Source organism: Gordonia sp. PDNC005 (assembly GCF_016919385.1).
GTDB lineage: Bacteria > Actinomycetota > Actinomycetes > Mycobacteriales > Mycobacteriaceae > Gordonia.
In genome coordinates, this window is sequence record NZ_CP070351.1 from 1 (window position 1) to 109,302 (window position 109,302).

Below are 109,302 nucleotides of genomic sequence, written 5' to 3' on the forward strand. Positions count from 1 at the left end.
GACCTAGTCTTACCGTCCGAGGGATTCTCGCCGAAACTCAGCGAAGCTGCGCGAAGTCATAATGTCCGGTCGACCTGCAGGTTCGCTATTCGCTCGCGCTCGCATGGCTCTATCTCTCTTCGCTCAAATTCCTGGGATAATCCTGGGATCAGTTGCTATCGGTTGGGGCGAGCTTGTCGAGCGTCGACCGAAGGTCCGGAGCGACCGTCTCCCGCTGCACGTAGTGCTTCGCCGCGACCGCAGGAGTGTTGCCCAACTGCGCGGCAGCCTCGTCGATCCCCAACTCTCGAGCGACCACAGTCGCCACCGTTTTGCGGAACGTATGCGGCTGCACCCAACCCCAGTCCTTGCCATGCGCCGACCGCAACTGCGTCCGCAAATTCGCCGCAGACTTCCACGTCCCACGCGCTGACGGGAAGATCGCGTCATGCGGATTCGGTTCGGCGTTCACCTTCATCCGCAGCAGCGTGTCCACCGCGAACTTCGGCAGGATCACCGTGAACCGATCCTTTGCCTTCCGATGCTCCTGCCTCACGATCGACGGCCCATCCTTCGGGCCCGGCACCAACGTCGCGCCGATGAACGCTGTCGGCTGCTCGGCCTCCAAGTCGACGTCCTGCCACCGCAACGCCAGCACCTCATTGATACGGGCACCAGTCGCGACCTGAACGTTGACGTAGTCGAGTAGCCCTTGTGCGCGAGGCCGGCCACCACGCTTGCCGTCGGGGCGCGCTGGCGCCGCCTGCCATGCCCGGATGTGTTCGCGGTATGCGGTCAGCTCGTCGACGGTGAGCGCTCGGATATCCTTCTTCTCCGCCTTCACGATGGTCACTTCGCGGACCGGGTTCGCGCCGGGGTAGGCGTCGTGCCGGATCGCGATCGCGAACATCTCTGTCAGCTGGCGGCGGAGGTTCGCAGCCTTGGACGGCTTGTCGGCGGCTTCGGCATCGAGGAACCACTCAACAGTCGCGGTCGTGACGTCGCGGATCCGCAACTCGCCGAGACCCTTCTTGATCAGCAGGTGATACGGCTCGTAGTGGGTGATCGTCTGGTCGGAGATCCCGGACTGCTGTTTCTGCTCCCACCATTTGTCGGCGAGGACGGCAACAGTAGTGACCGGAGTGAGGGCGGCGACGCCGCCGCCGGGCATAGGGCGCCCGCAGTTCTCGGCCCGTTCTGTTGCCCGTAGTTTCACTGCGTCTGTCGCGGCCAACTTGGATGGGCCGTCAGCCTGAACGGAGCGGACCTTGCCGTCGCGGCAGCGGACCTCGCAACGGGCGCGGTACCGACGTCCACCGAGGGCGGTGACTTTGATCTGCCCGTGTTCGCCGACCTCGAGTCTGCGGCGCCCCATCAGGGCACCCACTCGATGCCGTCGAGCTCGTAGTCGATGCGGGCGCGTTCGGCTGGGGTGAGTGATGCAATGAACGCTTTGAGCATCGGGACGTCAACCCACAGTTCGTGGGCGATCTCTGGGGCGTGGCGGGACCAGCGCAGGGCGTCGACCAGCGCGTCGACGTTGACGAGCCGTCGGGCGGCGATGCGCTCGACTGTCGCCTCTTCGCGCGCATGGAGGACGGGGTCGATCGGGACGAGACAATCGCGTTCGACGTGGCCGATCTCGTGCGACAGGGTCGACCGTCGCTCGTCGCTGATCGAGAGTGCGCTGATCTCGATCCGGTTGCCGCACGCGTGTCCGCGGGTGCCGCGCGGGAGGTGGTTGACGAGCGCGATCTCGACGTGGGGGAGTCGGTCGCGGGCATCGCGCCACGGGTGGTAGGACATTGGCTTCTCCTTCGGGCGGCGGCGGGTGGTGAATCCGCCGTCTGTAGATCGGGTGACGGGTACAGCACAGGCCCCGAAATGTGGTGCTGTTCGGGGCCTGTGCAGGTAAGGCTCGAGTCCGTCGGTTAGAACAACTTGCCGTTGCAGGACACGACGGCGTAGCTCCCGGACGAGGTGTTCTCGACCTCGACCTTGCCGTCGACGATGATCTTGCAGCTGATGTCACCACTTCCCGCGTTCTGTGCGGTGACGCCCTTGATGGTCGTCTTGTCCTTGTCGAGGGCCTTCGACTTCCATGGGAGGCTTTCCCCGTTTGCCTGCGACTGATTACCGCCCTCGGTGAAGTACGTGATCGTCCCGGCCGAGCCCGAGTCGCCCGTGACTTCATAGACGACCGTGCCGTCCTCGTCAGGTGTCACGCCCCCCTGAGTTGCTTGCGTGCTCGGCGGGTTGTTGATGCCGGGCTGCTGTGCGGGCTGGCTGGTCGAGTTGCTGGCGGCCTCGGTCTTGTCGTCGTCCTTCTTGTCGCCTCCGCCACTGACTGCGGCGATGATGACGATGACGGCGACGATCCCGCCGATGATCCACCAGAGCTTCTTGCGGCTCTTCTTCGGCGGTTCCGGCTGCGGCTGGTATGGGGGCGGTGTGGGCGCGGTCATGAGGTCCTCCTACGTGTGGTGGTCGTTACTGCCGCTGACAGTAGCGGTTGGGTCTGATAATCCTGCCTACACAGAGTTCGCGTAGGCCATTTGGACGACAGACTTCTCAGTCTTCGCCAGGCGGAATCTGCGACTCTTCCCCCAGACCGTCGAGGTGGTCGTACAACGCTTCGCCCGGTGATGGGGCGTCAAGGCGACGAGCTGCCATCGGAAGAGGCTGGTCGTCGTCCTCATCTTTGGCACCGAAGCGCGGCGTGATGACGTCAGCGTCCGCCGGCCCGTCGAAGATTCGCACGGCATCAGGATCAGTACGCCGCATGATCTCTTCTAGCAACTGATGGTTGGTCGCGCGGCCGAGCGCCTGTTGAACGCCCACACCTCGCAGGTCGGCTGGCTCGAGATATCCGGTGTCAATGAGGGCCTGGCCAGCCGGTACCCCGTATGCGCGTGCTAGCGAGACCACAAGTTCGGCGTCGAGCTTTCTGCGCGCGAGCTGCCGACTGATCGTCGATTGCGGAACGCCGACCTTGATTGCTGCGGCCCGCTGACTGTCGACGCCGATGGTGGCGGCGAGCCATTCCTCGTGTGTCATGTGATGCACATTAGCATCACTACGTTGGTGGTGTCTACCTGGGAAAATCGGGCGCTGTCGACACGCTTGTAATTCCAGCCTTGCGAATCCGGATCACATGATGCAAGATGTGATCACACCAACCGGAAACGGATCACCAAGGGAGTCCCCACGATGCAAAATCTCCGCCTCCGGCCTGGCGTCATCGACGCAATGAAGGCCGACCGAAACTTCGACAGCGACGCACAAGCCGCCGCCGCCCTCGGTGTCACCGTCGTTGAACTCGAGCGACTCCGCCACGGCGCGATCATCAGCCCACACATGGCACTGCAGGTCGCTGCCGTTCAGGGCACAGGGTTCGATCTCTCCCGCTGGGTTGAGCAGGTGCCGGCATGACTGCTCGCCTGCAGGCGGTGCCCGATACGGAAGACGTCGAAGAGACCACGAGCGAACTGGTGCTCCTCGCAGCGCCAGCCTTGGCGGACCTCCTCGGCATCTCAACAGGCCGGATCTACCAGATGCGTCACGACGGACTCCTACCCCCGGTCATCAAGATCGGGACTCTCATCCGCTGGGACCGCGCCGACATCTACGCGTGGCTCGACTCGATGAAGGAGTCGTGATGCGCAGCCTCGACGAGTACGGCGCCGACGGTGAGGTCCTCGACTACGACCTCGGGGAGCGGGTCGCCGCACGTCGCGCCCAGATGGACGTGCCGCCGCCAACGCCGGAGCAGGTCGAAGAGTTGGTCGCGCTACTGCGCGGCAAAAGGTGAAGCCGGGCAGCTGATTGGCCGGGCACCACCCCGGCCGCTACCCGGCCTCCAAAGGTCCGAAGGAAATCGAAACCCTGCGGTGACTATACCGCCGGGCCCCCACTTCATCTGTGAAGGAACCCACACCATGCACGACATCATCAACCAGCTCGCCCTCGTCGAGGAAATTGGCGGCAAAGGGGCGATCGCGCAGATCCGCGTCTACCGGGACATGAAGAACGTCGATCACCCGCAGGTGGCCGTCTCGTTTCTCGACCCGGCCGTGTACGTGGACCAGGGCGAGGTCACTGATCGCGTCCACCTGGACCGGCCCGTCGGCACGTACGCCCGACTCTGCATCACCGGTGACCCGGACGACGATCCGCTCGACCTGCTCGCCGAGGCGGTCGACATTCTGCAGGACGCGACGGTCGCGCCGTGATCGCGGCGCTGCTCGAGTTGTCGCCGCTCACGCGCGCTGTGCTCACCACGATGGTCGCCGGGTCGATCGTCGCTGCACTCTCTCCGGACGTACCGCCGGTCTTGACCCTCGAACCCGATGCCATGCCGGTCGGGCCGGTCGTCGAGGCAGGTGCGCTCCGATGATCAGCCTCGACCACTCCCGGATCACGACAGTCGTCGACGTCGCGCCCGCGGACGAACTGTCTCCGTTGTGGGAGATCGCCGCCACGGACTACACCGGCACGACGACGCACTACGACGGCGAGACCGGCACGACCCTGGCGGAGACGATCGACGACCTTCTCGCCGACGACATCGACCACATCGACCTCACCTTGTGGATGCCGAAGTGAAGCACCTCCCGTGGATGGACCCAGCGACAGGGGAGTGGGACGACCCGCACGCCTGCCCCGGCTGCGAGCTCGTCCCCACCCGGAACGGGCAGGAGTGCGACGACTGCGCCACCGCGACCTACCTCGACATCTTCAACACCACCCCCGAAGGAACATCATCATGACCACGACGACGAGCTTCAAACCGTCGACAGACTGGAATCCCTACCAGTTGCACGCACGACTCCTGCCGACGCCGGCCGACGAGATCGCCTGGTTGCGGCAGCGCCGCGAAGGCATCGGCGCCAGCGAGACCGCGGCGCTCCTCGGCATGGGCCGCTGGACCGGACAGACCCAGTACGGCGTGTGGCTGGACAAAACCGCCCAGGTTCCGCTCTCGACGGCCAAGACCGAAGCGATGGAACTCGGCCACATTCTCGAACCCGTCATCCGTGACACCGCCGCATCGCGCCTCGGGTACGAGGTCCGCACCATCGGCGGCCTCGCCTCCCGCGCACGGCCGTGGCAGCGCGCCAGCCTCGACGCAGTCCTCATCGTCCCCGACGACGGGCCGATCCCACTGGAAGTGAAGAACACGTCGCAGTACCTCGCCGAGCAGTGGTCCGACGACCAGGTCCCCGACGCCGCCGAACTGCAACTGCAGCACCAGCTCGCCGTGACTGGCGCACCGTACGGGTACGTCGCCGGCATGATCGGCGGATCCCGCATCGTCACCCGCCGAGTCGACCGCGACCAGGAACTGATCGACATGATCATCGCCGAAGAGGAAGCGTTCTGGCAGCACGTGCTCAACGAGACGACACCGCCGATCACGTCGCGTGAATCGGTCGCCGACATCGTCGCAGCCGCAGGGGACCCGGACGTCGAGACACTCGTCGCCGGGCCGGAGGTCGCGCACGAGGCTCGCCGCTGGGCCGACGCGTACCGGCAGGCGACCGCCGACGAGAAGGCCGCGAAGGCGAAGAAGGCCGAGGCCCGCAACAACCTGTTGTTCCTCGCCGACGGGCACAGCGAGATCGCCGAACAGTCGGGCGACGTCATCCACACCGTCGTGAAGATCGTCCGCGGCGTGTTCGCCGCCAAGCGGTGGCGCGACGACAACCCTGATCTCGCTCCGCAGTTCGAGAAGAAGGTGCTGGTCACTGACACCGCAGCGTTGAGAGCAGAACTGCCGGACATGTACCGCGCGTACCAGTCGGTGTCCGTCCGGTTCCCGAAGTCCTGATGATCTACCGCTGCCCCGTGTGCGGGGCCATCACATACGACCGCGACAGCGCGGCGATCCACCGATGCACGTACGAAACCCCAACCCGAGAGGAATCTCAAATGGCAACAATCACCGACCTCAACAGCGCGCAGCGCGCTCTGCGAGAAGCGGAGCTTCTTGAAGTGCTCGACGAGCTGAGTACCGGAAGGATCGAACCGGACGACCCGCGGCTCGACCAGACGTACTCGGTCGACGGAACGATCGAGAAGGCTCTCCGGAACTGGACGTACGACGACATCGCGAGCGCATACGACCGGCTCAACAGTGACCACGATCCGGAAGATGGCGATCTCATCTTCTACGCCGAGCCGACCACGATCGGACGGTTCACCATCGGAATGGGCGAAGTCTACGGAGGCGACGGCTCGGCACGCATCGGTATCTGCGGACCGGTCGGCGACGGAGGCGAGGACGCAGACAAGCGTGCAGCGCTCTACCTGACCGGCGAGGAAGCTCACGAAATCGGCGGCCTCCTGCGCGGCATGATCATCGACACTCGCGGAGGCGTCGAAGCATGAGCGACACCTACCCGCCGACCCCCACGGGACTGACCTACCCGTCGCGGGCTGAGGACGTCGCCCGCGGTGTCCGCCTCGAATGCCTGCGCCTCGCAGCGGAGACCGGCATGAAGGCCGACGCCATCCAGCCGACCGCCGAACAGTGGACGGACTTCGTCCTTGGCACCAACAAGAAGGAGAACTAGATCATGGGAAACGACCTGCGCCAGCGCGTCCAGAACCAGCCCGCCCAGCAGCAGGGGGAGCCGACGCTCGCCCAGCTGATCGAGCGGATGAAGCCCGAGATCGGGCGTGCGCTCCCGAAGCACATGAACCCCGACCGCATGGCCCGGATCGCCACGACCGTCCTGCGGCAGACGCCGGCACTCGCGCGCTGCACACCCGAGTCGTTCCTCGGCGCACTGCTCACCGCGTCGCAGCTCGGCCTCGAGCCCGGACCGCTCGGCGAGGCGTACCTCGTCCCGTACGGCACCACCGTCACGTTCATCCCCGGCTACCGCGGCCTCGTGAAACTCGCGTGGCAGTCCGGGAAGCTGCAGTCGTTCAACGCGCACATCGTGTACGAGAACGACGACTTCGACTACTCGTACGGCCTCGCGCCGACCCTCACGCACAAGCCCGCCATGACCAACCGCGGCCCGGCGATCGCCGCGTACGCCGCAGCAGTGTTCAAGGACGGCGGCTCGGTGTTCGAGGTCATGTCCGTCGAGGACATCGAAGCGATCCGTAAGCGGTCGAAGTCCGGGAACAACGGGCCGTGGAAGACCGACTGGGCGGCGATGGCCCGCAAGACCGTCACCAAGCAGCTCGCGAAGTGGATGCCCCTGTCGTCCGAGTTCGCCGAAGCCGTGGTCCGCGACGGCACCGCCCGCACCGACACCGGGCAGCTCGTCGACGTCACACCCTCGTACGTTGACGGCGACGTCGACCAACCGCAGATCGCCGGCACGGATGACGCGGCACCGGTTGACCGTCAGTCACTTGAGGCCGCAGTCCTTGCTGCGATCGACCAGGCCGGACACACCGACATCGCCGCGTTCCTGTCGAACCAATACGGCGACCAGATCGACAGCGTCTCAGAGCTGTCTGACGAAGAACTCACCACGACCCTCAACGCCCTCGCGGCACAGCAGAAAGAGAAGTAACCCATGTCCACCACCACCGTCCTGCCCAAGCTCATCGGCCAGTGGTCAGCCTGCAAGGGCGACAAGCCGCACTCGCCGCGCTGCAAACGCTGCCGCCGCGGACAGGCGACCGGAACCGTCCGGCCCGCCACCACCCAGAAGAAGGAGAAGTAGATCATGAGCAAGGTCGAGCACCAGAACGGCGACAGCCCCAAGACGTCGACGTCCGGCATGTTCTTCCACGGGTACAGCGGCCGGCCCGTCGATCAGTACGAGTCGCCGTTCGGCGACGACGACCCGCGCCAGCACATCGGCGACACGGTTGTCATGACGACCCGCGCCGAACTCGCCGCGGTCGTCACCGACCACATCGCCGACGGCACCCGCCAGACGTTGAAGTGGAAGGTCATCGACTCCCAGGTCGGGAAGGTCGTCGCACGCAGTGACGGCCGCGACCCGAACCAGACGTCTATCGACGACATCGGCGACAGCGACTCGGGGGAGTACGGCGACTACACACCGCCGCAGTACGACCCGGACGCCCACGACGGCTACCCGCCCGAGGCCGACGAGGAAGAGGGCACCGAGTTCGACGACCCCGAAGCCGACGACGACAGTGCCCGCAACAACCCGTTCAAGGTCGTCTAACCGATGCGCACCGCATACGACCCGTTCATCGTCGAGTCCGTCATGCACGGTTTCCCGCCGCCGCCAGACATGTCTGTCGCCGAACGCCGCGAGATCGTGCACCGCCTCCGCCAGTCCGGCCTGACGAACAAAGCAGTCGCTGACAGGCTGGGTGTCACACGGCAGTCCGTCGAGCAGGACGTCGCACGGTGGAGACCGCAGCGCGCAGACATCGCACTCGCAGTCGCCGGCCAGGTGTACCCCGCCGAGCGGTTCGACGGGGAGAGCATCGCCCATGCGGCGGGACGCATCATCGCACGCGTCCACGACGAATGCGCCGACAGTGTGTGGACCGAACTCACCACCATGCCCGACATGGACGTCCGCGCTCTATGTGTGACGCTCGCCGCGTGCTGCGACCCGAACAAGAGCATCCGCGAGATGCTTGCCTGGACGGACGAGCTCGCCCCAACCGGATAGTTCGCATGCGCCGCAACAAACGGCAATAGTGTGACTATCACCCGCGTGACGTGGTGGGCCCGCACAACCCTACGGGCCCACCACACCACACCCCCACGAACACGAGAGAAGGACACATGGCCAAGGACAACAGGCCGTGGATCAAGGTCACCGTCGACATGTGGCGGCACCCGAAGATCACGGCGCTCTCAATGCCGCAGCGTTGGGCGCTGATCGGACTGTGGTCCTTGTCGATGGAGTACCGCACAGACGGTGTCGTAGACGCGTCGTTCGCGCGTCGGCAAGGCATCACCGCGCGCGTCTGCAACGCCCTTGCCGACGCCGAACTTTTGTCGTTCGAAGACGGCGGGCAAACGATGATTCTTCACGACTACCTAGACCATCAGATGAGTGCCGCAGAACTCGACAAGCGGACCGATCAGCGCAGGTCAGCAGGTAAGAAGGGCGGACAGGCGAAGGCTCGGAACCGTAGCGGCCCGCTAGGCGCAAAGGGTAGCGGCCCGCTAGACGCAGAACGTAGCGGCCCGCCTAGCGATACGCGCGGACACGCGCGCGCGTCAGAGGAAGAGAAAGAGGGAGAGGGCAACACCAGTAGCGCTGCTGCTGACACTTACGTACCGCGCGAGCGCGGCGAGCAGCCGCAGCCATTCAGCGACGGATGGATCCCACCCGAACCACCAGCCGACGACCCGCCACCAACCCGCGGATCCCTCGCCCTCGTCCACGACGCCGACGCCATCCCCACCGAGATCAGTGCACACACGCACCGCGCCCCCGCCGCAATCTCCGACAGCGCACGCACACTCGTCCGACTCCACGCACCCCCAGGCATCCCACGCAAAGTCCGAGCCGACCTCGCCGAACAAGTCCAGAAACTCGCCAACGACCCCCACGTCAACCGCGCCGACATCGAAACCGGACTCACCGAATGGGCACGCCGCCCCGGCGCCGGACCCCGCCTCCTCCCCAACCTCGTCGCCGACGCCGCCCGCCAACGCACCACAGCCGCGTCCAAACCAGTCGGAATCGGCAAACCCACCGAGAAAGCCGCCAGCATCCACGCCGCAGGACAAGCACTCATCAACGAACTCAGGAAAAACCAATGACCAGCATCAACGCCAGCGAACACAGCATCACCGCCGCCACCGCAGCACTCGGCCGAGCAGCACTCTTCGACGACCGAATCACCGCAGGCGACACCGCCCGCATCGCCGCATGGGCCGAAGCCATCGAACCGTTCGGCATCGAAACACCCGACGCCCTCGCAGCAGTCACCACCCACTACCAAGCCACCAACGCCGACACCATCCGCGTCGGCAACCTCATCGCCGCCGCACGAAAGATCCGCGGCGAACGAGCCGAACGCGAAAAAGGCACGCAGATCGCCGCCCAACTCCCACCACCAGACCCGCAACTCGCAGGGCTCCCCATCGCAGGAGCCGACGGAAACCCCATCTGGCCCGCATACGAGCACTACAACGCAATCGAAATCCCCTGCACCACCTGCGGCGCCCAACCCGAAGAAGCCTGCACCAACCCCATCACCCAAACCGCACGCAAAATCCCCTGCGTCACCCGCGTCTCCACCGCCCGAAAAGCACAGGACCAGCCATGACCGCACTCACCGTGACCGGACTCGACCTCTCCCTGACCGGCACAGGCATCGCCCACATCCGCATCGACCGACCACCCACCGTCGACCCGCAGACGACCGTCGAAACCCTCACGATCACCTCGACCGGCCGCCGCGCCGACACCCTCCCGCAGCGCGTCGCCCGCATCCGGAAGCTCCGCAACGCCATCGTCGACCAGGCCCGCACAGCCGACCTCGTCGTCCTCGAAGCACCGGCATTCGCCGCCAACGTCGGCAGCGTGTGGGACCGCGCCGGACTGTGGCACCACGTCGTCGCCGCCCTCGACCACCTCGGTGTCCCGTACATCGACGTCGCACCGACCAGGGTCAAGAAGTTCGCCGCCGACAAGGGCAACGCCGACAAGGCCGCGGTCGCCGCTGGGATGGCTCGCCTGTGGGGCGAGCGTGCTGCGCCGGCCGACAACAATCAGTTCGATGCCCTCGCGTTGGCGTCGCTCGGTGCGATCCGTGTTGCTGGCCGTCAGTTGCCAATCCGGGTCCTTGAGCGGCACCGCGAAGTCGTGGCGGCGATTGACTGGCCGACAGTCCCCGTGACGCGGCGATCCTGACCGCCCAACGTCCACGGAGACGAACGAAACCCCGCGCCCCGACTATCGACACCTGACACGCCTCTCCCGACCGTCAGGGAAAGAACACACGAATCCCTCTAAACAAGGGGGAAACAGTGTTACTGTTACCGTCACACCACCACGAAGGAAACCCGCATGAACCCCACCCTCAGCACGATCCTGATCTTCACGATCAGCGCCGTCATCGCAGTCGCCGGCCTCAACTGGCTCGCCAACCGCCACGACACCGCACTCACCGCCACAGACGGTGCCCCCTGTGCGAACTGCGGCGGCGACCACAGCGACACGACACGCGACCCCGCCACACAAGCGACCGCCGAACTCCTCACCCAGCTCGTACAGTCCGCGATCCTCGACGTCGCCAACCTCACCACCACCGGCGGACGACCCGCCGCAGCCGTCATCGCAGTACCCGGCCCAGGCGACACCAGCGAAGTCCGCGTCGTGGTCCACCCCGACGCCTACACCGACATCACCGAACTGACATCGGCCCTGGCGACCATCGCTCGAGTACTCAACGCCGGACACGGACAAGTCAACGAAGACCTCCACTACCTGCGCATCGGCAAGGCAGACCAGTGACCGCCTGGCAGCAACTCCGCACCAACCTCCTCGCCGACGCCGACCCCGTCATGGTCGAAGCCCACATCGCGTGCCTCGACCGTCAGCCCGGCGCACACCGCCCCGAAACGCTCCGCGCGTTCGCGGTCGAATGGCCGACCCGACTCACCGCAGGAACCGCACGATGACCCTCACCGACATGCCCCTCGCAGCATTCGACCTCGAAACCACAGGCGTCAACGTCCTCCACGACCGCATCGTCACCGCGAGCATCGTCACCATCGACGGCGCGAAAGTGAACACCGACGAATGGCTCCTCGACCCCGGCATCGATATCCCCGAGGGTGCCGCCAAGATTCACGGCGTCACCACCGCCCGAGCACGCCTCGAAGGCAGCGACTACGACGACGGCTACTGCGCGATCTCCGATCGCCTGCAGACCGTCTGGGCTCAAGGGCACCTCGTCGCGATCATGAACGCCGCGTTCGACCTGTCCCTCATGCACTGGGAAGGCAAACGCCTCGGCGAACCAGAACTCGTCGTCGGCCCCGTCCTCGACCCGCTCGTCATCGACAAGCACCTCGACCCGTACCGGCGAGGCCGGCGCACCCTGACCGCGCTGTGCGAGTACTACGGCGTCCGTCAGACCGACGCCCACCAGTCGACCGGCGACAGCCTCGCCGCAGCGCGCCTCGCGTACCGGATGGTGCGTCTCCCGGACCTCGCCGACTACACCGTCGACACCCTCATGGCCGCACAAGCTCAATGGCGCGCCGAGCAGCAGGAGTCGCTGCACACGTACTTCCTCCGCCAGGGCAACCACGAAGCCGCCGCCACCGTGTCCGGCGAGTGGCCCGTCAGGCGGACCGCATGAGCGAATCGTTCCTGTGGGACGGCGACCAGCTGACCGTCCACGCCGACGCGAGAGTCCCGTACCGGGTGTGCGGAACCGAGATCACGTTCTGGCCGGACAAGATGACCGACGAACACGGCCACGCGATCGGCTACGTCCACCTCACCCAGCACGTCGCAGTGTGGGCCGCGATCAACGTCATCCACGACCTGCACCAGCCGAACCCCGAAGGCATCGTCCCCTGGTGTCCGACATGCAAAGTCCAGGCACCGTGCGAGACGCGGCGCGCCACCACGGCAGCGATGGAGATCAGGCCATGACCCCCATCGAGTTGCACGACCGCCACGACTGGCGGAAGTACGCGACCGTCGAACTTCCCGGATCGATCGCCGTGTACCACCGCACTCTCACGCTCATCGTCCCGCGCTGGAACCCCGCGTACGACCTGATCCTCGACAAGCGCCTCGACACCGTCATCCGCTACGGCGGCCACATCTGGGACGTCGAGACCGTCACCAACACCGCCGACCAGATAACGCTCATCGCCTGCCGATACGCCTTCGACCAGCTCACCGAACCGTGGACGTTCGACAGCTACCTCGCCGCCCACGCCACCAAGGAGAACCCCATGCCCGACACCATCGAACCCACCGAGGCCAAGGCCGTCGATGACCTGTACGAGCAGGCGATCAACACGTACCGAGTCGAGTACGGCGAGACGATGGCGATCTCACACAACGAGCGCGCCGTCCGCGCAGTCGTCGACTACGTCCTCGCCGCACAGCCCGAGCAGATCGACCGGAAGCCTTACATCCTCCGCGCAGCGGTAGCGATCGTCCTACGGGAAACCGGCCACAACCTGTACGCCGTGGCCGAGCTCGCCAACCGTCTCGAAGCTGAACGCAAGGCCGCGCAGGAACGGGCCGAGCAGGACCGCCAGATCGAGGTTCTCGCCGAGAACACGTTCGAGCACATCACCGACACCGGCTTCGGGACGCTGTCCGACAGTCAGCAGGAGAAGTGGCGCGAAGCGATGCGCCGCGCCCGCACGCACATCCTCGCCGAGGCGGTGACCGAATGACCATCGATCCCACCACCTGCAAGCCCGGCGACGCGTACCGCGTCCGCACCGGTAGCGGCGACGAGTACGTCGGTGAACGCGTCGATCCCGAGGACTACCTGCAATGGCGCCTGAATCGACCCGCCTCCGTCTGGGTCCGCGACGTCGACGTCACCGTCCTGCACCGCCTCGTCCCCGCGCCGGAGGAGGAGACCCTCGACGTGCCGATGCAGCCGTGGGAACTGGTGCGCGCGGCACGGCAGGTTCTCATCGATCACGACCGCTACACCGACGGCGACTGGATGACCGAACGCCTCGAAGCCGAGGCGGCGCACCTCGAACGCGAGCACCGCGCCGCGCAGGAGAAGGCCGAGCAGGACGCCGACAAGCGAACCATCGGGCTGACCGGCAAGTACCGAGTGGAGCGGATCGACGGCAAGCCCGTCGACTGGGCGTTCGTCCTTCAAGACACCGACCCATTCACGCCTGTTGCTCTGCTGGCCTACGCAGGTGCATGTGAAGGCTCGTATCCAGCGCTGGCGCGGGACCTGCGGCAGAAGGCTGCGGATCTGCAGAATGCCGCCGAGCAGGACGCCGCGCGGGAAGCGCTGATCGATAAGGCGGCGCGCGTCATGCACGCGAATGCCGACTTGGTACACGACGATTGGGACACGCTGTCGGCGTCCGCGAGGCAGACCTGGCGGAACGCCGCCCGCCGCCTCGCCGACGCAGGCTACCTCGCCGAGGCGGGTGAGGGCCGTGGCTGACCTCCTCGCCGCGCTGCGCGACTCACTGCGCACGTGCGACTGCTGCGGACGCCCCCGCCCCGACAGTCGTGTCGACGGTGGCGCGATGCACTTCCGCTGCTGGGACGAGCACCACAGTGACCCGACCGGGCCTTGGCCGCCCGATCATTCATGCGCCCGAGACGAGGCGGGTGAGCGCGATGAGTGACTGGCCGACATCGCTGACGCTGCGCCCGATCCAGGCGTGGCCCGGCACCCTCACCGCAGAGCGGAAACGCTCGACGTTCTCCGCGCCGTGGCGGTTGACGCTCAACCTCATCGACCGCGAACTGCGGCACCTCGGTGTCGATGGCGCTGCGCCTGCGGTGTTGCAGATCGCGCTCCGCGAGAGCGACTTCCGGCTCGACGGGATGCCACGCGCCCGCGCCGTCGCCGATCACCCCGGCGTCATCCTGTCCATCGAGTCGAAGCACGGCCCGCTGTCGTACCCGTGCGACACGTTCACGACGTGGCAGGAGAACCTCCGCGCCATCGGCCTCGCACTGGAGAGCCTGCGTCGCCTCGACCGATACGGCATCACACCAGGCGGCGAGCAGTACACGGGCTGGAAGCAACTGCCGACCGGGCCGAACCGGGATGTCGAGACGCGTGCCGCTGAACTGCTTGCCGGTCTCGCCGACATGTCGGCGGCAGACATCGTGAGTGATCCCGAGGCGGCGCGGCTCGCACACAGGAAGGCACGCGCAGCCTCCCACCCCGACCGCTTCGGGGGCCGTCGCGCCTCCTGGGACCAGGTCGAGCGTGCCGCGGAGGTCCTCGGGATCGGCGGTGCGCGATGAGTGAGCCCTACTACCAAGACGATCTCGTCGCCCTGCACCACGGCGACTGCCTCGACGTCCTCCGCACACTCCCGGACAACAGTGTCGACGCGGTCGTGACCGATCCGCCGTACGGGCTGGAGTTCATGGGCAAGGACTGGGACGCGCCGTGGAAGAAGCCGGGCGCAGATGTCGGTCGCGGCGTGAAAGTGGCTGAGCAGCGCGCCGGCGAGATGACAGAGGCGGGCCGCGGCCACACGACGAGCGCTGGCCCGTACCTCGCCGCTCGCGTTGATTCGATCCGCGCAGCGGGTGCACCGTTCCAGGAGTGGTGCACCGAGTGGGCGACCGAGTGCCTGCGGGTGTTGAAGCCGGGTGGGCACATGCTCGCGTTCGGCGGCTCCCGCACCTGGCACCGCCTCGCCGCCGCCGTCGAGGACGCTGGGTTCGAGATCCGCGACAGCATCGCGTGGCTGTACGGGTCAGGGTTCCCGAAGTCGATGGACGTCTCCAAGGCCATCGACAAGGGAGAGGGGATCTGGCGGGGTCGTGCCGGTGCCGTGTCGAGCGACAACGGCAGCATGTCGGGCGGGAACTACGAACGGACTCCGAAAGGGGAACCGGCCACCGAGGGCGCAGCGGCCTGGGATGGGTGGGGCACTGCGCTCAAGCCCGCGTTCGAGCCGATTGTCGTCGGTCGTAAGCCTCTGGCGGGCACGGTCGCCGCGACGGTCCTCGAGTACGGCACCGGTGCCCTGAACATCGACGGCTGCCGAACTGAAACCTACAGCGGCGGGCCGGGCTCGACGCCGGAAGCGGTCGACGGCGGACGGCGCACCGCGATGGCTGGAGACATGGACCGTGTCGCATACGACGGAAGTAGGGGCCGTTGGCCGACGAACGTGATCCTCGACGATCACCAGGCCGTCGAGCTCGACCAGCAGAGCGGCACCCTCACGTCGGGCACCATGCGCGCGGGGACCGAGCGGCAGCCTCGAACCGGCGGAACGATCTATGGGGCTGATGCTCGTTCGTTCACGCCGGCGGACACGTACGGCGACTCGGGTGGTGTGTCGCGGTTCTTCCCCGTCTTCCGCTACCAGGCCAAGGCCGCCACCAGTGAACGGCCGAACGTCGACGGTGTGCAGCACCCGACCGTCAAGCCGATCGACCTCATGCGGTGGCTCGTACGACTCGTCACCCCGCCCGGCGCGACCGTCCTCGAACCGTTCGCAGGCAGCGGCACCACCGCCGAGGCGTGCGTGCTCGAGAACCGTCGGTGCATCGCGATCGAGCGCGAGGCCGACTACCTCCCGCTGATCGTGTCCAGGTTGAAGAAGCCGACGCAGGGCGGACTATTCGACATGGCAGGCGGTGCGCGATGACCGGCACTGATCCCGCAGCGGTTGGCGACGTCCTCGACATGGGCGCACCCGAGCCGCCGAACATCACGGGCGTCGAGTCGATGGCGTGGGTCAACTACGGCGATGGCTATGGCCCGACTCTCGCTGGCGAGGCCGACGCAGACGACATCGAGGCGTACTTTCTTCTGTTCGGCAAGTCGAGCAACGGCGACTGGAAGTTCTACCTCGGCGGCAAGACCTACATCGACTGGGCGGAAGTACTCCGACGCTTCGGCCCCGTACGAGTCACCCACATCGAAACCAGCGAGGAGCTGACCAATGACTGACGAGACTCCCGACGTCGTGTCCCGTGCCCGCGCCGCCCTCGACGGCATCACACCCGGACCGTGGGAGGTGATCGGGGGAGGCGAGTACGTCAGCGGCCCCGGAATCTGCGTCGCGCCGGATGACGGCGGCGTGAGTGACGGCGACGGAGCCTTCATCGCTGCCGCGCCTGACCTCGTCCGCGACCTGGTCGCCAAGGTGGAGCGGCTGACAAAGCATTGCGACGACTTCTGCGACGCGATCGAGGAGAACGGTAAGGGCTGGGATGAATCGCAGGCGTGGGCGGCATGGTTCGCCGCCGAGCGTGACTTCTACCTGCGGGACTACGACGAGAACGCGAAGTGGCACCACCGCCGGCATCGCCGTCTGCGCGCCCAGATCCAAAGTGCACTCGATACGGAGGCGTGATGCTGACCGCTGAGCTCAAGCTGAACGGCAAGGTGATCGGGGCGATCGAGATCCGCCGCACCTACATCACCGGAGCGAACGGGCTGCCGGGGTACAACGCGCACACTCGGGTCGACAACCCACGCGGCGCAGGCATTCTGCTGCACGACCACCTGGTCGAGGACCACGATCCCGACCGCGACGACGCCTGGGAGCTAGTGCGCAAGGCCCTGTCGTGGAAGGCCGACGCCGAGCGCGCCGACTTGGAGCATCAGCGTGATGAGCTGCGTGCCGAGGTAGCACGGCTGCAGCGCGAGGTCAGCGAGGTCCGATATGACCTCGGCGACGCCATCACCCAGGGCGACCAGATGCGCGCCGCCGTCGACCGGGTGCGGGAGCTGACTGCCGACGACCACCTCGTGGCTGAAGACGACGCGGGTGCATTGTGGGTCCGCCGCCGTGACGTCCGCTGCGCAATCGATGGGGAGGCCGACCGTGGCTGACTGCCCGTTCTGTGCGTACGCCGAGCATTGGGTGAACCCCGGCACCGAATACAACGTCGACGTCGATGTAGACGGCCGCACCGTCACGTTCGACCGCGCCCGCCCCGTCATGTGGTTCGAGCCGCTGAACCCGGTCACGCCGGGCCACATGCTGTTCGTGCCGACCTACCACGCCGAGTCCCGCGCCGCCGTCGCTGCCGCTGCGGCCTGGCGCTGCGCCTACGACTACGCGACAACAGGCGACCGATCCGGCGTCGACTTCAACATCATCGTCAACGCGGGCGAGGCCGCCACGCAGACGATCGATCACCTGCACGTGCACTACGTCCCACGACGTCGCGGCGACGGTCTCACGCTGCCGTGGACAGGGCAGGCGACGTCATGAGCGCCGAACTGATGCGAGACCGGTGTGCATTCACCTCGCGGGACATGGCCGAGCACTGGGGCGACGCGTTCACCTACGCGATCGTGTTCGGCTGGGGCGACGGCGAAGGCGACGAGGATGACGCGTGGAACGAGGTCGCGAACCAGCAGGAATGGGACCAGCCCCTCGTCGAGTTCCTACGCGACGCCCACCGCAGGTTCGCCGCGCTCGGCAAGGCGACGTCATGAGTGCCGGCCACATTGACCAGTGCCGATCGTGCCGGGCGTCGATCTACTGGTGCGTCACCGACCGCGACAAGCCGATGCCCGTCGACGCGTTCCCCGACAAGACCCGCGGCAACGTCTCCATCTACCCCGAGAAAGGGCAGATGCGCGCCGTTGTCGTCCCCCGATCACAGGCCGAAGCCATGAGGGCACGCGGCCTACAACTCCACGTCGCCCACTTCACGACGTGTCCGAACGCCAAGCAATGGAGGAAGAAACGATGACCGACACCACCACGACGACCCTGACCGTCGAGCAGCAGCAGCGCGCCGAAGCGCTCGACCGAGCACGGGAATCCACTAAACAGAACGCTCCATTCGGGTCGGCGGCCGCCGACCCTGTCCACCTCATCGACGTCGCGAACTGGATCCTCAACGGCCGCGACCCCCTCTCCGGCTACCGAGAACCAGACGCGCCTCTGCCAGCCGCTACCAAATACGCGGAGCCCCGCGAGCCGGGGGTAGGTGACCAGGTTCGAGGCATGCACCCGGCGGTGTTCCGGTCCGGCGAGTGGGCAACGATCACCGGAGTCGGGCGAGGCTCGTGGCGCGTCCAGTTCCCTGACGGCCGTACGGACGAGTGGGCGATCGACGACCCTGCCGCCGAGTACCAGTTCCGCCTCCTGCCCAACGACAGCGGGAAGGCCGACAGCGACACCGACGTCTGCCTCTGCTCGACGTGCGTGCACCGACGCGAGAGTGACGCCCGGTGACCGCGCCCGCGAAATACCGCAAGAAGCCCGTCGTCATCGAGGCGATCCAGTTCCTCGGCTGGCGGAACGCATGGGAGGTGCATTGCTTCGCTGACGGTACGACGTTCTTCGTGCCGCAGGAGTACGAGCACCACATGCGAACCGAACGCGAGAAGGAGGTTGGTCGCAGTGGGTACGACGTGCCACCGTTCCTCGTCGTCGGGACGCTCGAAGGGCCGATGCGCGCCGACGTTCGGGACTGGATCGTCAAGGGAGTCCAGGGCGAGGTGTACGCCGTGAAGCCCGACATCTTCGCCGAGACGTACGAGGCGGTCGACCAGTGACCAGCACGCACCAGCTGCGCCGCGCGCGGCAGGCTCAACGCCAACTCGACTACACCCGAGCCGACCGGCGCATCGCCGCGTGGTGCAGCGTCGCGTGCATGGGCCTCATCGCCGCCGTCGTCGCAGGGTGGTGGGGCCTGGTGAAGTTCGGCGCCGACGGATACGACCAGCACATCAACAGGTCGGGAATCATCACCGGCTGCGTCTTCGGACTCGTCATCGCCTCGATCAGCGTCATCGTCCTGACGGGATTCGTCCTCGCGACACTCGCCGACCAGAACGAGCACGTCCGCAACGCCGACGACGCATACCAGGACGTCCTCGACGAGATCGGACACGAGCAGTGAACGACATCATCGGCGAAGTCACCGGTCTGTACTGGGCGGATGACAACATCACCGTGAAGATTCGCCTGAACCGGCCACGGCAGGCACCACGCACCCGCCAGTACTTCCCGCAGATGAAGCAGCGCGGCGGCAGACGGCGCGCACGGCAACGCGAACGACGCATCCACGAGATCGTAGTCATCCTGCTCAGGCGTGGCACGCCACCGCTGGACGCGATCCTGCAGGCACGTCTCGCAGTCGACGCCTGGGACTTCTGGCGGATACCCGACGACCCGTTCGACCCGAAGACGTGGGAGATCACCACAGGAGAAACCCGATGACCGAGTTCGACAACACGCTCCGCACCACGCCCATGCCCCGCCCCGTGCTGTACGGGTCCGACTTGAAACCGATCGGCATCCTCAACGAGCAGGTGAAGTTCACGCCGGAGTACGACGACCCCGACTGGCTCGGCACCGATCCCGACTACCCGTGGATTCTGCCGTCGTCCGACCGTTCGTTCTCTGCAGAGTTCACGCTCACCGACGTCAACGTCGACTTCGCCGCGATGCTGTTCGGCGTACCGGCTATCTGGTTCCGGCGCCCACGGATGAAGCGCCGCGCCGCACGCCGAGTCGCCGGATACACCCGCACTGGGCGGCGACGATGACCGACAAGCACGTGTGGCGAGTCACCGGCGGACCTGTCGGGTTCACCTCACCCACCCAGCCCCGACGCTGGCAGATCACGCGAGTCGACTCTCAGATCGGGCCCGCAGGCGGCCGCACCTTCACCACCTACGACCAAGCACGCCGCCACGTCGCCGACCGCGTCAGGAAAGCCAACTGATGTTCACACTCCACGACCTCAACCAATGCCTCGACCCGGAGACGTTCCGGACCATCGAGCAAGCCACCATCCGCACCGGACACCAACTCTGGCGCGGCCGCCCGTGGGTGATCTACGGGCCCGACGGACATCCTGCACGGAGGTCACGGACACGATGATCAGAAACCTGTTGGACCGCCTTCTTGACGCGTTCTGGCTCCGCGTCGACCTCGCCCTCTACCGGGCACACAAACGACGCTGCGCCGACTGTCGCACTGGCTACGTCCGTGACCAACTCGCCGACGATATCGGAGAGCAATGACCTACCGTAAGAACTGCCACCACGGCTTCTCGGTTGGTTTAATCGCAACGGGTAGATCAGTTAGTGCGGCAGCTTCAACGGCTTGAACTGCGAGCTCGATGACGCGCGTCAGCTCTAGTTGCTTCGCGCCAGCATTGAGACGCGCAGCAAGAACCATTCTGACATCAGCCGAAGTCTCAGCGGAATCGTCGTTGACCTTTGCCTCAATTGCGGTGTTGACCGCTTCGATAGCTGTTCGAAGTGATGGATGGAGCACCTCATAGCGCGCCCGAATCAACACATCAGTGCGTTCCGATTTGAGTCGGCCAAGCGCCTTGCCGGTATCCGTGTTAACGAACTCGGCCATATCTGACGAGGTCATCTGGGACGTCGCCACGTCTGTTAGGTACCACAGTGAAATCTCGTGAGAAAGTATGCCGACCAGCCGCGCTATGAGGTCCCTCTGTCGGTCTCGGCGCTTTTCAGATTGCTCGTCTGTGAATGTTCGCCGTGCGACGGAAACAGTTATCGCGACTCCGAGAAGCGCCGCCAATGCGGCGATGCTCGCGACGAGGAGCGGACCCCACGTCGTGATCCACGGTGGAGACTCGGGCGCAGGTACCTGAACGATCGTCGTCACTGGCGAACCATAGACGACGCCTCGGCGCGACGTGAACGAATCCGCTGTAGGTCGGCTCACCAGCGGACACGCCCGTCCCGCCTACGATCGAACACATGGGTGACGCCAATACGAGCGCCCGGGTACAGATCCCGCGCGCGGAGCAGCAAGCCGAATGGCTCGACGACTACATCGCCGGGCTATCCGAACGTGCCGTCGCCGCCAAGCACGGTGTGTCCAAGACCGCTGTCCACAACGCTATCCACAACCAACTCGCCGCAGCCCGCGAACGCCGAGCCGAACTCGCCGACCACCTCTACGAGATCCAAGCCCGCCGCTACGAACACCTCTGGACAGAAACAGCGCGCGCCCTCGCCGACGCCAAATCCAACCGCGAAGTCGGCGTCGCGCAGTTGATCACCGCCGGCCGCGGTGTCCTCGACTCACTCACCCGCCTCCACGGCCTCGACCAGCCAACCCGCGTCGACGTCACCGTCACCGAAATCAGCGACGTCGACCGCGAACTCGCCGACCTCGCCGACATGGTCAAGAAAAAGGCGATCGCCGACGCCACAGCCGCGGGCATCGACGCACCCGACCTGCCCGTCCTCGACGCCATCATCGAATCCGTCACCGAGGAGTAAACCGATGTCGGTCCTCGCCAACATGTCGCACGAGCAGAAGCTCGCACTTAAACGCGACCTCGCCGAACGCGTCGTCAAAGCCGGACTCGCCCTGCCGTCCGCATCGTCACCGGGTGCCCTCGCGGCGCGCTGCGACATGGGCCTGACCGTCGAACGACCACACACCCGCCTTATCGACGACGCACTCACCGGGCTCCTGTCCCGCCCCAACGGCAAAGTCATGATCTTCACGCCACCCCAGATCGGCAAGTCGAGCCGCAGCTCGCGGTGGTTCCCGTTCTGGTGGCTCACCATGCGCCCCGCAGACCGCATCCAACTCGCCTCCTACGCCGCCAGCCTCGCCCAAACCCACGGCTCCGCAGTCCGCGAATACGTCCGCATGTACGGCGCCGACTACGGCCTCCGACTCTCGCCGACCATGGCGACCAAGGCCGCGTGGGAACTCACAGCAGGCGGTGGACTCCGCTCCGCTGGTGTCGGCACCGGCCTATCCGGGCACCCAGCAGACCTGCAGATCATCGACGACCCTTTCGCCGGCCGCGCCGAAGCCGAGTCCCGCACGATGCGCGACAAGGTGTGGCACTGGTACTCGTCGGTGTGGTCCGCGCGCCGTAGCCCCGGTGCTCGTGAAGCGATCATCATGACGCGCTGGCACCTCGACGACCTCGCCGGGCGTCTCCTCGACCGCGACGGCCGTGTCGAAGAAGGCGGCGAGTGGCACGTCGTCCATCTGCCCGCCCTCGCGCTGCCGCCCGACGCCGAACGAGGCGTCTACGAAGACCCCCTCGGCCGTGAACCGGGGGAGCCGCTGTCGCACCCGAAGATCGACGACGGCGACACCGCCGCGCTGATGGCGCACTGGACCCGCCAGCGGGCGACATCGACCGAACGAGACTGGAATGCGTTGTACCAAGGCACCCCGTACTCGGCGGCCGGAGCACTCCTCACCGACGACGACGTCCGCGACGCCACCGCAGAACGCCCAGACGTGTTCAAGCGGATCGTCGTCGGCGTCGACCCCGCTGGCGGCGGCCGCGACACCGTAGGCGTCGTCACCGTCGGCCTCGACCCGGCACGCCGCGCATGGTTCCTCAACGACCAGACAGCGAAGATGTCAGCCGCAGACTGGCCGCGCGTCGTGTGCCAAGTCGCGCACGACGCCGGAGCGGACCGGATCGTCGTGGAGAAGAACTTCGGCGGCGACATGGGAAAGCAGCTCGTCGCGCAGGCGTGGGAACTGCTCGCCGAGCGAGGCGAGGTGACAGGACTGTGTCCGCTCGTCGCCGAGGTGACTGCCAGGCGCGCGAAGGTACTTCGGGCGGAGCCGATCGCGCAGGCGGTGAAGACTGGCCGCGTGATGTTCGCTCGAGGAGCGAAGCTCCGCCAGTTGGGGACGGAGTTCACGATGTGGGAGCCCGGGTCGACGTGGTCGCCCGGTGCCCTCGATGCCGGTGTCCACGCGGTGACTGAGGTGCTGCCCGCATCGCCGCGAGGGTCTGAAATCTCGAACCCTGCACGCACGTCACGATCGCAGACAGGGGCGGGCCGTGGCATCGCAGCGAGGCGCCGTTCTGCCTAACTTCGAGGGGGATACAGTGATACGGTAACCGTCTGGACTCACCACCCAGAACCGTATCGAAGGAGACCCCAAATTGACTGACACGATGACCGCGCTGGGGACATGCCCCGCCTGCGGCTCGACGACCATCGGCAGCGACGCCGTCATCACGGGCATCTGCCTGTGGAACCAGCCGCTCCGCGACTGCACCGAATGCCGCGCCTGCGGCGCCTGCGCATGCGTGCCCGGAACAAAGGCTGCCGTATGACGCTCACTCTCGCCGACTTTTTCTGCGGTGCAGGCGGCTCCTCGACGGGAGCGCTCATGGTCCCGGGCGTGACTCTGCGCGCCGCGGCGAACCACTGGGACCGGGCGATCGAGACGCACGCCGCGAACCATCCTGACGCTGATCACATTCACGCCGACATCTCGCAGTACGAGCCGTCGCTATTCCCTCGCACGAATCTCGGCTGGTTCTCTCCGTCGTGCACGAAGCACTCGGTCGCCCAGGGCAAGCGCCTCCACGACGCGCAACCCGACCTGTTCGGCGAGGTCCTCCCAGACGCTGCGGCCGAGCGGTCGCGGGCGACGATGTGGGATGTCGTGCGGTTCACCGAGTACCACGCGTACGAGGCGGTGATCGTCGAGAACGTGGTCGAGGTGACGAAGTGGCCGCCGTACGGTGCGTGGCTCGCGGCGATGGACAGTCTCGGCTATGACCACCAGCTGGTGATGCTCAACTCGATGCATGCCCAACTGATGGGCGATGGGGCGCCGCAGTCGCGTGACCGGTTCTACTGCGTGTTCTGGCGCAAGGGGAACCGCCGCCCGGACCTGCACCGGCTGACTCGGCCGCGAGCAGTCTGCCCGACGTGCGGCCCGGTGAGGGCGATGCAGTCGTGGAAGAAGCCCGGTAACACGATCGGGAAGTATCGGTCGCAGTACGTGTACCGCTGCCCGAACGTCGCGTGCCGGAACGCGATCGTCGAGCCGATCGTGCGTCCGGCCGCCGACATCATCGACTGGTCACTTGAAGGTCAGCGGATCGGCGATCGTGCCCGCCCGCTCGCGGACAAGACGATGGCCCGCATTCAGGCGGGGATCGACCGCTACTGGGCACCGCTGATCATCGAGGCGAGCGGCAACACGTACGACGCCGCCGACCCGAAGCATCCCGCGCACGGCCGCACTGACGGGTACATGCGGGCGTGGCCGACCAACGACCCGCTCCGCACCGTCCACACCACGGGAGGCAAGGCCCTCGTGGTCCCGGTCGAGGGGCGTGAGGGGAAGGTCGCCCGGTCGGCCGCCGATCCGCTGCGCACAGCGACGGCCCGCAACGAGACGGGACTGGCGTTCCTCGCACAGTTCCGGGAACGGAACCGCCTGCTCGACCCGCACAGCGAGCCGCTGACGACGGTCGTTGCCGACGGTGCCGGGCAGATGCTTGTCCAGCCGTCGGACGCGTTCATCGCCGAGCTTCGCGGCGGTGGGTCCACGGTCCGACCGGTGGCCGACCCACTCGCCACTGTCACCGCATCAGGCAATCATCACGGTCTAGTCACGCCGTACTACGGCGCTTCGAAGTCCGCGCAGACCTCGGATGCTCCCATGCCGACGGTCACGACTGTCGAACGTGCGGGGCTCGCGACTGGCGCCACCATCGACATCGACGATGTGCGGTTTCGGATGCTCGAACCCCGCGAGTACAGCCGGGCGATGGACTTCCCAGCCGACTACCAAATGCTGGGCACCCGTCGCGAGCAAGTCAGGTTGGCGGGTAACGCGGTTACCCCGCCGGCGGCTCGCGACCTGATCTCGGTAGTCGCGGAGTCCCTGGGCGTGGCGTCATGACGAGCAGAAGTGCCGGTGCTTGCACCGCAGGCACTCGTAGAACACGCGGGCTGTCTCGCCCTGCGACGGTGCCGCCCACCCCTGAAGAACGTTCCCCCGTATCCCGATCAGGCCGACGTCCGACAGGCGTAGCCCGCACTCCCAACACGACAACGGGACCGTCGACACGTACGCGCCCGGCCTCAACTGCACACCGCCCGGCGAGAACCACGACCAACTCATGCCGAGAACGTAGCGGCACCCACCGACAGGAACACTCCGCGTGCTCGACGACGAACCGCCCCTCATCACAACCGCAGCATGGACCGCAGTCGTGATCGTCATCCTGTTGCTCCTGGCGTTCGCATGACCACCAGCCGGCCGCGGTGGCCGCGGTGCGCCGTATGCCGATCCCGACTGAACGTGTGGACCGTCGACGTCTGCCTACGCTGCTCCCTCCAGCAGGACGGTTACAGTAAAACTGCAACCCCCTTGAATGAAGGAGCGAAGTGTCCACGCTCGCCGTCATCCTCACCATCGGCCTCATCGCCAGACTGACTCGCCTCGTCACCGTCGACCAGATCACCCACTGGGCCCGCCAACGGATCGTCGTCCGCTTCGGGTTCGGGAACCTCGCCTACCTCGTCACCTGCCCGTGGTGCATGTCTGTGTGGCTCGGGTCGGGTGTCGCGGTCGCCGCCTACTGGTGGGGCGACACTCGCTGGTGGCTCATGGTCGCCTTGGCCGGCACCGCATCACTCGTCACCGGGTGGGCAGCGAACTGGCTCGACCCCGCGCCCGCCTCCACCGACGAGGACGGTAAGTGATGGGACGCGCACCTGACTCCAACCTCGCCGCCTACGCGCCGAAGCGGGCTCCGCTCGGGAAGCGGCTCCGCGTCCCCGCGGGAGCACAGATCGTGCAGTTCCCTGTCGAGTCCGGCGGCACCCGCCCGGCTATCGTCGCGGCCGCACAGGTCCTCTCCCGCCGCAAACTCGACCGCACCGTCAAACGCGCACCCGCCGAGGCATGGCAGTCCGAAGTGTGGGCACTCCGCGACGAGACCGGTGAACTCCGGTTCATCGGCGACCGGCAAGCACGGGCGTGCGCGCAGGCCCGCGTGTTCGTCGGGAAGAAGCCCGACCCCAGCGGGGAACCCGAACCCGTCACCGACGGCATCGGCGCCCAACTCGCCCAAGCCCTGTTCGCCGCGACGGGCATGATCGAGCAGACGATCCGCCGCGCCGCGCAGCACCTCATCTACAACGGAGAGACCCTGCTGGTGGTCCGCGAGGACGACGACGGCCAACTCGAACTGTCGGCGCACTCGGTGTCGGAACTGACCGGTAGCCCCGGCCGGTGGAAGCTCTCGAACGGTATCGACAAGCCCCGCGACGTCGGCGACGACGAGATCGTCATCCGCTGCTGGACTCCGCACCCCGAATGGTCCGCCCGTGCCGACGCGCCCGTCCGCGCGGTCCTGCCGATCGCCCGCGAGCTCCGCGGCCTGTCGCAGTACGTGTCGGCGCAGGTCGACTCACGCCTTGCTGGTGCCGGGATACTCCTGGTGCCGCAGGAGATCGAGTCGATGCAGTCCCAAGCAGACGACGACGGCGAAGACCCGTTGCCGTTCGCCGATGAGCTCACCGAGTATCTGATGACTCCGGTCGCGGATCGTGACAGCGCCGCTGCGATCGTCCCGTTCATGGCGACTGTCCCCGCCGAACTCCTCGACAAGATCAAGCACATCAGCTTCGCGACACCCCTCGACGAGCATGCCCCGGCGCTGCGCGAGGAGTGCATCCGCCGCATCGGGCTAGGCATGGACTCAGACCCGTCAGTCCTCCTCGGGCAGGCATCGTCGAACCACTGGTCGGCGTGGGCCGTCGACGAGAACGAGATCAAGTTCGGTGTGCAGCCGATCGTCGCGACGATCTGTCACGCCCTCACCGTCGGGCTGCTCCGCCCATTGCTCGTTGAGCAGAGCATCCCGGATCCCGACCTGTACTCGGTGTGGTTCGACACGACGCCGCTGCTGGTGCGTCCTGACCGGTCGAAGGACGCGCAAGCACTATTCGACAAGGGCGTCATCAGCGCGGCGATCCTGCGTCGCGAGAACGGTTTCGACGACAGCGACGCCCCCGACGCCGAGGAGATCAAGGACAAGGTCGTCCGCGACCTCATCGGCACCCGCTCCGACCTCATCGACAAACTGCTGCCGCAGCTGGGGATCATCATCCCCGGCATCACCGACAACGCCGAACGCGTCGACGACACCCTCGCCGAAGAGGACGCGACAGTCGCCACCGACACTGCGCCAGCAGGCGAGAGCACGCCGGCAGTCGCGCCGGAGCCGCCGAACGCTCCGCCGGTCATGGGCGAGACGGAGGCCACCCAGTGACCACCACAGAGCAGGTGACCGCCCGCGACGTGCTCCTCGCCTGCGACATCGCAGTCCGCCTCACCCTCGAAGCCGCAGCGAAGATGGTCCGCAACCACCGCGGCCGCGGTGAACGCGGCCGGTACGTCGGCATCGACGACGCCGACCTGTACCTCGTCCTCGACCCGCCAGCGACCGCCGCCGAGATGGACCGGTTCGTCGCGAAGTTCACCGACTGGTGGCACCTGCCGTCCGTACTCGACGACTCAGCGGTCCCGAACATGCGCCTGTACATGGGTGCCTGCCAGGAGTACGTGCGCGCGCTGATGCTGTCGCAGACACGGCACGACCCGACGGTGCTGCACACCTACCTCGCTCAGGCTGATGCTGTCGCCGCTTCCCGCTGACGCCCGCGCCGCAGCAGAGGAACGCCTCGCGCGAGCGGACGAGGCGATCGAGACAGCTGTCCTGTCGGCGATGTCCGCGTGGCTCGACGCGTGCCGAGTCCTGATCATCGCCGAAGCCGCCGACCAACTCGGCCTCATCGCGGCCGGGTTCGACCAGGCCAACAGTGCCGTCGATGCTGCTGTCGGCGCGTGGAATGACTGGCGGCGGGGTGTCGACAACGAAGTCCTACCTGCCGTCGCGATCGCGTTTGGTGAAGCGTTCCAGGCTGAGCGGCTCGCCGACCGGTCACAAGGGTCGTTCACCCCGCAGATGGAGTACATGGAGACCGTCCGCGACCGGCTCAAGATCTGGCCCGACGGCGCGTTCGAGGAACTCCGCCCAGAGCTCGTCGAAGCCCTCGCAGGAGCGGAGACGATCGAGCAGATCACCGACCGCGTCGGCATGGTGTTGGGCATCGACAAGGACCAGCGGGCGATCAAGGCCGCGATCAACGACATCGAGAAAGCACTCGACGATCCTCAAGGCTATGGACTTGATTCGGACGAGATCAAGGCACTGCGCGCCGACCGCCGCGCACTGTGGGAGCAGCACGACGCCGAGGAGACGAAGTGGCGGTGGCTCGCTCGTCGCATCGCCCGCACCGAGGCACACGGCGCGGTGAACTACGGGCAGCTCGCCGCGGCCCGGCAGAACGAAGCCGATACCGGCGACCCGTACTGGAAGCGGTGGCTCGCAACAGAGGACACTCGCACGCGTGCGTCGCACCGTGTCGCCGACGGACAGTCGGTGCGGCTCGCCGAGAAGTTCCGCGTCGGCACCGCGCTCCTCGACTTCCCCGGCGACCCGAGCATGGATGCGCCGCACGAGACGATCAACTGCCGCTGCTCGATGATGTTCTACGTCGGCGACGCCATGACCGAAGCACTCGACGGGCAGCCCGAGGTCCGGCAGGGGACCGACGAACCGGAGACGATCGCACAGATCCTCGAGAACCTTGCACCGGACGAGGACACGACCGATGCCGAGACTGAGGTCGCTGAACCCACAGCAGACGAGCTCATCGAGGACGACGACGTCGATGATGTTCCGGCACCGCCAGCCGAGGACCTGTCAGCGGTCGACATAGACCAGTTGCTCGCGTTGATGCTTGAGCGGATCCGCGCAGACGACGGATCGTATGAAGCCGTACGAGACGAGTACGAGCGGCGCGAGCACAGACCAGTGGACCTGACGTCTGTCCCTGATGACGGTGTCCTCGAACTCGCGAAGAAGGAACGAGACGCCGAGGACCCCGCCCTGTTCTACACCGCACTCGATGAGCTGGACGGGCGCCCAGTATTCGAGACCGTCACCCCGGCACTTGACCTGCCCGACAAGCCCGGCGGCAGCCCACGGCCGCCGCACCGCACCGCGGCCGACTACTACCGGGAAGGCAAGGTCGCACCGGTCGATGACCCCGACATGCACTTCGAGCACGCCCACGAGAAGGCGACCGCGGCACGGCTCCGCGAGATGGGACTGGAAGTGCTATCGGTGTACGACCAGGGCCCGGACCCTGATGCCGATGCGCTGATCAATCTCCGAGCGTCGGAGATCAAACTGGCCGTGGGGACTCCCAACTCGATTCACAAGCAGGGGCAACGCGCGGCGAAGAAGGGGCAGAACACGGTCGTCGTGTTCGACGCCGTGGACGCCGGCAGCAAGGCTAGCCCCGACAACCTACTCGCGGGTGTCCGGAACGTGATTCGTTCATTCGGAGCAGTCGTTCAGGAACTGCTGGTCATCTCCGTTGGCCGGCCGATACGATGGAGACGCGATGAGCAGCATGAATGAGACCAGTGTCTACGTGGACACGGACCCGACGATCACCGAAGACGACGTCCGGTCCGCGGCTGCTGCTGTGCTCAACTCGTCGGACCTCCTGGGGAACGGTTCGTGGGAAGTAGTCGCCGATACGTACTCGGCGCCAGGGTCTACCTACGCAGTCGACATCGACGATGTTCGTAACCCCGCGCTGACCGAACTTGCACACGCTGTCCGCGACGCGGTGGCCGCCGCTCTCGGCGTGCGGGTCCGAATGGAGTACGAAGTCCCCGAGCTCGCAGCAGGATCTGCAGTCCAGCCGCTCTCCCAGTCGGTGTAGGTTCACGCAGCCACGCCCGTCGGTGGTGAATACTGGCAGGTGAGTTTCGTGCTGCTGGCGGTTGGGCCGGGCACCCATCTGCTGGGAGCCTGCCGTGACCTCCATCTTCTCCGCGATCACCGCCGCCGGTGTCGTCTACGACCGAAGCGATTTCGCCGACCCGAAGCTGTCAGGACCGACCGCGCTTACCGTCACCGCAGACGGCCGCGTCTACGGTCACCTCGCCGCATGGGGAACACCGCACATCGGAATGGGCGGCCGAGTCACCCCACCCAAGAGCCCCTCCGGGTACAAGTACTTCCACCAGGGTGTCGTCAACACACGCGACGGTGACCTCCCCGTCGGAAAGCTGACCCTCGGCACCGGCCACGCCCCTGTCGACGGACGCACTGACGCCGTCGCAGCCGCAGCCCACTACGACAACACCGGCACCGTCGCAGCCGCCGTCCGCGCAGGCGAAGACGAACACGGCATCTGGCTCGCCGGCCGCATCGTCCCCGGAACCGCCCCCGAACGGATCGACGAACTCCGCATGTCCGGAGTCTCCGGAGACTGGCGAGGCGTCAACGGGCAGATGGAACTCGTCGCGGCGCTCGCGGTCAACGTCCCCGGATTCCCACTCCCGCGCACCGAGCAACTCGTCGCAGGAGGACAGCCGACTGCCCTCGTCGCAGCGGGCGTTGTCGCGCCATCCGCGCCTCCGACTGCCGACGAACTCACTGCGATGGTGTCATCGGCGGCGGAGAAGATCGTCGACGAACGCCTCGCGGCGCATCGGCGACGCGACGCGGTCACTGGTCGGATGACGGCTCTCGTGGCGTCGGCGAACGCGGACCGTCGACAGCGGGCTGTGGACCGGATGACACGTGCCCTCACAGCCGCTGGCGGTCGTCGTGTCCGCTCGATGGAAGGTGCGCAGCGGTTCGGCGTGTCGATCGGTGACCTGATCCCCGAGGCGATGCTGCAGGCGCAGAAGACGGCCGGCGACTTCGCAGAGGCCGCGGGCAACGACGTCGCGAAGTTCCTCGACCCGTCCCGCGGGAAGGAACACAAGAAGCCTGATCCGTCGGGCGGAGAGCGCGCGAAGGCGCACACCGAGGACAAGGCGTCGATGTCGAAGGACCCCGACAAGGGCCCGGCGAAGATCGTGAACAAGGCCGAACCGGTCAGCGACGAGCCGAAACAGGACGGCGCGCCGAAGAGCGACGACAAGGCAAAGAAGCCCGAGTCGAAGCCTGCGGAGAAGGCCGCCGAGAAGCCGAAGGCCAAGTCCGCGCCCAACGACAGCGCCAAGGCCGACATCGCACCCGCCTCAAATGTGGACGCAAAACCAGACAACACGCAGGCCAAGGGCAACATTCCGGAAAAGCCGGAGAGTTCGCCAGCAGCCGAGAAAGAGCGGTCGGAGAAGAAAGCAGAGGCGGTCACGCCGCAGACAGTCGCGCCTGCTCCCGACAGCGCCGGCGCCGGTACCGCCCCCGACGCCGGTGCTGCCGCGTCGTACTTCCCGGCGGACTACCCGCCCGCCGAGTCGAGCTACGCCGACCAAGAGGTCGGGTCGCCGATCGACACCACTGCGCCCGCACGACTGGCCGACAACGGCGAGAAGGGCGGGCCGATGGAGGAGGACGAACTACCCGCAGTCGGTGCCAACGGCGGCGCGCTCGTCGACTATGCCGACGGCATGGCGATCTACACCGACGGCTCGGTGACCGACGGCACCGAGTGGAGCGCCGCTGACTCGTCGATGATCGAGAACGCTGCCGCTGCCCGAGCGATGGACATGCAGGCACGCGCAGCAGAAGATCCGACAACGATCCAGACCGACGTGCCTCCCCGCACCTCGGGGTACGGCGTGTACATGGAGGAAGACCAGTCTTCGCTGACGGGCGCGAATGGTGGTGCTCTCACCGAGTACAACGACGGTGTCGCGTCGTACGACGACGGGACGTCGACGAACGGTGTTGTGTGGTCGCAGACCGCGGCACCCGAGGCGGACCCGATCCTCGCGCCACCGCCCACCGCTGATCAGACGCTGACGGCGTCGGCGTACCGCCGGGCGATGCGCCGGATCGGGTTGGCGGCGACGCCGACGTCGTGGAGGGCGGCCCCAAAAGCGTGACCCCGCGCCTCGCCGTCACGGCGGCAGGCGGATCGGGGGAACACAGTGACGACGGAATGGTCGCGCTAGTCCCGACCAGGGATGATGCGATGCGCCTGTCTGTTCCGGGCGGGGAGCCAGTGGAGGAACTGCACCTGACTGTGGCGTACTTCGCCGACGCCGAGCAGATGCCACCTGCCGAGGTAGTCTTCGAGCAGTTCCGGTCTGCCGGCGTGTCTCCGACTGCGGAAGTTTCGGGGCATGCAGTGTTCCGTGGCGGCGACTCCCCATGTGCGGTGTACCTCGTGCAGGGGGACGGGCTGACAGCGTTTCACGAGGCCACCGCCCCCGCCGATGGGGATTACGACGCGTACATTCCGCACATCACTGCCGCGTACTCCGAGCAGCCGCTCACGGAGATTGGGCCGACCACGTTCGACCGACTTCGGATCGCGGTCCGAGGCGAGCACACTGACTACCCGATCGCGGAGGTGATGGGCCGTGGGATGTAACTGCGGAGGTGGCCGCGCGGTCACCGTGTACCAGGTGCGTCGGCCTGACGGGACCGTGAAGCGGTACCTCACTCAAGTCGAGGCAGAGCGCGATACTGCGGCGCACGGCGGCACCTGGGAACAGATCACGCAGAACACGCGGTGAACACGCTAGGCTGAATCTCGAATAGCCGCTGGCGGTTGGGCCGGGCACGTGCAGGAATGCACTTCCCGGACCAAGGAGTCACCTCATGGCTACTCTCGATCTGCAGGCCATCCTCGACAGCGCGCAGGGCAACGGCGACACCACCGCCGACGAACGCGCCGCAGCGATCAAGGCGGCACTTACCGCCGAAGGCGTCACCCGTACCGACATCGAAGGTGTCCTCAACGAGGCCGTCGAGAAGTTCGGCGCCCTCAATGAGTCGGACCCGACCGACGCCGAGGCTCTGACTGGCCTTGAACTGCTCGCCGACGTCGCGACCGTTGCACGCCAGGTGCAGACTGACATGGACACGGCCGAGGCCGAGATCCGTGGGCAGCGCGACACCCTCGCAGCGAAAGTCCTCGGCGAACCCGGCGACGATGCTGGTGCGGAGGCGGAGGCCACCGACGAGACCACCGAACAGGTGGCCGACGCCGAGGCCGCACCCGAGCCCGTGACTGCGGCGGCCGCGCCGCGTCCCCGGTTCAACCTGTCCTCGATCAAGGACAAGGCCCCAGCACCTGTCGAGACCAAGCCGTCAGGTCTGGCGATCACCGCAGCTGCCGGTGTTCGTGGCGTCGAGAACGGTGCCAACCTCGACATGGACGGGCTTGTCGCCGCGGCGATGGCCCGCATCGAAGGGATGCCGCGCGGCGGTGGTGGCGGTATCGTCCGCGACGGTATCGCCCAGATCAAGATCGAGTTCCCCGACGACCTCGTTGCGTCGGGTAACAACGACACCGAGGTCATCGAGCACGCTGGTGACCAGTCCCGCATCGAAGGTGGTCTCGTCGCATCCGGTGGTTGGTGCGCGCCGTCTGAGCGACTGTACGACCTCGGCGACAACCTGGCTGACGCCAACGAGGGTCTGGTCGACGTCCCCGAGATCCAGGTGAAGCGAGGCGGTATCGAGTGGACGCGCGGCGCAGCATATGACGCCGTGTGGGCTGGCGACGTCGGTCTGGTCCAGACTGAGACGCAGGCGATCGCGAACACGATCAAGTCGCTGTACCGGCCGACGTGCCCGACGTTCGAGGAGAAGCGTCTCGACGTCATCTACTCGGGCATGATCGTCGGTTTCTTGCAGAACGACGCCTACCCCGAGGTCACCAAGGACGCGCTTACGAACGTCAACGCTGTGCACTCGCACCGCGTGAACGCCGAAACGCTGAAGCGTATGGACACCGCGTCGACTGTGGTGGACCTGTCGACGAAGCTGGGACCGTCGGCGACCGGGTCGATCCTCAACGGTCTCGGCCTGACGATCATGGACTCTCGCTACCGGCTGCGCGCCGCGCAGTCCCTCGTCCTCGACGTCGTCCTCCCAATCTGGGCGAAGGAAGTCGTGAAGGCCGACTACTCGCTGCGCGAGTCGATCCCGCTGGAGAACGTCACCGACCAGATGATCGACAAGTGGATCAGCGAGCGTGGTGGCCGCGTCCAGTGGGTCTACGACTGGCAGGACGCCTACACCGGTGTCGCTGCAGGGTTCGGTGCCGCAACCGCAATCACCCAGTACCCGACGACAGTCGACGCGCTGGTGTACCCGTCGGGTGCGTTCGTCCGCGGCCGCGGTGAAGTCATCAACCTGGACATGGTCTACGACTCCACCATGACCAAGGCCAACGACTACCTGCAGATGTTCATGGAGGAGAAGCTGCTCGTCGCCAAGCGTGCCCACTTCTCGAAGAAGGTCAAGCTCGGTCTCGGAGTCAACGGCGCTACCGGTACCGGCCTGGCTCTCGACGCGAACGGCAAGATCGCGACAGTCACGCCGTAGCAGGCTCCCGGCGCAGGTAGCTGTCCACTCGCTGCCTGCGCTGGGGTCTCCCGCCCGTCACCACTGACACGAGGAACCTCTCATGGCCGAACTGGTCTCCACTCCGACGCTCACACCGCCCCGGTACGGGCTGTTGTCGGTCGCCGACATCATTCCCGACAGCGGACGGTGGATCAACGGCGTCGAGTACTACCGCAACCCGCCCGCCGACGCTGCGACGGCCGACGACGTCGACTGCGACGATGTCCCGGCAACCGACCTAGGCGACGACGTTCCCCGCGCGTCAGACAAGGCCCTCCGTGTCCACTCCGGGTTCACCGTCAAACACCCAGGCCTGACCCCTGACGAGATCCACGCCTACGCTCGCGGTCGCCTCGCCAACAGTGAAGGACCCGCCGTCGAGCGGAAAATCTGGCCGAAGATCCTGACCGGTGCCGCTACTCCGGCAGGAGCGGCCGCGGTGTCGCTGCTCGCCGGTATCGGCGCCCTCGAAGGGTGGCTGTACGACACGTACGGCGGGACCGGAGTCATTCACGTGCCACGGTCGGCTGTGCCGTACCTCAAGGACGCGAAGCAACTCGTCGAAACGTCGGGCCGCCTGACAACGATCCTCGGCACACGCGTCGCGGCCGGCGCATACCCGGGCACCGACAGTGCAGGTGCGGCACCGGCAGCAGGTGCGACGTGGATCGCTGCGACACCAGCTGTCCAGATCCGCCGGTCGGACACGCGGGTCCGCACTGTTGACGGCTACTTCGACCACCGCACCAACAATGCGACCGGCATCGCAGACCGTCTCTACATCGTCGGCTGGGAGAACCTCTCGGCCGCTGTCCAGATCACGCTCGAAGGGACTCCCTGATGCCCACGATCATCCCCAAGGATCAGGCCGATCGGCACCGGCTGGCCGTCGAACTGCTCAAGGCGGCAGGTGACCGGCCGGAGCGCGTCGAGACTGTGACCGCCGGTGACGGCGGTGTGGCGTTCGTCGTCGACGACGACCTCGCCGCGCAGGTCGGGACCGGCGACTACACGCCGGAGCCCGAACCGGAGCCCGAACCGGAACCCGAACCGGAGCCCGAACCGGAACCCGAACCGGAACCCGAACAGAAGACGGCGCCCGCCAAGCGGGCACCGCGCAAGACCGCCGCGTCCTAGCGCATCGGACCACATAACTTCACATCGCATTTTCGCCGCTGGCGGTTGGGCCGGGCACACGACAAGCACAGGAGCATGTCATGCCCAACACCGTCTGGCCCTCAGTCCACGCCCGCCGTATGCGACTCACCAAGGTCGACTCGTGCGGCGTCCCCGTCACCGGCGCCGCGAACAAGTCGATGCTCGTCACCAAGGGCATCGTCAAGGTGTCGATCACCTCGGAGATCGAGGACGGCGAGGAGACCTTGAAGAAGAACGGATCCGGCGAGATCTGTGTCAACTACAAGGACCCGAACCAGGTGAAGTACCTGTCGGCGGAGATCGAGTTCTGTGGCGTCGACCCGGAGGCGTGGTCGATGATCACCGGCCAGCCGCTCGTCGTCGACGCTGACGGGAACGCGATCGGCGTGAAGATCAGCTCGAAGCCGATCGAGGCGAACTTCGCTCTCGAAGTGTGGACCGACATCCCCGGTGGTTCGTGCGCGTCGGGGTTCCAGCCGTTCGGGTACTTCCTGCTCCCGTTCATCGGGTCGGGCACGATCGGCGACCTGGAACTGTCGGTGTCGGCGGCGGAGTTCACGCTGTCGGCGCAGACGAAGCCGGGTACCGGGTGGGGAGCGGGACCGTACGCGGTTCAGCGTGACGAGGACGGCGATGCGGGTCTGCTGCTCGATCCGATGACGGCCGACGACCCGGCCCTGTTCATCCAGGTCGACGTGCCGCCGCCCGCCCCGACCGAGGGCGCAGTCATGCTGACGCCGTTCGTGCCCACGCCGTAGTGACCAGCAGAGAGGGCGTGCAACCAGTCGACAGGCTGGTGCACGCCCTTTCGTCGTATCGAGGAGAGATCTGATGGGGTTCTGTGAATGGCCGGTCTTGATTCCGGCGGAGTACGAGGAGCGGTGGCAGGCGGCGTCTGCCGATGACCGTCAGCGGGCGACTGTGCTCGCTGGCCGGGTCCTGTGGGCGCTGACGGGGCAGGTGTTCGGGGTGTGCCCTGCGGTGGTCCGGCCATGCTTCCAGCCACCTGCGCATGGCACGACGTGGTCGGGTCGCGCGGGTGCGGTGTTCTGGCCGGGCGTCACCGGTGACCCGGCGGCGACTGGCCCATGCGGCTGCTCCGACGGATGCCGCGAGATCGGGTACGACCGCGTTGCGCTGCCGGGTCCGGTCGCCGCGGTCGACGAGGTTGTCATCGACGGCATCACGATCGACCCTGCGACGTACCGTGTCGAGAATCGTCGGTGGCTGCACCGCATCGATGGGCAGCGGTGGCCGACTCACCAGGCACTGCATGTCGGCGACGACGAGCCGGGCGCGTTCACCGTCCGCTACCAACGCGGACTCGTCGTACCCGTCGATGGACAGTACGCGGCTGGTCGCCTCGCGGTGGAGTTCCTCGCAGGCATGACTGGCGGGGAGTGTGCGCTACCGGCGGGCGCGACGTCGGTGTCCCGGCAGGGCGTCAGTGTGGAGCTCGCGGACATGCGTGAGTGGTTCACCAACGGCGTCACCGGTGTCGCGTCGGTCGACTTGTGGATCATGGCCGTCAACCCGCACAAGTCGAAGCGGCCCGCCCGCATCACCTCGCCTGACGCGATCCGTCGCCGCGCGGGGGTGCTGTGATGGACTGCTCGCCTTACCGAGTTGCCGCCGGACTGTTGGCCGCAGTGCAGGCTCACCTCGCCGATACTCGAGCGGGTGCCGCTCAGCGGATCGCCGTGTATCCGCATGCGGCTCCGGCGATCGAGTTCGGATGCAACATGGCGTGGGTTGGTGTCGGCAGTATCGCGCCGATCCCCGGGGCGAAGGGGCCGTGCGGGACTAGTGGCTGGACGTTGGACCTGACAATCGGCGTTGCCCGCTGTTGGCCGGTGGCAGACGGTAACAGTGCCCCGCCGACGGCCGCCGTGGACTCCGCTGCTCGCGACGTCTTCGACGATGGTGAGGCAATGCGCCGGGCCGTTGTTGATGCGTTCGATGACATGGAGTTCACTGTGAAGTCGTGGCAGCCGATGAACCCGCAGGGCGGGGCGCACGGGTCGACGATGACCGTGACTGTGCATGTCGGATGGGGTGCGTTCGTGGAACCTGGTTCGCCGATGCTGCCCGGTGATCCTCGGGCGTAGAAACGGTTCGGCGGCGGTCACCCAACCCCGATGTAGGTGACCGCCGCCTGCAGCACCGCCACGACCGAGAACGTGCGGTACATGCAGCCTACCAAGGTGGAAACAGTAAAACAGTTACCATCTGTGTCATGAGTGAAGTCACGATCACCGCAGTGCAGCCAGTCCTCGGCCTGATGGTCGGGGACACCGTCACCGTCGAACGCACACACCGTGTCGACGCCGCCATCAAGACTGGCCGCGTCACTGTCGCGGGCGACGAGTCGGAAGAGGAGACTCTCGCCCGGATCGCCGAGGACGTTCGCGCCGCGCGCGCCGAGCTCGGTGTGCCGCCACGGAACGCGTCTCGTGACGCGTGGGCCGCGTTCCTCGCCGTCAAGCACCACGTGACCGTCTCCGACGATCAGTCGCGCGACGACCTGATCGACGTGTGGGACCACCACGACTGCGACACCGCGCACGGTGCCGGGCCAGAAGAGGATGACTGACCGATGGCAGGTGCCTCGCTCAACCGCGGCGCATACAACCGCGGCATGCAGCAGGCCGGGCGCCGATGGGCTCACCGCGTCGGCAATGACGTCGTGAACGCAGCGAAGGTCAACTGTCCCGTCGACGAGGGAACACTGCGCGCGTCGATCACGTACGTGACGCGGATCAGCTCGACGGGCGCGAAAGTCATCGTCGGGTCGCCGCTGCCGTACGCCGAGTACTTCCACACCGGCACCGGCATCTACGGGCCCCGCGGCACGCCGATCGTGCCTGTCACGAAGAAGGCCCTCAAGTTCAAGTGGGACGGGCCTGGCGGCGCGACCCGCTCGAAGGACAAACGCGGCTACGTGTTCGCGAAGTCCGTCAAGGGCATCCGCCCGAATCCGTTCCTGGCCGACGCACTCGCCGACGTCATGGGCGACGTCCAACGCCGCACCACCTAGTAGGAGAAGGAAACCGTATGGTCACCAAGGCCCCCGCCAAGAAGACAGCCGCGAAGAAGGCCGCGCCCCGCCGTGCTCCGGCGAAGCTCGCAGCCGTCGACGAAGACGACTACGGCACCGAGAACGCCACACCAACGCCGGTCGAGGACTCGTGGATCGACTACAAGCGTGCCCCCGACATCGACGAGGACGTCGCCGTCGACCCGGACCTTGAGTTCAGTACCGACTCCGGCAACCGTGGCGAGGTCGAGAAGCTGCTGATCAAGCTCAACGGCCGACCCCACTACCTGTTCAAGCCGTCGACCGCGTCGCTGCTGTTCGCCGCGTCGGCGATCATGAACGACAACGCAAAGTGGACGGAGGTGTTCCGCACGATGCTCAACACCGTCGACCAGTGCATCGACGACGAAGGGTCGCGCGTGATCATGGCCGCGATCTACAAGCGCGACAACAGCTTCGACGAGACGCTCATCCCGAAGCTATTTATGCGGATCGTGAATCAGTGGGCTCCGGATCTCGCTGATGACCTCGACATCGACGACGGCCGCGAGGTCGAGCCGCGCAACCTTGGAAACCGTGCGCAGCGCCGCCAGGCCGCACGCTCGCGCTGACCGAGAGTGCTGGGCGCGCCGTTCGCGACGGCACCAGGCTGGTGGTCTCTGGACGGGTATCCGATGCGGATACGTGTTCCGGAGGCCACCAGCCTTGCTATGGCCCTGGCGATCCCTGACGACAAGGGCGCGGGCCTGTGGACGTGCATCGAACTGACCGAACCTGCCGATCGGTGGCGGATCGTCGAGCGCGTCATGACAGCCGGTACAGACGTCGACCTGTTCGACGACGCAGCCGACCGGCTCATCGAGAAGATCACCGGATGGAAGCGGTGGGAAGCCGCGTTCGTGTGGCGGTCAACTCTCGGCGCGTGGCCCGTCATCGATGGTGACCTCACGATGCGGGGCGTCGACCTCGCGGTCGTACCTGCCAGCCGGGTGACGAACACTGTCTACGCGTGGTGGCGGCAGACGTTGGGCCGCGACGAGAATGCGTGGAAGAAGTTCCAGCGGGACATGCAACGCGAGCCGCGCCGCATCCTCGAACGTGAGGCGGCGAAGCCCATGGACCCGGCGTCGTTCGCGATGCTGTCCGGTGCCGTGAAGCAGGCTTCACGTAAGACCAGGTCGTCCGAGGTCGCGGCATCCACGATCACGATGCCTGACCCGATAGTCTGAACGTCAAGAACTTCGCACTGTCTGGCGGTTGGGCCGGGTGCTGATGCCGTGGAGGCACCAGCATGACCGAGCCGTGGGCCACAGCGCACGTCGATGCTGAGCTGGACTTCGGCGCTCTCGACGACGAACTTGTCCGCCGCTTGGAGCAAGCTGCTCAGCGCGCGACGCAGAAGGTCGGGAAGCAACTCGACAAGCTCGTCGTTGTCGCTGAACGCCGCTTCCGCAAGGTCGGCGACTCGTGGGACGCCGAGATGCGGGGCGTCGAACGGCGCACACAGGTAGCGGTCCTCAAGGTTAACCGCGAGCTCGGGAAGATCACCCGCAAGGTGACGACCGACATCGACGTCCGCATGACTGGCGCGGCTGTCGCGGAAGTCCGTGCGATGCATAACGCACTGTCCCGGTTGCGGAGCGAGGCCGGGCAGATCACGTCGAACGTCTCGGTCGCTATGTCGGGGGCATCGGCATCGGATCTGCGTGATCTGGGATCGGCGCTCCGTCGTATCCAGGCCAACTCTGCGAACGTCCAGCTCCGTATCGATGTGGAGATCAACTCTCTGGCTGCGGTGGCCGAGTTGCGTGCGGCACTTGCCGGACTGCCGAACCGTCAGAACATCGACGTGAACGTCGACGTCGACCGTCGTGGCGGGATGAAAACGCTCGGCAGCATCGGAACGAAACTGGGAAGTCTCGCCAAGTCGGCACTCGGCGCGGTAGGAACAGTCGGCAAGTTTGCGACGATCGCTGGTTCGGCAGTGATCGCAGTCGGGGCACTGGTGCCGGTCGTGGGTGCCCTCGGAGCCGCTTTGGGTGCAGTCGCTGGCGCGGGCGGAGCCGCCGCGGTTGCGGGCCTGTTTGCTGTCGGTGCCGCTGCTGCCGCGTTGAAGACGGCGTTCTCGGGTGTCGGCGAGGCCGCGAAGAACATGTTCGACCCGGAGAAGGCCGCCAAGTTCGAGGAGGCGCTGGCGAAGCTGGCGCCGTCAGCGCAGAACACGATGCGTGCGGTCCAGGGCCTCGGCAAGCAGTACGCCGAGATGGTCAAGATGCCGGTGCAGTCGGCGATGTTCGCGGGGCTGGCACCGAAGATCGCGGAGTTGTCGAAGTTCCTGCCGTCGGTGCGGGACTCCCTCGTCGGTGTCGCTGAGGGATTCAACGACGGCGCGAACGGCGCGCTCCGCATGATCAACTCCGCCGCCGGCATGTCGATGGTGAAGTCCTTGCTGAAGGACTCCGGGAACATGGCGGCGAACTTCGGCGCCGGGATCACTGGCGCGATCCCCGGATTCCTGGCGTTGGGAGCGTCGGCGACGAAGGTGTTCTCGCCGATGACCGACGCTATCGGTGGGCTGGGGCACCGGTGGTCGGAGTCGATGCTGCGGATGCAGCAGGACGGCACGCTGGAGCAGAAGATCCAGGGCCTGGTCGGGATCGCCCGCCAACTCGGGCAGGTGCTCTCTGAGGTCGGCAGCATCATCGGCGGCGTGTTCCGTGCGGCGTCCGCTGCGGGCGAAGGCAATCCGATGGCGAACATTCTCGGGTCGCTCACGCAGGTCGCCGAGTGGGTGAACGGGCCGGGGCAGGCGGCGCTGACCTCGTTCTTCCAGTCGGTCGGTCAGGTCGCGGCGACCTTGATGCCGGTGTTCCTGCAGATCGCAGGGATCATCGGCGGCACCGTCGCGCCGATGATCGCTCAACTGATCACCTCGATCGGCCCGGCTCTGCAGACCGTCGTCGGCGCGCTCGGTCAAGGGTTCGCGGCACTGCAGCCCGCGATCGCACCACTCGGTGCGGCGATGTCCGCGATCGGTACCGCTCTCGCGCCGGTCCTGCCGATCCTCGGCCAACTGATAGCCCAGTTCGTACAGATCGCGGGCCCCGTCCTCGGGTCCCTCGCGCAGGCTCTGTCGCCGATCCTGCAGTCACTGGGCACCGGACTGGTCGCCGTGTTCAAGGCCCTCGAACCTGCGATAGCCCCGGTGCAGCAGGTTTTCCAGGCTCTGTCGCCTGTGATCGCGCAGATCGCGACGATCCTCGGCAGCGTCCTAGCTGAGGCGATAACCGCACTCGTTCCGGTCGTGACGACTGTCGCCGACGTCTTCTCTCAGGTCCTCACTGCGGTCTCGCCGCTGCTCCCAATCCTCGGTGAGGCCCTGACACAGGCCGTTCAGCTCCTCGCGCCGATCCTCCAGCAACTCGCGGAATCGTGGGGCCAGGTCGTCACGGCCCTGTTGCCGTTGCTGCCGCCGTTGATGCAGATCGTCCAGGCCCTGCTGCCGCCGCTGATTCAGATTGTCGGCGCGCTCCTCCCGCTGATCACTGTCGCCGCGCAGGTCTTCGCCGCGCTCGTTCCGGCTATAGCTCCGGTCGTAACGATCGTCGCGCAGGTCGTCGCGTGGTTCGCGAAGTTGCTCGGCGGGATCCTCTCGTTCGTCGCGACTGCGCTCGGTGCGATCGTCGGGTTCGTGACCGGCGTAGTCACCGGTTTCGCCAACATGGTCGCCACCGTGATCTCGACCGTGACTGGCTGGGTTTCGTCGATCCTCGGGTTCTTCGGCGAACTCGCATCGTCGGCCATGCAGAAGGCCAGCGAACTGTGGTCCAACGTGTCGAACGCCTTCTCGACCGGCGTGACGAACGCTGTCAACTTCGTGAAGGAGCTGCCAGGGAAAATCATCGGTGCCCTCTCCGGCGCCGGAACGTGGCTCGTCGATGTCGGTAAGAACGCGATCCAGGGCCTGATCAGCGGCATCAAGTCGATGCTCAGCAGCATCGGCGACGCGATCGTGTCGATCTTCCCGTCGATTATCCAGGGCCCGGTGAAGTCTGCGCTTGGCCTCGCGCTCGGCGGCCTCATTCCTGCCCTCGCTGATGGTGGTCTCGCGGGCATGCTCGGCGGCGGTGAGATCACCGGCGCGACGACGACGATCCGGCCGGGCGGTTTCATCGTCAACGCCAAGCAGACACGGAAGAACCGTGACCTGCTGCAGCGGATGGCTCCCCGCGGGCGGGTGTTGTCCGGGCCGGGCACAGGTACGTCGGACTCGATCACCGGTAAGTCGGGTGGACGTGCTGTCGCGCGGGTGTCGCGTGGTGAGTTCTACGCGCCTCCGGAGGCGGTGGCGGGGATGCTGCCGCTGTTCATGGCGATCAACGCTGGTCGACAGCTTGGGGCGATGCTCGCCTCTGGCGGCATCCTTCCGGCGTTCGCACCGGGCGGAATGATCCCGAGCGAGCTTCGCGACCGGGCCCGTAACGCGGTCCAGTCGGGCTATGTGTGGGGCGGTTGGGGCAACGGCTGGAACACCGACTGCTCCGGCCTCACGAGCTCGCTGGCGAACATGGCGTCGGGCAAGGCGCGCGGCCCGGGCGAGGGTGAGCGCACCGCGACTGGCGGCATGCGCGCATTCTTGTCCGCTCGTGGCTTCGCTGACGGCAAGGGCCCCGACGGTTCCCTTCGGATCGGCTGGTCCGGGACGCACGCCGGGGCGCAGCTCCCGACGGGTGAGAACGTCGAGCACACCGGACCGCAGGGTTCGCCGGCGAAGTTCGGCGCTGACGCGAAGGACCCGGCTGCACTCGGCGAGATGATGCACCTGCCGATGGGCGGCGATCCGTCGTCGTCGGCGCTCGGTCCCGATTCGCTGACCACGACCGGGTCGTCAGGGTCGTCCGGGTCGTCGCCTACGCCGATTGGCTCGGGTATCTCGTCGTCGGGCGGGGCTCCGTCGTGGGGCAACTCCGGCGGCGGCAGCAAGTTCAATAGTGCCGCGGACGCGAAGCGTGGCGGCATCACACCGGTGTGGGTGGAGAACTGGCCCGCATCGATGGGCGGCGGATCGGGCAGCGGCCTGACAACGTCGTCGCCGTCGACGACCCGCAGCCTCACCACCGGCGCAGGCGCGCGCGGCTCGAAGGACCTCAAGAAGGGCGCCTCGAAGCAGGACATGATGGACGCGGTCTACCGGATCGGCAAGGCCAAGGGCATGTCGGACGAGGAGATCCTCGCGGCCGGCGAGACGCTGCTGGCGGAGTCGGACGGCAAGAACTACGCCAACAGCACGGTCGCCGGGTCGACCGATCGTCCGCACGATGCGGTGGGGTCGGACGGTAAGAGCCTCGGCGTGATGCAGCAGCAGTCCGGGATGGGCTGGGGCGACGACGCGCAGCTGATGGACCCCGAGTACGCGATCGGTCGGTTCTACGACGAGATGAAGAAGAAGCCGGGTAGTGGACCGGCGCATCAGCGTGCGCAGGCCGTGCAGCGTAGCGCGTTCAGTGATGGCTCGAACTACCTCGCGAAGAAGGACGAGGCGTCGAGACTCCTCGCGAACGCGAAGAACAACCAGGTACCGGTCACCTCGAACGGCAACGTCCCGGTCGAGGTCAAGACCGACGGCACCAACAAGACGTTGACGACGCCGTCGCCGGGAACGACGACAACGGGCGCACCAGGTGGGACGCCACTGTCGTCGGGCATGACGTACGGGCCGGGACGCGCGAACCAGTGGGCTCGCGAGCAGGACTTCACCGGGCAGGTGCGGACGATCGGCATTGATGCGTCGAAGGAGTTCCTCGGCGAGTTCGGTGACCTCATCGGGCTCAAGCCGTTCGTCGACCGTGGCATTGACCAGATGGTCGCGTACCTCAAGCAGATCGCCGAGAAGGACCCGAAGGCCGAGTTCAAGTGGGCCGAGGTCGTGAACATCAACGGCGCCGCGCCGGGTGAGACGAAGCAGAAGACCACCGAGGGAATGACCGCGGTGATGGACACCTACAGGCAGGGATGAGCATGGCGAAGGCGTGCCCGTCGGGCATCAGTAATCCGGGCAAGGTCGTGCAGTTGATCCTCCGGTCACCGGCGGGGGAGGACCTCATCGTCCTCGATGTGCTCCCGCACCGTGCGCTCGGCGCGCACGGCTTCCAGGGCATCACCCTCGGCGAGGACATGTCGGGCCTGTACCGAATCCCGATCGAGCAGCCGCTCAAGTCGGCCGCGTATCAGGAGGGTGCGACGCCGTCGAACTATCCGCGGAAGAAGGAACGACGCCCGAAGATCACTCTTCACGCGCAGGCATCGACGCCGGAGGCGTACGTGCAGGTGGAGACACTGCTGTGGTCGGTGCTGTCGGTGAAGTGGGACTGCTGGCTCCGTTCGTATGAGCCAGACGGGTCGTGGCGGGAACTGCAGGTGCGGTTGATGCAGGAGCCGAACGACAAGGTCCGCCGCTTCCACGGCGCGGTCACCTACAGCGAGTGGACAGTCGACTTGCTGGCGTGCGATCCGCATTGGTACTCGAAGCCGCTCGAGTTCTCGTTTAAACGGTCGGACATGACGCCGTTCGGTGCCGGGTGGGCGATGGCCGTCCCGATCTCGAACCCGACTGACCAGCTCGGGTTCATCGAGTGGAACAGCGGGGAGCTTACGACGTCGGAGAAGTGGTCGTTTCAAGACGGCGAGCTGCTGGACGAGCACGGCGGTGCCGTGCTGATTGACCTGCCGACGTTGAATCCTTCGGCCACGAAGGCGTTTTGGGTGCAGACGTACCCGACAGAGATGCAGTTGTTCGTGAAAGCCCCGTCCGGTGATCCGTCGCAGCAGTGGGCGCGGATGCGGTCTCGGACGTTCACGCAGGCGATCGCCGCGAACACTCCGCAGGAGCGGGACATCTGGGTGTACATGACGGGCGGTACCCCGGCCTCGGAGATGCTGATGACTCTCCCCCGCCGGTGGGACCGGCCGTTCGGCGGTGAGCTGCCGGTGGTGGCGCAGATGATCGGCGGTGTCCGATGACTGCGACTGCCCGCGACATGCGGACTGCCCTGATGGGCGACTACCAGGAATGGATGCAGACGGCCCGATCACGGCCGATCGTGGAGATCTACGACAAGAACTGGGAACACTCGATCCCGATCCTGTCGGAGTCGCAGGCGTCGTGGATGCGGAAGTTCAACGACACCGGCGAAGGCAACCTCGTCATCTTCGGGTCAGCGGCCGCCCGGCAGTACATCGTCGACGAGCTCGGCGAGTGGGAGGACCTTCACGTCCGCGTCCGGACCGGGTTCTGGGAGTGGACCGGCAAGGCGTCGAAGATCGACCACGAGGAAGACACCGACGGGTTCGAGTACATCTCGATCAAGTTCCTGCACGAGTTCGAGCACGTCAAGAAGATCATCGCCTACTGCAATCCGTTCTTCCCGGCGGAGTTGCAGTGGCCGAAGATCTGGGCGTACGCCGGGCCGTCGCAGTTCGGGATCACGGCGATGATCTTCCTAAACCTCCTGCGTCGGTTCGCGCTGCCGTGGACGATGTCGGACAACCTGTTCGACCCGGCGTCGTGGCGGGCGAACATGAACCCCGCGAACTGGCCGATCGTCGTCGTCCCGAAACCGGTCCTCATTGACGTATCGATGTGGTCGGTGCTGGCGACACGCTTCGGCAACGTCTACGACGTCGCGCTGCCGACGCTCAAGGACGCGGGACTGCGGCTGCACGTGTACCGCTGGTTCCCTGGCATGCCGCAGCCGGCGCCGAACCACTACACATTGACCAAGAGCACTCTCGTCATCGACGTGCAGAACGTGTCCGGCTACGTCGGCCCGACGGGGACGCTGCTGGACGGCGCGCTGCGCCTGGTGTCTGAGGTCGCCGACGACATGATCAACGAGGTTGCCCGCGAGGTGACCTACACCGAGTCTCCGGAGTACTCGATCGGCGGGTGGATGGGCACGACGCGGGAGAACCCGTGGGTGACATTCCGTGCGCCGTCGAGCACGTACGGGATCAGCGGTGTGCAGTCGTGGAAGTCGACGGTCAACAAGGCGACGGCGTCGTCGATCGTGACAGGCGGTCATTCGCCTGACTGGGTGAATGCCGGGCTGAAACTCCTCGTCAACGGCGTTCTCGGCTATCTCGGGCAGCTGATCGGCAATCCCGGTTTGGCGCTAGGGATCTTCGACAAACAGGTCGAGGACGTCGTCCTCGCATTCCACCGCGTCTACAACCCGATCCGCGCGATGAAGATGGGCGAGAACGGCCCACCGTACGGCGAGTACTGGGAATCGCAGGGCGGCAAGGGATTCTCCCTGTCGGCGCTGCAGGCAGTCCGTACTGGGTTCTTCCGTACCCGCGCTTACCGCGTGTTCCAGGCGACTGTGTCGGCGGGCCGCCCGCACTGGCCGGGCGCGCACTTCATCGAGGGCGACCGTGTCAACGTCGAGATCGGCAACACCGGCCGTCTGTACACCGACCACGTGTACGGCATCGGCTGCCAGTGGGACCGGTCGTCGGACGTCGACTACCCGGTGACGATCGGCGACGGCGCGGTCGAGGATGGGCCGGGCGCGATCTTGTCGCGTCAGCTGGCGATGACCAAGGAGTTGATCCAGGCTATCGGCGTCTCGTCCTGACATACTGGGTTGTAGTTGCGCTGCTGGCGGTTGGGCCGGGCCTCCCACGTTTCGTGAGGTGTGCTCGGTGGCTCGTCGCAAGAAGGACCCCATGCTGCGCGGCATCATCCGCGACGACAACGGTGTCGTCGTCGCCCGCCGCGCCAAGCATCCGTTGCAGCATCTGCTGACGGCGATTCCCGCGGACTCCCCGGATTACCCGGATGCGCAGATTCCGCCGATGAATCTGCCTGACGAACTCAAGCAGCTCGTTGCGGTCCATGTCTTCGACAACCTGTATCCGGGTATTCCGGCGCCGCCGGAGCCGGGTGAGACGTGGACGGTTACGTCGTCGACTGGGGCTGAGTTCACGATCGGGTCGTCGACGTACCGTCTGGTCAATCCGTCGGGCGACAGCATGCCGATGGGCGGCAACGGCGAGACGTGGCTCGCGCACGCGATCCCCGGTGAGGCTGCGGTCCCGGACGAGGTCGTCGACATGACGGCGGTCCCCGAGGTCGATGACCTCTCGGAGGCTGAGTTCGAGGCGCTGCAGGCGCGGGTGATGCAGCGTATCGAGGACGAGGCGCGTGTCTCGGCGATGGACGCGCAGGCCCGCCCGGAGAAGCCGGACTGGCAGAAGTGGCGTGAAGAGAAGTTCGGCGGTGACGCGTGACTTCACCGGACCGGGTACGGCCGGACTCGACGCAGGTCGCGACGTCGGTCGGCCCGTACTACCAGAACGCCAACAACGCGGCGATCGGCGCTGCGAAGAACCAGTGGATGAAGGACGGCGCGGAGAACGTTCGCGAGAACCTATTCTTCAAACTCCTGTCCGGGTTCCCGAACGTCGCGGGTGTCGTCGGCGACGGCATCGCCGCCATCATCGAGGCGATCACTGGCGTCCACGGAGGTGACCTCGGAGACCTTGATCTGTGGTCATCGGGGATGGCTGACGAGCTTCAGAACCAGCAGGATTCGCTGCAGGTCTTGGAAGGGATTCGGGCTCGCGGAGTTGCCTACATTCCGTCGTCGCTCGAAGAATCGTTCTCATCGTCATTCACCCGAGCGAGGTTCTCTTCATCGGTCGGCCCGGTGATCGGGATGACTTTCAGCCCGTCGACATATGAGTTCGTGTTGTCGTCGCGAGGCGCATATGAGGTGTCGACACGAATGCAGTTCTCGTGGGTGACGTTTACCGATCGGCGAGTTTGGTGCGACATCGTTGTTCGGGCACCGAACGGGTCGGAGTTCCACCGCGCACCTTTCGTGACAAAGACTCCCGATGTCGAGTGGATCGGACCTATTCCGAAAACCGACAACTATCAGACGATTAGCCACATCACCAACTTCATCGTTCCGGCCGCCGGGTACCGCGTTTCTATCGAGGCAAAGGCCGCGTCGACTCGAGGAATTCTTACGGGATATGGGCTGACGGAGTTCACGGTCAATAAGTGGAGTTCGGAGACATCATGACGATTCTGTTCGACAAGATCACCGACGTTGCAGGTGCCGACGAGTACACGCCGCTCGTGTTCTGGGCGCCGGACCTTCGGGAGAACGACAGCCTAGACGGAATGGTGACGCCGAAGCGGCACTACGTGCATGCGGTCGACGGCGCGTTCACCACACCAGATCTCGACGTCGGGCCGTGCATGGTGCAGATCGGCATGATGCAGTACGCGTTCACGGTGCCGCAGTCGTCGGCGCCGGTCCGATTGTGGCCGCTCGTTGATGCCGGGATGCCGCAGCCTCCGGTTGGTAGTCCTGGGTTCATCCGCAACGGCGGCGGAGTAGCTATCGCCAAGGCTGTCACGGCTGCGCAGTACGCGACGCTGACGGTGGACCCGGCGACCCTGTACGTGATCGTCGAGGAGGAAACGCCATGACCGATGTACCTGTCCTGTTCTCGTCAGGCCGACCGGCTGGCCGCACAATTCTCACGGTTCGCACTGGGGACGCGTCGACGACAGCGACCGATATCAACCTGCAGAACGTGACGCTAGTTCGTATCTGGCCCGACCACACTCTCGCAGCGTTCAATACCGCGGGCGACGTGCTCGCATTCTTCCGACCAGGTACGTACTGGTCGATCCTCTGGCAGTAACCGATTAAGGAGAAATGATCATGGCTGTTTCAGCGAAGCTGTACGCGAATGTCCACAAGTCGATCGCCAACAAGGAGATCGAACTCGACAATGACACGATCAAGGTGATGCTGTGCACCTCGGCGTACACGCCGAACCAGGGCACTCACCAGTACAAGTCGAGCGTGACGAATGAGATCACGGGTACCGGCTACACCGCCGGTGGAGTGACTCTCCAGAACGTCGTGGCGGTAACGACGGGCAACGTTTTCAAGTTCGACGCCGACGACGTGTCGTGGCCATCGTCGACGCTCACAGCCCGGTACGCCGTCATCTACGACGCGACACCGGCATCGGATGCGTCGCGCCCGCTGATCGGCTACGTCGACTTCGGTGCTGACGTGTCGACGACCTCGGGCACCTTCCAGATCGTGTGGAACTCCAGCGGCATCGTCAATCAGACTGTCGCCTGACCGATAGAGGGAGGTGAGCGCGGGTGCCGCTCGCACAGAACAGTCGCGGTGTCCGTGGCCTCATCTACGTCGACGAGCTCGGCGTACCCCACACGATCCTGCTCGCTTACCTCGGCGACAAGGTCGTGTGGGACGGGCACATTAACGAGACGCTGCAAGTCCCGGCCCTGGCCGGGCAGTCAGTTTTCCCGACGCCTGTCGTGTCGGCGGATGCGCTTATCGTTGTTCCGCTGGTGGTTGGCGCTGCGGACTTCCCTGCACCTGACCTCGTATCGGGTGGGGTGACGATCCGACCTGACGTGCTCATTGGCGATGCTGTGGCGTTCGCCCCGGTGCTGCACTCCGATCACACCCTCGATGTCACCCCTGCTGTGTCGATGGCCGAGATGCCCGTGCCGGAGGTGCGGGTCGTGTTCGGGGTGACGCCGGACAGCATGATCGCTACGTCGGTCATGCACGCACCTGTCGTGACTGGTGATGCGTTGGTCGCGGCGCCGGTCTTGGTGGGTGTCGCGGAGATGTTCCCGCCGATCGTCGGGTCGTGGGCGATCGTAGATGCCCCGGTCATGGTCGCCTCGGCCACAGCTGCTCTGCCTACAGTGTCGGCGTCGGCTCGAGTCGATGCCGAGGTTGCATCGTCGACTGCGGCGGCGTTGGTTCCCTCGGTATCCGCCGGGTCTCGGGTCGATGCGGAAGTGTCGACCGCGACGGCTCAGGCTCCTGTCCCAACTGTGTCGGGTGGCGGATTCTCGCGGCAGAAGATGGTCAAGTCCGGCGACATCCAGGCCGACCAGAACCCCGTCACTGGCTGGGTGTCCGACGGTACGTATCCGGCGACGATCGCCAGCAACAAACTCGTGGTCGCCGGAGGTGGCCCCGCGACAGTGAACGCTGTCGTCGACGGTCGTTCGGCCAACGGCTGGGGCTACTCGACGTACGGCCGCCTGTACGTCAACGGTTCGCAGGTCGCGTCAGTTACGTGGGCCAACACCGCGGCCCGCGCGACGAAGACGGTGACGTGGTCAGGAACGGTTGCGGCTGGCGCGCTCATTCACATCGAGTGGACGAACACCAGCAACATCGCGGGCGACCCGCTGTACGGCGGAACGAGCTACGTTGAGGTCGTCCCAACCTGACCACCGGTAGCGTCTCACGCATGATCGATGTCGAGCTCCACGGCGGACCTCACGACGGGCGACGCCACAACGCCGTCGCACTCGACGCCGTCCTCCGCGTGCCGACCGTCGAACGCAACGCCGACGAGTCGATGCCGGACGTGACATACGCCGCTTACCAGCACCTCGGTCGGTACGCGCGCGACGGCGTCCCCATCTTCGACCACACCCGCGAGTAACCTCGACACCAAGCTGACTGGCGGTTGGGCCGAGCACTCTCATCGAGGAGTCGCACGGCATGCGCTACCGCCCGATCTCGCCCACCATCCCCGTCACCTCCGGCTTCGGCCCGCGGTGGGGAACCCAGCACAACGGCATCGACTACGGCGCACCAGTCGGCACGCCGATTTACGCCGCCGCCGACGGCATCGTCATCGAGGGCAAGGACCGCACCGGCGTCCAGGGCTTCGGATCGTGGATCTGGATCGACTGCCAGCAGTCAGAGGGCGTCGACCTGATCTACGGTCACGTCCGCCACTCGGGCATCCTCGTCCGCGCTGGCGACCGTGTGAAGGCGGGGCAGCAGATCGGTGTGTCGGGCAACGAAGGCGACACGACCGGCCCTCATCTGCACTTCGAGGTGTGGTCACCGCCGGGCCGACAGGGTGGTCGGGCGATCGACCCGGCGCCGTGGCTCGCTGGCGCGGCCGACCCGACGAAGGCGAAGCCGTCGACTCCTCCCACATCTCCGGGAGGTTCCTTCATGGCTCCACCGTTCAAGTCCATCTCGATGCTCGGGTCGTCGCACCAGCCGCGCACCCGATCGCCGATCAACTTCCTTCTGCACACAGAGCAGGGCGGCGGCACCAACCCGCTGACCGATGCTGAGCGGCTGGCCCGCTACTGCAACAACACCGGCAACGGCGTCAGCTACCACTACGCACTGCGGGCCGGTCGCCTCGTCCAGATGGTGCCGCTCAACCGAGCGTCGTGGTCGGTGCTCGACGCCAACGCGTACACCGTCAACCTGTGCTTCGCCGGATCGTATGCAGAGTGGACCCGCGAGCAGTGGATCGAGAATTGCCGTGACGACATTCGCATCGCCGCGTACATCGCGGTCCGTGACTGCAAGGCGCTCGGTATCCCGCTCACCGTGATCGCTCCGCCGTACCAGCGTGGATCTGGTATCAGCGATCACGCCTACGTCACCCGCGCACTCGGTATCGGAACGCACACCGACGTCGGTCGGTTCTTCCCGTGGGACCTGTTCGCGGTCGATGTCCGCGCCTTCGCCAACCCTGCGCCGGTGCCGAATCTCATCGACGCCGAAGCGTGGCGAGCACAGACGTGGATCGGCAAGCGCCTCGCCGCCGCTGGCACTGCGGGGGAGTCGATCATCCGGCAGGGCGGCAAGGAGATCGGCCGGTTCGTCGCCTACGAGCATGGACACATTTACTGGCGGTCCGGTGCCGACACTGCAGTCGCGGTGCCTCACGCGGACCCGGCGATCCCCGGCTCAGGTCTGTTCGAGACGTGGGGTGCCGACTACGGGTACGAGCGTGGGTTCGGGTTCCCGAAGCTGGCACACGCGGTCGTCACCAACGGTGCGGTGCAGACGTTCGACGACGGGATGCTGTTCCGCAAGAACGGCAGCGCCCGGGGCTGGCGGGTGCACGGCCGGATCCTGGAGGCGTACGCCGCGTACCGCTATGAGCAGGGCCCGCTGGGCTGGCCGGTCGGCGACGAGCGCGCGGTCGCCGGGACCGATAACCGTGAGCAGCTGTTCGAGCATGGACGGTTGGTGTGGTCGCCGACTGGAGTCGTAGCGCTCCTTGACCAGGTGAAGGCGGTGGCCTGAATGTGGACAGCAAGGTTCTGGCGGGACGCTGTCGAGCGTGCGGTCAAGACGGGCGCGCAGGCGCTGGTCGCGCTGTTCGTGACGGGTGCAACGATCCTGACGATCAACTGGGCCGACGCGCTCGCCGTGGCCGGAACGATGATGCTCGCGTCGCTGCTGACGTCGATCGTGTCCAGCGGCATCGGCAACCCGACCACAGCCGCCGCGCTCCCGGCGCCGCCGGGACGTCACCGAAAGTCCGGCGAGTGATCCGCCGTGGCGACTGGGTGCCGCTGCTCCCGAAGTTGGCGCGTATCGCTGTCGTGTCGGCGGTCCCGGCCGAGCTCATCATCCGAGGCGCGGACTACGTCCTCCCCGGCGAGGGGAGCTCTCACCAACTGACGGTCGTCGAATCAGCGATGCCACTGTGGGTATGGGGAACTCTGTGCCTGGGATTCGGGCTGACGCAGGCCGCCGGACTCCTCGGCCGGTGGCGGCGCGTGACCGCCGCCGCACTGTGGTTGGGCGGAGTCCTCTACGTCGCGCTCGCCGCCGGCCAGTGGTGGGCTGTCGCCGACGTCCCGTTCCTCGACGGTTTCCGAGGGCCGGGGATCGTATCGATCTTCTGCCTCGCGCAGCTCGGAATGGGTGCCGGGTACTCGCTGCAGCCGGACGAGCGTGACGTCCAAAAGGCTGTCGAGAACGGGGAGACCCCATGAGCGCCATTGTGTCCGCCCCGTCGATGAGCGGAATGGAGTCCGCCCCATGGTGGGTTGTCGCGATCTTCCTCGTCCTCGGCTTCGGTGTGCCGGCGGCAGGTACAGAGAAGGCGGCGACCCTGCCTGGCATCCTCGGGGCGGGTGGCCGGTGGTGGCAGGGCCGGAAGGCACGACGTCGAGCTGAGGCCGTCGAGGAAGCGCAGGCGGCAGCGGAACTGTCGGCGTCAGAGCGTGTGGCGGACAAGGAGATCAAGCGACTCGAAGCCGCGTACGGCCGTCTGGCGAAGGACTGTGAGGAGCGGGCTACGCAGACCGAGGCGCGCGTCGACGAACTTGAGCGACGGATCACGACGTCGGAGCGGCGGTTCTACATTCTGCTGGGCTACCACCGTCGGGTCGCGGACTCTCATCTGCAGCACGCGCCGGGGGTTCCTCTGCCTGATGTTCCACCAGAATTGGTGGAGTTCCTCGGCTAGCAGTCAAGGGGGATATAGTGCATGGCATGCACTGTATCCCCCTTTTGGTAGCGGCATGAGCCGCGCGTACGGATGGACCGCAGACGGCTCCGTCGACTCCGTCGAAGCCGATGAGCTCCGCGACATGGCCGAGTGGATCGTCGGCGGCGGCAGTGGTAAGTCACTCGTCGCCCGTCTCAACGCTGACGGCGTCCGGACCGTGTCGGGGAAACCTTGGTCGGCACCGGTCATTAAACGCGCGTTGACCAACCCTCGGATCGCCGGCAAGCAGGTGACGAAGGACGGCGCGCTGGTCGACAACCCGAACGTCGAGCCGATCCTCGACGAACGTCTGTGGAAGCGGGTGTGCGATCGCTACGCGGACCCGGACCGTCAGCAGTTCGTGTCGCGCCGCGCGAACTCGGAGCCGTGGCTCCTGTCGGGGATGGTGCGGTGCGGGCACTGCGGTGGCCCGATGTACCCGCACTGGAACGGCAACTACAAGACAGTCAGCGCGCGGTGCGGGCAAGTCGTCATTCAGCAGAAGCCCATGCTCCGCGAGGTCGTCGAACAGGTCCTCGCTCGGGTGACGTCGCCGATGTGGCTGGACGCGCTCGCGGCCGCCGAAGACAACGGTGCCGATCACTACCGCGCTGTGATCGACATGTCGGAGGAGCGGACTGCCGCGATCATGGTCGACTACGGTGCCGGGCGGATCGACAAGTCAGTGGCCGATAGTGCTGTCGCTGCGGCTGCGAAGGTGAAGGCGGAAGCCGAGCAGAAGATCGCCGAGATCGGTTTTGCTACTGGTCTGCCAGCCCGGCCGACCGCGGACGACGTGATCGCGTGGTGGGAAGCTGCGAGGGAGCGTGACCGCCGCGCACTGGTGCAGGTCGTCGTGGATTCGGTGACGGTCACCAAACCGGAGGACGCAGACTCGTTGCCCGACCGCGTGAGGATCACCTGGAAGTGAACGTGCTTCGTTTGGATTCGTGCCAATTCCTGGGATATTCCCGGGATCGCGGGTGGAGATAATAAGCGACGCAGGTCAGAAATAGCTTCTGACCTGCGTCTTAGTTGAGCCGCCTGACGGAATCGAACCGTCGACCTAGTCATTACGAGTGACTCGCTCTACCGACTGAGCTAAGGCGGCGTGCTGCCCATGACAGGCAGCGGAGACGATGCTACCGAGTCGATGGGCTCAGGAGCAAAACGGGGTCGTCACTCCTCGCTCGGCGACCGTCGTGCGGCCTCGATCTCGACAAGCGCCGCCGCGTCGTCGGAGGTCAGAGTGATGCCGAAGGTGCCGGCGAGGACATCGGGAACCTCGGGCGCCGGAACGCTGCGCGACGCAGAAGAACCGTCGGGACGGACAGTGGTCAGCGTGTCGCCGTCGAGAGCGTGGTGCTCGTCGGGGGTGAACCGCTGGATGAACGGTCGCGCGACGAACGGCGATCGTGGTGAGGTCGACACGAAATGGTTGCCGACGCGGTAGTCGATCGGAGTCTGCGGTGCCAGCGTGAAGACGTGACGGTCGATCCATCTCTCGTCGTGCTGCCACAGCGTCCACCGGTCGGTGCTGAACAGGTCGCCGATCGGATCGGAGGAGAGCCGGAAACGCCAGCCGTCCTGATCGGTCTCGACCCCGTCGCGCAGTTCGATGGGGACGAGTGGGCCGCGACCGAACCCGACGTCGCACAGGTATCGAATGCCACTGACCTCGACGACGACGAGAGCGTGGGTGGCCGGCCGGCTCGACCAGTCTGCACCGAGCGAGACACGTCCGATGATCGGCGTGAAGACGAAGCCGATCCGCTCCAATGCGGCGGCGAACAGGACGAAGTGCTCGAAGCAATAGCCTCCACGCTCGGACCGGACCAGCTTGTGTTGGACCGATTGCAGGTCGAGCGGGATGCCACGCCCGAGGATGATCTCGAGGTTCTCGAACGGGATCGACGTCGTGTGAAGGCGGTGAAGGCGTTCGAGGGTACCGAGGGTCCGCGACGGTTCGCCGTCGAAACCGATGCGCCGCAGGTATCCGGGCAGATCGAGGTCGGTGCCGCTCCACAGTCCCATGCCTGCCATTGTGCCCGGCCGGGGCTGTGGAGCGCGAGGAGATTACTTGGCGACGCCCTCGGCGCGAGCTGCGTCGGCGACGGCCTTGGCGACGGCGGGGGCCACCCGTGGATCGAGCGGGCTCGGGACGATGTGGTCGGCGGCGAGATCGTCGCCGACGACGCCGAAGATCGCGTCTGCGGCGGCGAGCTTCATGCCCTCGGTGATGCGTCGTGCGTCGGCGTCGAGTGCGCCGGCGAACACGCCGGGGAAGGCGAGGACGTTGTTGATCTGGTTCGGGAAGTCGCTGCGGCCGGTGGCGACGACGGCGGCGTGCTTCGCCGCGACGTCGGGGTGGATCTCTGGATCGGGATTCGACAGCGCGAAGACGATCGCGTCGTCGTTCATCGATGCGATGAAGGCCTCGTCGATGAGCCCGGCCGAGACGCCGAGGAACATGTCCGCGCCATCCAGTGCCTCAGCGGCGCCACCGGCGAGCCCACGTGGATTGCTCCACTCCGCGAGGTCCGTCTTGAATTCGTTGAGGTCGGCGCGGTGAGAGCCGACGATGCCCTTCGAGTCGAGAACCACGATGTCGGGGACGCCGGCGGCGCGCAGGATGTTCGCGCATGCCACGCCCGCGGCGCCTGCACCCGAGATGACAACTTTCAAGGTTGTGATGTCCTTGGCGAGGTGCGTGAGTGCACCCTTCAGCGCTGCGAGGACCACGATCGCCGTGCCGTGCTGGTCGTCGTGCATCACCGGGCAGTCGAGTGCCTCGATGACACGGCGTTCGATCTCGAAGCATCGCGGCGCCGAGATGTCCTCGAGATTCACGGCGCCGAAGCTCGGCCGGAGGCGGATCAGCGTCTCGACGATCTCGTCGGGATCGGTGGTGTCCAGGACGATCGGGATCGAATTGAGTCCCGCGAACGTGCGGAACAGTGCCGACTTGCCCTCCATCACCGGGAGCGAGGCACGCGGGCCGATGTCGCCGAGCCCGAGCACGGCGGTGCCGTCGGAGACCACCGCGACCAGGCGTTTGGTCCACGTGTACTTGTCGACCAGCGCCGCGTCCGTTGCGATCGCGCGCGAGACCTGAGCGACGCCCGGCGTGTACGCGATTGAGAGCGCACGCTGAGTGTCGATCGGCGCACTGAGTTCGACGGACAGTTTCCCGCCCTCGTGGGCGCGGAAGATCTCGTCGTCGGTGATCGGCGTGGGCTGCCCGGGGGCGGTGTTTGTCACGAACTTCTCCTAGACGTCCGGCCTCGACCGGGGGTGATTCGACGAGTGATGTGGTCTACATCGCTGATGGTTGCGCTGATTCTGTCACCCGTGGCGGCGCGGTGCCCGGTCAGGTGGCCGGGTCGGGTCCCGCCATGACGGCCTGTCCCGGTTAGGATCTATCTTGTGTCTATGACGTATTCGGCCGCGGACCGGGTGTACACCGACGTGAAGGAGCTGATCCTCACCGGCGGTCTCGCCGGGGGCGAGCTGATCAGCGAGGGGGAGATCGCGGAACGGTGCTCCGTGAGCCGGACCCCGGTTCGTGAGGCGTTCCTCCGTCTCTCCGCCGAAGGCTGGATGCGCCTGTATCCGAAACGCGGGGCGCTCATCGTGCCGATCGGCGATCGGGAAGCACGCGACGTGCTCGACGCCCGCATCGCCATCGAATCCCACGCCGCACGGTCCGTTGTCGCCCGGCCGACCGAACTGGCTCAGCTCAGTGAGCGCCTTCGGGAGAATCTCGCGCAGCACTCCGACGTGAGCCGGTCGGACACGGCGGAGTTCGCTCGTCTCGATGCGGAGTTCCACCAGCTGATCGTGGCCGCCGGTGGGAATGCGATCCTCAGCGACGTCTACGTCTCCCTCGGCGAGCGGCACCGCCGAATGACGGCGAGTCGACTGCAGGCGGTCGCCGATGTCGCCGACACGATCCTCGACGATCACGCTCGTCTTGCCGAGGCGATCACTGACCCGGAGTCGTTCACCGAACTCCTCATCACGCACCTCTCAACCGTTCACGACCTTCCCGGAGGACTCCGATGAGCCGATCGCGCATGGCGGGCTGGCCCGCCGTTTCGCTCGCAGTGTTCGCCGCGGCCTGGGGCGGCAACGAGTTCACCCCGCTCCTCGTCATGTACCGCACAACGTCGAGCATGTCGGCTGTCGCGGTCGACCTGCTGCTGTTCACCTACGTGCTCGGCATCGTCCCCGCGCTGCTGATCGGCGGGCCGCTGTCAGACCGGCTCGGACGCCGTCCGCTGATGCTGCCGTCTCCGGTGATCGCGGCAGCCGGATCGCTGCTCCTCGCATTCGGAGCACACTCAGTAGCGCTCCTCGCCGTCGGGCGGGTGCTCAGCGGGATCGCGCTGGGTCTCGCGATGGCCGTCGGCGGCAGCTGGATCAAAGAACTGTCCGACCGCGACGGTGCCACGACCACCGCGGGCGCCCGTCGCGCAGCACTGTCGCTGACCTCGGGATTCGGCATCGGCGCAGGCGTGGCCGCGATTCTCGCTCAGTGGGCTCCGTGGCCGAACCAGCTGTCGTACGCGGTCAACATCGCACTCTCCGTGGTCGCGTTCGCGGCGCTGCTCCGAGCGCCGGAATCGCGCGCTGCTCAGCACACCGGACGAACCCTCCGAGAAGAGCTGTCGATTCGGTCGGCGAAACACCCCCGATTCTGGGTGATGGTCGCCCCCGTGGCTCCGTGGGTGTTCGGCGCATGTGCCGTCGCCTACGCGGTGATCCCGGCTTTCATGACTGAGAAGACGTCGAGTTGGTCCATTGCGTTCGCAGGACTCTGCTGTGTCGTCGGCCTCGCCGCCGGCTTCGGCATCCAGACCCTCGGCAAACGATTCGACAAGCCCGGCTCACCGCGGATCATGGTGGTCGCGTTGAGCTTCGTGGTCGTCGGCCTGGCACTCGCCGCCGCGGCCTACACGACACTGTCGATCCCGCTCGCGCTCGTCGCCGCAGCGGTTCTCGGATGCGGCTACGGGATGGCGCTGATCGCCGGCCTTCTCGAAGTCCAGCGGATCGCCCGACCGAGCGAGCTCGCCGGTTTGACCGCGGTGTTCTACAGCCTGACCTACCTGGGCTTCGCTTCACCCGCGGCGATGGCGGCTGTCACGTCGGCATTCCCATCGATCGACTACCCGGAGATGTTCGGCTTCGGGATCGTCATGGCTCTCCTCGCGGTGATCGTCGTGGTGATCGGCAACCGCACGTCGATCGCCGGTCCGCACACCGTCCGCCCGCGCGAGACCGCGGTGGAGTTGGAGTCGGTGGACGCCTGAAAGGCTGCGTCAGGCGTCGGGGAAGCCGTTGGGGTTCTTCGACTGCCAACGCCAGGTGTCGACGCACATGTCGTCGATGGTGCGGATCGCTTTCCAGCCGAGTTCGTCATTGGCCTTGGAGGGATCCGCCCAGTAGGCGGGCAGATCACCGGGGCGGCGGGGGACGACCTCGTAGGGTATGTCCCGGCCGCTCGCCCGGGAGAACGCGTTGACAACGTCGAGCACCGAGACGGCCGACCCGCTGCCGAGGTTCCACACCGAGAGCGGATCGTCGCCCGCCGCGATCGTGTCGAGAGCCGCGAGATGGCCGGACGCGAGATCTTCGACGTGGATGTAGTCGCGCACGCCGGTGCCGTCGGGAGTGTCGTAGTCGTCGCCGAACACCGACAGCTTCTCGCGTCGTCCAACTGCGACCTGGGAGACGAACGGCATCAGATTGTTGGGCAGGCCGTTGGGATCCTCGCCGATCTCGCCGCTCGGGTGCGCACCCACCGGGTTGAAGTAGCGGAGCAGGGCGATGCGCCAGGAGTCGTCCGCGACGGCGACGTCGCGCAGAATCTGTTCGATCATCACCTTGGTCCACCCGTACGGGTTGGTGGCCGACGTCGGCATGTCCTCCGTGCGTTCACAGACCGGGTTCTCGCCGTACACGGTGGCCGACGAGGAGAACACGAACGTCCGGACACCGTGACGGTCCATCGCCTGCAGTACCGACAGCGCTGTGTCGATGTTGTTGCGGTAGTAGGAGATCGGCTTGGCGACAGACTCGCCGACGGCTTTGAAGCCGGCGAAGTGGATCACGGCGTCTATGTCCTCGGACGCGAACAGGCCGTCGGTGGCCTCCTCGTCAGTCAGATCCACTGTGTACACGGTGACGGGTTTCCCCGACAGCGACACCAGCCGCGAGATGATGCTGGGTTTGGCGTTGCTGAAGTCGTCGGCGATCACCACGTCGTGGCCTGCGGCGAGAAGCTGCAGGACGGTGTGGGAGCCGATGTAACCTGCACCTCCGGTGACGAGGACTCTCATCGTGCTCCTTCGGGGTCGATGGTCTGTTGGGCGGGGTCGATGGTCTGTTGGGTCAGTGCGTACGAGCGTTCCACGCCGTCCTTGACGTCTGCCCACCAGTCGCTGTGCGTCCGGTACCAGTCGATGGTCGCGGCGAGGCCCGCCGAGAAGTCGGTGTATGCGGGTGTCCATCCGAGTTCGGTACGCAGTCGAGTGGAATCGATGGCGTATCGGCGGTCGTGGCCTGCACGGTCGGTGACGAAGTCGAACGCGTCGCGCGGCTGCCCGAGCGCTTCGAGGATCGCTTCGACGACGGTCCGGTTGTCGACCTCGCCGTCGGCGCCGATCAGGTACGTCTCACCGGAGACACCGCCGTCGATGATGGTCCAGACGGCGTCGTTGTGGTCGTCGACGTGTATCCAGTCGCGGACATTGCGGCCGTCGCCGTACAGCTTGGGCCGCACGCCGGTCAGCACGTTGGTGATCTGCCGGGGGATGAACTTCTCCACGTGCTGGTACGGGCCGTAGTTGTTGGAACAGTTGGAGATGGTCGCGATGATCCCGAACGATCGGACCCAGGCTCGGACCAGCAGGTCGCTGCCGGCCTTGGTGGAGCTGTACGGGCTGGACGGGTTGTACGCGGTCTCTTCGGTGAAGCGAGCGGGATCGTCGAGGTCGAGGTCGCCGTACACCTCGTCGGTACTGACGTGGTGCAGTCGGACTCCGTGGCGTCGAACCGATTCCAGGAGGGTGTACGTCCCGACCAGATTGGTCTGCACAAAAGACGACGGGTCGGCGAGCGAGTTGTCGTTGTGCGACTCTGCGGCGAAATTGACGACGACGTCCGTCGCGGCGATCAGCGGATCGACGACTGCTGCGTCGGCTATGTCGCCGCGTACCACCCGGACGCGGTCGGCGACCGGAGCGAGGGTCGACGGATTGGCGGCATAGGTGAACTTGTCGAGGACCGTCACTTCGACGTCGGAACGGGTCGCCAAGGTGCGGAGGACGAAGTTCGCTCCGATGAACCCGGCCCCGCCGGTCACCAGAACACGCATGAAAGATCTCCGTAAAGTGTGGCTTCGAATAGTGCTTCAACTGTACCGATAGGGTTGGACCATGCGCGGAATCATCCTTGCCGGTGGCACCGGGTCGCGTCTGCACCCGATCACGCAGGGCGTCAGCAAGCAGCTCGTGCCCGTCTACGACAAACCGATGATCTACTACCCGCTGTCGACCCTGATGCTCGCGGGCGTGCGCGACATCCTCGTCGTGACCACACCGCACGACAGCGCGTCGTTCCAGTACCTCCTCGGAGACGGCTCTCAGTTCGGCGTTCGCATCACCTACGCGGTACAGCCCGAACCGAAAGGCCTCGCGCAGGCATTCATCCTCGGCGCCGATCACATCGGCGACGACACGGCAGCACTCGTCCTCGGCGACAACATCTTCTACGGCCCCGGCCTGGGCAGTCGGCTGCAGGGGTTCGGCGACGTCGACGGCGGAGCGATCTTCGCCTACCGCGTCGCCGATCCGACCGCATACGGGGTCGTCGAGTTCGACGCCGACGGGACCGCGATCTCTCTTGAGGAGAAGCCGACTGAACCGAAGTCGCGGTACGCGGTTCCCGGCCTGTACTTCTACGACAACAACGTCGTCGACATCGCACGCGGTCTCGAGCCGTCGGCGCGCGGCGAATACGAGATCACCGACGTCAACGCCGAGTACCTGCGGCGCGGCAAGCTCAACGTGACCGTTCTGCCCCGGGGGACGGCCTGGCTCGACACCGGTACTTTCGACTCCCTGCTCGACGCGGGGAACTTCGTCCGCACCGTCGAGGAGCGGCAGGGCTTGAAGATCGCCGTGCCGGAGGAGATCGCGTGGCGACTCGGGTACATCGACGACGCTCACTTGCGCGACCGCGCCGAGGCGCTCGTGAAATCGGGGTACGGCACGTACCTGTACGACCTGCTCGATCGTGGACGGGAGCTGTAAACGTGAAGGTTCGCGAACTGTCGATCGCGGGGGCGTGGGAATTCACGCCGGTCCAGCACGGCGACGACCGCGGCGTCTTCCTCGAAGCGTTCAAGGCCGATGTCCTGTCCGGGCTGGTCGGCCACCGGTTCGAGCTCGCTCAAGTCAACACATCAGTCTCGGCGGCCGGAGTGCTGCGCGGCATCCACTTCGCCGACGTCCCGCCGGGACAGGCGAAGTATGTGACGTGCACTGTCGGCGCGATTCTCGACGTGATCGTCGACATCCGCGTCGGTTCACCCACCTTCGGGGAGTGGGACGCGGTGCTGCTCGACGACGTCGACCGCAAGGCGGTGTACCTGTCCGAAGGGCTCGGTCACGGGTTCTGCTCGTTGGCGGACGGCTCCACGGTCACTTACCTGTGTTCGACGGGCTACAACCCGACAGCCGAACACGGCGTGAATCCGCTCGACCCCGGTCTCGGCATCGATTGGCCGACTGTCGCACGCGACGGAACTCCGCTTGAGTACGAGCTCTCCGCGAAGGACGTCGCCGCTCCGACGCTCGCCCAAGCAACCGCCGACGGTCTGCTCCCCGCGTTCCACTGACCGGCCGGCGCGGTGACTGCTGAGTGGGACAGCGGGTGCCGCAGCGTTCGTACACCGGCCAGAATCCTCCTCAACTGCCGTTCGACGAGGAGGTTCCAGCCATGAGGTCATTGTTGCTGTACGGAGCGCAGGACGCGCGTGTTGTCGACGTCCCCGAACCGGAGGCGGGTCCGGGCCAAGTCAAGATCAGGGTCGAATGTGCGGGCATCTGCGGAAGTGATCTGTCCCTGTTCGAGTACTCGCCGATCCCGAGCGACTTCGTTCATCCGCTGCTCTGCACTCACGGACCGCATGCATTGGGGCATGAGTTTGCGGGACGTGTGGTCGCCGTCGGCGACGGAGTGGACGACCTTCCGCTCGGCACGCTGGTGGCGATCCGTCCGAACGTGTTCGACGGGACGTGTGCCCCGTGTTCGAGGGGCGAGGTGAACCTCTGTGAGAAGGGCGGGTTCATCGGGGTCTCCGGTGGTGGTGGCGGATTCAGCGAGTACGTCGTCGCCGGGCGTGACGCGGCCTATCCGATGCCGGATGAACTCGGTGCGGAGGTCGCCGCAATGGTCGAATCGACGACGGTGGCCTGGCACGCGGTGAAACAGTCCCGCGCGCAGGAGGGGTCGAGTGCGCTTGTGATCGGTGCAGGCCCCGTCGGGCTGGGACTGGTGGCCTGTCTCAAGGCTCGTGGAGTCTCCACGATCCACGTCAGCGAACCCAGTGCAGCGCGTGGCCGACTCGCCGCCGACATGGGCGCGATGGTGCACGATCCGACTGTCGATGACGTCGTCGCTCGGCTCAGCTCGGAGGGCGGCGTGGACGTGTCGTTCGACGCGTCCGGCGTGGGGCAGCCCACCTACGACACCGCGCTGCGGTCGTTGCGGCCCGGCGGAACGTCGGTCGTCGTGGCGATGTTCCACGACACGGTTCAGGTCAATCTGCAGGAGTACATGGTCTCGGAGAAGAAGCTGGTCGGCTCCATGGCGTACACGGCTGACGACTTCGCCGAGGTGGTCGATGCGGTCACCTCGGGAGTCCTCGATCCGCGCCCGCTCATCACCAGCAGGATCGCCCTCGAAGACGTGGTGTCGCAGGGGCTCGAGCATCTTCTCGGCACCGGGCGGAACACCGAGGTCAAGGTCCTCGTCTCACCGGGTGACGTCGCCTGAGCGTTCTCGTGCCGCAACGTTGGCGGCGTTTTCCAGTCCCACGATGGAAAAACGCCGCCAACGTTGGCCGGAGTCAGGCGTGCGGCCGGAGAGTCGGGAACGGTGGCAGTTCAATCGTGTACAGCCAGTCGTGCCAGATGTCGCCGAGCGGGGCCGTGGTGAACGTCGACGCGAGAGCGACGAAGTCCTCGGTCGTCGCCGTGCGGTATCGGTACTTGTCCGTCCACCGCCGTAGCAGCGCGAAGAATTCGCCGTCTCCGATGCGCAGGCGGAGTGCATGCAGAGTGATGGCACCGCGCTTGTACAGCCAGTCGTCGAACATCTGCGCAGGTCCGGGGTCTGCGAGCGGTGTGGTGAACCGAGTCTGCCGCAGTTTCTCGTAGTAGTGGCGGGCCCATTCGTCGGCTGAGCGGCCCCCGCTGTGTTGGCTCCAGAGCCACTCCGAGTAGCAGGCGAAACCCTCGTGCAGCCAGATGTCCTGCCAACGCGCACACGTGACGGAGTTTCCGAACCACTGATGTGCGAGTTCGTGCGCGATGAGTCTCTCGTGGTCGAGGGTGCCGTCGCAGTGGTTGGCGCCGAAGGTAGAGAAGCTCTGGGCCTCCAGCGGGATGTCGAGTTCGTCGTCGGTCACGACGGCGGTGTACTGGGCGAACGGGTATGGCCCGAACATCTCGGTGAACGCGTCGACCATCTTCACCTGGCGCGCAAAACTCACTGTGAAGTTCGATGCCAGGCGCTTCGGGAAGAGCGCGTGGACGGCGACGTCGCCCGCGGACAGTTCACGTCGTTCGTACTGGCCGATCTGGATGGACGCGAGGTAGGTCGACATCGGCTCCACCTGGTCGTACACCCATGTCGTCATCGCGGCGCGGCGCTGCTTCGAGACGAGCCGGCCGTTCGCGAGCGCGTAGTAGGGACTGTCGGTGGTGATCTCGATGTGGAACGGGGCTTTTGCCTCGGGATGGTCGTCGCAGGGGAACCACGACGACGCGCCGTTCGGCTGGTTCGCGCAGAGGGCCCCGTCGTTGAGCTCCTCCCATCCGACCGTGCCCCACTGACTGCGGATCGGTCGAGGGTTTCCGTTGTAGCGCACCACAACGGTCATCGCGCCGCCCGGCGGGATCGGTTCGCTCGGCGTCACCGACAGCTTCCCGGTGCGGTGTGAGAATCGCACTCGGGCGCCGTTGACCGTCACTCGATCGACGCGAAGCGAGGTGGCGAGGTCGAAGGTGAACCGGGTCAGGCGTTGGTACGACGTCGCGGTGATCGTCGCGACTCCGGCGAGTCGATTGCTCGAGACGCGGTAGTCGAGCACCAACGCATAGCGCGAGATGCGGTACCCGAGGTTGCCGGTCCGCGGCAGGTACGGATCGAGTTCGTGGTGGCCTCCGGCTAGCGTCGGCTCCTGCGTGTTCCGTTTGCTCGGCACTACCTCTCCGTCTGTTGTTCGCGGTCGGCGTCAATGCTACCGGCGCGTGGTCCTCCCGGCGCGCCGACGCCGACGAGAACGGCCCAACCGAACAGCGGAGTGCAGACGCGGACGCGCAGTCGTGCGGCGAGCGGCGGTGCCGGCCGCCTGCTCACATGGTGAGCAGATGTGCATCTGCAATAGGTGGTGAGGAATCAGAGTGGACGGCGCTACGGGTTCCACGGTGCGATCGGGTTGCCCTGCCAGGTGGTGTGGGCCGGGACCACGTCGCCGCGCATCACGAGTGATGCGGGACCGACGGTCGCCGATTCGCCGATGCCCGACGCCGGTAGTGCGACGCAGTGCGGGCCGAGCGTGGCGCCTGCGCCGAGTCGGACGCTGTCGATGGCCATCACCCGGTCGTGGAACAGGTGCGTCTGGACAACGCAGCCGCGCTGCACGTTCGCACCGTCGCCGAGTTCAACGAGATCGGCTTCAGGCAACCAGTACGACTCACACCACACACCGCGACCGATCTTCGCGCCGAGAGAGCGGAGCCACAGATTCAGCACAGGGGTGCCGGTGGCCGCGTTTGCGAACCACGGTGCGGCGACGGTCTCCACGAAGGCGTCGGACAGTTCGTTGCGCCACACGAACGAACTCCACAGCGGGTGCTCCGAGGTGCGGATGGGGCCGACGACCGTCCACTTGGCGATGCAGGCGACGGCGCCTGCGACGGCACCCGCCGCGAGCAGCACCAGGCCGCTGATCAGGGCAGCGATCACTACGCCGCGCTTGTCGGCGGTGATCTGAAGTGCGAACAGAACGGCGACGCCGATCGTGAACGACACCATGACCGCGACGAGACGAAGCGTCTCGACGACGCTCCGCGCCACCTTGACCCCGAATCCCGGAGCAAATGTGCGCGACGAGTCGGTCTCGGCCGCGGTCCGACGCAGACGGACCGGCGGGCTGCCGAGCCAACTCGAACCACTCTTCGCCTTCTGAGGCGCCGCTGACAGCACGGCCACCAGACCGTTCTTGGGGACCTTGCGGTCCGGGGCGATCATGCCCGAGTTGCCGAGGAACGCGCGCTTGCCGACCTTCGCCTCACCGATCCGCATCCAGCCGCCGCCGAGTTCGTACGACGCGACGAGCGTGTCGTCGGCCAGGAACGAGTCGTCGCCGACAGTGGTGAACTTGGGGATCACAAGCGCTGTCGAGATCTCGGTGCCCTTGCCGATGGAGGCGCCGAGCGCGCGGAACCACCACGGCGTCAGCAGGCTCGCATACAGCGGGAACAGGTACGTGCGGGCGGCGTCCATCATGCGTTCGGTGATCCACACCTGCCAGCCCACGCGGGAGCGGACCGGGTGGACTCCGGCGGTCATGCCGATCGACGCGAGCCGCACGATGATCAGGGTGAGAATCGCGAACACGGCCATCGCGGCGAGGGCGCCGGCCGGCGCGAGCGCCAACATCCGCCACGTCGCCGTGCGCAGCCGGTCTGCCGACAGTGCCCAGCTGCTCGCGACGGCCAGCCCTGCGGCGAGTGACACCAGGGGGACACCGGAGATGGCGAGCGCCGTCAGGCCGTACACGGCCACCCACCAGCGTCGCGGTTGCGGGCGTTCCTTCGGCCACTCCGACTTGGCCTTGCCGAGCTTCACCGCCGGGGAGCCGCCCCAGCGCTGACGAGATTTCACCTTGCCGACAACGGCCGAGCCTGGATCGACGATGGCGTCGCGGCCGACGATCGCGCCGGGAAGCAGGGTCGATCGGCTGCCGACAGTGGCACCGGGCTTCACAACAATCTCCCCGATGCGGAGGACGTCGCCGTCGAGCCACCAACCTGCGAGGTCGACTTCCGGCTCGATCGCCGCACCGTCGCCGATGCGGAGCAGGCCGGTCACGGGCGGCAGTGAATGCAGGTCGACGCCCTCGCCGATCGTCGCGCCGAGCGCACGTGCCAGCGTCGACATCCACGGTGCGCCCGACAGGTTGTGGGCGCCGCTCGCCGCCATGAGACGTTCGGCGGTCCAGAGTCGGATGTGGACGCCGCCGCCACGCGGATAGTCACCAGGGCGGACACCCACGAGGAGGAGGCGAGCGCCGACTGCCGCGATGGTCATGCGACCCAGCGGCGTGACGAAGACGATGAATGCGGCGAGCAGGGCCCACCAGTTCACCGAGATCAGCCAAGGCGCGTCGTAGCCGAGCGCGTCGGCCACGACGCGACCGATGTTGTTCGCGACGCCGAGCCAGGTGACCCACTGGACGCCGGTGAGAGTGGCGAGGGGGATCGATGCGACAGTCTGCGCGATTCCCGTCGACAGCGGCACGGGCTTGACCACTCTCGGTTCGACGGCCGCTGACGGGTCGAGAGCGTCGAGCATCTCCGCGAGCGAACCGAGTCGCGGATGGTCGTAGAGGTCGGCGACGGTGATCTCCGGGTACCGACTGCGCAGCGCCGTCACCAGCTGGGCCGCAGACAGTGACCCGCCGCCTTCGGCGAAGAAGTCGGCCTTCGCGCTGCCGACGGTCACGCCGAGGACGCTCGCCCACTGCTCGGCGAGCCAGCCTTCGGTGCCGGAGAGATCGGACGGCCCGTCGCCCGCGTCGGTACCTGCGACCGGCCAGGGGAGGGCGTCGCGGTCGACCTTGCCGGACGTGCGCGTCGGGAGCTCATCGAGGAGGACGAGGCGGGGCACGAGAGCTGCGGGCAGTTCGTCGCGCAGTCGGGCCTGTGCAGCGGCGATGTCGAAGTCGGATTCGGTAGACGCGAGGTAGCCGACCAGAATCGACGACCCCGATCCGGTCTTGCGGACCGCGGTTGCCGCGCCGCTCACACCGGGCAGATTCTGCAGTGCGTTGTCGACCTCGCCGAGCTCGATACGTCGTCCGCCGATCTTCACCTGATCGTCGGCACGCCCGACGAACAGCAGACCGCGGCGGTCGAGCGTCACGATGTCGCCGCTGCGGTATGCGCGTTCCCAACCGAGCGTCGGTGCGGGAGCGTACTTCTCGGCATCCTTCTCAGGGTCGAGGTAGCGAGCCAGGCCGACTCCGCCGATCACCAGCTCGCCCGACTCGCCTTCGGCGACGGGCTCGCCGTTCGGGTCGACGACGGCGAGGTCCCAACCGATGAGAGGAAGTCCGATGCGGACCGGTTCCCCGCGACGCAGCGGCGAAGCGCAAGCGACGACGGTCGCCTCAGTGGGCCCGTAGGTGTTCCAGACTTCGCGCTCCTCGGTGGCCAGACGGTCCGAGAGTTCCGGAGGGCAGGCCTCGCCCCCGAAGATCAGGAGTCGAACTGCTTCGACGGCCTCGGCGGGCCACATCGATGCGAGAGTTGGCACTGTCGAGACGACGTTGATGTCCCGCTTCACCAGCCACGGGCCGAGGTCCATGCCGGAGCGGACCAGGGCGCGGGGTGCGGGAACCAGGCATGCGCCGCTTCGCCAGGCCAGCCACATCTCTTCGCACGAGGCGTCGAACGCGACCGAGAGTCCGGCGAGAACCCGGTCGCCGGGGCCGAGCGGCTCGTCCTGGAGAAAGAGCGCGGCTTCGGCATCGACGAACGCGGCGGCGTTGCGGTGCGTCACCGCAACGCCCTTCGGCTTGCCGGTGGAGCCGGAAGTGAAGATGATCCATGCGTCGTCCGTCTGCGTGGCGGGGGAGGTGCCGACCGGTGCGACGGGCCCGTCGAGCGGCGCCGTCGCATCGCGGCCCGACTGCGGATGAACGCCGTCGGCGTCGAACAACGCGTCGATGTCGGCCTCGCCGAACACGAGGTTCGCGCGCTCGTCCGGGTCGTCGGCGTCGACCGGCACATAGGCCGCGCCGGCCCACAGGGTCGCGAGGATCGCGATGTAGAGGTCGCGGGATCCGGACGGCATGCGCACGCCGACGCGGTGACCACGTCCGACGCCGATGGCGGAGAGTCGACCGCTGACACGGCGGACCAGTGCGATCAGTTCTGAATAGGTGACGAGTTGATCGCCGTCGTCGATGGCGGGCGCGTCGGGGTACGTGCGCGCGGTCTCGGCGAGGACATCGCAGAGTGTTCGTCCGGCCGGCGCTCGATCGCCGAGAAGGAACTCCGCTGGAATCGGCACGTGCATGTCCTCCGAGGATCGAAACTGGGTCGGGTGACGCGCACGAGTACCGCGTCGCAGTCATTTTGCCCCACCGAGGCCCGCTCCGCAGTGCGGGACGAATCCGCGGTCGTCGTATGGTGGATTCGAGTGTGACGGCCCACACGGAACGACGGTGGGCGGCCCGCGCGTGTACTCGACCTCGTCCTCCCCCTCGAAGGAGAAGCATGGCTTCGCTCAAGCTCGGCCTCAAGGCCTCGGCAGAACAGTTCGGTCCCCGCGACCTAGTGGAACTCGGTGTCGCAGCCGAGGAGTTCGGTCTCGACTCGGTGACGGTCAGTGACCACTTCCAGCCATGGCGCCACAACGGCGGTCATGCACCGTTCTCCATCGCATGGATGACTGCGGTCGGTGAGCGCACCGAACGCATCCAGATGGGCACCTCGGTGATGACGCCGACGTTCCGCTACAACCCCGCTGTTGTCGCGCAGGCGTTCGCCACGATGGCCTGCCTGTACCCGGACCGAGTGATGCTCGGCGTCGGCACCGGCGAAGCCCTCAACGAGTACGCCACCGGGTTCCAGGGTGAGTGGCCGGAGTTCAAGGAACGATTCGCCCGCCTGCGCGAGTCGGTCAGACTCATGCGTGAGCTCTGGACGGGCGACCAGGTCGACTTCGAGGGCGACTACTACTCCACCAAGGGCGCGTACATGTACGACATCCCGGAGAAGCCGGTGCCCGTCTACATCGCCGCCGGCGGGCCGGTCGTCGCCCGCTATGCAGGCCGCGCGGGTGACGGATTCATCTGCACCTCGGGCAAGGGCATGGACCTCTACACCGAGAAGCTGATCCCGGCGGTCAAGGAAGGCGCTGCCAAGGCCGAACGAGACGTCGACGCCATCGACAAGATGATCGAGATCAAGATCTCTTACGATCGCGACCCCGCCCGGGCCCTCGAACAGACCCGTTTCTGGGCTCCGCTGTCGTTGACGCCGGAGCAGAAGCACTCGGTGACCAGCTCGGTGGAGATGGAACGTCTTGCTGACGAGCTGCCCATCGAGCAGGTCGCCAAGCGGTGGATCATCGCATCCGACCCGGAGGATGCCGTCGCCCAGATCAAGCAGTACATCGACGCGGGCCTGAACCATCTCGTGTTCCACAACCCCGGTGCCGACCAGCGCCGCTTCCTCGAGGCGTTCACCGAAGACGTCGTCCCGGAGCTCCGCAAGCTCGCCTGACTCGGCTTTCGCGGCAAACGCGGCTCTCGTCGATGTAGATCGACGCTTCAACAACAAACGCGGCCTTCCTGAAGGCCGCGTTTGTCGTTGAGGGTCGCGGCGAGGTTGTCTCGTGCGGTTGCGCTGGGCGTTCTCAAAAGATGCTTGGGACGACGGGAGGTGGCCGGTTCAGCGTGAATCGGCCAGTTCTATCTGGTCATGGCGTCTTTTTGGCCGCTCCCGAAGGGAGCGGCGCGGCGGGGCGTCGTCGCGACCTTCACTGACAAACGCGGCCTTCAGGAAGGCCGCGTTCGTTGACGAAGTGTCGGTCTACGTCGAGGAGTGCAGCGATGCCGTACTCCTCCGCTCAGCTGCATTCCTCTGTGCCCGCGGCGTTGGTCTTGCATGTCACCGTCACCGGCGGTGGCGGATCGTCGGTGACCGTGTCGGTCACGGTAGCGGTGCGGGTACGCGTCACGGTTTCGGTGTCGGTCTGCGTGCGCTCGGCGGTCTCGGTGGCGGTTTGAGTTGAGACGCGCGTCTTCGCGGTGCCCGAGGCGGTTTCCGTCTCGGTGGTGGTCGCGACGCTGGTCACGGTGCGAGTGGGCGCGGGGCTGCCGCTCTTCTGGCCGACGATGAAGAATCCGAGGATCACGATGGCCGCCGCCGCGCAGGCGACGGCGGTGATGATCTGCCAACGGCGCACCACCGTATTGACGGCGTTCTTGTCGGCTGCGGCCGCCGCGGCGGTCTGGCTGCCGTAGAGGTCGGTCGGGACAGGGCCGTAGGGCGTCTGGGCGTACTCGTTCGATTCGACGGGCGAATGCTGGTGGTCAGCGTTCTGGTACGGAGGGAGCGTGCTGTTCGGGTCGCCTGTCGCCGGGTCGTCGGACGACGGCGGGATAGGAGGCTGGGTCAACGGGTGCTCCTCGAACGGGACTGTCCAGCCTGGGCCGGAATCGGGCGTTCGTACACAGTACCGCGGACCGCAATAGATCGATCGATCAAATTTCTTCCTGAAAGTCTGGTGAAAGTTTGCTCGTGGAAGTAACGTTCATCACGGCAACCGCCTCGGCTCCCTCCCAAGCCGACCTTGAAACCCCGATTTTTTGAGGTCATCTCTATGACAACCATGAATATGACGCGTCCTGCTCAGGCTACGGCGCGCCCCCACGCACGAAATCATGACGCGATGACGCTGGGCACTCAGCTCACGCCGCGCACCGTGGCAGCATGGGAAGCGCGACTCGGCATCGAGCGTCAGCGCATGTCCCGCCCGGACCGTTTCATCGGAAGCGCCGGTGTGGCCGAATGGAACGCCGACATCGAGGTGACCTCGCACGATCCCGAGCAGTTCCGTGCGGTCCGCTACTCGCGTGAGCTGTCGATGATGGGCACGTTCTGCGCCCTGCACTCGGCGGTCCGGATGGAGCGTACGGCCGAGAGCATCAAGACCAACCCGTCGGAACTGCTTCTGGTGACCGTCACGTCGATGCGCGGAAAGTCGGTGGTCCGGCAGGCCGGCCAGGAGCATGCGTACGGTGCGGGCGACCTCCTGTTCGTCTCGACGTCCACCCAATTCCAGCTGACGACGGCGGCCGTCTCCGATCCGTCGGGTCTGGTGATCCCCCTCGCGCTGCTCGGCAAGCATCGTTTCGTGGCGGAGCAGCCGCGACGTCCGATCAACAGTCGCACTCCGTTGTCGCGTGCTGCGGCAGGGTTCGTCCGCCGCTTCGCCGCGGACACTGCTGCCTCCGACTTCCCCGCGCCCTCAGGGGACACCGAACTCGCTGCGATCGACCTCGTGACCGCGGCACTGGCCGAGCTCGCGTCGGACGACCGGTACGTCTTGCAGGACGATTCGCTGTTCAATCATCAGGCCGCACTCGACCTGATCGCGCGCCGTCATCGTGATCCCGACTTCACGCCGGACTCGATCGCCGCGGAACTGCACCTGTCGCGGCGTCAGCTGTATCGCCTGTTCGAGAACACTGAGAACTCGCTCGCCACTCGCATCGCCGACTCGCGTATCGAGACCGCCCGCGAGATGCTCATCGCGAACCCCTGGCTGCCGATCGGCAACATCTCCGCCGCCTCCGGTTTCCGCTCGGTCGCGACGTTCCGAAACCGCTTCAAGGCACGGCACGGCGTCGGCCCGGTCGAGTACCGCCAGCGCATCATGTCCTGACTCAACCTCTCGGCTCGGCAGAAGCCCCGCTCGGACGAACATCGTCTGAGCGGGGCTTTCTTGTCGGTTGGGTCGTGACGGGGGCCATCATCGCGGAAGTGGTTGACGGGCATCACAGTGTGCGGCATAGTGGGCGTCACCGTAACTAAGCGCTTGCTTAGCAAGTTGACGGTGAACCGGCGGTGCGTCCGCGGCGAAACGCCTGCGACGCGCCCACACCTGAGGCGACTATGGCAGCGGACCAACTCTTGACAAGGAGATCTCATGACCACCCAGCGCGTAGCGATCGTCACCGGAGCAGCCCGCGGAATCGGGGCCGAAGTGGCTCGCCGCCTGTCGTCTGACGGCCACGCCGTCGCCGTCCTCGATCTCGACGAAGCCGCCTGCCAGAGCGTCGTCGACGGCATCACCGCCGCCGGCGGACGTGCGCTCGCCGTCGGTGCGGACGTCTCCGACGAAGGCGCCGTCAAGGCGGCTGTCGAGCGAGTCGCCGCGGAACTCGGCGCGCCGACCATTCTCGTCAACAACGCCGGAATCATTCGCGACAACCTCATCTTCAAGATGACCCTCTCCGACTGGGACTCGGTCATGGCCGTGCATCTCCGGGGAGCGTTCCTGATGTCCCGCGAGGTGCAGACGTACCAGACCAAGGAGAAGTGGGGCCGCATCGTCAACCTGTCGTCGACGTCGGCGCTGGGCAACCGCGGCCAGGCGAACTACTCCGCGGCCAAGGCCGGCATGCAGGGATTCACGAAGACCCTCGCCCTCGAACTCGGACGCTTCGGTGTCACCGCCAATGCGATCGCCCCCGGATTCATCGCCACCGAGATGACCGCCGCCACGGCTGAGCGCATGGGCGTCACCTTCGACGACTTCAAGACCGCCGCCGCCCGGGAGATCCCGGTCCAGCGTGTCGGCGAGCCCGCCGACATCGCCCACGCTGTCAGCTTCTACGCGAGTGAAGGCGCAGGCTTCGTCTCCGGCCAGGTCCTGTACGTCGCCGGCGGCCCGAAGGACTGAGCGGGTCCAAGGAGGAGGCGGAGAAGACCATGAAGATTCTCAACGGCAAGGACGAACTCGTCGCGGCGGTCGGATCGCACCTCGGGTACTCCGACTGGGTCGAGGTGGACCAGGCGCGCATCGACAAGTTCGCCGAGGCCACCGGTGATCACCAGTGGATCCACGTCGATCCCGAGAGGGCAGCCGAGGGTCCCTTCGGCACGACCATCGCGCACGGGTTCCTCACCCTGTCCCTGATCCCGATGCTCTCCTGGCAGGTGTACAAGGTCGAGGGCACCAAGATGGGCGTCAATTACGGCAGCAACAAGGTTCGCTTCCCGTCCCACGTCCCCGTCGGGTCGCGGCTGCGCGCGGGCGTCGAGATCGCCTCGGTCACCGAGACCCCGGCGGGGCACCAGGTGGTCGCGCGCGTGACCGTCGAGCGCGAGGGCGGCGACAAGCCCGTCTGCGTCGCCGAGACCGTCTCGGTCCTGGTGTTCTGATGTCGGGGGACGTCGACACGCCGGGGCTGGACCTGAAGATCCTCGGCTCCTGGCTGCCGTCGCACGTAGACGGCGCCGGTAGCGACCTGTCGGCCACGCTCATCGCGGGTGGCAAGTCGAATCTCACGTATCGCATCTCAGACGGTGCGTCGACGTGGATTCTGCGGCGACCGCCCGTCGGAAAGCTGCTGGCGACCGCCCACGACATGGGTCGCGAGCATCGGATGATGTCGGCTCTCGCGCCGACGTCGGTGCCGGTTCCGCACATGTACGCGTTCTGTGACGACGTCGACGTGCTAGGCGCACCGTTCTACGTGATGTCCGACGTGAACGGCGTCCCCTACCGCTCGCAGCATGAGCTGCGCGCTCTGGGCGAGGTCCGCACGAAGGCCATCTCCGAGCGACTCGTCGACACGCTCGTCGACCTCCATCACGTCGACCCAGCCGAGGTCGGACTCGCAGATGCCGGACGTCCAGAGGGTTTCCTCGGACGGCAGGTGGAACGGTGGCGCAAGCAGTTCGCCGCCGCACACACCCGTGATCTGCCGACGATGGAAGCGCTCTACGCGCAGCTCGCCGAACGCGTCCCGGCCGACGGCGCACCGGGGATCGTGCACGGCGACTACCGGCTCGACAACGTGCTCGTCGACCCCGACGACCGACCGGCCGCCGTCATCGACTGGGAACTCGCGACGATCGGCGACTCCCTGACCGATCTCGCATTGATGCTGGTCTACGGACGTTTCGCCGCCATCACCCAGGGCGCGGTCAGTGACGTCAACCAAGCTCCCGGATATCTCACCGAAGACGAGGTGATTGCCCGCTACGCCGCGGCGAGCCACCGCGATCTCGGAGATTTCGGCTTCTACCTCGCCCTCGCATGCTTCAAGCTCGCCGGCATCGTCGAGGGCATCTATTACCGGTTCGGTCAAGGGCAGACAGTCGGCGAAGGCTTCGCCGACGTCGGTGCGGGCGTCTTCCCGCTGCTCGACGCCGGACTGGCCGCACTGAAGGAGAACTGAGATGGATTTCGGATTCGACGCGAAGACCGCCGAACTCGTCGAGGGTGTCACAGCGTTCATGGAATCGCATGTGTACCCGGCGGAGAAGGTGTTCCACGATCAGCTGCTCGCCGCGGGTGACGACCGGTGGGCATGGGACTCCATGCCGATCCTGCAGGAACTGCGCGCCGAGGCCCGCAGCCGTGGGTACTGGAACTTCTTCCTGCCCGGAGAGGGCGGCGCCGGCCTGACGAATCTGCAGTACGCGCCGATCGCCGAGATCACCGGGCGCAGCGGTCACCTGGCGCCTGCCGTGTTCAACTGCTCGGCTCCGGACACCGGCAACATGGAGGTGCTGAACGAGTTCGGCACCGACGCGCAGAAGGCCCAGTGGCTCGAGCCGCTGCTGGACGGTCAGATCCGGTCGGCGTTCGCCATGACCGAACCCGACGTCGCGAGCTCGGACGCCACCAACATCGGACTGTCGATCGTGCGGGACGGTGACGAGTACGTCATCAACGGCCGCAAGTGGTGGATCACCGGCGCGATGAACCCCAACGCCAAGATCTTCGTCGTGATGGGCAAAACCGACCCGGACGCCCCGCGCCACGCGCAGCAGTCCCAGGTCCTCGTTCCGCGGGACACTCCCGGGCTCGAAGTGGTCCGTCCGATGGAGGTGTTCGGATACGACGATCACAGCCACGGCGGCCACGCCGAACTGCGGTTCACCGACGTCCGTGTCCCGGTGGAGAACATCATCGCCTCCGAAGGTGCGGGATTCGCGATCGCGCAGGCCCGTCTCGGACCCGGCCGCATCCATCACTGCATGCGTGCGATCGGCCTCGCCGAGCGTGCCATCGAGCTGATGTGCGACCGCGCGTCGAACCGCGTCGCATTCGGTCGTCCGCTCGCCGAGCAGGGCGTGATCCGCGACTGGATCGCCGAGTCGCGGGTCCGCGTCGAGCAACTGCGGCTGCTGGTCCTCAAGACTGCGTGGCTGATGGACACGGTCGGCAACAAGGGTGCGCACACGGAGATCCAGGCGATCAAGATCGCCACTCCGCGCACCGTCCAGTGGATTCTCGACAAGGCGATCCAGACGCACGGCGCAGGTGGCCTGTCGCAGGACTTCCCGCTCGCGGAGTCGTACGCGGCGATCCGCACCCTCCGCTTCGCGGACGGCCCGGACGAGGTTCACAAGAACTCCCTCGCCAAGAACGAGATCCGTCGCCAGCAGAACCGCTGATCGTCCTGCTTCTCGCGCGACGGTCGAGCCCACCGCTCCTTGAGCGAGCTTGCGAGTCGAAAGGCGTCCTGGTTGTTGATGCTGGCCTTTCGACTCGCTCCGCTCGCTCAAGGAACAGTGGAGAGCCGCTCGCTCAAGGAACAGTGGAGAGCCGCTCGCTCAAGGAACAGTGGAGAGCCGCTCGCTCAAGGAACAGCGGACAGTCGCGTGCTCAAGGAACAGCGGACAGTCGCTTGGGCACGGGGGCGGCGAGTCGGTCAGCCGACGCGCCAGAGGGGATTGACGGGGCCGTGGCCTGCGCCGAGCGGGTATGCGGACTCCAGGCCGCGCGTCACCCAGCCCTTTGCGAACGCCACCGCGTCGGGCACCGAGTACTCGTGGGCCAGCGCGCTACAGATCGCGGCCGCGAGGGTGTCACCTGCTCCGTGATCGTGCGCCGTGTCGATTCGAGGTCCGTCGATCTCGATGTAGTCGTCACCGTCGAACAGCAGGTCGGGGCTGCGGTCACTGCCGCGAAGGTGCCCGCCCTTCACCAACGCCCACCGTGCGCCACGATCTCGCAGCGCTCGTGCGGCCGCTCGTTGAGTGTCGGCGTCGACGACGTCGATACCGGTGATGAGCCGAACCTCGTCGAGGTTCGGCGTCACGATGTCGGCCAGTGGGAACATGCGTCCCACCAGGGTGTCGAGGGCATCGGCCGCAAGCAGGGGGTCGCCGTGCATCGACGCGCACACCGGGTCGACCACCAGCGGCACCCCTCCGCCGCCGATGCCGACCTCGGTGCACGCGTCGGCGATCGCCGAGATGATCTCGGCGGTCGCCAGCATCCCCGTCTTCACGGCCATCAGCCCGATGTCGGAGGTGACCGTCCGGATCTGCGCGGCCACCACATCGGGGTCGATCGTCTGCACACCGCTGACCCCGAGACTGTTCTGGACGGTCACCGCGGTCACGGCGACACAGCCGTGGAGCCCGAGGAGCGCGAACGTCCGAAGGTCGGCCTGGATTCCGGCGCCGCCGCCGGAGTCGGACCCGGCGATCGTCATGACGCGGACCGGCGTATCGCCGGGGACAGCGGTGGGCAGCAGATCAGTCACGGTGCGGCGACCTCTTCCTTCGAGACCCCGTCATTCGAAACCTCGGTCAGCGGCAGGTACACCTGGTTGCCCGCGGCCGCGAACTCCTTGGACTTCGCGGCCATCTCCTGAGCGATCTTCCGATCGATGTCGTCCGCGGTGACGAGGTTGTTCTCCTCGGCGTAGGCGCGGACGTCGGCCGAGATCCGCATGGAGCAGAACTTGGGGCCGCACATCGAGCAGAAGTGTGCAGTCTTCGCCGGTTCGGCGGGCATCGTCTCGTCGTGGTACTCGCGGGCAGTGTCGGGATCGAGCGCAAGATTGAACTGGTCGGTCCAGCGGAACTCGAATCGCGCCTTCGAGAGGGCGTCGTCCCGCTCCTGTGCCCGTGGATGCGCCTTCGCCAGATCGGCGGCGTGTGCGGCGATCTTGTAGGTGATGACGCCGACTTTCACGTCGTCTCTGTTCGGCAGTCCGAGGTGTTCCTTCGGGGTGACGTAGCAGAGCATCGCGGTACCGGCCTGCGCGATCATCGCGGCGCCGATCGCCGACGTGATGTGGTCGTACGCGGGTGCGATGTCGGTGGCGAGCGGACCGAGCGTATAGAACGGCGCCTCCTCGCACCACTCCTCTTCCAGGCGGACGTTCTCGGCGATCTTGTGCATCGGTACGTGGCCCGGGCCCTCGATCATCACCTGGACGCCGTGGCCCTTGGCGATCTTCGTCAGTTCGCCGAGGGTGCGGAGCTCCGCGAACTGGGCCTCGTCGTTGGCGTCGGCGATCGACCCGGGGCGTAGGCCGTCACCCAGCGAGAACGTGATGTCGTAGCGTGCCAGGATCTCGCACAGTTCGTCGAAGTGGGTGTACAGGAACGATTCGGTGTGGTGAGCCAGGCACCACGCCGCCATGATCGATCCGCCGCGCGAGACGATGCCCGTGACACGCTTCGCGGTCAGCGGCACGTAGCGCAGGAGGACTCCCGCGTGCACTGTCATGTAATCGACGCCCTGCTCGGCCTGCTCGATGACCGTGTCGCGGTAGATCTCCCAGGTGAGCTTGGTCGGATCGCCGTTGACCTTCTCCAGGGCCTGGTAGATCGGCACGGTGCCGACGGGAACGGGGGAGTTCCGCATGATCCACTCGCGGGTCACGTGGATGTCCTTGCCCGTTGAGAGATCCATGATGGTGTCGGCGCCCCAGCGGGTGGCCCACACCATCTTCTCGACTTCCTCCGCGATCGACGACGTGACCGCCGAGTTGCCGATGTTGGCGTTGACCTTCACTGCGAAGGCCTTGCCGATGATCATCGGTTCGCACTCCGGGTGCTTGCGGTTCGCCGGGATCACCGCGCGGCCGATCGCGACTTCGCTGCGTACCAGTTCGACGTCGACGCCCTCGCGGGCGGCGATGTAGCGCATCTCCGGGGTAATCACGCCCGCCCGAGCCCATGCGAGCTGGGTGGCGACACCGTCGACGGGGGCGGGACTGGTCCAGGTGTCGCGGGTTCTCTCCAGACCGGCCTCGACGTCGATCACAACGGTCGAATCGGTGTACGGACCCGAGGTGTCGTACAGGTCGAGGTGCTCGCCGTTGGTCAGGTGCACGCGGCGCTGCGGAACACGCAGTTCGTCGACGTGCAGGTATTCCTTGGTGCTGCCCTGGATCGGGCCTGTGGTGACGCTGTCTGCAGACATGGGTGTGCCCATGACTTCTCCTCCCTACGCCGGCATTACCCGGACAGGTTCGAGCGGTCGACGACCGCCAGTCGCCATCTCAGCCCTCGGATCGTGAGAGCCCCCGCGTGTGTAGTTGTGTGTGCTCGCCGTTGTTCGCCGGAGCGAAGAGGGGCACGTTGGTCAGCGTACGTCATGGCGCTGAGCTCCGGGCAGAGCCCGGGCTGACGCTTAAACGTGATGCAGATGTGACTGATGTGACTTGCGACACATGGTTACGCGACCGTAAGGTTGTGACTGTCATCACAGGAGGTGTCATGCATCTGAGGAACCGTCTCGGGAACCATCGTCATCACCCGCCGCATCGTTCGGCGCGGTCGTTGCTGCAGCAGATATCGGAAGTCGTCCACAATCCCGACCGTGAGCGGTTCGAACTCTGGGTGGCAGGCGATCTCGTTGGGGTCCTCGGTTATCGCATCGACGCTGGGGAACAGACGGCCACCATCCTGCACACCGTGCTGTACGACGAATACTCCGGACACGGTCTGGCCACCCGCCTCACCGGCAATGCCATGGAGTACATGCGAGACCAGGGTCTGCGTGTCCGGCCGTTGTGCACGTTCACCAAGCGATACGTCGACGAGCATCCCGGCGTAGTTGCTCTCGCTCCCGCCTGAGGGGTCGGTTAGGCTTACCTCATCTAAGGAGGTGGGCCTGTATGAGCGAGAAGAAGCAGCCGTCGCGCGGTTGGCAAGGCGCGATCATGAAGGCGTTCCGCGCGGACGACTTCGTCTTGACCGTGACCGGCGTGGAGACGGTCACCGAGCACTACGTGCGGCTCGGATTCACCGGAGGCGGCCTGCTGGCCGAGATCCCCGTGCACCCGACCATGTGGGTTCGTGGATGGTTCCCGTCCGACGGCGCCCTTCACCAGCGTGGATACACGCTTGTGGATCCGGACCCGGCGACCGACACGTTCCATCTCGAGTTCACCCTCCATGACGGACCGGCCGCTCGGTGGGCGCAGAACGCCGAGGTCGGCGACCAGCTGTCCGTCTCCGTGATGGTCAGCAAGTTCGACATGCCCGACCCGGCTCCCACTCAATGGTTGCTCGCCGGCGACACCGCCTCGCTTGCCGCCGTCAACTCCCTGCTCGACGCGTTCACTGCGACCGGGACCGGCGTTGCTGCCACTCTCTGGTTCGAGTACACCCACGACGACGACCGTGACCTGCCGCTGCGTGCCCGTTCACAGGACACCGTTCACTGGGTCCGCCGCGAGCGCGACGGGCAGGGACTCCTCGAGGCCGTCAAGACTGCGGCGTTCGACGCGTCGGGCGCGCACGCGTGGGTGGCGCTCGACGCCGCGAGCACCCGTGCTGTCACCGCGGCGTTCCGCGCGGACTTCAAGCTCGGGCGCGGCGGCGTGAAGTCGCGTGCGTACTGGCGCGTCGGGAAGCCGTTCGCCTGATCGCTCCCACTGCTCGTTGAGAAGCCGTGCGCAATGCGCTTAGCGAGTTTCGCATCTCCTGCTTCGTGCGTGAATTTCGCTCCTCTTGCTCCTTGAGCGGTTTCGCTCCTACTGCTCCTTGAGCGATCTCGTTCTTACTGCTCCTTGAGCGAGCTTGCGAGTCGAAAGGTTTGCGGGTCAACACCTTTCGACTCGCTCCGCTCGCTCAAGGAGCAGTACGGCGAGCTCGTTGTAAGGAGCAGTGGGGCGAGCTTGTTGCGGGGAGCAGTGGGGCGGGCTCGTTCCGCTAGGCGGCGAGCTTCCGAAGGGGAGGGGCGGGAAGTCAGGAGAGGTCGAGGACGACCGGTGCGTGATCGCTGGCGCCTTTGGCGGCGCGAGCGGCGGTGTCGATGAAGGCGTCGTGGACGCGGTCGTTCAACGCAGGAGAGCATAGAGCGAAGTCGATCCGCATGCCTTCGTTCTTTTGATGCCTGCCCGCGGTGTAGTCCCAAAACGTGTAGGTGTTGGGGCCCGGCGTGAACGGTGCCGCGCTGTCGGCGTACCCGGCGTCGACAAACGCGCGGAATGCGCCACGCTCGGCGTCCGACGTGTGCGTTCGTTCGGCGAAGTAGTCGACGTCCCAGACGTCGTCGTCGGTCGGCGCAACGTTCCAGTCGCCTGCGAGCGCGATCTGGGCGGCCGGGTCGTGTGTCAGTTCCAACTGCATCACTCCGGCGAGAGTGTTGAGCCAGTCGAGTTTGTACGCGAGATGCGGATCGCCCGGTGCCCGTCCGTTGGGGACGTACAAGCTCCACACGCGGACGTCTCCGCACATCGCCGACATCGCTCGGGCCTCGCGGACACCGTTGTACTCCGGCTCACCGTCGAAGCCGAGGTGAACATCCTGCAGGCCGACACGGGATGCGATGGCGACACCGTTGTAGCCGCCGCTTCCGTGGAACGCGACGTCGTAGCCGTGGGCGATGAAGCTCATCACCGGGAACTGATCGTCGGAGCACTTCGTCTCCTGGATGGCGAGGACATCCACGGCGTGCCTGGTCATCCACGCGACGACATCCTCTGACCGGGCGCGGATCGAGTTCACATTCCAGGTGGCCAACCGCATGACGTTCAGTCTCTCCCGGAGACGGCCACGATGGAAACCCCTGTCCCGGACCACCTGTCGCGGACGGTGTCGGGAGCGTCGGAGACGAGCAGGACCGCGAACGACCGCCCGTGGGCGCGGTGGTGCTCGTGCCAGAACTCGACCGACTCGGCGAACCACTCGAGGGCGTCCGCCTCGGCCGCCAGCAAGCGATCCCCGTGGCCGACAACGGTCAGGTAGCCGGTGGAGGCAGTGCCTTCTGGGGTGCGCAGGTCAATGGGGAGATCGCGCATGCAGTCATCGAGGGCGTCCCGGTTGAAGCCGAAGTGATCAGGGAAGTCCCAGGCAAGTGCAAAGGCGTCGAGCAGGTCGTCGACGGTGCTGATGTCGGTGGCGTCGACTCGTCGCGCGACGACCCCGGTGCCGAAGAGTGAGGGCACGGCCGGCGTGACGCCCACGACGCCGGTGCGGACGAACTCGTCGATGCTCATGCGGACGGGCCTCGGATCTTGGTGAACGTCTCGTAGTGATCGAGCGTGTAGTAGGCCGAGCCGTCGCTTCCGGTCACGATGCGTTCGGCGTCGCGGCCACGACCGCGCTGCTTCGGATTGACGTCCCACTCGCGGTACGTGATCCGCTTGCCTTTCAACGTTTTCGACGGCAGACGGCGCTCGTTGTTGCGGAACACGTCTCCGCCATGGGTGCCGGGAGCGTTCGCCGCTGCGGGCCAGTCGCCGGCATCGACGTATTGCAGGGTCTGCTGCACGCGTGCGGGTGTGTCCGACGGCCCCGGCTTCTCGGTGCGCGAGCGGTCGGCCGGACTGGCTTTGCTGCCGTCGACGATGCTCATCGACGATGATGCAGGAGTCGCCTCGTCGGTGGAGCTGCGGCCGTCGATCCACCAGGTCAGCGCAACGACGGCCAGCAGTACCAGTACGCCTAGCGCGGATGCGGCCATGCGTCGACGGGAGTGTTCGGGGGTGTCAGTGGGGGAGGACATCATCGTCCACGGTAGCGGCTCGTCCGGATGCTGCCGCATCGGGCGGCGTCACCGTCTCGGTGCTCACACCGAGTGGATGTGCGCGGTGTGGTGGAGCACCAGTCCAGCGCGCCGAGCGGCCTCTCGTGCGGTTCGATCGCCGGTCGCGAGGGTCGTCGCCCATCGGTCGGGGGCGAACTCGATGGCGTCGACTGTCGGCGCCATGTCGGCGACGAGTACCTCGACGTCGAATCCGGCGTCGACAACGGGGATCGATCCGGACCGCACTAGACGATCCGGCAGAAGTGCGCGAGGCTGCCGACCCCGGTCGGCGTACCAGGATCGGACCTCCGGCAGTGCAACCGACGACGCGGTGACTCCGACCGGAACCGCCAGGTCGCCGCGGAGGCCGACACCGCCCGCTTGTAGCGACCAGCCGTCGATCTCGATGTGATCACCACCCGCCGCGGCACACAACGCACGCTCGACATCGCGGATCTCCGAATTGCGGACCACTCTCCGCGACAGTGTTCGGACGGCGGTGATCGCGGCTCGTGGGATCGTGTGCTCCACGTCGTCGCGCCGCACGACGAAGCGATCCGCGTCGGCGGCGACGAGCACGCCGGTCACATCCGACAACGTCGGGCTGTGCGGCAGAGCTGGATTCGGACTGTCCCGCCAATCGGCGGGTGTTTCGTGCGTGAGCCGGTAGCGGACGACAACCCGGTCGCCGACGACCGGGTCGGGAGTGCTCACGCTCAGTCGTCGTCGTGTCCGAATGGATCGCGGACCTCGCCGGGGGTCCAGGTGAGCCCTGGTACGCCCCATCCGTTGCGCTTGATCGCCTTCTTCGCGGCGCGCGCGTTACGTCCGACGAGGACATCGACGTACAGGTAGCCGTCGAGATGGCCGGTCTCGTGTTGCAGCATGCGCGCGAAGAACCCGGTGCCCTCGATCTCGACGCGCTCCCCGGCGCGGTCGGTGCCGACGACCTTCGCCCAGTCCGCGCGCCCGGTCGGGAAGCCCTCGCCGGGCACCGACAGGCAGCCCTCGTCGTTGTCGTCGGGGTCGGGCATCGTCTCCGGGATCTCCGACGTCTCGAGCACCGGGTTGATCACCTCGCCGCGGCGTCGTACGCCGCCGTCAGGGCAGTCGTAGACGAACATCCGCAGGTCGCGGCCGACCTGATTCGCGGCAAGACCGACGCCGTTCGCGGCGTCCATGGTCTCGTACATGTCGTCGAGAAGGGTGATGATCTCCGCTGACGGGACGCCCTTGTCGTCGAGCTCGACGGGAGTCGTCGGCGCGTGCAGAACCGGTTCGCCGACGATGCAGATCGGAAGAATTGCCATGGCTGAACACTTTACCGGCGCAACGTGTCGTCGTCGCCGGTGCGTGTCGTCGTGAGGTGACACGTCTCCAGTGGTTAGACTCATCGGCGAAACCACACGCGTGTGATTCCTCCTCGAGCCCGGCGGCTCGGGCGGGCGGGGACTTTGCGCGAGCGGAAGCACTTTCGGCAGTGGACACTCGGCGACATGCATTTCGACGGCATTCGGTAAGGGAGCGAGATGGACGGCGCAACCGCGCGAACCCCCAAGGACGACGACTCGGTCGCCGCTGCGCAGAACACTCTGCCCGCCGACCCGCACGAGGTAGCGGCCGACGGGCTCACCCGGCGCGAACACGACATCCTGGCGTTCGAACGCCAGTGGTGGAAGTACGCGGGATCGAAGGAAGAGGCCGTCAAGGAACTCTTCAGCCTGTCCGCAACCCGCTACTACCAGATCCTGAATGCGCTGGTCGATCGGCCGGAGGCGCTCGCAGTCGACCCGATGCTCGTCAAGCGGCTGCGCCGCCTGCGTGCATCGCGACAGAAGGCGCGCGCCGCCCGCCGTCTCGGCTTCGACATCTGAGGCGAGTCGAAAGGTCTCGCCGCGCCGTGCGCCGACCACCGCGCGGGATTCTCCAGACACGCCCTAGACGTACTACGCGACGTCGTGAGCTAAAGTTGCCGTGATGAAAGCTGACCGAGAAACCAACCGGCTTCCGCTCCGAGCGGGAGCGATGCTCCTGCTTGCGATCGCCGTGGTCTGCATCGGCCTCGGATGGCACAGCGCGGCCACGAGCGGTGACGACGGCAAAGCCGATCTCGCGGACACTCAAACCAGCGCGTCCGCAGGCCAGACGCCTCCGGCTTCGACTTCGAAGAAGGAGTCCACGTCGGCTGCACCCAGCACGGTGACAGACGCTGCCGACGTCGGGACGATGTGTGTCCTCAACGCGGGCACTCAGACCGGTCTCGCCGGCGAGGTGTCGGATGCGCTGAAGGCTGCGGGCTTCACGGTCAGCGAGGCCGCGAACCTCTCCACCGCCAGCATCAGCGAGAACACGATCTTCTACGGCGCGGGCAAGGAATCGGCGGCCAAGAAGGTCGCGGAATCCGTGCCGGGCGGCGCCGACGTGACCGAGCGCCCCGCAGCGTTCACCAAATGCCCCGGCGAACTCGCCGTCGTGGTCGTGACCAAATGACCTCAGCCCTCTCCATCACGCGATCTAAGGAGCGTCATGTTCGCCCGTAACCTCACCGGAATCTCGACCACCCGAGTCCTGGCAGTGGTCGCTGCGGCCGGTGCCGCAGGAGCCGTCCTCGCGGGCTGCTCGCCGGACGAGCACCCCTCCGACGTCCCCGGCACCCGGCCGGCAGTGATCACCGGCGACCAGGTTCAGCCGGGCGACGACGTCAACGCAGGCGTTCAGCGTTCCAACAGCGACGCGGCGACCGTCACGATCGTCAACATCGCGGGCAACAACGTCGGTTCGGCGACCTTCACCACAGAAGACGACGCCGTGACGTTCAACATCCGCCTGTCGGGTCTGGAGGCGGGCGAGCACGGTGTCCACATCCACTCTGTCGGCAAGTGCGAAGCCTCCACGAAGTTCGCCTCGGCGGGCGACCACCTCCAGGTGGGCGGCCACACCGGCAAGCCGGAGAGCGGGGACCTCGGTTCGATCACGGTTCTGAAGAACGGAACCGGAACCCTCAGCAAGTCGACCGATGCGTTCAAGGTCAACGACATCCGCGGAAAGGCGATCGTCGTTCACAAGGTCGGCGACTCGGACGGCACCCAGCGTGAAGCGTGTGGTGTCATCGCAGGCCGCGCCTAACAGGGTTCAGAGGTCGCGGCAGTGGGGGTCCCGATCACACCGATTCCGTTCGTCGGTTCGCCAGAGCCGACACTGGGCGTGGAATGGGAGCTCGCGCTCGTCGACCGAGACACCCGTGACCTGACGAACGCGGCACCAGACCTCTTCGAGTTGATCGCCGCACGTGGTGTCGACCGGGCCGGGCGGATCCACAAGGAACTGCTCAGTAACACGGTTGAGCTGGTGACCGGGATCTGCCACACGGTCGATGAGGCGATGACCGATCTCGGCGCGACCCTCGAGGTGGTCCGCGGGCTGACCGACGAGATCGGCGTCGACTTGTACGGCGCGGGTACCCACCCGTTCGCGGAGTGGTCGGCTCAGCAGCTCACCGAGGGACCGCGCTACGCAGAACTGATCTCCCGCACGCAGTGGTGGGGTCGGCAGATGTTGATCTGGGGCGTCCACGTGCACGTCGGGATCAGCCACCGCGACAAGGTGCTGCCGGTCCTGTCGTCGCTGCTCAAGTACTATCCGCATCTCTTGGCGCTGTCGGCGTCGTCGCCGATGTGGGGCGGTCATGAGACTGGTTACGCGAGCAACCGCGCCATGATGTTCCAGCAACTCCCTACAGCGGGACTGCCGTTCCAGTTCGAGAAGTGGGCGGAGTTCGAGGCGTTCGCCGCCGACCAGATGACCACGGGGATCATCGACCACCTGAACGAGATCCGGTGGGACATCCGCCCGTCGCCTCACCTGGGGACCATCGAAGTCCGTGTGTGCGACGGCGTGTCGAACAGGCAGGAACTCGCGGGACTCGTCGCGCTGATCCACTGCCTGATCGTCGACCTGGACCGCCGCCTCACCGCAGGCGAGACTCTCCCTCAGATGGCGCCGTGGCTGGTGCAGGAGAACAAGTGGCGTGCGGCGCGATACGGCATCGACGCGATCATCATCGAAGACTCCGACTGCGCAGAGCGCCTCGTGACCGAGGATCTCGCCGAACTGCTCGTGCGACTCGAGCCGGTCGCCGCGTCCCTCGGGTGTTCAGCCGAGCTGGCGTCTGTCGCCGACATCGTGGCCCGCGGTGTCAGCTACAACCGCCAGCACGAGGTGTTCGCACGTACCGGCTCGTTGCGTGACGTGGTGTCGTCCGTCGTCGCCGAACTCGACTGATCCTCCACTGCTCCCTGACGCCTCCTTGCACTTCAAGTGAGCGCACTCCACACTGTTCCTTGAGCGAACGCACCCCTACTGCTCCTTGAGCGAACGCACCCCTACTGCTCCTTGAGCGAACGGAGTGAGTCGAAAGGTATGCGCGCGCTTCGACTCAGTTCGTTCGCTCAACGAGCAGGGGGCTCCGTTCGCAGGGGCGCGGCCGCGGCGGATGCCTTTCGACTCGCTCCGCTCGCTCAAGGAGCAGTGAGGACCTGAGGGGAGCAGCGTAGGGACTACTTGGCGCCGCGAAGCTGCGACTCGTCGAGGAGGTGCTCGTCGATACGCTGTTCGCGGTACACGAGGCGTCCGACGCGTTGAGCAATCACCGGGGCCGTGAGCAGCGTGAACAGTCCGGTCAGGATCAACATCCCGCTGTCCGGGTGGCCGCGCAGTTGGATGAGGGTGCCGATGAGCACGAGGATCATGCCGAACGTCTGCGGTTTGGTCGCGGCGTGCATGCGGCTCAGCGTGTCGGGGAACCGCGCGATGCCGATCGCCGCAGTCAGCGCCACAAGCGACCCGAACAGAATGAACACTGCGGAGAGGATGTCGCGGATCATTCGTCGTCCCTTCTGCGAAAGCGGGCCACCGCGATCGAACCGATGAAGCTCACCAGACTGAGCACAACGATGCCCGCAGCGATGGTGGTGTCACCGGTGGCCGCGACCCACACCGCGAGTCCGGAGATCAGAATCGCGACGATCGCGTCGACACCCACCAGGCGATCGAGGGTGGTCGGGCCGCGCAGCGTCCGATACGTGGTCAGGACGACTGAGATCAGCAGCATCGTCGCGGCGACTCCCCAGACGTATGTCACTCGTCGTCCTTCCGTCGACGCCGCCTGCCGAGCGACGGCCTGCCGCGTTCGGCTTCCTCGGCGACACGTTGGCGGTCGCTGAACGGGACGTGGTGGTAGTCGTCGTCGATGCCGTGGAACGGGCTCGGATGCCATTCGGAGTCGCGCTCGAACGCCTTGATGAACTGGCGTTCCACATACGAGGTCTGCTTGAAGAACGCGTCGATGTACTTCTGCTTACTGACGTCGAAGATGTGGACATACAGCATGCGGCGAAGGTGATCGATCTCGACGACCATCGTTCCCGGCACCAGGTTGATGTAGTTGACGGCAAGAGTCAGGACCAGGTCGGACTTGATGGCGACGTGCACGCGCACCACCGCGCCGAGCGGCGGCGGGCCCGGTTTGACGGCGGCCCACGCGACCTGGGCACTCGACTGCACGAAGTTCACCACCAGCGACAGCAGCAGACGGATCGCCGCCAGCGGGTGCAACCGCCCTTCCACAGGCACTCGGGGGAGCGGGAGCACGGTCATCACGACCAACCCGAACACCAACCCGACGATGATGTTGCCCCAGGTGATGTCGCCCCAGAGGAGAACCCAGACGAACGCCAGCCAGAACAGGCTCCACAGTCGCACCGCGAACTCACGGAGGTCGCCGCCCGCCCACACCGGGAACTTCAGGTGTGCGGAGAGCCACACGTACAGCTTCACGATCGGCCAGGCGAACCACAGCAGCGCCGAACGCCACAGTCGCCCGAAGAACGACGGGATAGCCCTCTTGCCGCGCGGCTTCGCATGCGGTCGGTCGGGGAACGGTGTGTTGCTCACGGCGCGCCCTCCCCACTGGATCCGCCCAGCACCGCGCCGATGTAGTCGGCGCGGTCGAGCACGGCGTGCGCGGCGCTGCCGGTGAACTCGAAGATCGGACCGGCCCAGACAGTCAAGGCGATGCCGCACGCGACCATGGCCGCGGTCGGGACGACCATCGTCACCGGCATGCGACCCACGTCCTCACGATCGTGGATCAACACGTCGGTGCCTTCTTCGACAAGTGCCGACGGAGTGCTTGCCGCCATGTCGCCCTCGGGGGCGTCGGCGCGCGCACGCCAGAATCCCTTCGTCCAGATGCGGGCCATCACGTACAGCGTCAGCAGGCTGGTGATCACCGATCCGGCGATCAGGACCCACGACAAGACCGAGCCCTGCGCGGCACCGGCCTGCAGCAGTGCGACCTTGCCGAGGAAACCCGAGAACGGGGGGATGCCGCCGAGGTTGAGAGCGGGGATCAGGAACAGCACCGCGAGCAGCGGGCTTGCGATGAGTCCACCGAGACGACGCAGGGACGACGACCCCGCCTGCCGTTCGATCAACCCCACCACGAGGAACAGGGTCGTCTGCACGAGGATGTGGTGCGCGACGTAGTAGATGGCGGCCGACGTCGACTCCACAGATCCGACGGCGATGCCGAAGATCATGTAGCCGATGTGGCTGACCAGCGTGAACGACAGGAGACGTTTGATGTCTGCCTGGGCGATCGCACCGAATATGCCCACGAGCATCGTCAGGAGGCCCGCGATCATCAGTACGGTGTCCATCGTGCCGCCTGGGAACAGCAACGAGTGCGCCCGGATGATCGCGTACACACCGACCTTGGTCAGCAAGCCTGCGAACACTGCGGTGACCGGAGCGGGCGCCGTCGGGTAGGAGTCGGGCAGCCACGTAGACAACGGGAACACGGCGGCCTTGATCCCGAAGGCCACCAACAGCACGGCGTAGAGCGCGTTGCGGGTGCCGTCAGGTACGTCGTCCAACCGAACTGCCATCTCGGCCAGGTTCAGAGTGCCGGTGGTCGTGTACGCGAAGGCGATGCCTGCGAGGAAGATCAACGACGACACCATCGACACCATTACGTATGACGCGCCCGCCCGGACGCGTTCGGCGCTGGCGCCCAGGGTGAGGAGCACAAACGATGCGGCGAGCAGGACCTCGAACGAGACGTACAGGTTGAACAGGTCGCCCGCGAGGAAGGCGTTGCAGACACCTGCCGTGAGGATCAGGTAAGTCGGAAGGAAGATCGACACCGGCTGCTCGGTCGTGCCGTCCCGGATGCCCTGTCCGATGGCGTAGACCACGACGCACAGGAGAACAGTCGTCGACACGACAAGCATCAGCGCGGCGAGACGATCCACGACGAGCGTGATTCCGAGCGGCGAGTCGCCCCCGTCGCGTCCGCCCCATCCACCGATGTTGACCGCGAACGTGCCGTGCACGCTGGTCAGATACAGCATCATCGCCGACGCGACGAGTGCGATCGTGATGGCGCCGACGGTCACCGGGCGCTGGACGTTCGGACTGCGACCCCTCAGCAGCGTCAGCGCCGCGCCGAGCATCGGGGCGAGGGTCGGGAGGATGATGAGTACACCGATCCACGAGGCCTGCGGGGTCATCGATCACCCCCGCCGCTGGTCTCGTCGTCGAGATCCTCGGGCATGTCGTCGCCGTCCTCGACGAGGTGTGCGATCAACACCGCGTCTTCCGGCATGAGATCGGTCTCGATGACGCCGAGGTGCACCTTCTCGAACTCCTCCGCGGTCAGCGGGTTGCCGTGATCGTCGAAGAAGTCGCCTGCGACGGTGTCAGCGCCGGTGAGCGGGTCGTCGGAGCGGTCGCGGTCGGGGAAGGTCTGGAGTGTGCTGGTCGCGATCTTCACGTCTTCCGGGTCGTCCTGGACGTCGTCGTCGCTCACCGCGCCCTCGGTGGACGTCGGTTCCACGTCGGGGGCCGCAGCCTCGGGGCCGCGGCGGTTGATGACGAACAGACGGTAGGTCAGAGCCAGCACGAATGCGGCGACCCCCATGGTGATGACGATGGCGGTCAGCACCATGCCCTGCGCCAGGGGATCGGCGTCGGCGGTCTGTCCGGCCGACGAGCGTCCGCGGATCGGCGGGTTTCCGGGCGGACCGGACAGGGTGACGATCAGCAGGTTGATGCCGTTGCCGACGAGCATGAGGCCGAACAGCATGCGGATCAGGCTGCGTTCCATCAGCAGGTATACGCCGCAGGCGGCGAGGACGCCCGCGATGACGAGAAGTCCGAGGTTCACGCTCACTTAACTGCCTCCGACGGCTCGGGGGCGGGGGCGTCTTCCGGTGTCTCCAGGCGCGCGCCGAGGCTGCGGAGCACGTCGAGCACCAGCCCGACGACGATCAGGTAGATACCGAGGTCGAAGAACAGTGCGGTGACGATGTGGACGCTTCCGAACACCGGCAGTTCGAGGTCGATGACCGCGGAGGACAACGCGGGCGCCCCGAGGAACAGCGAGGTGACAGCGGTCGTCGCCGAGACCAGCAGGCCTGCGCCGAGGATGGTTCCGGCTTCGACGGGCAGTGCTTCGCCGAGTTCGTAGCGCCCGCCTGCGAGGTAGCGGAGGACCAACGCGAGGCCCATGACGAGTCCGCCCGCGAATCCGCCTCCTGGAGCATTGTGGCCTGCGAAGAACAGGTAGATCGACAGGATCACCAGGGTCGGGAACACCACTCGGGTGGTCGCTTCGAGGACCATCGTCCGGTGGCGCGGATCGCGGAGCTCACTGCCGCGGAGCCACGTGGTGCGGTCGGATACGACGTCGTCGTCGATCAGACCCGCCTGGAGTCGGGCCGCGTCGGTGATGCGGGGAACGGCGCCGAAACGGCGGCTCCGGAACACCATCGACGCGACACCTGTGGCTGCGACGATCAGTACGGAGACCTCGCCGAGGGTGTCCCACGCGCGGATGTCGACGAGCAGGACGTTCACGGTGTTGGAGCCGTGGCCGAACGTGTACGCGGCATCACCGAGACGGAGTTGGAGCGGTTCGGTGGAGCGCGCGGCGGCGGCGAACAACCCGATCATCACGAGCATCGCGCCGAACGCGAGACCGATCAGAGCGCGTCCGGGCTTGAACCCGGTGGTGTGGCGGGACGCGGGTTCGGACGGGAGCTTGCGCAGCACCAGCACGAACACGACGAGCGTGACGCTCTCCACCAGGAACTGGGTGAGCGCGAGGTCGGGCGCGCCGTACATCGCGAAGAGCGCGCCGCAGCCGTAACCGGTGAGACCGACCACGAGGGTCGCCGCGAGACGGTTGCGTAGGACCGTCACGGAGATCGCGGCCGCCGTCATCAGGACGCCGACCACGGCCTGCTCGACGTTGTCGAATCCGCGGACCTGCAACGCGTCACGATTGCCGAGGGCCAAAGCGATGACGGGCAACAGGACCGCGGTCGAGAGGATCACGGCTTGGGTCAGGGGAAGGGAACCGCGCTGCGTGTACTTCGTCACGAAGAGCGACAGGGTGTCCGCGCCGCGGAGGGTGGCGTCGTACACGCGGTCGGCGTTCAACGGCGGCGGGTTCTTGAACACCTTGCGGCGCCGCTTCCGCAAGAACAGGAACAGCGACGTCCCGCAGACGACAACGATGATCGAGAAGACGATCGGCAGACCGAACCCGTGCCACATCGCGAGGTGCTCGAGTTCGTGACCGTAGTCGGGCAGTGTCTTCGCGTACGGGACGAACTGCTCGCCGATCCAGCCTGCGGCGAACCCTGCGGCGACACCGGCGGCGGCCAGGATCGCAGGCGGCGCGAGGAACGCGGCATTCGGCGGGTGCAGAGCGGCCACCGGCCTGGTCGGGAACGTGCGTACCTTGCGGCCGAACGCGCCCCACAGGAAGCGCGTCGTGTACGCGAAGGTGATGATCGAACCGATGAGCAGCGTGATGTCGACCGTGTAGGCAGCCCACGTGTCGAGTGCGTCGGTGTTCCAGACGGCGCCGAACGCCGTCTCCTTGCCGACGAAGCCGAACGTGAACGGAAGTCCAGCCATGCTCGCGCCTGCGACGGCCGCGATGGCGGCGAGCGCCGGGAGACGATGCCCGAGGCGGGCGAGGAGTCGGATGTCACGAGTGCCGGTGGAGTGGTCGATGATGCCGACGACCATGAACAGGCACGCTTTGAACAGTGCGTGCGCGATCACCATCGAGAGCCCCGCCATGGCCACTCCGGCGTCGCCGATCCCGACGAGGACCATGATGAAGCCGAGCTGCGACACCGTTCCGAACGCGAGGATCAGCTTGAGGTCGCGCTCGCGGAGTGACCGCCAGCCGCCGAGCAACATGGTGAGCGCGCCGAGGCCGATCACCAGCACCTGCCAGCTCAGTCGGTCGGAGAACGCCGGTGCGAGACGAGCGACGAGGTAGATGCCCGCCTTCACCATCGCGGCCGCGTGCAGATACGCGCTGACTGGAGTGGGAGCGGCCATGGCGCCGGGCAGCCAGAAGTGGAACGGCACGATCGCCGATTTCGAGATCGCGCCGATCAGGATCAAGACCACGGCGACATCGACGAACACTCCGCCTGCCGGCGGGTTCGCGATGAGGTCGGACAGCAGGTAGCTGCCGGTGCGTTCGCCGAGCATGATGATGCCGACGAGCATCGCGAGGCCGCCGAAGGTCGTCACCAGCAGTGCCTGCGTCGCTGCGCGACGCGACGTGGCGCGGACCATGTTGAAGCCGACGAGCATGAACGACAGGACCGTCGTCGCTTCCCAGAACACGTACAGGACCAGTGTGTTGTCGCTGACCACGAGCCCGAACATGGCGGCCGCGAAGGCGACGATCTCACCACCGAACGTCTCGACGCGCCGTCGCATGGTGTCGAAGTAGTTTGCGCAGTACACCAGGACGAGCGACCCGACGCCGAGGATGAGCACCGAGAGAATCGCCGACAGCGTGTCGAAGCGGACGTCGATGTCCATCTGCAGCGACGGCACCCATGTCAGGGTTTCGGTGCGGGGTTGTGCATTCGCTTCGGGCCAGTTCGCCATCACCCAGACGAGGGCCGCCGCGGGCATCAGAGCCAGGACGTAGAACCCTCGGGTTCCGCACAATTTCATGATCGGTGGTGAAACGAGCGCGCCTATTGCCAGCGCGATCATCACTGCGATCAAGGGGCCACTCCGTCGGTCAATGGGGGCGGGCGGGGTGTCGGAACTCTGGTTCTGCTGTGCCCTACTCTACCGTTTCGACCATGACCGTCTTGTTCCGAGTATGTGCTGCGCTTCTCGCCGTCGTCGCAGGCGTCGCAGTTCTGACCGCTTGTGGGAGCGACGACACCACGTCAGACCGTGCCGGTGTGGAGCTGCCTACGGATTTCCCGTCGGGCGACGTCCCCCTCGTCGAAGGCGCACTTCTGGCCGCGAGCGGTAAGCACGGGACCTGGAGTGTCACGGTCCAGGCCGGTGCTGCGGACGGTAACGCGCTCGTCAACGCCACTAAGAAGCTCACCGACGACGGCTTCGTCGAGTCGAGTCGGACCGGCGACGCCGCGAACCAGACCGTCACGCTTTCGCGCGCTGTCGACGGCGGCACGATCTGGGTGAACGTGGGCATCTCCGCCGACGCGTCATCCGGCCCGTCGACTGTCTTCTACCAAGTCGCCAAGACGAAGTAACTGTTCGCGGCTGTCGTTTGCGAACGCTGCCTTCGTCGACATAGAACGATGCTTCGTCGACAAACGCGGCCTCTGTGAAGGCCGCGTTTGCCAATGAGGGTCGCGGCGAGCGGCTTTTGCCGGCGGTCGGGCTCGATCCCTTCGGGATCGACTGAAAGATGCGTTGACCAGATGCCATCGGGACAAGGAGCGCTCAGCCTGCCACCTCAGCTGTCCCCAGCATCTTGGAACCGAAGCCCACCACCGCACACCTCACCGCGGAAACGCTCTCGCGACCCTCACTGACAAGCGCGGCCTTCAGGAAGGCCGCGTTTGTCGGTGAAGCGTCGTTCTGTGTCGACGAAGGCAGCGTTCGTCGTCTAAAGCCGCGCTAGAGGTCGATCCCGAGGCGGGAGTAGTGAGCTCGGACGATGGACGTGACGCGCTGTGCGGTGAGGTCGGGCCAGGTCCACCGTGCGACGTCGAGGCCGAGGTCGCGGAGTTCGTCTTCGCGGATCTTCTCTCGGATCACGACGTCTTCCGGATCCTCGCCGTCGCACATGTCTCTGCGGTATTTGACGAGACCGTCGAACTCGGCGACGAAGATGTCTCGTACCCCGAAGTCGCAGCGGGCGGTCCGACCCGATCGGAGCCGGTACTCGACTTGAAGATCGGGGAGGTGGAGATCGTCTTCGATCATCTGCGCGCGGCTCCACGATTCGCCTGGCGACTCGGAACGTCCGTCTGCGAAGCTCAGCGCGCGCCGGGCCAGAGACACGCCCCTGCGCGGAGTGGAGAAGTCGCGTTGCAAGCCGTCGTCGGTGAGGCCGTTGGCTAGTCCACAGTCGAGGACGGTCAGGGACTGCGCGAAGCGGGACGATGCGAGCGCGATGTCGACGACTGTCCGCTCGAGGCTGGTGACCAGCACGCCGTCGATCTCCACGACGTCGTCGTCGGAGAGGGCCCCCGGATGCACGATTCTCCGCGGCCGCGTGTATCCACCTCCCGAGCGTCCGTTTGTCAGATGGACGTGAACGGTGTCGGGGTAGAGGAGCTCAAGTCCGTGGACGGCAGCCGCGGAATCATGGCTCAGTACCAGCCGTCCCGGTCCAGTCGCAGCGGCGATGCATCGTTTCCGGTACAGCAGTGCGGCCGGTCTGGTGCTACCCGAGAGCGTGCTGCCCGGTAGATACTGCCCGCGTCCGACGACCTGTAACTCACCTGACCTGACGGCCTCGGTGACCCGGCGTTCCGGGAGCCCGGCATCCAACGCAGCTGCCCGACTGACGATTCCGTACCTGTTCACCGGCCACATGCCCGTAGTGAACTACGTGAACACGAAAAACACACCCACGTTGTCCACAGGTTCGTCGCTCTGTGCGTCCCGCGGACTTCGGAGACGAACGCTGCCTTCCGCGACGTAGATCGACGCTTCGTCAGCAAACGCGGCCCTTGTGAAGGCCGCGTCTGTCAGTGAAGGTCGCGGCGAGCGGTTTCCGCTGCTCGTTCGGGCTTCGATCCCTTCGGGATCTGGTCAAAAGAAGCTTTGACCAGATGCCAGCGGGACAGGGAGCGCTCAACCGGCCACCTCCGCTGTCTCCAGCATCTTTGAACCGAACCCAAGACCAACGCCGAACAGGTACGGAAAAGCTCTCGCGACCCCCACCGACAAACGCGGCCTTCAGCAAGGCCGCGTTTGTCGACGAAGCGTCGATCTGTGTCGACGAAGGCAGCGTTCGTCGTCGAAGCCCGCGTTAGGCGGATGGGGTGGGAGTGGAGGGGGTTGCGGGGGCGGTGGACTCGTCGGGTGAGCCCTCCTGCGGCCGCATCCGGAAGTTGGGGACCTCGCCCTGGCCAGGGAACTGCTGGAGGCCGGGGAACTGGCCTTGCTGATCCGATCGATCCTCGAACCGCATCACCTCGATCCGGCCGTGACGGCGATCGGAGTCGTTTCCGGAGTGGTCGCCGACGAGGAAACCCGCGCCGAACGACAGCCCGACGACCGCGATGGCGCCGACCACAGACCCGGCGATCAGGAACCTCCGCTGAACCGGGACCACGACCGGCTCCTTCGACGCCGCCGGCGGTGTGGGGGAGACGGCCGGTTCAGGGTGCGGGCTGGGCTCGGTCGGGGCGGCCGTGGCGTCGAGTTCGGCAGTCGGGGTGTCGGGTGTCTGGTCCTGGGGATCGCTCATGGATGATTCCTTCGTGTCGTGCGGCACGACTGCCGCTGTCGACTACAAGAGAACCCGTGCAACCTGGCAGGAAGCTGGAGACTCCATGCCAGTGCGCTGGAAGCTCGGACTAGCTGCGACGACGCTCGGCGTACGCCTCGAGCTCGGCTACCTGATCGGGATCGAGGGACGGGCGGACGGCGGTGCGCGCAACGTCGAGATCGGCGGAGGTGACCGTCGCGGCGTTGATGTCGCGACGCATCGCGGCCAGTGCCGCTTCGCGCAGGAGCGCGGAGCAGTCGGCTGCGGAGTATCCGTCCAAATCGACGGCGAGGGCGTCGAGGTCGATCCCGGCGAGCGGGACATTGCGCGACGACGCGCGCAGGATGTCGGCGCGTGCCTCGGCGTCCGGCGGCGGGACGAACACGAGCCGCTCGAGACGGCCGGGACGCAACAGCGCTGGATCGATGAGGTCGGGCCGATTCGTCGCGCCGAGGACCACCACGTCCGACAGCGGTTCGACGCCGTCCAACTCGGTCAGCAGCGCGGCGACCACTCGGTCGGCCACTCCAGAGTCGGTGGAACCGCCACGACGGGGTGCGAGAGCATCGACCTCGTCGAGGAAGATCAACGACGGTGCCGACTCTCGCGCCCTGGTGAAGAGGTCTCGGACCGCACGCTCGGACGCGCCGACCCACTTGTCGAGCAGCTCCGCGCCCTTGACGGTGTGAACCGACAGTCGCCCCGACGCGGCGAGTGCCCGAACGACAAACGTCTTACCGCAGCCGGGCGGGCCGTACAGCAGGACGCCGCGCGGCGGGTCGACACCCAATCGGGTGAAGGTGTCCGGGTGCTGGAGCGGCCACAGGACAGCTTCGGTGAGGGCCTGCCGGGTCTCCACCATGTCGCCGACGTCGTCGAGCGTGATCGAACCGAGCGCCACGTCGGGCGACTCCAGCCGCGACGCGGGACGGACGACGGTCAGCGCGTCGGCGAGATCAGAGGTCCGCAACGCAGGTGCTTCGGCGGTCTCGGCGGCACGCGCTGCTGCCCGCAGCGCGGCGTCGCGCACCACGGCGGCGAGGTCGGCGGCGACGAATCCCGGAGTGTGTGCGGCGATGTCGTCGAAGTCGAGTTCACCGTCGACTGGCACGCCTCGCAGGATCGCTGCCAGTAGTTTTGCCCGTAGGGGAGCGTCGGGGAGGCCGATGGTCAACGACCGGTCGCACAGGTCGGGCTCGCGTAGCCGCGGATCGGCCTTCGTGGCATCGGCGGTCGTCGCGACCAGCGCCACAGTGCCGCTCCCGAGCGCGGATCTGAGGTCGTCAAGGATCAATGTCGACACCGGATCGGCGTCCACCGGAAGCAGCGCGTCGACGTCGGTGATCAACAGAACGCCAGGACCCTGGGCACGCAACCGCGCCACCGCCGATGCGACCGCGGTGCGACGGCTCTCGGCGATGAGCGCACCCGTCGTGGGTCCGTCGATCTCGACGAACGGTCGATCGGCGCTCACCGACCGCACGACGGTCGCCTTGCCGACACCCGACGGGCCGGTCACCAGCACACCGAGACGCGGCTGCGCCCCGAGGGCGGCCAGGATGTCGGGGGAGTCGAGAGTCACCGACAGCCAGTCCGTCAGCCTGGCCACCTGGGTGTCGACGCCCACGAGTTCGGACGTCGCGCGCGGCCGGTGCTCGGGTGCGGGCGTACGGCGATCCGGTGCTTCGACAGGCGCCGGACCGGCAGCGGGAGGAGCGACGGGTGCGGGGAGCATCGACGGGTGTGCCCAGATCACGGCGGTGGTGGTCTGCACGCTGACCGGGCCCGCGGGCTCGGTCGCGGTGACGGTCAGCAGTTCGTTGGTCCATGTGATGCCGAGAGTGCGGGCCATCGACTGAGTGGCTTCACTTGCTGCGAGATCGGGGCCGAGGTCGCGGGGGAGGAGCGACACGGCGTCGCCGACCGACACGACCTTGCCGAGCAGCGCACGGCGCAGGGCCGCGTCCGACACCGCGGACACTGCCGCCGACGATCCGCTCACCGTCACCTTCGACGCGCCGTAGACGGTCACCGGTCCGACGACGACCTGGGAGTTCTCGCGGACACCGAGATTGGAGAACGTGATGTCGTCGAGCAGAAGCGTGCCGGGAGGCACGTCGTCCGACGCCCGGGCCACCACCGAGGCGACAGTCCGTGCGCCGGTGAGGCTGATCGCGTCCCACTCCCGCAACGACAGCGCGGCCAGCACCTCCGGGTGGACGCGGACGAGTCCACGACGCGAGTCGGCGGCCGAGGTGTTCAGGCGTGCGGTGAGTGCGAGCGACGGTCCCGGCACGTCTCAGTCCTCGATGACGTCGTCGGCATGGCGTTCGGTCCGCGGAGTGGGACGCCGCAGACCCAGTCGTGCAGACGTGCGAGGGGCCACCCGTCGACGACGGACACCGTTGCCGCCCGCGGCACGACGCTCGTCGCGTCGCTGGAGGCGACGGTCACGCGCGGGGACCTCCCAGTGCTCGGGCCTGGCCGCGACCAACCGCTGCATCCGCCACGCGAACGGCATGTGCGCGAGGTATGCGAGAACACCGATCACCATCAGCAGGTAAGGGAACGTCATCAGCAGTGCTGCGGCCGCAGCGACCACGATCAGCAACCCGGCGAGCGCACTCGGGCGTACTCGGGCCGTCTTGAACGACAGCGTCGGCACGCGGCTCACCGCTAGCAGCGCGACGAACACCATCCACGATCCGACCGCGGCCGTCGACGTCCACCAGCCCGACCCGAAGTGCTGCATCATGCCGACCGGAAGCAACGCCATCACGGCCGCCGCGGGAGCGGGCACGCCGACGAAGAACTCCTTCGTGTACGCCGGGGCGTCATCGTCGTCGAGCAGGGTGTTGAACCGTGCCAACCGTAGAACGATCGCCGCGCAGTAGATGAGGACCAGGATCCAGCCGACGTCCTTGCCCATGGAGTCGGCGTCGCGCAGGACCGCGGAGTAGACGATCAGTGCGGGCGCCACACCGAAGTTGATGGCGTCCGCGAGGGAGTCGATCTCGGCGCCGATCTTGGTGGTCGCGTCCATCATGCGTGCGACACGGCCGTCGAGGCCGTCGAGCACTGCGGCGATCACCAGGAGTCCGAGCGCGAGGTCGATCTTGCCTTCGTCGGCGAAACGAACAGCGCTCAGACCTGCGCAGACAGCAAGAATCGTGAGTGCGGACGGCAGGAACATCCGGCCGTCCCGCAACGAATGGCGACGCTCGCGGTCGCTGCGTCGCCGCGTCTGACCGGCGACACGGGCACGGCGACGCGGTGCGCCGTCACGACGGCGCCGGCCCAGGCGTGGGCGGGTCGGTCCGTCGGCCATCAGCTCAGGTCCGCGAAGACTGTCTCGGCGCCGACAGCACGCTGTCCGACGGAGACCTTCGGGACCGTGCCCGCAGGCAGGAAGACGTCGACGCGTGAGCCGAAGCGGATGAGCCCGTACGTGTCGCCGAGAACGAGGTCGTGTCCGACCTCGGCGTCGTTGACGATGCGGCGGGCGATCAAACCGGCGATCTGCACAACACCGACCTGCGGCCCCTCGGGAGTCTCGATGGTCATCGACGTGCGCTCGTTCGCCGTGCTCGCTTCGGGTAGATCGGCCGACAGGAACTCGCCGGGCTTGTGGACCACCGACAGGACTCGACCGGCGATCGGGACGCGTTGTACGTGGACGTCGAACACCGACAGGAACGTGCAGATACGCGGCAGCGGCTGATCACCGAGACCGAGCTCAGGATGGGGGACCATCTCGTCGACGATCGCGATGGTGCCGTCAGCGGGTGCCACCACCAGCCCCGCGCCCTTCGGGGGGACCCGGGACGGGTGGCGGAAGAACAGCGCCGACGCACCGGCGAGCGCCATCGCCGGGCGTGAGATCCACGGCTTGCTGCGGCCCAGGACCGCGACAGCGGCAGGTGCCGCGACGAACGGGATGCCGCGCGGATGGATCGGCGGAACAGTCTGATTGAACAGGTCGATCAGGTGTCCGACGCCGGTGCGTGCGTCGGGACCCTTGGGGCGTCGTGCCACCGGAGATTCCTCCTCGGTCGGGCTCCGGCGGAACTGCTGACCGGGAGCGGATTCATTGCCCCCGAGTCTAGGCCAGAGCTCAGACGCTTTCCGCGGCGCGCTTGATCTTGCCGAGAGTCTCGCGGATGCCTTCGCGGAGCTCGTCCTCGAAGGAGTCGTTGCCGCCGAACACCTTGTCGACGAGGAACGCCGACAGTGCAGTGGTCTTGCCGCCTTCGGCGACACGCGACTCGGTGACGCGAGAGCCGGTCTCGGTTGCGTCGATCTTGTACGACCAGACGGTGTGGTTCTCGGAGATGCGGAAGGCGATCTCGCGGTCCTTGTCGAAGGTGACGATCTTCGCGTTGGTCGGCCACACGAGCGGCCCGCGGCGGTTCACGTTGAGCGTGCGGGCACCCTTCTTGACCTCACCGCCGAACACGATCATCTTCTTGCACTGCGGGCTCCACTCGCCCATGCGCGGAAGGTCGCTGATCACAGACCAGACGGCCTCGGGCGTTGCGTTGACGTCGATCGAGTCTTCGATGATGGGTTCAGCCATGGTCGTCACCCTAAACCAGTTGCTGTGACTTTCGGTAGCGTGATCCACATCTCGTAGTACCAACACGTATTCCGCCCCTTCCGGAGCTCAGGGCCGGATGGTCGCCGGATACGTGTCGGTACTACGAACGTCAGTCAGCCGACGGTCACCATGTCCCACTCGGACACCGAGCCGGAGAGTCGCGCCAGGTGCGAGTCGGCGTCGCCGAGAGTGTGCGAGATCGCGGTGAGACGGCTGACGTAGTGGCCGACCGGGTACTCGGCAGTCATGCCGATGCCACCGTGCATCTGGATGGCCTCCTGACCCACGTGCCGTCCACTGCGACAGATCTGCAGCTTGGCACGGGACGCGATGATCGGGTCGTAGTCGCCGTCGGCCAGGGCTGCCGTGAAGTACGTGCTCATGCTCTGCGCGAGCTCGTTCGACACGTACATGTCGGCGGCGCGATGCGTGAGCGCCTGGAACGTAGCGAGCGGGACGCCGAACTGCTTGCGCGTCTTCAGGTACTCGACCGTCAGCTGCAGGGCGCGTGTCATCGCTCCGACCGCCTCGGCGCACAGCGCAGACTGTGTCGCGACCTCGACGTCGGAGATCACCTGAGACGCGTCGCCGCTGCCCAGGCGTGTTCCGGTGGCACCGGTCAGCTCGACCTGCGCACCTCGTCGGCGGTCGTGTGTCCGGTACGCGCTGCGGGTCAGACCGTCGGCGTCCGCGGCGACGAGATACAGCCCGATCGTCCCGTCTGTCTCGCGAGCGGAGACGACGAAGGTGTCGGCCACGTCGCCGTGGTCGACGAGGGTTTTGGTCCCGGTCAGCTTCCCGCCGACGGCCGTCGTCTTGACCGCGGCGTGTGGCCACCGGTCGCCGGGCTCGGTGTGCGCGAACGCGAGCAGACGTTCGCCCGACGAGAGCCCGCCGATGATGTCAGCGCGGATTGCGTCGTCTGCGGTGCGGGCGACGAGCATGCCGGGCACGATCACCGATCCGAGCAGCGGCTCGGGTGCGAGACTCGCACCGAGCTCACCCATGACGACGGACAGTTCCTCCGGGCCTGCGCCCATGCCGCCGTCGTCTTCGCTGAAGACGAGACCGAGGATGCCGATCTCGGCGAGCGAGTTCCACAACTCGCGGCTCCACCCGAGGTCGGTGTCGGTGACGGATCGGAGGGTCTCCACATCGTAGGTGGAGGTCAGGACGTCGCGGACGGTGTCGCGCAACATCACCTGTTCTTCGGAGAGGTCGAATTCCATTTGTGTTCCCTGGTGAGTCTGGTGGGCCTAGAGGCCCAGCACGGCCTTGTCGATGATCTGGCGCTGCACTTCGGACGAGCCGCCGTAGATCGTGACCTTGCGGTAGTTGAGGTAGGTCGGAACCGTGAGCTGGGCCCACTCGGGAGACGCCACGTCGGCGGTCCCGTTGGCGTCCGCGGCGTCGACGCCCGCGACGGGCAGCGAATCCGGACCGGCGATGTCGGCGAGGAGTTCCATCGCCTCCTGCTGCAGTTCGGAGCCGCGCAGCTTCAGCAGCGACGACGCCGGGTTCTGCTTGCCGTTCGCCGAGCCCGCGACCACGCGGAGCTGTGTGATCTCGAGCGCAAGGAGCTGATTCTCCAGGTCGGCGAGGCGGGATGCGATCGCCGGATCGTCGAGCAGCGTCCCGTTCGGCGTGGTGATCTCGCTGGCGAGCTTCTTGGCGCGGGCGAGCTTCGTCTTCGTGTACCCGACACGGGCGATGCCGGACCGTTCGTTGCCGAGCAGGAACTTGGCGATCGTCCAACCCTGGTTCTCTTCGCCGACGAGATTCTCGACGGGCACGCGCACGTCACTGAAGAAGACCTCGTTGACCTCGTACCCGCCGTCGATCAGTTGGATCGGGCGCATCTCGATGCCGGGGGTGTCGAGGTCGATCAGCAGGAAGCTGATGCCGGCCTGCTTCTTCACGTCGGGATCGGTGCGGACCAGCATGAAGATCCACTTGGCGAACTGGCCGAGGGTGGTCCACGTCTTCTGGCCGTTGACGACGTAGTGGTCGCCGTCGCGGACGGCCCGGGTCTTCAGCGAGGCGAGGTCACTGCCCGCTTCGGGCTCGGAGAACCCCTGGCACCACCAGAGGTCGAGATTCCGGGTGATCGGGAGGAAGCGTTCCTTCTGCGCGTCGTTGCCGAACTGAGCGATCACCGGACCGACCATGCCCGCGTTGAACGGCAGGAGGTCGGGGACGAAGTTGAGCGCCATCTCCTCCCGCCAGATGTGATGCTGCACCGGCGTCCAGTCCTGGCCGCCCGCCTCCACCGGCCACGCGGGGACGGCGATGCCGCGCTTGTTCAGGATCTGCGTCGTGGTGACGATGTCGTCCGGGTAGATGGTCTTTCCTTCGGCGTTGCGCCGTCGGATGTCCTCGGGGATCTCGGTGGTGAAGAACTCCCGGAGCTCGGTCCGGAAGGCTTCTTCGGATGGGGTGAATCTCAGCTGCATGCTTCAATTCCTACCCTCCTGATGTGCATCGCGTCACGGGTGTCGGACGAAGTACGCTGCGTAACCATGAAACATGTGCATGCTTTCGCCGCTGACGCACTCGGCGACCTCGACGCGCTGGGCGTTGCGCAGCGGATCGCATCGGGTGAGGTCAGTGCCGCGGAAGTGCTCGACGCGACCCTCGCCCGACTGGACGTCGTGGAGCCGACGATCAACGCGCTTGTCGTCGACGACCGGGAGCGTGCACGGTCGCGGGCCGCGGGCACGTTCGACGGAGTCTTCGCGGGTGTGCCGTCGGCGATCAAGAACAACACGGCTTTCGCAGGGATCGCCACCCGGAACGGTTCGGCCGCGACACCGGATGTGAAGGCGACCGAGAACGAAGCGTTCTCCGATCAGTTCGTCGGAACCGGTCTCAACGTGATCGGAGCGTCGACCACTCCGGCCTACGGACTGACGGCGACTACCGAGTTCGTCGACCGGGAACCGACCCGCAACCCGTGGGACACCGATTTCTCGTCGGGGGCGTCGTCCGGCGGCGCAGCCGCACTCGTCGCCGCAGGAGTCCTGCCGATCGCGCACGGGAACGACGGCGGCGGCTCCATCCGCATCCCCGCGGCTGCGTGCGGTCTGGTCGGCCTGAAGCCGACGCGCGGGCGGACGGCGCCGTCGAAGATGGCGAAGGACCTGCCGATCGACCTGGTAAGCAACGGTGTCATCACGCGCAGTGTCCGGGACAGCGCGGCATTCCTCGCCGACGTCGAACGGCGGGCACCTGCAAAAGACCTGCCTCCGGTCGGCCGTGTAGAAGGGCCTGGCGACAAGCGACTACGGGTCGCACTGGTGAATGTGCCGATCACCGGGCATCTCCTCGATCCGGCAACCGATTCCGCGCTGAACGACACCGTCGAGTTGCTGGAGTCCCTCGGCCATTCGGTGACGACAGTCCCGCTGCCGGTCGACCGGTCGTTCGTCGACGACTTCGCCGACTACTGGGCCTTGATGGCGTTCGGCATCGACCGACTGGGAAAGTTCACAGTCGGCAAGGGCTTCGACAACTCGCAGATCGATCCGTTCACTCGTGGACTGTCGAACCGGTTCCTGCGCCGCTTCTACCGTCTCCCGTTCGCGATCCGCGGCCTGAACCGCGGGACCAAGGCGTTCATCGGACTGACGAGGGACTTCGACGTCGTCCTCTCACCAACCCTCGCTCACGTGACTCCGGAGATCGGCGTCCTCTCGCCGTCGGGCGACTTCGACGAGGTGTTCGACAAGCTCACCCGCTACGTGTCGTTCACACCCGCCAACAATGTCAGCGGAACACCAGCCGTCTCCCTGCCTCTCGGGCAGACTCCGGGCGGTCTGCCGATCGGCATCCACTTCTCCGCCGACATGGGTGCCGAGCGCACGCTCCTCGAGCTCTCGTACGAACTCGAAGCGGCTCGTCCGTTCGCACGGATTCAAGACGCCTGACGGACGAGGTGTTCCAGGCCGTCGCACCCGGGTCGGCGAACTAGTGGCCGGTGGCTGGACCCGGCGAACCCTGCTACTCATCAAGGACCCGGGGTGACCTGCAGTTTTCTAATAAGAAAAGCCTGGTCGCGAAGTGTGACTTCCCGTTGTGCGGGAATTTGTATGGTGTGACACACGGCGCAGGGAATGTGATGTGTCCGACACCCCCGGGTCGGTCTCCACGGCCCGGGAGTGTCTTCCACTCCCTCCGGGCCGTGGAGAGTCCACGATCAAGCGGCCTGAAGAGGTCGAGGTCGGCGGGCTCGAACGGCCGTCCTTGAAAGGACCTCACGATGGTCTCCACCACCCAACCCGGCACGGCGCCCGGCGCGACAGCGGGCGAGCGTTGGACGCCGCGGCTCGTCTTCTCGCTCCTGTCGATCGTCCTCGTCCTCGAGATGCTGGCGATCAGCTATCTGATGATCTCGATGGCGCAGCCGGAGATCAGCGCGCACTACGCGACCACGCAGGGCGCCTGGCTTCTCACCTCCTTCTTGCTGGTCGGCGCGATGACGGCTCCGCTCATCGGCAAGCTGGCCGACATGCACGGTAAGCGCAAGCTGCTGCTCGCGTGCATCGGGATCGCGGCCCTGGGCTCGTTTGTCTCCGCTGTCGCACCGAACTACGCGATCATGCTGCTCGGACGTGGAATGGCGGGACTGCTCATCCCGTGCCTGTTCCTCAGCTACTCGCTGATCCGCGACGTGTTCCCGCCCAAGACGGTGGCGCTCGCAGTGAGTATCGCGACCTCGGGAATGGGTCTCATCGCGATCCCGGCGCCGTTCATCGCAGGTTGGCTCATCGACGAGTACGGATTCCGCGGAGTCTTCTGGTTCATGGTCGTCGCCCTGGTTGTTCTCGGCGGGATGCTCTTCGTCAGTACCGACGAGTCGTCGGTCCGTCTGCGTGCACGCATGGACCTGGTCGGTGCAGCCCTTCTCGGCGCGGGCATCGCAGGCATCTTGATCGGTGTCAGCTTCGGCCCGACGTGGGGCTGGACCGCCGTCTCGACCCTGGCGTACCTGCTGGGCGGTATCGCGCTCGTCATCGCGTGGGGTGTGTCGGCCGTAGTGGTCAAGGAGCCGTTGATCGACCTCACGGTGCTCGGTCGTCGTTCCGTCGCATTCACCGCGATCGGTGCGGGCTGCGTCTACGGTGTCAGCGGCCTCTACTCGCTGCTGCTCCCGATGCTCGCGATGACTCCGGCGATCATGGGCCTGGGCTACGGTTTCGGCGTCGACGCCGAAGGCTTCGCGATCTTCCAGGCGCCGATCGGCGCGATGACCGTTGTCGGAGGCCTGATCGTCGGCATCTTCGTCGGACGCAATGTCGCGCCGCGACTCCTGCTCGCCTCCGGAGGCGTCATCGCGGCACTCGGATGCACGCTGACCGCGTTCTCCAATGACAGCAAGGGGCTGCTCATCGTGTTCGCCGGACTCGTCGGTCTCGGCATGGGTCTCGGCTACGCGTCGATTCCGAACCTCGTCATCGCGGCGGTGCCCCCGCAGCTTCAGGCGTCGACCGCCAGCATCATGGGCGTGTTCCAGAGCATCTTCCCGGCGATCCTGCCCGTCATCGCCTTCACCGTGATGAACAACTCGTACATCGCCCCGATCCCGGCGGAGATGACTGGCGGTTACATCTTCTACACCGCCGACGGTTTCAAGATCGCCTTCCTGATCGCTGCTGCCACGGGAGTCGCCTGCTTCATCGCAGCGCTGCTGCTGCCGAGCAGAATCGAGCAGCTTGTGCTGCCGACGGAGTCCGTCGAGACGGCACCGGTCGCGCACTGACCGCACGATCGACGACGAACCGCCCCGCAGATCATGCGGGGCGGTTCGTCGTCTAGACGGCACCGGTCACGCTCGGGTCAGTGCGCGACCGCTCCTTCGGCTCCGACTCCGGTGAGGGAGCGGACTTCCATTTCGGCGTTCTTCGCGGGCTTCCCGCGGTCCTTCGACGTCAGCGTGCCGACGATGCCGAGGATGAACGCGAGGGGGATCGACACGATGCCAGGATTCTCGAGCGGGAACCAATGGAAGTCGGTGCCCTTGATCATCGACTTCGCGGTGCCCGAGACGGCAGGCGAGAACACGATGAGAACGATGCACGAGATCAGGCCGCCGTACATGCTCCACAACGCGCCGCGAGTGTTGAAACGACGCCAGTACAGCGAGTAGACGATGGTCGGCAGGTTGGCCGACGCCGCGACCGCGAACGCCAAGGCGACGAGGAACGCGATGTTCTGACCATTTGCGAGAATGCCCAGGACGATGCTCAGAATGCCGAGCACCACCACGGTGATCCGCGAGACTCTCACCTGATCGGTCTCGGACGCCTGACCGCGCTTGATGACAGACGCGTAGATGTCGTGTGCGAACGACGCCGACGCCGTGATGGCAAGACCGGCGACGACGGCCAGGATGGTCGCGAACGCAACGGCCGAGATGATGCCCATCAAGACGGTCCCGCCGAGTTCGAGCGCGAGCAGCGGTGCCGCGGCGTTCTCGCCGCCCGCAGCGCCCAGGATCTTCTCCGGGCCGACGAGCGCAGCCGCGCCGTAGCCGAGGACCAGTGTGAACAGGTAGAACGCGCCGATCAGCGAGATCGCCCAGACGACCGAGCGTCGTGCTTCCTTGGCGGTGGGGACGGTGTAGAAGCGCATCAGAACGTGCGGCAGACCGGCGGTGCCGAGGACCAGGGCGAGACCGAGCGAGAGGAAGTTGATCTTCGACTCGGTGGAGCCGCCGTACTTGGCTCCGGGTGCGAGGACGTCACGCGTTGCGGTCTTCTCGTTGCCGGTGATCATGTTCTGCGCCTCGCCGAGGAGGCTGGACATGTTGAAGTCGAACTTGACCAGGACGATCGCGGTCATGATCGCAGCGCCTGCGATGAGCAGCACGGCCTTGATGATCTGCACCCACGTGGTGCCCTTCATGCCGCCGACCAGCACGTACACGATCATCAGCACGCCGACGACGGCGATGACGATGGACTGTCCGGTCTTGTCGTGAATGTTCAGCAGGAGCGCGACGAGGCCGCCCGCGCCCGCCATCTGCGCGAGCAGGTAGAACAGCGAGACGACAAGTGTCGAGATCGCGGCCGCCATCCGGACGGGACGTTCCTTGAGTCGGAAGCTGAGGACGTCGGCCATCGTGAATCGGCCCGTGTTGCGCAGAAGCTCGGCCACCAGCAGGAGCGCGACGAGCCATGCGACGAGGAATCCAATCGAGTACAGGAAGCCGTCGTATCCGTAGACGGCGATGGCGCCCGCGATACCTAGGAAGCTGGCCGCCGACAGGTAGTCGCCCGCGATGGCGACGCCGTTCTGAGGGCCGGAGAAGCCGCCGCCCGCGGTGAAGAACTCGGACGCGGAGGTGTTCTTGCGGCTGGCGCGAATCACCACGAACATGGTGACCGCGACGAACGCGATGAAGATCGAGATGTTGACGGCCGGATTGCCGACCGCCTCTGCGGCGGCGAGATGGGTGATCATCGGGTGGCCTCCGGAGTGTTGTAGCCGCCGTCGGCGAACTTCTGGCGGATCGCGTCCGCCTGCGGGTCGAGGTCGCGGTTCGCGAACC

General features: G+C 66.4%; 129 protein-coding genes, 1 tRNA gene and 1 riboswitch (1 of these 131 only partly in view). Of the genes, 93 read left to right on the forward strand and 37 right to left on the reverse strand.

What is annotated here, in order from left to right; genetic code table 11:
* Positions 1–148: 148 nt before the first annotated feature.
* The 4 genes from JVX90_RS00005 to JVX90_RS00020 form a co-directional block, all read right to left on the reverse strand.
* Positions 149–1,354 carry a site-specific integrase gene (locus JVX90_RS00005; RefSeq protein WP_205330464.1) on the reverse strand — a complete coding sequence of 402 codons (1,206 nt, stop codon included), beginning with the start codon at positions 1,352–1,354 and terminating at the stop codon, positions 149–151.
* A complete protein-coding gene (locus JVX90_RS00010) occupies positions 1,354–1,785 on the reverse strand; it encodes a hypothetical protein (protein WP_240193983.1) in 432 nt (143 codons plus the stop codon). Before JVX90_RS00010 ends, JVX90_RS00005 begins: the two co-directional genes overlap by 1 nt.
* 125 nt (positions 1,786–1,910) lie before the next feature.
* A complete protein-coding gene (locus tag JVX90_RS00015; protein ID WP_205330465.1) occupies positions 1,911–2,444 on the reverse strand; it encodes an MmpS family transport accessory protein in 534 nt (177 codons plus the stop codon).
* 106 nt (positions 2,445–2,550) lie between these two features.
* A complete protein-coding gene (locus JVX90_RS00020) occupies positions 2,551–3,036 on the reverse strand; it encodes a helix-turn-helix transcriptional regulator (RefSeq protein WP_205330466.1) in 486 nt (161 codons plus the stop codon).
* 153 nt (positions 3,037–3,189) lie between these two features.
* Between JVX90_RS00020 and JVX90_RS00025 the strand changes: the two genes are divergently transcribed.
* The 37 genes from JVX90_RS00025 to JVX90_RS00205 all read left to right on the forward strand — a co-directional run bounded on the left by JVX90_RS00025 (position 3,190) and on the right by JVX90_RS00205 (position 20,297).
* Complete coding sequence (locus JVX90_RS00025) at positions 3,190–3,411, forward strand: XRE family transcriptional regulator (RefSeq protein WP_205330467.1); 222 nt, start codon at positions 3,190–3,192, stop codon at positions 3,409–3,411.
* A complete protein-coding gene (locus tag JVX90_RS00030) occupies positions 3,408–3,638 on the forward strand; it encodes a helix-turn-helix domain-containing protein (RefSeq protein WP_205330468.1) in 231 nt (76 codons plus the stop codon). Before JVX90_RS00025 ends, JVX90_RS00030 begins: the two co-directional genes overlap by 4 nt.
* A complete protein-coding gene (locus JVX90_RS00035; protein ID WP_205330469.1) occupies positions 3,638–3,790 on the forward strand; it encodes a hypothetical protein in 153 nt (50 codons plus the stop codon). Before JVX90_RS00030 ends, JVX90_RS00035 begins: the two co-directional genes overlap by 1 nt.
* Positions 3,791–3,917: 127 nt before the next feature.
* Positions 3,918–4,211: a hypothetical protein gene (locus JVX90_RS00040; RefSeq protein ID WP_205330470.1), complete on the forward strand. Its 294-nt coding sequence runs from the start codon at positions 3,918–3,920 to the stop codon at positions 4,209–4,211.
* Positions 4,208–4,375 (forward strand): hypothetical protein, encoded by a 168-nt coding sequence (locus JVX90_RS00045; protein WP_205330471.1) that lies wholly within the window; start codon positions 4,208–4,210, stop codon positions 4,373–4,375. Before JVX90_RS00040 ends, JVX90_RS00045 begins: the two co-directional genes overlap by 4 nt.
* The gene (locus JVX90_RS00050; RefSeq protein WP_205330472.1) at positions 4,372–4,584 is read left to right on the forward strand and encodes a hypothetical protein; all 213 of its coding nucleotides are present in this window, start codon (positions 4,372–4,374) and stop codon (positions 4,582–4,584) included. Before JVX90_RS00045 ends, JVX90_RS00050 begins: the two co-directional genes overlap by 4 nt.
* Complete coding sequence (locus JVX90_RS00055) at positions 4,581–4,748, forward strand: hypothetical protein (RefSeq protein ID WP_205330473.1); 168 nt, start codon at positions 4,581–4,583, stop codon at positions 4,746–4,748. Before JVX90_RS00050 ends, JVX90_RS00055 begins: the two co-directional genes overlap by 4 nt.
* Positions 4,745–5,809 (forward strand): lambda-exonuclease family protein, encoded by a 1,065-nt coding sequence (locus JVX90_RS00060; protein ID WP_205330474.1) that lies wholly within the window; start codon positions 4,745–4,747, stop codon positions 5,807–5,809. Before JVX90_RS00055 ends, JVX90_RS00060 begins: the two co-directional genes overlap by 4 nt.
* Before the next feature lie 101 nt (positions 5,810–5,910).
* Positions 5,911–6,369 (forward strand): hypothetical protein, encoded by a 459-nt coding sequence (locus JVX90_RS00065; protein WP_205330475.1) that lies wholly within the window; start codon positions 5,911–5,913, stop codon positions 6,367–6,369.
* Entirely contained in the window at positions 6,366–6,554 is a 189-nt protein-coding gene (locus JVX90_RS00070) for a hypothetical protein (protein ID WP_205330476.1), read from the forward strand. The genes JVX90_RS00065 and JVX90_RS00070 overlap by 4 nt, the downstream gene beginning before the upstream one ends.
* Before the next feature lie 3 nt (positions 6,555–6,557).
* Positions 6,558–7,514 carry a recombinase RecT gene (locus tag JVX90_RS00075; RefSeq protein WP_205330477.1) on the forward strand — a complete coding sequence of 319 codons (957 nt, stop codon included), beginning with the start codon at positions 6,558–6,560 and terminating at the stop codon, positions 7,512–7,514.
* Positions 7,515–7,517: 3 nt separating this feature from the next.
* The gene (locus tag JVX90_RS00080; RefSeq protein ID WP_205330478.1) at positions 7,518–7,667 is read left to right on the forward strand and encodes a hypothetical protein; all 150 of its coding nucleotides are present in this window, start codon (positions 7,518–7,520) and stop codon (positions 7,665–7,667) included.
* Between the two features lie 3 nt (positions 7,668–7,670).
* Positions 7,671–8,141: a hypothetical protein gene (locus tag JVX90_RS00085; protein ID WP_205330479.1), complete on the forward strand. Its 471-nt coding sequence runs from the start codon at positions 7,671–7,673 to the stop codon at positions 8,139–8,141.
* A 3-nt stretch (positions 8,142–8,144) separates the two neighbouring features.
* Positions 8,145–8,600, forward strand: coding sequence for a helix-turn-helix domain-containing protein (locus JVX90_RS00090; protein WP_205330480.1), 456 nt, complete (start codon positions 8,145–8,147; stop codon positions 8,598–8,600).
* 116 nt (positions 8,601–8,716) lie between these two features.
* Complete coding sequence (locus JVX90_RS00095) at positions 8,717–9,706, forward strand: hypothetical protein (RefSeq protein ID WP_205330481.1); 990 nt, start codon at positions 8,717–8,719, stop codon at positions 9,704–9,706.
* Positions 9,703–10,215: a hypothetical protein gene (locus JVX90_RS00100; protein WP_205330482.1), complete on the forward strand. Its 513-nt coding sequence runs from the start codon at positions 9,703–9,705 to the stop codon at positions 10,213–10,215. Before JVX90_RS00095 ends, JVX90_RS00100 begins: the two co-directional genes overlap by 4 nt.
* Positions 10,212–10,802, forward strand: coding sequence for a crossover junction endodeoxyribonuclease RuvC (locus JVX90_RS00105; RefSeq protein ID WP_205330483.1), 591 nt, complete (start codon positions 10,212–10,214; stop codon positions 10,800–10,802). Before JVX90_RS00100 ends, JVX90_RS00105 begins: the two co-directional genes overlap by 4 nt.
* Positions 10,803–10,958: 156 nt before the next feature.
* A complete protein-coding gene (locus JVX90_RS00110; RefSeq protein ID WP_205330484.1) occupies positions 10,959–11,405 on the forward strand; it encodes a hypothetical protein in 447 nt (148 codons plus the stop codon).
* On the forward strand, positions 11,402–11,572 hold the full coding sequence (locus JVX90_RS00115; protein WP_205330485.1) for a hypothetical protein: 171 nt from the start codon (positions 11,402–11,404) through the stop codon (positions 11,570–11,572). The genes JVX90_RS00110 and JVX90_RS00115 overlap by 4 nt, the downstream gene beginning before the upstream one ends.
* Positions 11,569–12,258: a 3'-5' exonuclease gene (locus JVX90_RS00120; protein WP_205330486.1), complete on the forward strand. Its 690-nt coding sequence runs from the start codon at positions 11,569–11,571 to the stop codon at positions 12,256–12,258. Before JVX90_RS00115 ends, JVX90_RS00120 begins: the two co-directional genes overlap by 4 nt.
* Positions 12,255–12,557: a hypothetical protein gene (locus JVX90_RS00125; RefSeq protein WP_205330487.1), complete on the forward strand. Its 303-nt coding sequence runs from the start codon at positions 12,255–12,257 to the stop codon at positions 12,555–12,557. Before JVX90_RS00120 ends, JVX90_RS00125 begins: the two co-directional genes overlap by 4 nt.
* Positions 12,554–13,318, forward strand: a complete 765-nt coding sequence (locus JVX90_RS00130; RefSeq protein ID WP_205330488.1) for a hypothetical protein — start codon at positions 12,554–12,556, stop codon at positions 13,316–13,318. Before JVX90_RS00125 ends, JVX90_RS00130 begins: the two co-directional genes overlap by 4 nt.
* Positions 13,315–14,064: a hypothetical protein gene (locus JVX90_RS00135; RefSeq protein ID WP_205332530.1), complete on the forward strand. Its 750-nt coding sequence runs from the start codon at positions 13,315–13,317 to the stop codon at positions 14,062–14,064. The genes JVX90_RS00130 and JVX90_RS00135 overlap by 4 nt, the downstream gene beginning before the upstream one ends.
* Before the next feature lie 179 nt (positions 14,065–14,243).
* The gene (locus JVX90_RS00140) at positions 14,244–14,882 is read left to right on the forward strand and encodes a molecular chaperone DnaJ (RefSeq protein WP_205330489.1); all 639 of its coding nucleotides are present in this window, start codon (positions 14,244–14,246) and stop codon (positions 14,880–14,882) included.
* The gene (locus JVX90_RS00145; RefSeq protein ID WP_205330490.1) at positions 14,879–16,246 is read left to right on the forward strand and encodes a site-specific DNA-methyltransferase; all 1,368 of its coding nucleotides are present in this window, start codon (positions 14,879–14,881) and stop codon (positions 16,244–16,246) included. The genes JVX90_RS00140 and JVX90_RS00145 overlap by 4 nt, the downstream gene beginning before the upstream one ends.
* Positions 16,243–16,551, forward strand: coding sequence for a hypothetical protein (locus JVX90_RS00150; protein ID WP_205330491.1), 309 nt, complete (start codon positions 16,243–16,245; stop codon positions 16,549–16,551). The genes JVX90_RS00145 and JVX90_RS00150 overlap by 4 nt, the downstream gene beginning before the upstream one ends.
* Entirely contained in the window at positions 16,544–16,957 is a 414-nt protein-coding gene (locus tag JVX90_RS00155) for a hypothetical protein (protein ID WP_205330492.1), read from the forward strand. The genes JVX90_RS00150 and JVX90_RS00155 overlap by 8 nt, the downstream gene beginning before the upstream one ends.
* Positions 16,957–17,439: a hypothetical protein gene (locus JVX90_RS00160; protein ID WP_205330493.1), complete on the forward strand. Its 483-nt coding sequence runs from the start codon at positions 16,957–16,959 to the stop codon at positions 17,437–17,439. Before JVX90_RS00155 ends, JVX90_RS00160 begins: the two co-directional genes overlap by 1 nt.
* Positions 17,432–17,824 carry an HIT domain-containing protein gene (locus JVX90_RS00165; protein ID WP_205330494.1) on the forward strand — a complete coding sequence of 131 codons (393 nt, stop codon included), beginning with the start codon at positions 17,432–17,434 and terminating at the stop codon, positions 17,822–17,824. The genes JVX90_RS00160 and JVX90_RS00165 overlap by 8 nt, the downstream gene beginning before the upstream one ends.
* The gene (locus JVX90_RS00170) at positions 17,821–18,051 is read left to right on the forward strand and encodes a hypothetical protein (RefSeq protein ID WP_205330495.1); all 231 of its coding nucleotides are present in this window, start codon (positions 17,821–17,823) and stop codon (positions 18,049–18,051) included. The genes JVX90_RS00165 and JVX90_RS00170 overlap by 4 nt, the downstream gene beginning before the upstream one ends.
* Positions 18,048–18,311 carry a hypothetical protein gene (locus JVX90_RS00175; protein WP_205330496.1) on the forward strand — a complete coding sequence of 88 codons (264 nt, stop codon included), beginning with the start codon at positions 18,048–18,050 and terminating at the stop codon, positions 18,309–18,311. The genes JVX90_RS00170 and JVX90_RS00175 overlap by 4 nt, the downstream gene beginning before the upstream one ends.
* The gene (locus tag JVX90_RS00180; protein ID WP_205330497.1) at positions 18,308–18,799 is read left to right on the forward strand and encodes a hypothetical protein; all 492 of its coding nucleotides are present in this window, start codon (positions 18,308–18,310) and stop codon (positions 18,797–18,799) included. The genes JVX90_RS00175 and JVX90_RS00180 overlap by 4 nt, the downstream gene beginning before the upstream one ends.
* Positions 18,796–19,122 carry a hypothetical protein gene (locus JVX90_RS00185; RefSeq protein WP_205330498.1) on the forward strand — a complete coding sequence of 109 codons (327 nt, stop codon included), beginning with the start codon at positions 18,796–18,798 and terminating at the stop codon, positions 19,120–19,122. The genes JVX90_RS00180 and JVX90_RS00185 overlap by 4 nt, the downstream gene beginning before the upstream one ends.
* Entirely contained in the window at positions 19,119–19,469 is a 351-nt protein-coding gene (locus JVX90_RS00190) for a hypothetical protein (RefSeq protein WP_205330499.1), read from the forward strand. The genes JVX90_RS00185 and JVX90_RS00190 overlap by 4 nt, the downstream gene beginning before the upstream one ends.
* On the forward strand, positions 19,466–19,789 hold the full coding sequence (locus tag JVX90_RS00195) for a hypothetical protein (RefSeq protein WP_205330500.1): 324 nt from the start codon (positions 19,466–19,468) through the stop codon (positions 19,787–19,789). The genes JVX90_RS00190 and JVX90_RS00195 overlap by 4 nt, the downstream gene beginning before the upstream one ends.
* Positions 19,786–20,118 carry a hypothetical protein gene (locus tag JVX90_RS00200; protein WP_205330501.1) on the forward strand — a complete coding sequence of 111 codons (333 nt, stop codon included), beginning with the start codon at positions 19,786–19,788 and terminating at the stop codon, positions 20,116–20,118. The genes JVX90_RS00195 and JVX90_RS00200 overlap by 4 nt, the downstream gene beginning before the upstream one ends.
* Positions 20,115–20,297, forward strand: coding sequence for a hypothetical protein (locus JVX90_RS00205; protein WP_205330502.1), 183 nt, complete (start codon positions 20,115–20,117; stop codon positions 20,295–20,297). The genes JVX90_RS00200 and JVX90_RS00205 overlap by 4 nt, the downstream gene beginning before the upstream one ends.
* 302 nt (positions 20,298–20,599) lie before the next feature.
* Here JVX90_RS00205 and JVX90_RS00210 read toward each other — a convergent pair whose 3' ends face one another.
* Entirely contained in the window at positions 20,600–21,217 is a 618-nt protein-coding gene (locus tag JVX90_RS00210; protein ID WP_205330503.1) for a hypothetical protein, read from the reverse strand.
* Positions 21,218–21,312: 95 nt separating this feature from the next.
* Between JVX90_RS00210 and JVX90_RS00215 the strand changes: the two genes are divergently transcribed.
* The 4 genes from JVX90_RS00215 (at position 21,313) to JVX90_RS00230 (ending at position 25,252) form a co-directional block, all read left to right on the forward strand.
* Positions 21,313–21,840, forward strand: a complete 528-nt coding sequence (locus JVX90_RS00215) for a hypothetical protein (protein WP_205330504.1) — start codon at positions 21,313–21,315, stop codon at positions 21,838–21,840.
* Positions 21,841–21,844: 4 nt separating this feature from the next.
* Positions 21,845–23,419, forward strand: a complete 1,575-nt coding sequence (locus tag JVX90_RS00220; RefSeq protein ID WP_205330505.1) for a terminase family protein — start codon at positions 21,845–21,847, stop codon at positions 23,417–23,419.
* A gap of 73 nt (positions 23,420–23,492) precedes the next feature.
* Positions 23,493–23,666: a hypothetical protein gene (locus JVX90_RS00225; RefSeq protein ID WP_205330506.1), complete on the forward strand. Its 174-nt coding sequence runs from the start codon at positions 23,493–23,495 to the stop codon at positions 23,664–23,666.
* Positions 23,663–25,252, forward strand: a complete 1,590-nt coding sequence (locus tag JVX90_RS00230) for a DNA cytosine methyltransferase (RefSeq protein WP_205330507.1) — start codon at positions 23,663–23,665, stop codon at positions 25,250–25,252. Before JVX90_RS00225 ends, JVX90_RS00230 begins: the two co-directional genes overlap by 4 nt.
* Here JVX90_RS00230 and JVX90_RS00235 read toward each other — a convergent pair.
* Complete coding sequence (locus JVX90_RS00235) at positions 25,247–25,474, reverse strand: hypothetical protein (RefSeq protein WP_205330508.1); 228 nt, start codon at positions 25,472–25,474, stop codon at positions 25,247–25,249. The genes JVX90_RS00230 and JVX90_RS00235 overlap by 6 nt on opposite strands.
* A gap of 266 nt (positions 25,475–25,740) precedes the next feature.
* On the opposite strand from JVX90_RS00235, the gene JVX90_RS00240 reads away from it, so the two are divergent.
* The 32 genes from JVX90_RS00240 (at position 25,741) to JVX90_RS00395 (ending at position 55,228) form a co-directional block, all read left to right on the forward strand.
* Positions 25,741–26,058, forward strand: a complete 318-nt coding sequence (locus tag JVX90_RS00240; RefSeq protein ID WP_205330509.1) for a hypothetical protein — start codon at positions 25,741–25,743, stop codon at positions 26,056–26,058.
* Positions 26,058–27,632 carry a hypothetical protein gene (locus JVX90_RS00245; protein ID WP_205330510.1) on the forward strand — a complete coding sequence of 525 codons (1,575 nt, stop codon included), beginning with the start codon at positions 26,058–26,060 and terminating at the stop codon, positions 27,630–27,632. The genes JVX90_RS00240 and JVX90_RS00245 overlap by 1 nt, the downstream gene beginning before the upstream one ends.
* Positions 27,629–28,018 (forward strand): hypothetical protein, encoded by a 390-nt coding sequence (locus JVX90_RS00250; protein ID WP_205330511.1) that lies wholly within the window; start codon positions 27,629–27,631, stop codon positions 28,016–28,018. The genes JVX90_RS00245 and JVX90_RS00250 overlap by 4 nt, the downstream gene beginning before the upstream one ends.
* Entirely contained in the window at positions 27,996–29,852 is a 1,857-nt protein-coding gene (locus JVX90_RS00255; protein WP_205330512.1) for a phage minor head protein, read from the forward strand. Before JVX90_RS00250 ends, JVX90_RS00255 begins: the two co-directional genes overlap by 23 nt.
* Entirely contained in the window at positions 29,836–30,162 is a 327-nt protein-coding gene (locus JVX90_RS00260) for a hypothetical protein (RefSeq protein ID WP_205330513.1), read from the forward strand. Before JVX90_RS00255 ends, JVX90_RS00260 begins: the two co-directional genes overlap by 17 nt.
* Positions 30,163–30,256: 94 nt before the next feature.
* Positions 30,257–32,284 carry a hypothetical protein gene (locus JVX90_RS00265; protein WP_205330514.1) on the forward strand — a complete coding sequence of 676 codons (2,028 nt, stop codon included), beginning with the start codon at positions 30,257–30,259 and terminating at the stop codon, positions 32,282–32,284.
* Entirely contained in the window at positions 32,281–32,775 is a 495-nt protein-coding gene (locus tag JVX90_RS00270) for a hypothetical protein (protein ID WP_205330515.1), read from the forward strand. Before JVX90_RS00265 ends, JVX90_RS00270 begins: the two co-directional genes overlap by 4 nt.
* Positions 32,776–33,005: 230 nt before the next feature.
* Entirely contained in the window at positions 33,006–34,739 is a 1,734-nt protein-coding gene (locus JVX90_RS00275) for a major capsid protein (protein WP_205330516.1), read from the forward strand.
* Between the two features lie 82 nt (positions 34,740–34,821).
* Positions 34,822–35,601, forward strand: coding sequence for a hypothetical protein (locus tag JVX90_RS00280; protein ID WP_205330517.1), 780 nt, complete (start codon positions 34,822–34,824; stop codon positions 35,599–35,601).
* Positions 35,601–35,897 carry a hypothetical protein gene (locus JVX90_RS00285; RefSeq protein WP_205330518.1) on the forward strand — a complete coding sequence of 99 codons (297 nt, stop codon included), beginning with the start codon at positions 35,601–35,603 and terminating at the stop codon, positions 35,895–35,897. The genes JVX90_RS00280 and JVX90_RS00285 overlap by 1 nt, the downstream gene beginning before the upstream one ends.
* A gap of 80 nt (positions 35,898–35,977) precedes the next feature.
* Positions 35,978–36,676 (forward strand): hypothetical protein, encoded by a 699-nt coding sequence (locus JVX90_RS00290; protein ID WP_205330519.1) that lies wholly within the window; start codon positions 35,978–35,980, stop codon positions 36,674–36,676.
* 73 nt (positions 36,677–36,749) lie between these two features.
* A complete protein-coding gene (locus JVX90_RS00295; protein ID WP_205330520.1) occupies positions 36,750–37,523 on the forward strand; it encodes a hypothetical protein in 774 nt (257 codons plus the stop codon).
* A complete protein-coding gene (locus JVX90_RS00300) occupies positions 37,523–38,026 on the forward strand; it encodes a hypothetical protein (RefSeq protein WP_205330521.1) in 504 nt (167 codons plus the stop codon). The genes JVX90_RS00295 and JVX90_RS00300 overlap by 1 nt, the downstream gene beginning before the upstream one ends.
* A gap of 128 nt (positions 38,027–38,154) precedes the next feature.
* Positions 38,155–38,511, forward strand: coding sequence for a hypothetical protein (locus JVX90_RS00305; RefSeq protein ID WP_205330522.1), 357 nt, complete (start codon positions 38,155–38,157; stop codon positions 38,509–38,511).
* Between the two features lie 3 nt (positions 38,512–38,514).
* A complete protein-coding gene (locus JVX90_RS00310) occupies positions 38,515–38,955 on the forward strand; it encodes an HK97 gp10 family phage protein (RefSeq protein WP_205330523.1) in 441 nt (146 codons plus the stop codon).
* A 17-nt stretch (positions 38,956–38,972) separates the two neighbouring features.
* Entirely contained in the window at positions 38,973–39,566 is a 594-nt protein-coding gene (locus tag JVX90_RS00315; RefSeq protein WP_205330524.1) for a hypothetical protein, read from the forward strand.
* Positions 39,567–39,629: 63 nt separating this feature from the next.
* Positions 39,630–40,184, forward strand: coding sequence for a hypothetical protein (locus tag JVX90_RS00320; protein WP_205330525.1), 555 nt, complete (start codon positions 39,630–39,632; stop codon positions 40,182–40,184).
* Between the two features lie 62 nt (positions 40,185–40,246).
* Positions 40,247–44,971, forward strand: a complete 4,725-nt coding sequence (locus JVX90_RS00325) for a hypothetical protein (protein WP_205330526.1) — start codon at positions 40,247–40,249, stop codon at positions 44,969–44,971.
* Complete coding sequence (locus JVX90_RS00330) at positions 44,968–45,975, forward strand: hypothetical protein (protein WP_205330527.1); 1,008 nt, start codon at positions 44,968–44,970, stop codon at positions 45,973–45,975. Before JVX90_RS00325 ends, JVX90_RS00330 begins: the two co-directional genes overlap by 4 nt.
* Positions 45,972–47,591 (forward strand): hypothetical protein, encoded by a 1,620-nt coding sequence (locus JVX90_RS00335; protein ID WP_205330528.1) that lies wholly within the window; start codon positions 45,972–45,974, stop codon positions 47,589–47,591. Before JVX90_RS00330 ends, JVX90_RS00335 begins: the two co-directional genes overlap by 4 nt.
* A gap of 67 nt (positions 47,592–47,658) precedes the next feature.
* Positions 47,659–48,246 (forward strand): hypothetical protein, encoded by a 588-nt coding sequence (locus tag JVX90_RS00340; protein WP_205330529.1) that lies wholly within the window; start codon positions 47,659–47,661, stop codon positions 48,244–48,246.
* Entirely contained in the window at positions 48,243–49,046 is an 804-nt protein-coding gene (locus JVX90_RS00345; protein ID WP_205330530.1) for a hypothetical protein, read from the forward strand. The genes JVX90_RS00340 and JVX90_RS00345 overlap by 4 nt, the downstream gene beginning before the upstream one ends.
* Positions 49,043–49,459, forward strand: a complete 417-nt coding sequence (locus JVX90_RS00350) for a hypothetical protein (RefSeq protein WP_205330531.1) — start codon at positions 49,043–49,045, stop codon at positions 49,457–49,459. The genes JVX90_RS00345 and JVX90_RS00350 overlap by 4 nt, the downstream gene beginning before the upstream one ends.
* Complete coding sequence (locus JVX90_RS00355; protein ID WP_205330532.1) at positions 49,456–49,677, forward strand: hypothetical protein; 222 nt, start codon at positions 49,456–49,458, stop codon at positions 49,675–49,677. The genes JVX90_RS00350 and JVX90_RS00355 overlap by 4 nt, the downstream gene beginning before the upstream one ends.
* Before the next feature lie 20 nt (positions 49,678–49,697).
* Positions 49,698–50,129, forward strand: a complete 432-nt coding sequence (locus JVX90_RS00360) for a hypothetical protein (RefSeq protein WP_205330533.1) — start codon at positions 49,698–49,700, stop codon at positions 50,127–50,129.
* Positions 50,130–50,152: 23 nt separating this feature from the next.
* On the forward strand, positions 50,153–51,265 hold the full coding sequence (locus JVX90_RS00365) for a hypothetical protein (RefSeq protein WP_205330534.1): 1,113 nt from the start codon (positions 50,153–50,155) through the stop codon (positions 51,263–51,265).
* Positions 51,266–51,285: 20 nt separating this feature from the next.
* Positions 51,286–51,483, forward strand: a complete 198-nt coding sequence (locus tag JVX90_RS00370) for a hypothetical protein (RefSeq protein ID WP_205330535.1) — start codon at positions 51,286–51,288, stop codon at positions 51,481–51,483.
* A 59-nt stretch (positions 51,484–51,542) separates the two neighbouring features.
* Complete coding sequence (locus tag JVX90_RS00375) at positions 51,543–53,102, forward strand: peptidoglycan DD-metalloendopeptidase family protein (protein WP_205330536.1); 1,560 nt, start codon at positions 51,543–51,545, stop codon at positions 53,100–53,102.
* Positions 53,103–53,351 carry a holin gene (locus JVX90_RS00380; protein ID WP_205330537.1) on the forward strand — a complete coding sequence of 83 codons (249 nt, stop codon included), beginning with the start codon at positions 53,103–53,105 and terminating at the stop codon, positions 53,349–53,351. It abuts the gene before it with no gap.
* Positions 53,348–53,800, forward strand: a complete 453-nt coding sequence (locus tag JVX90_RS00385) for a hypothetical protein (RefSeq protein WP_205330538.1) — start codon at positions 53,348–53,350, stop codon at positions 53,798–53,800. The genes JVX90_RS00380 and JVX90_RS00385 overlap by 4 nt, the downstream gene beginning before the upstream one ends.
* Positions 53,797–54,276, forward strand: a complete 480-nt coding sequence (locus tag JVX90_RS00390) for a hypothetical protein (protein WP_205330539.1) — start codon at positions 53,797–53,799, stop codon at positions 54,274–54,276. The genes JVX90_RS00385 and JVX90_RS00390 overlap by 4 nt, the downstream gene beginning before the upstream one ends.
* Positions 54,277–54,331: 55 nt before the next feature.
* Entirely contained in the window at positions 54,332–55,228 is an 897-nt protein-coding gene (locus JVX90_RS00395; protein ID WP_205330540.1) for a recombinase family protein, read from the forward strand.
* Between the two features lie 107 nt (positions 55,229–55,335).
* On the opposite strand, the gene JVX90_RS00400 is transcribed toward JVX90_RS00395, so the two are convergent.
* The 3 genes from JVX90_RS00400 to JVX90_RS00410 all read right to left on the reverse strand — a co-directional run bounded on the left by JVX90_RS00400 (position 55,336) and on the right by JVX90_RS00410 (position 57,558).
* A tRNA-Thr gene (locus JVX90_RS00400) sits at positions 55,336–55,408 on the reverse strand.
* 68 nt (positions 55,409–55,476) lie between these two features.
* Positions 55,477–56,340: an arylamine N-acetyltransferase gene (locus tag JVX90_RS00405; protein ID WP_205330541.1), complete on the reverse strand. Its 864-nt coding sequence runs from the start codon at positions 56,338–56,340 to the stop codon at positions 55,477–55,479.
* A gap of 33 nt (positions 56,341–56,373) precedes the next feature.
* Positions 56,374–57,558 carry an NADP-dependent malic enzyme gene (locus tag JVX90_RS00410; protein WP_205330542.1) on the reverse strand — a complete coding sequence of 395 codons (1,185 nt, stop codon included), beginning with the start codon at positions 57,556–57,558 and terminating at the stop codon, positions 56,374–56,376.
* Between the two features lie 171 nt (positions 57,559–57,729).
* Here JVX90_RS00410 and JVX90_RS00415 point away from each other — a divergent pair, with 171 nt between their 5' ends.
* Together JVX90_RS00415 and JVX90_RS00420 are read left to right on the forward strand one after the other, a co-directional pair.
* Positions 57,730–58,362 (forward strand): GntR family transcriptional regulator, encoded by a 633-nt coding sequence (locus tag JVX90_RS00415; protein ID WP_205330543.1) that lies wholly within the window; start codon positions 57,730–57,732, stop codon positions 58,360–58,362.
* The gene (locus tag JVX90_RS00420; RefSeq protein WP_205330544.1) at positions 58,359–59,612 is read left to right on the forward strand and encodes an MFS transporter; all 1,254 of its coding nucleotides are present in this window, start codon (positions 58,359–58,361) and stop codon (positions 59,610–59,612) included. The genes JVX90_RS00415 and JVX90_RS00420 overlap by 4 nt, the downstream gene beginning before the upstream one ends.
* Before the next feature lie 9 nt (positions 59,613–59,621).
* Here JVX90_RS00420 and galE read toward each other — a convergent pair whose 3' ends face one another.
* Both galE and rfbB read right to left on the reverse strand, forming a co-directional pair.
* Entirely contained in the window at positions 59,622–60,641 is a 1,020-nt protein-coding gene (gene galE / locus JVX90_RS00425) for a UDP-glucose 4-epimerase GalE (protein WP_205330545.1), read from the reverse strand.
* Complete coding sequence (gene rfbB / locus JVX90_RS00430) at positions 60,638–61,678, reverse strand: dTDP-glucose 4,6-dehydratase (protein WP_205330546.1); 1,041 nt, start codon at positions 61,676–61,678, stop codon at positions 60,638–60,640. The genes galE and rfbB overlap by 4 nt, the downstream gene beginning before the upstream one ends.
* 61 nt (positions 61,679–61,739) lie before the next feature.
* Here rfbB and rfbA point away from each other — a divergent pair, with 61 nt between their 5' ends.
* From rfbA to JVX90_RS00445, 3 genes are all read left to right on the forward strand, one after another.
* The gene (gene rfbA / locus JVX90_RS00435; RefSeq protein ID WP_205330547.1) at positions 61,740–62,615 is read left to right on the forward strand and encodes a glucose-1-phosphate thymidylyltransferase RfbA; all 876 of its coding nucleotides are present in this window, start codon (positions 61,740–61,742) and stop codon (positions 62,613–62,615) included.
* Positions 62,616–62,617: 2 nt separating this feature from the next.
* Positions 62,618–63,202 carry a dTDP-4-dehydrorhamnose 3,5-epimerase gene (rfbC, locus tag JVX90_RS00440; protein ID WP_205330548.1) on the forward strand — a complete coding sequence of 195 codons (585 nt, stop codon included), beginning with the start codon at positions 62,618–62,620 and terminating at the stop codon, positions 63,200–63,202.
* Between the two features lie 101 nt (positions 63,203–63,303).
* A complete protein-coding gene (locus JVX90_RS00445) occupies positions 63,304–64,362 on the forward strand; it encodes an alcohol dehydrogenase catalytic domain-containing protein (protein ID WP_205330549.1) in 1,059 nt (352 codons plus the stop codon).
* A gap of 73 nt (positions 64,363–64,435) precedes the next feature.
* On the opposite strand, the gene JVX90_RS00450 is transcribed toward JVX90_RS00445, so the two are convergent.
* Together JVX90_RS00450 and JVX90_RS00455 are read right to left on the reverse strand one after the other, a co-directional pair.
* On the reverse strand, positions 64,436–65,794 hold the full coding sequence (locus tag JVX90_RS00450; RefSeq protein WP_205330550.1) for a M1 family metallopeptidase: 1,359 nt from the start codon (positions 65,792–65,794) through the stop codon (positions 64,436–64,438).
* Positions 65,795–66,003: 209 nt separating this feature from the next.
* A complete protein-coding gene (locus JVX90_RS00455; protein WP_205330551.1) occupies positions 66,004–69,897 on the reverse strand; it encodes a Pls/PosA family non-ribosomal peptide synthetase in 3,894 nt (1,297 codons plus the stop codon).
* Between the two features lie 200 nt (positions 69,898–70,097).
* Here JVX90_RS00455 and fgd point away from each other — a divergent pair, with 200 nt between their 5' ends.
* Entirely contained in the window at positions 70,098–71,108 is a 1,011-nt protein-coding gene (gene fgd, locus JVX90_RS00460) for a glucose-6-phosphate dehydrogenase (coenzyme-F420) (RefSeq protein WP_205330552.1), read from the forward strand.
* Between the two features lie 346 nt (positions 71,109–71,454).
* Here fgd and JVX90_RS00465 read toward each other — a convergent pair whose 3' ends face one another.
* Entirely contained in the window at positions 71,455–72,006 is a 552-nt protein-coding gene (locus tag JVX90_RS00465; protein WP_205330553.1) for a hypothetical protein, read from the reverse strand.
* A 273-nt stretch (positions 72,007–72,279) separates the two neighbouring features.
* Between JVX90_RS00465 and JVX90_RS00470 the strand changes: the two genes are divergently transcribed.
* The 5 genes from JVX90_RS00470 (at position 72,280) to JVX90_RS00490 (ending at position 77,024) form a co-directional block, all read left to right on the forward strand.
* Complete coding sequence (locus JVX90_RS00470; protein WP_240193984.1) at positions 72,280–73,275, forward strand: helix-turn-helix domain-containing protein; 996 nt, start codon at positions 72,280–72,282, stop codon at positions 73,273–73,275.
* A gap of 264 nt (positions 73,276–73,539) precedes the next feature.
* Complete coding sequence (locus JVX90_RS00475) at positions 73,540–74,295, forward strand: SDR family oxidoreductase (protein WP_205330554.1); 756 nt, start codon at positions 73,540–73,542, stop codon at positions 74,293–74,295.
* Positions 74,296–74,324: 29 nt separating this feature from the next.
* Complete coding sequence (locus tag JVX90_RS00480) at positions 74,325–74,777, forward strand: MaoC family dehydratase (RefSeq protein ID WP_205330555.1); 453 nt, start codon at positions 74,325–74,327, stop codon at positions 74,775–74,777.
* Entirely contained in the window at positions 74,777–75,799 is a 1,023-nt protein-coding gene (locus JVX90_RS00485; RefSeq protein WP_205330556.1) for a phosphotransferase family protein, read from the forward strand. The genes JVX90_RS00480 and JVX90_RS00485 overlap by 1 nt, the downstream gene beginning before the upstream one ends.
* A gap of 1 nt (position 75,800) precedes the next feature.
* Positions 75,801–77,024 (forward strand): acyl-CoA dehydrogenase family protein, encoded by a 1,224-nt coding sequence (locus JVX90_RS00490; RefSeq protein WP_205330557.1) that lies wholly within the window; start codon positions 75,801–75,803, stop codon positions 77,022–77,024.
* A 257-nt stretch (positions 77,025–77,281) separates the two neighbouring features.
* On the opposite strand, the gene thiD is transcribed toward JVX90_RS00490, so the two are convergent.
* Both thiD and thiC read right to left on the reverse strand, forming a co-directional pair.
* A complete protein-coding gene (gene thiD, locus JVX90_RS00495; RefSeq protein ID WP_205332199.1) occupies positions 77,282–78,070 on the reverse strand; it encodes a bifunctional hydroxymethylpyrimidine kinase/phosphomethylpyrimidine kinase in 789 nt (262 codons plus the stop codon).
* 47 nt (positions 78,071–78,117) lie between these two features.
* Positions 78,118–79,806 carry a phosphomethylpyrimidine synthase ThiC gene (gene thiC, locus JVX90_RS00500; RefSeq protein ID WP_205330558.1) on the reverse strand — a complete coding sequence of 563 codons (1,689 nt, stop codon included), beginning with the start codon at positions 79,804–79,806 and terminating at the stop codon, positions 78,118–78,120.
* Positions 79,802–79,911: riboswitch (TPP riboswitch) on the reverse strand. (Overlaps the previous gene by 5 nt.)
* A gap of 179 nt (positions 79,912–80,090) precedes the next feature.
* Between thiC and JVX90_RS00505 the strand changes: the two genes are divergently transcribed.
* Together JVX90_RS00505 and JVX90_RS00510 are read left to right on the forward strand one after the other, a co-directional pair.
* A complete protein-coding gene (locus JVX90_RS00505) occupies positions 80,091–80,450 on the forward strand; it encodes a GNAT family N-acetyltransferase (RefSeq protein ID WP_205330559.1) in 360 nt (119 codons plus the stop codon).
* Positions 80,451–80,491: 41 nt separating this feature from the next.
* On the forward strand, positions 80,492–81,244 hold the full coding sequence (locus tag JVX90_RS00510) for a siderophore-interacting protein (protein ID WP_205330560.1): 753 nt from the start codon (positions 80,492–80,494) through the stop codon (positions 81,242–81,244).
* A 322-nt stretch (positions 81,245–81,566) separates the two neighbouring features.
* On the opposite strand, the gene JVX90_RS00515 is transcribed toward JVX90_RS00510, so the two are convergent.
* From JVX90_RS00515 to JVX90_RS00535, 5 genes are all read right to left on the reverse strand, one after another.
* The gene (locus JVX90_RS00515) at positions 81,567–82,349 is read right to left on the reverse strand and encodes an exodeoxyribonuclease III (RefSeq protein ID WP_205330561.1); all 783 of its coding nucleotides are present in this window, start codon (positions 82,347–82,349) and stop codon (positions 81,567–81,569) included.
* Between the two features lie 5 nt (positions 82,350–82,354).
* Positions 82,355–82,819 (reverse strand): barstar family protein, encoded by a 465-nt coding sequence (locus tag JVX90_RS00520; protein ID WP_205330562.1) that lies wholly within the window; start codon positions 82,817–82,819, stop codon positions 82,355–82,357.
* Positions 82,816–83,328: a ribonuclease domain-containing protein gene (locus JVX90_RS00525; RefSeq protein ID WP_205330563.1), complete on the reverse strand. Its 513-nt coding sequence runs from the start codon at positions 83,326–83,328 to the stop codon at positions 82,816–82,818. The genes JVX90_RS00520 and JVX90_RS00525 overlap by 4 nt, the downstream gene beginning before the upstream one ends.
* Positions 83,329–83,391: 63 nt before the next feature.
* Positions 83,392–84,063 carry a GCN5 family acetyltransferase gene (locus JVX90_RS00530; protein ID WP_205330564.1) on the reverse strand — a complete coding sequence of 224 codons (672 nt, stop codon included), beginning with the start codon at positions 84,061–84,063 and terminating at the stop codon, positions 83,392–83,394.
* 2 nt (positions 84,064–84,065) lie between these two features.
* Positions 84,066–84,659: a peptide deformylase gene (locus JVX90_RS00535; protein WP_205330565.1), complete on the reverse strand. Its 594-nt coding sequence runs from the start codon at positions 84,657–84,659 to the stop codon at positions 84,066–84,068.
* A 219-nt stretch (positions 84,660–84,878) separates the two neighbouring features.
* Between JVX90_RS00535 and JVX90_RS00540 the strand changes: the two genes are divergently transcribed.
* The 4 genes from JVX90_RS00540 (at position 84,879) to JVX90_RS00555 (ending at position 87,630) form a co-directional block, all read left to right on the forward strand.
* Positions 84,879–85,223, forward strand: a complete 345-nt coding sequence (locus JVX90_RS00540) for a DUF3263 domain-containing protein (RefSeq protein WP_205330566.1) — start codon at positions 84,879–84,881, stop codon at positions 85,221–85,223.
* 103 nt (positions 85,224–85,326) lie between these two features.
* Positions 85,327–85,839 carry a LytR C-terminal domain-containing protein gene (locus JVX90_RS00545; protein ID WP_205330567.1) on the forward strand — a complete coding sequence of 171 codons (513 nt, stop codon included), beginning with the start codon at positions 85,327–85,329 and terminating at the stop codon, positions 85,837–85,839.
* Positions 85,840–85,875: 36 nt separating this feature from the next.
* A complete protein-coding gene (locus JVX90_RS00550; RefSeq protein ID WP_205330568.1) occupies positions 85,876–86,475 on the forward strand; it encodes a superoxide dismutase family protein in 600 nt (199 codons plus the stop codon).
* Positions 86,476–86,496: 21 nt separating this feature from the next.
* Positions 86,497–87,630 (forward strand): glutamate--cysteine ligase, encoded by a 1,134-nt coding sequence (locus JVX90_RS00555; protein WP_240193985.1) that lies wholly within the window; start codon positions 86,497–86,499, stop codon positions 87,628–87,630.
* Positions 87,631–87,905: 275 nt separating this feature from the next.
* On the opposite strand, the gene mnhG is transcribed toward JVX90_RS00555, so the two are convergent.
* Genes mnhG through JVX90_RS00585 form a run of 6 tightly spaced genes read right to left on the reverse strand, consistent with a single transcriptional unit; the run spans position 87,906 to position 94,458 of the window.
* Entirely contained in the window at positions 87,906–88,232 is a 327-nt protein-coding gene (mnhG, locus tag JVX90_RS00560; RefSeq protein ID WP_205330569.1) for a monovalent cation/H(+) antiporter subunit G, read from the reverse strand.
* Positions 88,229–88,489 carry a monovalent cation/H+ antiporter complex subunit F gene (locus JVX90_RS00565; protein WP_008379615.1) on the reverse strand — a complete coding sequence of 87 codons (261 nt, stop codon included), beginning with the start codon at positions 88,487–88,489 and terminating at the stop codon, positions 88,229–88,231. Before JVX90_RS00565 ends, mnhG begins: the two co-directional genes overlap by 4 nt.
* The gene (locus JVX90_RS00570; RefSeq protein ID WP_205330570.1) at positions 88,486–89,301 is read right to left on the reverse strand and encodes a Na+/H+ antiporter subunit E; all 816 of its coding nucleotides are present in this window, start codon (positions 89,299–89,301) and stop codon (positions 88,486–88,488) included. Before JVX90_RS00570 ends, JVX90_RS00565 begins: the two co-directional genes overlap by 4 nt.
* Positions 89,298–90,920, reverse strand: coding sequence for a Na+/H+ antiporter subunit D (locus tag JVX90_RS00575; protein ID WP_205330571.1), 1,623 nt, complete (start codon positions 90,918–90,920; stop codon positions 89,298–89,300). The genes JVX90_RS00570 and JVX90_RS00575 overlap by 4 nt, the downstream gene beginning before the upstream one ends.
* Positions 90,917–91,582, reverse strand: coding sequence for a Na(+)/H(+) antiporter subunit C (locus tag JVX90_RS00580; protein WP_205330572.1), 666 nt, complete (start codon positions 91,580–91,582; stop codon positions 90,917–90,919). The genes JVX90_RS00575 and JVX90_RS00580 overlap by 4 nt, the downstream gene beginning before the upstream one ends.
* Positions 91,579–94,458 (reverse strand): Na+/H+ antiporter subunit A, encoded by a 2,880-nt coding sequence (locus JVX90_RS00585; protein WP_205330573.1) that lies wholly within the window; start codon positions 94,456–94,458, stop codon positions 91,579–91,581. Before JVX90_RS00585 ends, JVX90_RS00580 begins: the two co-directional genes overlap by 4 nt.
* Positions 94,459–94,538: 80 nt before the next feature.
* Here JVX90_RS00585 and JVX90_RS00590 point away from each other — a divergent pair, with 80 nt between their 5' ends.
* Positions 94,539–94,961 (forward strand): hypothetical protein, encoded by a 423-nt coding sequence (locus tag JVX90_RS00590; protein WP_205330574.1) that lies wholly within the window; start codon positions 94,539–94,541, stop codon positions 94,959–94,961.
* Between the two features lie 370 nt (positions 94,962–95,331).
* Here JVX90_RS00590 and JVX90_RS00595 read toward each other — a convergent pair whose 3' ends face one another.
* The 8 genes from JVX90_RS00595 to JVX90_RS00630 all read right to left on the reverse strand — a co-directional run bounded on the left by JVX90_RS00595 (position 95,332) and on the right by JVX90_RS00630 (position 104,206).
* Positions 95,332–96,255 (reverse strand): type IV toxin-antitoxin system AbiEi family antitoxin domain-containing protein, encoded by a 924-nt coding sequence (locus JVX90_RS00595; RefSeq protein ID WP_205330575.1) that lies wholly within the window; start codon positions 96,253–96,255, stop codon positions 95,332–95,334.
* A gap of 439 nt (positions 96,256–96,694) precedes the next feature.
* Positions 96,695–97,135, reverse strand: a complete 441-nt coding sequence (locus tag JVX90_RS00600; protein WP_205330576.1) for a hypothetical protein — start codon at positions 97,133–97,135, stop codon at positions 96,695–96,697.
* Positions 97,136–97,244: 109 nt separating this feature from the next.
* Positions 97,245–99,452: an AAA family ATPase gene (locus JVX90_RS00605; protein ID WP_205330577.1), complete on the reverse strand. Its 2,208-nt coding sequence runs from the start codon at positions 99,450–99,452 to the stop codon at positions 97,245–97,247.
* A gap of 3 nt (positions 99,453–99,455) precedes the next feature.
* Positions 99,456–100,484 (reverse strand): phosphatidylcholine/phosphatidylserine synthase, encoded by a 1,029-nt coding sequence (locus tag JVX90_RS00610; RefSeq protein ID WP_240193986.1) that lies wholly within the window; start codon positions 100,482–100,484, stop codon positions 99,456–99,458.
* On the reverse strand, positions 100,484–101,191 hold the full coding sequence (locus tag JVX90_RS00615; protein ID WP_205330578.1) for a phosphatidylserine decarboxylase: 708 nt from the start codon (positions 101,189–101,191) through the stop codon (positions 100,484–100,486). Before JVX90_RS00615 ends, JVX90_RS00610 begins: the two co-directional genes overlap by 1 nt.
* A 79-nt stretch (positions 101,192–101,270) precedes the next feature.
* The gene (locus JVX90_RS00620; RefSeq protein WP_205330579.1) at positions 101,271–101,732 is read right to left on the reverse strand and encodes an SRPBCC family protein; all 462 of its coding nucleotides are present in this window, start codon (positions 101,730–101,732) and stop codon (positions 101,271–101,273) included.
* Positions 101,733–101,866: 134 nt separating this feature from the next.
* Complete coding sequence (locus tag JVX90_RS00625) at positions 101,867–102,982, reverse strand: acyl-CoA dehydrogenase family protein (protein ID WP_205330580.1); 1,116 nt, start codon at positions 102,980–102,982, stop codon at positions 101,867–101,869.
* Between the two features lie 27 nt (positions 102,983–103,009).
* On the reverse strand, positions 103,010–104,206 hold the full coding sequence (locus JVX90_RS00630; protein ID WP_205330581.1) for an acyl-CoA dehydrogenase family protein: 1,197 nt from the start codon (positions 104,204–104,206) through the stop codon (positions 103,010–103,012).
* A 66-nt stretch (positions 104,207–104,272) separates the two neighbouring features.
* Here JVX90_RS00630 and JVX90_RS00635 point away from each other — a divergent pair, with 66 nt between their 5' ends.
* On the forward strand, positions 104,273–105,679 hold the full coding sequence (locus JVX90_RS00635) for an amidase (RefSeq protein WP_205330582.1): 1,407 nt from the start codon (positions 104,273–104,275) through the stop codon (positions 105,677–105,679).
* A gap of 332 nt (positions 105,680–106,011) precedes the next feature.
* Positions 106,012–107,511 carry an MFS transporter gene (locus JVX90_RS00640; protein ID WP_205330583.1) on the forward strand — a complete coding sequence of 500 codons (1,500 nt, stop codon included), beginning with the start codon at positions 106,012–106,014 and terminating at the stop codon, positions 107,509–107,511.
* 77 nt (positions 107,512–107,588) lie between these two features.
* Here the strand turns inward: JVX90_RS00640 and JVX90_RS00645 are convergent, their stop codons facing one another.
* Together JVX90_RS00645 and JVX90_RS00650 are read right to left on the reverse strand one after the other, a co-directional pair.
* Entirely contained in the window at positions 107,589–109,214 is a 1,626-nt protein-coding gene (locus tag JVX90_RS00645) for a cation acetate symporter (protein ID WP_205330584.1), read from the reverse strand.
* Positions 109,211–109,302, reverse strand: the 3' portion of a protein-coding gene (locus tag JVX90_RS00650; RefSeq protein ID WP_205330585.1) for a DUF485 domain-containing protein. It continues 274 nt past the right edge of the window; the window shows 92 of its 366 coding nt (coding positions 275–366); its start codon lies off the right edge, out of view; the stop codon is at positions 109,211–109,213. Before JVX90_RS00650 ends, JVX90_RS00645 begins: the two co-directional genes overlap by 4 nt.

Excerpts from the sequence above, each read along its gene's own strand:
- JVX90_RS00100 (WP_205330482.1), top strand. The coding sequence starts at position 9,703 with ATGACCAGCATCAACGCCAGCGAACACAGCATCACCGCCGCCACCGCA.
- JVX90_RS00120 (WP_205330486.1), top strand. The coding sequence starts at position 11,569 with ATGACCCTCACCGACATGCCCCTCGCAGCATTCGACCTCGAAACCACA.
- JVX90_RS00415 (WP_205330543.1), top strand. The coding sequence starts at position 57,730 with ATGACGTATTCGGCCGCGGACCGGGTGTACACCGACGTGAAGGAGCTG.
- JVX90_RS00130 (WP_205330488.1), top strand. The coding sequence starts at position 12,554 with ATGACCCCCATCGAGTTGCACGACCGCCACGACTGGCGGAAGTACGCG.
- JVX90_RS00170 (WP_205330495.1), top strand. The coding sequence starts at position 17,821 with ATGAGCGCCGAACTGATGCGAGACCGGTGTGCATTCACCTCGCGGGAC.
- JVX90_RS00060 (WP_205330474.1), top strand. The coding sequence starts at position 4,745 with ATGACCACGACGACGAGCTTCAAACCGTCGACAGACTGGAATCCCTAC.
- JVX90_RS00475 (WP_205330554.1), top strand. The coding sequence starts at position 73,540 with ATGACCACCCAGCGCGTAGCGATCGTCACCGGAGCAGCCCGCGGAATC.
- JVX90_RS00215 (WP_205330504.1), top strand. The coding sequence starts at position 21,313 with ATGGGTGACGCCAATACGAGCGCCCGGGTACAGATCCCGCGCGCGGAG.
- thiC (WP_205330558.1), bottom strand. The coding sequence starts at position 79,806 with ATGGGCACACCCATGTCTGCAGACAGCGTCACCACAGGCCCGATCCAG.
- JVX90_RS00065 (WP_205330475.1), top strand. The coding sequence starts at position 5,911 with ATGGCAACAATCACCGACCTCAACAGCGCGCAGCGCGCTCTGCGAGAA.
- JVX90_RS00015 (WP_205330465.1), bottom strand. The coding sequence starts at position 2,444 with ATGACCGCGCCCACACCGCCCCCATACCAGCCGCAGCCGGAACCGCCG.
- JVX90_RS00315 (WP_205330524.1), top strand. The coding sequence starts at position 38,973 with ATGGTCACCAAGGCCCCCGCCAAGAAGACAGCCGCGAAGAAGGCCGCG.
- JVX90_RS00330 (WP_205330527.1), top strand. The coding sequence starts at position 44,968 with ATGAGCATGGCGAAGGCGTGCCCGTCGGGCATCAGTAATCCGGGCAAG.
- JVX90_RS00005 (WP_205330464.1), bottom strand. The coding sequence starts at position 1,354 with ATGGGGCGCCGCAGACTCGAGGTCGGCGAACACGGGCAGATCAAAGTC.
- JVX90_RS00375 (WP_205330536.1), top strand. The coding sequence starts at position 51,543 with ATGCGCTACCGCCCGATCTCGCCCACCATCCCCGTCACCTCCGGCTTC.
- rfbB (WP_205330546.1), bottom strand. The coding sequence starts at position 61,678 with ATGCGTGTTCTGGTGACCGGCGGGGCCGGGTTCATCGGAGCGAACTTC.
- JVX90_RS00140 (WP_205330489.1), top strand. The coding sequence starts at position 14,244 with ATGAGTGACTGGCCGACATCGCTGACGCTGCGCCCGATCCAGGCGTGG.
- JVX90_RS00355 (WP_205330532.1), top strand. The coding sequence starts at position 49,456 with ATGACCGATGTACCTGTCCTGTTCTCGTCAGGCCGACCGGCTGGCCGC.
- JVX90_RS00070 (WP_205330476.1), top strand. The coding sequence starts at position 6,366 with ATGAGCGACACCTACCCGCCGACCCCCACGGGACTGACCTACCCGTCG.
- JVX90_RS00085 (WP_205330479.1), top strand. The coding sequence starts at position 7,671 with ATGAGCAAGGTCGAGCACCAGAACGGCGACAGCCCCAAGACGTCGACG.
- JVX90_RS00295 (WP_205330520.1), top strand. The coding sequence starts at position 36,750 with ATGGGGTTCTGTGAATGGCCGGTCTTGATTCCGGCGGAGTACGAGGAG.
- JVX90_RS00150 (WP_205330491.1), top strand. The coding sequence starts at position 16,243 with ATGACCGGCACTGATCCCGCAGCGGTTGGCGACGTCCTCGACATGGGC.
- JVX90_RS00395 (WP_205330540.1), top strand. The coding sequence starts at position 54,332 with ATGAGCCGCGCGTACGGATGGACCGCAGACGGCTCCGTCGACTCCGTC.
- JVX90_RS00485 (WP_205330556.1), top strand. The coding sequence starts at position 74,777 with ATGTCGGGGGACGTCGACACGCCGGGGCTGGACCTGAAGATCCTCGGC.
- JVX90_RS00260 (WP_205330513.1), top strand. The coding sequence starts at position 29,836 with ATGAGCAGCATGAATGAGACCAGTGTCTACGTGGACACGGACCCGACG.
- JVX90_RS00145 (WP_205330490.1), top strand. The coding sequence starts at position 14,879 with ATGAGTGAGCCCTACTACCAAGACGATCTCGTCGCCCTGCACCACGGC.
- JVX90_RS00030 (WP_205330468.1), top strand. The coding sequence starts at position 3,408 with ATGACTGCTCGCCTGCAGGCGGTGCCCGATACGGAAGACGTCGAAGAG.
- JVX90_RS00050 (WP_205330472.1), top strand. The coding sequence starts at position 4,372 with ATGATCAGCCTCGACCACTCCCGGATCACGACAGTCGTCGACGTCGCG.
- JVX90_RS00320 (WP_205330525.1), top strand. The coding sequence starts at position 39,630 with ATGCGGATACGTGTTCCGGAGGCCACCAGCCTTGCTATGGCCCTGGCG.
- JVX90_RS00490 (WP_205330557.1), top strand. The coding sequence starts at position 75,801 with ATGGATTTCGGATTCGACGCGAAGACCGCCGAACTCGTCGAGGGTGTC.
- JVX90_RS00180 (WP_205330497.1), top strand. The coding sequence starts at position 18,308 with ATGACCGACACCACCACGACGACCCTGACCGTCGAGCAGCAGCAGCGC.
- thiD (WP_205332199.1), bottom strand. The coding sequence starts at position 78,070 with ATGACGATCGCCGGGTCCGACTCCGGCGGCGGCGCCGGAATCCAGGCC.
- rfbA (WP_205330547.1), top strand. The coding sequence starts at position 61,740 with ATGCGCGGAATCATCCTTGCCGGTGGCACCGGGTCGCGTCTGCACCCG.
- JVX90_RS00575 (WP_205330571.1), bottom strand. The coding sequence starts at position 90,920 with ATGACCCCGCAGGCCTCGTGGATCGGTGTACTCATCATCCTCCCGACC.
- fgd (WP_205330552.1), top strand. The coding sequence starts at position 70,098 with ATGGCTTCGCTCAAGCTCGGCCTCAAGGCCTCGGCAGAACAGTTCGGT.
- JVX90_RS00220 (WP_205330505.1), top strand. The coding sequence starts at position 21,845 with ATGTCGGTCCTCGCCAACATGTCGCACGAGCAGAAGCTCGCACTTAAA.
- JVX90_RS00035 (WP_205330469.1), top strand. The coding sequence starts at position 3,638 with ATGCGCAGCCTCGACGAGTACGGCGCCGACGGTGAGGTCCTCGACTAC.
- JVX90_RS00645 (WP_205330584.1), bottom strand. The coding sequence starts at position 109,214 with ATGATCACCCATCTCGCCGCCGCAGAGGCGGTCGGCAATCCGGCCGTC.
- mnhG (WP_205330569.1), bottom strand. The coding sequence starts at position 88,232 with ATGATCCGCGACATCCTCTCCGCAGTGTTCATTCTGTTCGGGTCGCTT.
- JVX90_RS00305 (WP_205330522.1), top strand. The coding sequence starts at position 38,155 with ATGAGTGAAGTCACGATCACCGCAGTGCAGCCAGTCCTCGGCCTGATG.
- JVX90_RS00235 (WP_205330508.1), bottom strand. The coding sequence starts at position 25,474 with ATGAGTTGGTCGTGGTTCTCGCCGGGCGGTGTGCAGTTGAGGCCGGGC.
- JVX90_RS00175 (WP_205330496.1), top strand. The coding sequence starts at position 18,048 with ATGAGTGCCGGCCACATTGACCAGTGCCGATCGTGCCGGGCGTCGATC.
- JVX90_RS00275 (WP_205330516.1), top strand. The coding sequence starts at position 33,006 with ATGGCTACTCTCGATCTGCAGGCCATCCTCGACAGCGCGCAGGGCAAC.
- galE (WP_205330545.1), bottom strand. The coding sequence starts at position 60,641 with ATGAGAGTCCTCGTCACCGGAGGTGCAGGTTACATCGGCTCCCACACC.
- JVX90_RS00285 (WP_205330518.1), top strand. The coding sequence starts at position 35,601 with ATGCCCACGATCATCCCCAAGGATCAGGCCGATCGGCACCGGCTGGCC.
- JVX90_RS00135 (WP_205332530.1), top strand. The coding sequence starts at position 13,315 with ATGACCATCGATCCCACCACCTGCAAGCCCGGCGACGCGTACCGCGTC.
- JVX90_RS00620 (WP_205330579.1), bottom strand. The coding sequence starts at position 101,732 with ATGGCTGAACCCATCATCGAAGACTCGATCGACGTCAACGCAACGCCC.
- JVX90_RS00020 (WP_205330466.1), bottom strand. The coding sequence starts at position 3,036 with ATGACACACGAGGAATGGCTCGCCGCCACCATCGGCGTCGACAGTCAG.
- JVX90_RS00160 (WP_205330493.1), top strand. The coding sequence starts at position 16,957 with ATGCTGACCGCTGAGCTCAAGCTGAACGGCAAGGTGATCGGGGCGATC.
- JVX90_RS00025 (WP_205330467.1), top strand. The coding sequence starts at position 3,190 with ATGCAAAATCTCCGCCTCCGGCCTGGCGTCATCGACGCAATGAAGGCC.
- JVX90_RS00545 (WP_205330567.1), top strand. The coding sequence starts at position 85,327 with ATGAAAGCTGACCGAGAAACCAACCGGCTTCCGCTCCGAGCGGGAGCG.
- JVX90_RS00480 (WP_205330555.1), top strand. The coding sequence starts at position 74,325 with ATGAAGATTCTCAACGGCAAGGACGAACTCGTCGCGGCGGTCGGATCG.
- JVX90_RS00300 (WP_205330521.1), top strand. The coding sequence starts at position 37,523 with ATGGACTGCTCGCCTTACCGAGTTGCCGCCGGACTGTTGGCCGCAGTG.
- JVX90_RS00510 (WP_205330560.1), top strand. The coding sequence starts at position 80,492 with ATGAGCGAGAAGAAGCAGCCGTCGCGCGGTTGGCAAGGCGCGATCATG.
- JVX90_RS00445 (WP_205330549.1), top strand. The coding sequence starts at position 63,304 with ATGAGGTCATTGTTGCTGTACGGAGCGCAGGACGCGCGTGTTGTCGAC.
- JVX90_RS00590 (WP_205330574.1), top strand. The coding sequence starts at position 94,539 with ATGACCGTCTTGTTCCGAGTATGTGCTGCGCTTCTCGCCGTCGTCGCA.
- JVX90_RS00360 (WP_205330533.1), top strand. The coding sequence starts at position 49,698 with ATGGCTGTTTCAGCGAAGCTGTACGCGAATGTCCACAAGTCGATCGCC.
- JVX90_RS00230 (WP_205330507.1), top strand. The coding sequence starts at position 23,663 with ATGACGCTCACTCTCGCCGACTTTTTCTGCGGTGCAGGCGGCTCCTCG.
- JVX90_RS00380 (WP_205330537.1), top strand. The coding sequence starts at position 53,103 with ATGTGGACAGCAAGGTTCTGGCGGGACGCTGTCGAGCGTGCGGTCAAG.
- JVX90_RS00550 (WP_205330568.1), top strand. The coding sequence starts at position 85,876 with ATGTTCGCCCGTAACCTCACCGGAATCTCGACCACCCGAGTCCTGGCA.
- JVX90_RS00310 (WP_205330523.1), top strand. The coding sequence starts at position 38,515 with ATGGCAGGTGCCTCGCTCAACCGCGGCGCATACAACCGCGGCATGCAG.
- JVX90_RS00110 (WP_205330484.1), top strand. The coding sequence starts at position 10,959 with ATGAACCCCACCCTCAGCACGATCCTGATCTTCACGATCAGCGCCGTC.
- JVX90_RS00325 (WP_205330526.1), top strand. The coding sequence starts at position 40,247 with ATGACCGAGCCGTGGGCCACAGCGCACGTCGATGCTGAGCTGGACTTC.
- JVX90_RS00535 (WP_205330565.1), bottom strand. The coding sequence starts at position 84,659 with ATGGCAATTCTTCCGATCTGCATCGTCGGCGAACCGGTTCTGCACGCG.
- JVX90_RS00370 (WP_205330535.1), top strand. The coding sequence starts at position 51,286 with ATGATCGATGTCGAGCTCCACGGCGGACCTCACGACGGGCGACGCCAC.
- JVX90_RS00010 (WP_240193983.1), bottom strand. The coding sequence starts at position 1,785 with ATGTCCTACCACCCGTGGCGCGATGCCCGCGACCGACTCCCCCACGTC.
- JVX90_RS00090 (WP_205330480.1), top strand. The coding sequence starts at position 8,145 with ATGCGCACCGCATACGACCCGTTCATCGTCGAGTCCGTCATGCACGGT.
- JVX90_RS00595 (WP_205330575.1), bottom strand. The coding sequence starts at position 96,255 with ATGTGGCCGGTGAACAGGTACGGAATCGTCAGTCGGGCAGCTGCGTTG.
- JVX90_RS00470 (WP_240193984.1), top strand. The coding sequence starts at position 72,280 with ATGACGCTGGGCACTCAGCTCACGCCGCGCACCGTGGCAGCATGGGAA.
- JVX90_RS00505 (WP_205330559.1), top strand. The coding sequence starts at position 80,091 with ATGCATCTGAGGAACCGTCTCGGGAACCATCGTCATCACCCGCCGCAT.
- JVX90_RS00515 (WP_205330561.1), bottom strand. The coding sequence starts at position 82,349 with ATGCGGTTGGCCACCTGGAATGTGAACTCGATCCGCGCCCGGTCAGAG.
- JVX90_RS00335 (WP_205330528.1), top strand. The coding sequence starts at position 45,972 with ATGACTGCGACTGCCCGCGACATGCGGACTGCCCTGATGGGCGACTAC.
- JVX90_RS00245 (WP_205330510.1), top strand. The coding sequence starts at position 26,058 with ATGGGACGCGCACCTGACTCCAACCTCGCCGCCTACGCGCCGAAGCGG.
- JVX90_RS00455 (WP_205330551.1), bottom strand. The coding sequence starts at position 69,897 with ATGCACGTGCCGATTCCAGCGGAGTTCCTTCTCGGCGATCGAGCGCCG.
- JVX90_RS00125 (WP_205330487.1), top strand. The coding sequence starts at position 12,255 with ATGAGCGAATCGTTCCTGTGGGACGGCGACCAGCTGACCGTCCACGCC.
- JVX90_RS00600 (WP_205330576.1), bottom strand. The coding sequence starts at position 97,135 with ATGAGCGATCCCCAGGACCAGACACCCGACACCCCGACTGCCGAACTC.
- JVX90_RS00280 (WP_205330517.1), top strand. The coding sequence starts at position 34,822 with ATGGCCGAACTGGTCTCCACTCCGACGCTCACACCGCCCCGGTACGGG.
- JVX90_RS00525 (WP_205330563.1), bottom strand. The coding sequence starts at position 83,328 with ATGTCCTCCCCCACTGACACCCCCGAACACTCCCGTCGACGCATGGCC.
- JVX90_RS00350 (WP_205330531.1), top strand. The coding sequence starts at position 49,043 with ATGACGATTCTGTTCGACAAGATCACCGACGTTGCAGGTGCCGACGAG.
- JVX90_RS00080 (WP_205330478.1), top strand. The coding sequence starts at position 7,518 with ATGTCCACCACCACCGTCCTGCCCAAGCTCATCGGCCAGTGGTCAGCC.
- JVX90_RS00625 (WP_205330580.1), bottom strand. The coding sequence starts at position 102,982 with ATGGAATTCGACCTCTCCGAAGAACAGGTGATGTTGCGCGACACCGTC.
- JVX90_RS00205 (WP_205330502.1), top strand. The coding sequence starts at position 20,115 with ATGACCGACAAGCACGTGTGGCGAGTCACCGGCGGACCTGTCGGGTTC.
- JVX90_RS00290 (WP_205330519.1), top strand. The coding sequence starts at position 35,978 with ATGCCCAACACCGTCTGGCCCTCAGTCCACGCCCGCCGTATGCGACTC.
- JVX90_RS00200 (WP_205330501.1), top strand. The coding sequence starts at position 19,786 with ATGACCGAGTTCGACAACACGCTCCGCACCACGCCCATGCCCCGCCCC.
- JVX90_RS00155 (WP_205330492.1), top strand. The coding sequence starts at position 16,544 with ATGACTGACGAGACTCCCGACGTCGTGTCCCGTGCCCGCGCCGCCCTC.
- JVX90_RS00390 (WP_205330539.1), top strand. The coding sequence starts at position 53,797 with ATGAGCGCCATTGTGTCCGCCCCGTCGATGAGCGGAATGGAGTCCGCC.
- JVX90_RS00635 (WP_205330582.1), top strand. The coding sequence starts at position 104,273 with ATGAAACATGTGCATGCTTTCGCCGCTGACGCACTCGGCGACCTCGAC.
- JVX90_RS00610 (WP_240193986.1), bottom strand. The coding sequence starts at position 100,484 with ATGGCCGACGGACCGACCCGCCCACGCCTGGGCCGGCGCCGTCGTGAC.
- JVX90_RS00520 (WP_205330562.1), bottom strand. The coding sequence starts at position 82,819 with ATGAGCATCGACGAGTTCGTCCGCACCGGCGTCGTGGGCGTCACGCCG.
- JVX90_RS00040 (WP_205330470.1), top strand. The coding sequence starts at position 3,918 with ATGCACGACATCATCAACCAGCTCGCCCTCGTCGAGGAAATTGGCGGC.
- JVX90_RS00095 (WP_205330481.1), top strand. The coding sequence starts at position 8,717 with ATGGCCAAGGACAACAGGCCGTGGATCAAGGTCACCGTCGACATGTGG.
- JVX90_RS00405 (WP_205330541.1), bottom strand. The coding sequence starts at position 56,340 with ATGGCAGGCATGGGACTGTGGAGCGGCACCGACCTCGATCTGCCCGGA.
- JVX90_RS00540 (WP_205330566.1), top strand. The coding sequence starts at position 84,879 with ATGGACGGCGCAACCGCGCGAACCCCCAAGGACGACGACTCGGTCGCC.
- JVX90_RS00075 (WP_205330477.1), top strand. The coding sequence starts at position 6,558 with ATGGGAAACGACCTGCGCCAGCGCGTCCAGAACCAGCCCGCCCAGCAG.
- JVX90_RS00105 (WP_205330483.1), top strand. The coding sequence starts at position 10,212 with ATGACCGCACTCACCGTGACCGGACTCGACCTCTCCCTGACCGGCACA.
- JVX90_RS00630 (WP_205330581.1), bottom strand. The coding sequence starts at position 104,206 with ATGCAGCTGAGATTCACCCCATCCGAAGAAGCCTTCCGGACCGAGCTC.
- JVX90_RS00255 (WP_205330512.1), top strand. The coding sequence starts at position 27,996 with ATGCTGTCGCCGCTTCCCGCTGACGCCCGCGCCGCAGCAGAGGAACGC.
- JVX90_RS00420 (WP_205330544.1), top strand. The coding sequence starts at position 58,359 with ATGAGCCGATCGCGCATGGCGGGCTGGCCCGCCGTTTCGCTCGCAGTG.
- JVX90_RS00640 (WP_205330583.1), top strand. The coding sequence starts at position 106,012 with ATGGTCTCCACCACCCAACCCGGCACGGCGCCCGGCGCGACAGCGGGC.